A 114,942-nucleotide genomic window follows, 5' to 3' on the forward strand; every position below is an offset into this window, starting at 1 on the left:
CCGTCACCGGCCCGGCCCTCTGGCGACTGAAGACGCGCGAAGTACCAGATGGCCGGAGCGCTCAGCCCCAGATGCGGATCGTTGGCCAGCAAGGGCTTGCCGCTTCGGGTCTTGCTGCCGGCCACCACCCAGTTATTGCTGCCCAGTCCGTCATTCGTGCCCATATCCTTCGCCATGGAGGCCGCCCATTGCTGTAAGACTGATTGAATCTGCCCGGCCGGCGCCGAAGCCTTGGGCTGGGCATTCGTCTCCCGGTAAACACCGAGCTGGCGGTACAGGCTGGCGAGATCCACCGCCGTCGCGGGCTGCTCGCCCGGATAGGCCGGCATCAGCTGCCACAGTTGCTCGGTGCTCAGGACCTGCAGCAGATTCAGCCGCGCGAACTCGTTGCCCCAGTTGCCGCCCAGATCCAGCGCCATCATCAGCGCCCAGCCCACGGTGTCTTCAGGCTCCCAGGTCGATGGCCCTCCTGCTCCGGCCCTGGTGCCCAACAGCAGGAACTCCGGCGCTGCAGCCTGCGAAGGCCTGGCGTAAAAGGCGGCTATACCCTGGCTGTAGGCCTGCAAGGCTTCCTGCACGGCAGGCGGCAGCGCCGCATACTGGCGGCGCGCCGCGCCATGAATGTCGAGAGCACGCATCAGCTTGTCCAGCTCCAGCGTGGCCGGGCCCAGCGTCTCCGACAGCCGCCCCTGCATCAGGCGGCGGTTGAACTCCAGCTGCCAGCCGCGCTCCTGCGCATGGACAAAGCCCAGGGCTCGCCAGGCATCCTGCGGCGATTCGGCGCTGATATGCGTGACATCGGACTCGTCGCGCCTGACCCACACACTGCGCTCAAGCCCGGCGAGGACCAGCTTGCCGTCCATGCGCGGCTGGGCCCGCACGCCATAGACCGCCAACGCGGCCCCTGCCAGCAAAACCAGTCCACAGGCCGCAGCCGCCAGATGCCATGTGCGCCTGAGCCAAGGATTGGCAGAAGGTTCTGCCGCCGAAATGATGTCTCCCATATCGCCTCTTGTCATGCGTCCGGTGCGCAACATCCACATGCTGATCGCGTCCAGCCATGGGCGACAATACCTGTTTGGGCCATGGCCCGGTGTTAGGTAAACGACTTACGCAGACTCGGATCAGGCATGGTTTTCTGTCGATGGAAATGCCCGTCGAGCCGCCCTGTTTGCGTCAGTCCCAAGGAATTCAACGCATGTGGCCCTTCAGTCTGTTCAAGAAACTCAGCCAGGACCCGGCCGTGGGTCAGCCCCGCGGCGACTATATTGGCTGCTATCTGCTGGGCACGCATACCAGCGGACGCGACGATGACATCAGCTATATCTCGCTGGCAACTACGCGCGAGCAGTTGGAGCAGGATGCACGCCAATATCTGCAAGAGTTCCTGGAGCAGCATCCGCAGCTGAACGAAGCGGAGCGCCTTGCCCTGCAGGACCTGCTGGAGCACTGGAATGCGCGCGCCGATGCCCACCTGGCCCAGGACGGCGGCAAGCCCGGTCAGCCCCTGGCCGTGCAGGGCGGCAGCGAGCTGTTCCTGCGCACCGGCATGCGGGCGCGCAAAAAGGAAAAAGGCGTTTATCTGGAATAGGCGCCGGGGCGGCGGCTGCCCGACGCCTGCCGCTACTGCGTGAAATTCATGTCGAAGCCGGCTTCTGTCAGGCGTACCTCGCCGCCTGCTTTTTGCAGCCAGCCCCTCGCGACGGCCCAGTCCAGCGCAGACTGACGCTCGCCGTCGAAGATGCCATGCTTTTGCAGGTCGGCAGCAAGCGCTTTCTCGCTCATTCCTTCACCGGCACGCAAGCTTTGCTCCACCACCAGGATGTAGACCATCTTGTGGGCTGCGATCTGAATGCTCTGCTCTGTCATGTTCACAAGTCCTTGTTCTTGAATGAAGGGAAAGCCGGATGCCCGCCAGGCTCCAGGCCTTGCGCCCTGGCCTGCGGCTTGTGTTTTATGCCGCGGGCCATACCCACTCTGGCAGTGAGTTTGTAGCCATCTCTCTAGTATTTCCGATGCGTTTCCTCTGCTTGCCGGCTCCGCAACCATGGCGCCGGCACTTCAGTTTCAGAACTGTGTTTCAGGGAGGTCATCATGGCTCGCCACACGCCCATAGAACGCTATCGCAATATCGGCATCTCCGCGCATATCGATGCCGGCAAGACCACCACCACCGAGCGCATACTGTTCTATACCGGGGTCAACCACAAGCTGGGCGAAGTCCATGACGGCGCTGCCACCATGGACTGGATGGAGCAGGAGCAGGAACGCGGCATCACCATCACATCGGCAGCCACCACGGCCTTCTGGTCGGGCATGGAACACAATTTCCCGGCCCATCGCATCAACATCATCGACACCCCTGGCCACGTGGACTTCACCATCGAGGTCGAGCGTTCCATGCGCGTTCTCGACGGCGCAGTCATGGTCTACGACTCCGTGGGCGGCGTGCAACCACAGTCGGAGACCGTCTGGCGCCAGGCCAACAAGTACAAGGTGCCGCGCCTGGCCTTCGTCAACAAGATGGACCGCGTGGGCGCCGATTTCTTTCGTGTGCGCCAGATGATGGTGGACCGCCTCAAGGCCCATCCGGTTCCCATCGTCATCCCCATCGGAGCCGAAGCCGATTTTCATGGTCTGGTCGACCTCATCAAGATGAAAGCCATCTTCTGGGACGACGAGTCGCAGGGGGTGAAGTTCGAGTACCAGGAGATCCCCGCTGCGCTTCTGGCCAGCGCACAGGAATGGCGCCAGAAAATGGTGGAGGCCGCTGCCGAGGCCAATGAAGTCCTGACCGAGAAATACCTGGACAGCGGCGACCTCGATGCCGAGGACATCATCACCGGCCTGCGCCTGCGCACCATCGCCACCGAAATTCAGCCCATGCTCTGCGGCTCGGCCTTCAAGAACCGGGGCGTGCAGCGCCTGCTCGATGCGATTGTCGAGCTCATGCCCTCGCCGCTCGATGTTCCTGCCATCGAAGGGCATAGCGAGGACGACAGCGCCAGCACCACGCTGATACGCCATGCCAGCGATGATGAGAGATTCGCCGCCCTGGCCTTCAAGCTCATGACCGACCCCTTCGTGGGCCAGTTGACCTTTGTACGCGTTTACTCGGGCGTATTGACCAAGGGCGATCTGGTCTACAACCCGACCCGGGGTAAAAAGGAGCGCATAGGCCGTATCGTGCAGATGCATGCCAATGCACGCCAGGAGATCGACGAAATCCGCGCCGGCGACATTGCGGCCTGCGTGGGCCTCAAGGACGTGAGCACGGGCGAGACGCTGTGCGATCCGCAAGCGCCCATCGTGCTCGAAAAAATCTCCTTCCCCGAACCCGTGATCGCCCAGGCCGTGGAACCTAGGAGCAAGGCCGACCAGGAAAAAATGGGCCTGGCACTGGCGCGCCTCGCGGCCGAAGACCCGTCCTTCAGAGTCAGCACCGACGAGGAATCGGGCCAGACCATCATTGCCGGCATGGGCGAGTTGCACCTGGAAATCATCGTTGACCGCATGAAACGGGAATTCAATGTGGCCGCCAATGTGGGCAAGCCCCAGGTGGCCTACCGCGAAACCATTCGCAAAACAGTCAACGATGTGGACGGCAAGTTCGTGCGCCAGTCCGGTGGCAAAGGCCAGTACGGCCATGTGGTGCTGAGCGTGGAGCCGCTGGAATCGGGCAAGGGCTTTGAATTTGTCGATGAAATCAAGGGCGGCGTGATTCCGCGCGAGTTCATTCCTGCCGTGGAAAAAGGCCTGCGTGAAGCCATGAACTCGGGCGTTCTGGCCGGCTACCCCGTGGTCGATGTGCGGGTGCGGCTGACCTTCGGCTCCTACCACGATGTGGACTCCTCGGAGCAGGCCTTCCGCATGGCCGCCATCCTGGGCTTCAAGGAAGCCTGCAAGAAAGCCGACCCTGTGATTCTGGAGCCCATCATGGCCGTCGAGGTGGAGACGCCCGAGGAATACGCAGGCGCCGTGATGGGCAATCTGTCCTCGCGCCGCGGCGCCGTGCAGGGCATGGACGATATCGCAGGCGACGGCAAGACCATCAGGGCCGAGGTACCGCTATCGGAAATGTTCGGCTATGCCACGCATCTGCGCTCCATGACTCAGGGCCGCGCCACCTACACCATGGAGTTCAAGCGCTACGCACAGGCCCCCCAGCAGGCAGTAGCCGCAGCGACCGCGACGACCGGTCACCGAAAACAGGGCTAGGCGGATCCAGGCAACTCTGCCGCGGCTCGGCGGCAGAGTTGCCGGGCGGGTTCAGACAGACGACTCAGGCCGCATGCAGCCACTGCATGGCCATGGCATCTTCGGTAAAGGGGAAATGCCTGACCTCGGCATGCGTGATATGCCTGCCGACGAACTCGGCCATGCCCGCCAGATGACTGTCGGTCACCAGAGCGATCTGCTCCACCTGATGGCGATGATCTCTGACAAAGCCCATATGGGCGCTGAAGCCGGCCCAGTTTTCCCAGCCGGGAAAGTCCTTGGACTGAATCATCACCCCATGCAGTTTGGGATGCTCGGCCAGGAAATCGTCCACATCCTGGCTGACGCCGTCGAAATCCTGCTCGGTCAGGGGCCCATGGGGCTTCAGCAGCAAGATGCCTTCGGGTTTCATGAGGGAGTAATTGAGCATATGCAACTCCTGCAGCGAAACTTCACTGTACGCCTGCGCTCGCGGGAATGCAGCCCTAGACAGCACCCGCAGCACAGGTTTTCCTCGGCTCTTGCCGCCGCTCTGTACGGACTTGCTGAAACGCGACTGATTCGCCTACTGGCAGCCCATGGCCCGGCTCAGGCTCTGCATCTGCTCGCCCAGCGCGGCACGCAGATCGGCGCGCATGGCATCGCGTGTCAGCAGTTCTTCGGCATAAAGTGCCGCCCAGTCAATCCCCACGCCCAGCACCACACCAGCGACCGCTCCCGCCACCGCCCCCACGGCCGTGCCGACACCAGGAACGACAGAGCCCACGGCCGCACCGGCTACCGCTGCCCCGGCCTTGCCCAGACCCTGCTTGGCAGCGGCCTTGGCCAGCACCTTGCTGGCGGCCTTCATCGAGGTCTTGGCCATGGCTTTGCCCGCGACGGCTGCGGCAAAAGCACCGCCCCCCGTGCCCACCAGGGCACTGGCCGTCAGCCGCTGGCGTGCATCGCCCAGCAGCTCCAACGCAGGCAGACTGGCAACCTCGGCACGCACCAGACATTGCTCGGGACTCAGGGCCAGATGATGACGCGCCAGGGTTTCCTCGATGCGCTGCTGGCCCTCGGCCAGAGCAGCGCCGCTGGTCAGTGCCTGCTTCTGCAGAGTCTGCACCCAGCCCTCCAGCCCTGGCGTGGCTCCCAGGGTTTCGCTGAGCTTGTTCTGCAGAAACTGGCTCACATCGCCCGTGAGCAGACTGAGGATGCGGCCCCACTCCGCCCCCAGACTGAAATACCAGTCCAGATAGCGCTCGACGGCGGCATCCAGCTGCCGGTTCATCTGCGGGATGCTCTGGCACAGGGCCTGCCCGGCCTGGGCCCGCCCCAGCAGTTGCAGAACCTGCTGACGTGTGGCGTCCAGCGTGCCGAGGCGATAGAGTTGCTGCCCGATGCGCTCGCACTCGGGCAGACGCTTGAGCGCCAGCGGGCTCTCCTGCGCACGCGCCAGACCGTCAAGGGCGGCCGTGGTCTGCACCAGAATGCCCAGCACCAGCATGGCAACCAGGGCCAGCAAAGGAGCGGCCGGCGAAGGCGCGGCATTGCGCACTGCCCCCGAAGGCCTGGCCTGCAGCAGCAGCGCCGAGGAAGCCGATGCCCCCTGCATGGCGCGCCCCAGGCACAGCAACACGCCTACGGGGCCGAACAGCGCCAGCAGCAACAGGCGCAGCACGGGCAACTGGGGCAGGTCGGCCATGGCGCCACTCGCCAGCTGCACGGCCAGCAGGGCATCCAGCCCCCAACGCACCAGCCCAGAGGGCGCTGCGTGAATCTGGGCCAGCGCATGATTCAATGCCTCGGGCTCCATGCCTGGGGCCAGCCCCCGCCCCAGATCCTGCTGGCTGGCCATGGCACAGAGCCAGCTGCCGCCCCAAAGCACCAGCAGCAGCCAGGTGGCAGCGCGCTGAGCCCAGGCCCAGGCAAAGGCCGGCGATGAAAACTCTCGCTTCAGGCCCGCCTGCATGCCACAGGCCAGCAAGACATAAAGCAAGGGTGCCAGCGCCAGCAGCGCCCATTCCCAGGGCGCCAGAAACCAGGCCTGCCAGAGTGAGCTGGTGCACAGCAGCAAGGCCAGTACCAATGCCTTGCAGGCCGGCCACCAACCGCCGCCAAGCCAGCGGCCGATACGCCCCTGCGGCGCGAACTGCAAGCGCAGCAGCTTTTTGCGCAGCATCAGGAGCAGCCAATGCCCCCAGGCTGGCAACAGCACCAGCAACAGGACTGCGAACAGCCAGCCCCAGGGCGGCAAGCGCGTCAGCAGATGGGAAAAGCCGGCCAGGGCCGCCAGCCACAGCCAGCCCAGCAGTACCGCGCGCAGCAGAGTCCGCGGCCGGGTCGGCCCAAGCTCGGTCGCTGGCGCGCCAGCACGGTTCATGGTTCGCGGCTCTTGCCCGCTGCCCCACGGCCTGCAGCAGCAATCCCCCTGGCGATGCGCGCGTTGTAGACCGTGAGGCGACTCAGGCCCAGTTGCCCGGCAATCTTGGCGTCGGATGCGGTGCCGAGCAAAGCCACAGCCTCGTTGCTCCAGTCGAAAGCGCTGCTGGCAGCAGCTCCTGTCACCGAGTCAATACCGAGCTCGGTGCGCTTGACCACCACGCTGGCCTTGCTGATGCCCAGCTGCTTCGCCACCTCGGCGTCCGCTTCCCGGCCCAGCAGAGCCAGCGCTGGCTGTGTCCACTGGAAATGCCCGAAGGCGGGAATGCCCAGCGCATTGCGCTTGAGGTTGACCGTCTTGGCCGATGTGCCCCAGCGCTTGGCCAGCACGGCGTCTTTTTCCTGGCCCAGCAGGGCCAGCATTTCCTCGGTCCACGGCAGTGCAGCCTTGCCCATGCGTGCGTCCTTCCAGATCTCAAAAATACAAGCCAGATTGGCATTCAGCCCATATGCGGCCTACGTTAACAGCTATTAAAACTGAATCTTCTTAGGCACATACACGAGGCGCAGGCCATGCTGGCGGCTCAACCTCAGCGGCATTCTGTCGTCAGACATGCCCCCAGTAGATCAGCGCATCCCGGCCTTCCACAGACAGCGATACCTGCGCGCCCACGGGCAGCAGCACCTTGGTGGGCACATGGCCGAAGGGCAGGCCTTGCAGCACGGGGCGCTTGAGCTGCATGCGCAGCCAGTCTATGACGGTCTGCAGCTTGAAGCCCTTGTCGTGGGTGGTGAGCTTGAAATCGGTGAACTGGCCAAAGATGATGGCTTTTTGCTTTTGCAGCACGCCCGCCAGCAGCAGCTGGGTCAGCATGCGCTCGATCTTGTAGGGGTGCTCGCCCACGTCTTCGATGAACAGAATGCCGCCGTCGACCTGCGGGAAGTAAGGCGTGCCCAGCAAGGACACCAGCACCGCCAGGTTGCCGCCCCACAAGATGGCCCCGCCAGGAACATAGAAGTCCTTGAGTTGCGGCTTGCCATTGGGCAGCTCGCCAATCCTGGGCATCTGCCAGCCCGCGCCCTCGCCCTGGCCGCTAAGCAGGTCCTCGAAGCAGTCCAGCATGATGTCGTCCACGGGCTCGCCGGTCTTTTTGCTGTCCACACCGAAGTCGGCGTTAAGCGCGGGACCCGCCCAGGTGACCGAACCGGTCTGTGCCAGCATGGCCAGCTGAAAAGCCGTGAAGTCGCTGAGGCCGACAAACTTGGTACCGCCCGCAATCGCCTTCGCCACGGTCTTGTACTTGATGCCCGGCAGGATGCGCGTGAGACCGTAGCCGCCGCGCGAAATCAGCGCCACATCGGCTCCGCTGGCCGCTGCACGGTGGATAGCAGCCAGACGGGTAGCGTCGTCACCCGCAAAGCGCTGGCTGCTGGCCAGCGCATCGGCATCGACCTCCACCTCGTGGCCCAGGGCCTCCAGCTGCTTGATGCCGCGTTTGAAGGCTGCCTTGTCGCGCACCGCCCCCGAGGGCGAATAGATATAGACATGCTTGCCGCCATGGCTGTGATCATGGCCGCAGCAGCTGCCATCGGCGCTGTGCACATGGTCGTGATGATCGTGGTGACCGTGCTCATGGCTGCAGTGCTCGTCATGCACATGAGCCTGGTGGACCGACTCCTGCCCGTGCGAGTGGGCGTGGTGGGGATCTTGCTGCTGGGGCGCTGTAGTGGATCCAGGGGATTTGCGCGAGGTTGCCAAAGCCTTTTCATGCGACCGTCGGCCGCATGCTCCGTGAAAAGTGGGTGAATCCGCAGATTCAGAAGTTCATACGACTTCCGCAAAACAGGTTCAGGCCGGGCGACTGCCTCAGAAGGCGAGCCCTTGTTGCATTCTTGTTTGCGTAAGTCCTAGTTCAGATTCTTGCTCCGCCGGTCTGACCGATCGGGCTACGGCGCAAAGTATTCCACAGCCGCTGCACCACCGCCCTGCTGTGCTGCAGGAACCGGAGCGCCAGGCCGGGTTTGCCGCCAGACCCCGGCCTGCACCGCCAGTTGCGGAACGGCCTGCAGCCAGGCTGCCTGCCATTGCGCAGCAGACACGGGCTGCTGCGTGGCTGCGGGCTGCAGCCACAGCCTGCCGGCCTGCGCCCATTGCTGCAGCAGATCGGCGGGCGGCGCAGCCAGCTCGGTCTGCAGACGCGGCCAGGCCTTGAGCGCGGCCCGATGGCCGGGCTGCGCAAACGGTGCATTCCAGGCGCGGTCCTCTTCGGCATTGCTGCACCCTTCCAATTCGGCCATGGCCCTGGCCACATCCCAGCCGGGCTTGCGCGCTGCCTGCTCAAACCATTGCCGACGCGGCTCTGGCTGCGCATTCAGCGGCCAGGTATCGATCAGCCACGCGCCGGCAAAGCGCTCTGGCAGGGCTTGCGCTGCAGCCAGACCCAGGCGGCCGCCATCGCCCTGCCCGACCAGGACCAGCCGCCGCAGGTTGAGCGCTTCGATCAGCTCGGTGATGACCTGCAAATGCCACTGCGCGCTGTGTCGTTTGTCTTTCTTGGGCTGGTCGCTGCGCCCGAACCCTGGCAGATCGGGCACCACCACACGATGACCGGCGGCCAGCAAATCGGGTAGCAGATGCCGAAAGCCATAGCCCCAGCCCGGGCTGCCATGCAGGCACAGCCAGGTCAGTGCTGCATCCTCAGGCCCTTCATCGACCACCGCCAGACGCAGGCCCTGCAGCGCCGGCAGGTCGCTGCGCCACTGCGGCCGCCAGGGCCAGGCGGGCAGGTCGGCAAACGCCTCATCGGCATTGCGCAGCGCCCAGTCCCTGAGCGGGTGCGGCTGCTGCGCTTTTTTTTCCTGGCGTCGCTGCTGGAAGAACTCGGCCATCAGCGCCGAGCATTGCGCGGCCAGCACGCCACGCAGCACCCGCGTCTGGTGATTGATGGCGGGGTAGTCGAAGACATCGAGCACCGAACCTGCCGCACCGGTCCTGGGTTCGGCCGCACCATAGACCACGGCATCCACACGCGCATGCAGCATGGCACCGCTGCACATGGTGCAGGGCTCCAGCGTCACATACAGCGTGCAGCCCTCAAGCCGGTAATTGCCCAGAGTCCGAGCCGCTTCGCGCAGGGCCAGCACCTCGGCATGGGCCGTTGGGTCCTGGGCAGAGAGCGGGCTGTTATGACCGCGGCCTATGACCTGCCCGTCCTTGACGACCACAGCCCCCACCGGCACCTCGCCACAGGCGGCGGCGCGGCGCGCCTGCTCCAGCGCCTGGTGCATGAAGTGCTCGTGCACGGAAGCATCAAAATCCATAGCTATATGCACCTGACAGACAAAGGCTTGACGGATATTCCTTCAAGAAACACCGATACCGCTCAATGACCGCTGATCACCAGTTCCTTGCGCTCGCCGGAGTCATAGCCGTAGAGCGTGACCCGCGGGCTTTGCAACTCGCCCTGCGAATCAAAGGCAATCGTGCCCGTCACCCCCTCGTAGCGCATCTGGCGCAAGCGGGGCAGATAAGCCTCGGCCTGGGCTGAATCGGCACTCAGCATGGCCTTGGCCAGCACCATGGTCGCGTCATACGCGTAAGGGCTGTAGACCTGATACTGGCCGGGAAAATGCTGATCGTACTTCTGCTTCCAGAGCAGACCGCCGGGCATATTGCCCAGGGAGCTGCCGCTCATCACGCAAACCACGTTCTTGAGCGCCGGCACCTTGTCGGCCATGGCAGGCAGGCGCTCCGAACATTGCGCATCGCCGCCCAGGAACTTCACCTGATTCATGGCCAGCTGCGACATCTGGCGCAGCATGAGACCGGCCTGTGCATCGAGCCCGCCGAAGAAGATCGCATCGGGCTTGCGGCCTTTGATGGCGGTCAGGATGGACGAGAACTGAGTGGCCTTGTCGCTGGTGTACTGCTTGTCGACGATCTGCACATCGCGCTCGGCCGCTGCGGCTTCAAACAGCTTGACGATGCCTTGCCCATAGGCCGTGCGATCGTCCACGATCGCGATGCGTTTGACGCCCTGATGCTTGACGGCATAGTCCAGCAGGGCATTGACCATGGCCCGGTCATCGGCGATGACGCGGAAGGTGTCGTCATAGCCTGCCTCGGTAATCGCGGGGTTGGTGGCTGCGGGGGTGATATTGGGAATGCCGCAGTCGTTGTAGATCTTGGCAGCCGGCAAGGTCGTGCCCGACTGAAGATGCCCCACCACGGCCGCCACCTTCTTGTCGCAGAAGCGGCGTGCCAGCGCCGTGGCCTGACCGGGGTCGCCCACATCGTCGCCGGCCTCCAGCTTCCAGTGCACGGGACGGCCGCCCAGTTGCAGCTTGCGGGCGTTGAGCTCGTCAATCGCCATGCGCACGCCGTTCTCCTCATCCTTGCCCAGGGCTGCGATGGGACCGGAGACCGGGCCGCCATGGGCAATGCGCACCACCAGAGGCTTTTCCGCATCCGCAGCGTAAGCGGACGACAGGGATGCGGCGACCAGGGCCAGGCTCAGGGCAGACGAGGTGCGAACACAGCGGCGCTGGGCCGAGCGATCAGTCATGGACATGCTTTCTCCTTGATGAAGCGGAAGGCTGTGGCACGCAAGCCTACGCCAGGCCAAAGCCTCAAGCGTAGCGGCAAAGCCTGCGATACCAGTTCGATGTGCAAGCGAAGGGGCAAACCCTGGAGTCTAAGGACCAGAACTCCATTGGAGCAATTGCTAGCAAGCCCGAGCAGGCCCGACTCTTCCTGCGTTGAGCACAGACTCCGGCTGCTGGGGATATTTCGGATTTCGGCTGAAGCTGCCGACCATGCTCTTGCACCATCGCCGACTCGACTCAGCGCCTTGATTGTGCCGCGTTGACAGGGATGGTGCACGCTGCGCCGGACTTTCCTGGCTGCAGGGAAAGCCTTTTTTTGAAGGCCGGCAAGTTCACCACGGCCACAGGCACCCGCAGACCGTGCAGGCCCGACCTCCGCGACGACAACCAAGGATCTGTGACCTGCCTGCACGGTGTGAGCAGGTCCCGTGGTGGGAGCATGGCCACGCGCAATCTATCGGGCCAGCACCTGATTCAGCGCATAAATCGATTGCGCCAGCGCGCGAATATCAGCCTGCTGATACAGTCTTTCCAGCCAGTGCGCAGGAATGCCTCTGCGCCCCCAGAACGCCCCCGCGATCTGGCCGGCAATGGCCGCTGTGGTGTCGGCATCGTCACCCAGATTGGCTGCCTCCAGAACGACGGCTTCAAAGCTCTCAAGCCTGTCAAAACACCACAAAGCTGCTTCCAGACTGTGCACCACATAGCCCGAGCTCTGGATCTGCTCGCGGCTTTTGCCGCGCCAGCTGCCTTGTGCAATCTCGGCAATGCGTGGGCTGCCAAACGGCAGCGCGGCCAGATCCAGCACCTGCGCCTTGTTGGCGCCCAGCAGGGCACGGCTTAATGCCACGGCAAACAGACGGCAGGCATCCAGGCACTCCGCAGCCGCGTGCGTGGTGCGAGAGCTCAGCGCCGCCCGCTCCTGCACCTCTTGCTCGTCATGGGCATACGCCATGGCCACCGGGGCCAGCCGCATCAGCGAGCCATTGCCGGCGCTGCGCGCATCTTCGCTTCCCGCCAGCGCATTGCCGGTGCGTAGGTATTGCTGTATCGCCTCGCGTGTTGCCATGCCGATATCAAAGCAGTGCCCGGTGGAGCTCCAGTAACCCCACTGATACCAGTTGGCGTAGCGCGTCATCTGGTCCCCGGGGTCGCAACCTTCCTTGACGACCAGGCTCTCGGCCAGGCACAAAGCCATGGACGTGTCATCCGTCCATTGTCCGGCCCTCAGTGAAAACGGCCCGCCCCCCACCATATCGGTCAGCGGCGCAAAGCTGCCGCGCGTCCGAAACTCCAGCGTCGTGCCCACGGCATCGCCGCAGGCCAGGCCCAGCAGAGCGCCTTCAAAACGGTCCAGCGTGCTCATTGTCCGCCCCTCAGCTGCGCACGCGCGGCCATCAGCGCGAAACCCAGCAGGTTCTGTCCGCGCCATTTGCGCGGCTGCTCGGCGTCGGGATTGGCCGCGCCCATGCCGATGCCCCAGATGCGGTCGCGCGGACTGGCCTCGACCAGTACACGCTCACCAGTTCTCAGCAGAAACTCCCCCATGGCCGGGTTCTGCGAGAACTTGGCCACACTGGCGCGCACCACGATATCGAAGCACTCCGCCTTCCAGCGTGCCTCGTCAAAATTTCGCACGCTGCGCCCTATCTGCTTGGCACTGGCCGGAGACGGCGCAGCCAGCACCTGAGCGCGCGCCTCTTCATCCCCGAACAGCCGCGCCTTGGCTGCCATCATGAAATGCTCTGCCGTGGCAAAGCGGTCTCCTTCGACGGTGAATGGAGCAGGAAACCACTGGCTCAGGCAGCCTTTTCCCGCTGAGCCATTCTTCTCGGGCTGATGGCCCCAGAAGCAAAGGTATTTGGGGCGGTAGCCTTGGTCGAGCTGGGCCACCAGATCGGGTACGGATCGAATTTCGTAATCTCGGTTCATGTCTGTTCTTCTTGATAATGGTTCAGCCACCAACGGGAGAAGCCCGCCAGCGTGGCGTGAGTGGAGTCAATGGCCTGCAGACCCGGCCCGGTATTGGGCGACCCGCCTTGCTCGCGCAGCACCAGTGCCTTGTGAATCCTCTCGCCCACGCCTTCGAAATACGGCAGAAAGTCATCGACAAATGCCAAGGGCTGCAACTGGGCCAGGGCTTGAGCCTTGGGGCTGAGGCCCGGATCAGTACGGCTGCTGGTGGCGATCACACGCGATATGGGAAAGCCCAGCTTGCGCAGATTGGTCTGCCGAGCCTCGGCGAACTGCGGCTTGATCGCCGACACACAGACCAGCTCGTAACCGGCGGCGCACAGCTGCTCGCAAGCCTGTAGCGCTCCTGCAATCGCGGGAATACCGGACCAGAACTGCGCATCAAAACTGGCGCGAAAACGGTTCAGAGCCTCGCCCTGCAAGTTGGCGACCCCCCATCGCTCCATGGCCCAGTAGGCGTCAGGCTGCTTCAACACCGGACGCTCGCCAAACACCCGCTCCCAGGCTGAGGCATAGGCGAGGTTGTAGTCCAGCAGCACGCCATCTGCGTCGATAGCTATGATTTTTGAAACTTTCATGACGGTAGCTTCAGCAGATACCGGGCCGGGACGACATCGGTCAGCCACACGCCGTTGTCGGAGCGGTAGAACACATGGCCCTCGCCCTGCATACGCGCGGCGTCCACCTGCAGCAAGGCCAGCTTGCCGTGACGACTGCCGACCTGAGCAGCCACTGCCTGGCTTTCCGACAAGTGGACATGATGGCGTGACTGCCGGTTCAGGCCCTCATGAAAGATCGCATCCAGAAAACGCGTGGCCGTGCCGTGGTAGAGCACTGCAGGAGGGCGTCTTGCCTCAAGACCCAGTTCGACCTTGATGGAGTGGCCCTGATTGGCGCGTATGCGCTTGCCATCTGCGCTGAAGGAATAGCGTTGCTTGTTGTTATTGGCCACCATGATCTGCAAATCCTCCAGACTGGTGGGTCGGCCGGAGCGCGCCAGACAGGCCAGCAGTTCATCGGTGTGGGCCCAACCCGCATCGTCGAGTTTGAGGCCTATGGTCTCGGGACTGTGTCTCAGCACCAGGCTGAGGAACTTGCTGCGTGCGGTGGTGTTTTGATTTTTCATTTTCTTGTTCTCTATGTTTGAAGCTGTCGACCTGGCTCATGACAGGTTCTAGCGCTGCCGAGGCCCGGCCTGGGCGTACTTTCCGCGGTGCCACAGCCTGGTTGCAAACCCGGACCCGGCTTTGTCGGCATTCGTCTGCATGCTTGGACTGTGCTCCAGCTACAGATATAAGTTGTATTGAACAACTTATGCAAGTTGTACAATACAACCCAACATTCATCCAGTCAAGCCTGATTCATGACCGTTACACAGCGTCACTCCAAGCCAGCGCCGGACTTTCCCCGTCCCTACACCACGGTGGATGTGGTGATCTTCACGATTGCGCAAGCCCGCTTGAATGTATTGCTGGTGCAACGCCCAGGCCATGAAGACGATCCATTTCCCGGCCTCTGGGCCCTGCCCGGAGGGTTTGTGAATGTGGATCTCGATGCCGATCTGCAGGCCTGCGCCGCGCGCAAGCTCAAGGAGAAGACGGGTGTGGACAGCCCTTATCTGGAACAGCTTGGCAGTTGGGGCGGCGCGGCACGTGATCCGCGTGGCTGGTCGGCCACCCATGTGTACTTTGCGCTGATTCCCGCCCATGAACTGCAACTGACCAAAGGCGCCAATGCGGCCGATGTGGCCTGGTTCGAAGTGGATGAATTGCTGCGCCGGCCCGCACTGGCGTTTGACCATGGCAGCATCTTGCAGGCGGCGGTGGAGAGACTGCGTAGCAAGGTCGAATACACCTCGCTGCCCGCTTTTTTGCTGAACGAGCCCTTCACCCTGCCTCAGTTGCAGCAAGTCTATGAAACCGTGCTGGGTCGCAGCGTGGACAAAAGCGGCTTTCGCACCCGCATGCTGGCAGCGAACTTTCTGGTCGAAGCCGGCCATGTGGAAGGCGTGTCGAACCGCCCCGCCATGGGCTACCGGCTGGCGGACCGCAGCGGGCCCGTGGTATTTCCGCGCACATTCAGCCCACGCGGCCATTGATACAGGCGATTACCCGCCGCTGTGCCGAAACCGGGGCTTGCTGAGATAATCCTGCCCCTATGTCTCTCCTGCCCCACCAGCTCGAACTCCTGTCCCCGGCGCGCGACGCCGATATCGGCATCGAAGCCGTCAATCATGGCGCGGACGCCGTCTATATCGGCGGACCGGCCTTTGGCGCGCGAGCGACTGCAGGCAACGACATCCGCGATCTGGAGCGGCTCATCAAGCATGCCCACCGCTTTGGCAGCCGCATCTTCATCACGCTCAACACCATCTTGCGCGACGATGAGCTGCAGGGCGCACGCGATATGGCCTGGCAGATCTACAACGCCGGCGCCGATGCGCTGATCATTCAGGACATGGGTCTGCTGGAGCTCGATCTGCCACCCATCCAGCTGCACGCGTCCACCCAGACCGATATCCGCACGCCCGAGAAGGCCCGCTTTCTGCAGGACGCCGGCCTGTCGCAGATCGTGCTGGCGCGCGAGCTGGATCTGAAACAGATTGCCGCCGTGCGCGCCGCGACAGACCCGAGCCGCACCACCATCGAATACTTTGTGCATGGCGCACTGTGCGTGGCCTACTCGGGCCAGTGCTTCATCAGCCATGCCCATACCGGACGCAGCGCCAACCGTGGCGACTGCAACCAGGCCTGCCGCCTGCCTTATGAGGTGACAGACGCCAGCGGCCGCATCATCGCGCACGAAAAGCACGTGCTGTCCATGAAGGACAACAACCAGAGCGATAACCTGCGCGCGCTGATCGACGCCGGCGTGCGCAGCTTCAAGATCGAGGGCCGCTACAAGGACATGGGCTATGTGAAGAACATCACGGCCCATTACCGCAAGCTGCTCGACGAAATCATCGAGGAGCGCGAGTTCTCCGATCAGCCGCTGGCGCGCTCGTCGTCAGGCCGCACCACTTTCTCGTTCGAACCCGATCCGGATCAGAATTTCAACCGCGAGTTCACAGACTACTTCGTCAACGGCCGCAAGGATGACATCGGCGCCTTCGACACGCCCAAGACACCGGGTCGTGCCATAGGCTGGGTGACACAGGTCGGCGACAAATGGTTCGAGATCGAAACCAGCGACAAGACCGCCGAGCTGCACAACGGCGACGGTCTGTGCTACTACGATCTGCAAAAGGAACTGGTGGGCGTGCACATCAACCGTGCCGAATGCGTGAGCGCCAAAAAAGGCATCTGGCGCGTCTTCCCCAAAAACGAGATTGCCGAATTCAAGGATCTGCGCAAGGGCCTGGAAATCAACCGCAACCGCGATATGGACTGGGTGCGCACGCTGGAGAAAAAATCCAGCGAGCGCCGCATCGGTCTATGGGCCGAGTTCAAGGAAGCTGCTGCCGGCTTTGCGCTGACGCTGACCGACGAGGACGGGTTTGTCGGGGCTGCCGCCATCGCGCATGAGCACCAGAGCGCCACCGACCCAGCCAAGGCAGAAGCCACGCTGCGCGAGCAACTGGGACGCTTTGGCGCGACGGTTTTCGAGGTGAACGATATTTCACTGAGCCTGAGTCAGCCCTGGTTTGTACCCGCCTCCGTGCTCAACCAGCTGCGTCGCGATGCCGTTGCCGCATTGGAACAGGCCCGCGCCGACGGCTTTGTGCGTCTGCCCCGCGCCAAGCCCGTGGAGCCGCCCGTGCCTTTTCCTGAAGACACACTGACCTATCTGGCCAATGTCTACAACCAGAAGGCCCATGACTTCTATGTGAAGCATGGTGTGAAGATCATCGACGCCGCCTACGAGAGCAAGGAAGAGGAAGGCGAAGTCTCGCTGATGATCACCAAGCACTGCGTGCGCTTCTCGATGAGCCTGTGTCCCAAACAGGCCAAGGGCGTGATCGGCGTCAAGGGCACCATCAAGGCAGAGCCGCTGCAGCTGATCAACGGCAAGGAAAAGCTCACGCTGCGCTTTGACTGCAAGCCCTGCGAGATGCATGTGGTTGGCAAGATGAAGAAGTCGGTGCTCAACCAGCATGCCAAGGAAATGAAAGAGTCTCCCATGCAGTTCTACCGCACACGCCCCACGCCTCAGCAACTTTCCTGAGCACGTTTGAGCCCACAAAAAAGCCCGCCACCGGCAACGGTTGGCGGGCTTTTTTACAGCCTCAAAACCACTGGTAAAAACCCTCGGTTCAATCCCTTTGCTCAAATCGTCTATTTTTTAGGCAATCCGTGCAAATCACCATCTGGCGCGGGTTTCAAGGCTTGAAAGCATAGTTTTCCACAAGAGCGTCCACATGATGCGGGGATAAAACTGAGGCATCCACCACACATAACTGTATACATGAACAGTTGCATGTATCAGGCTTGTCCAACAGCCGATATCTTGCCAAAAGACAGCTTTGTACAAGCCTCCTGCAGCAACTTTGCCACTGCCGGCACCAGGGTGCTGAAGTTGGCAAACCCATGCAACATGCCTTGCGCACGAAGGCTGGAAACGGGTACGCCGGCCTGCTGCAGGCGCAGGCCAAAGGCCTCTCCTTCGTCGCGCAATATGTCCAGCTCCGCCGTCACCAGCACCGCTGCCGGCAAACCAGCGAGATCGGGGTACTGCATGATGGAGGCCAGTGGATGTGCAGGCCTGGCAGGGTGATAGTGATGCCACATCGCGGCCATGGCTTCGGTGGTGAGAAACGGCATCTGCCCATAAAGCGCATGCGATGGCGCATCCATATGCGCATCGCAGACCGGATAGAACAGCAGTTGCTGGGATATGCCTCTCCAGCCGTCTTCTTTTGCGCGCAGGCAGGTGGCGACGGCCAGATTGCCCCCCGCGCTGTCGCCCGCCACCATCAGCTGCCGCGCATCGCAATGCAGCTCGGCCGCATGCAGTGCCACCCAGCGCGTGGCGGCATAGGCGTCGTCCAGCGCGGCAGGAAAGACATGCTCGGGAGCCAGCCGGTAATCGACCGACACAATATTCATGCCGGTTATACGCGCCAGGTGGCGGCACAGATTGTCATGCGTTTCCAACGTGCCTATGCACCAGCCACCGCCGTGAAAATAGACCATGACCGGCGCTGCCTGCGCGGTGCCGGGACGGTACAGGCGCAGCTTGAGCGGCTGGCCATCGCCACCGGGAATGTCGATCTCGCGCACCTCATGCATGGGCAGGTCGGCAGGCGGAAAGGCCATGTGGTCCATGAGCTTGCGGATTTCGGGCACCGGAGTGGCCACAAAATCCATGGGCGGAGCATCCTTGAACTGCTCCAGCACAGCAGCCATTTCTGGGTGTATCTGCATTGGGACTCCTTGAAGTTGATGGAGCGCGCCCGACCAGGACAGGCCAGGACGGGCGCAAGACGGCACTCAGGCCACAAGCTCTTCGGTCTGGTGGTGGATATAGTCCTGCCATACCGGCGCACTCATCTCCTGCCTGAAGCGCGACTGCGACCAGGGCCATGTGTTGGGCACACCGTTTCTGTCCAGGTACCAGCTGTTGCAGCCCGAGCCGAAGACCGAGCCTTTGGCGGCCTGCAAGCGCTCCTGGTCGTACTGAGCCAGGGCTTCGGGCCTGGCCGAAAGCCCTGCCACACCGGCTTGCTGACCACGCTCTATCAGCTGCGAGATATAGCCCCACTGCATTTCCGAGGTATCGATCAGCGAGAAGTTGCCCACGGGAGAGGTCGGCCCGTTCATGAAGTAAAAGTTGGGAAAGCCCGGCACCGAGATGGACTTGTATGCCGTGGGCACATCGCTCCAGGCCTGCTCCAGCGTGGCTCCGTTCAGGCCCGTCACATTCATGGGGCGCACATAGCGGTCGGCCTTGAATCCCGTGGCCAGGACGATGATGTCCACCTCATGCAGCACGCCGTCGCTGGTACGCACTCCCTTTTTCTCGACCTTGGCAATAGCTTCGGTGATCAACTCGGAATCGGGGTGCTGGATCGCCTTGTAATAGTCGGGAGAATAAATCAGGCGCTTGCAACCAGCCCGGTAATGAGGCTGCAGTTTTTCACGCAAGGCTGCGTCTGCAACAGAGCCATCCAGGTTGTCCTGGCAGATTTTCTGAATTTCCTGAATCTGCTCCGAATTCGGATCCAGCACACCCTCGGTAAAGCGCTCCACATTGGCTACATAAGTGGGTTCGCGCTGCAGATAAACCAGCAGATCGCGGTTGCTGCGGAATTCGGCACGCTGCTCTTCGCTGAAAGCTGGATTCTCGACCGGAAAAATCCATTGGGCCGTGCGCTGAAAATGTCGCACCCTGGCACGCGACGCCAGTGCCGAGACAATTTGCACGCCCGTTGATCCCGTGCCGATGACGGCGATCCTCTTGCCGTCCAGCGGTACAGAATGATCCCAGCGCGCACTGTGAATCATGTCTCCCTCGAACTCCTCCAGGCCCTTGATCTGCGGATAGTTGGGGTGGTGCAGCACACCTGTGGCGGCCACCACCACCTTGCCCTGGTATTGCTTGCCATGCTGATCCTGCAGCGTCCATGCATCGCACGTCCATTCGGCACGCGTGATTTCGGTGCCGAACTGCGAAAAATCGGCAATACCGTATTTTTTGAACACGCCTTCGAAATACTGCTGAATCTCGGCTCCGGGCGGAAGTACCCGAGACCATTCGGGGTTGGGCTCGAAAGAATAGGTATAGGCGTGCGATGGCACATCGCAAGTCAGGCCAGGATAAGTATTATCCCGCCAGGTCCCCCCCAATGTCCCGGCCTTTTCCAGAATAATGAATTTCTTCCCGCTATTCTTCAGATGAATACCAGCCAGAATTCCGGACATTCCGCAACCAATCACTATGACGTCATATTTCATTGGAATTCCTTAAATATTAATTACTTTTGCTGCAGAGAATCCACCATCTACCGGAAGATTGACCCCGGTAATAAATGAAGAAATATCGGAAAGCAAAAATGCCACGGCATTACCCACCTCTTGCGACCTGCCCGCCCGCTTGAGCAAATGCATGGCCTCGAAAGCCCGGCCTACAGGCAGTTCATCAAGCATGGTGGTCATGGGTGTATGGATATAGCCGGGGCTGATGCTGTTGACCCGCACCCCGTAAGGACCGAGATCCGATGCCAGACTGCGCACCATCTGGATCACAGCCCCCTTGGAGGTGCAATAGGCCAGATTGGTCGGGTTGCCCAGCATTCCGTTGATGCTGGCGATGGTGACGATGGTGACGATGGAGCCCTGACCACGCTGTTTCATGTGGCTGGCCACAGCACGAGCACTGAGCATGGTCCCCGTCAAATTGACCTGCAGTACCTGCTCCCACTCCTGCAAGGGCATGCTCTCCAGATCACCCACGCGGGAAATGCCAGCAGAAGTCACCAGCCCATCAATCTGCCCATAGCGGTCCAGCATGTAAGTAACCAACTCATTGGTCAGCTTCTCGCTGCTCACGTCAAGCTTGCGAAATTCGCAGCCCTGCGGCAAATCCTGGCTTTGCTGAAGATCGGCACACACCACCTTGGCTCCGCTGGCTGCCAGGGCCTGGGCGCTGGCCAGGCCTATGCCCGAGGCACCACCTGTAACCAGAACCACTTTTCCTTCCAAACCACTGATGAATGGATTCATTTTCAAACCTCAATACTGGCTGACCGCCACCAATTGGCGATGAGGATTGAGATTCTTTGTTCTTTTCAAATTCAAATCACTCTGATTTTTCCTCTTTACAAAATAAGTTTGTGTTTACAGTCCCTAGTAGAAACCATTAATTCATTCGGACGTACTGTGCCCGGATTTTTTATATGTCAAGCAGGTCTTCCCATTTAATCAATCAATAAAGACTGTAAACACCTTCAATAACTGTCAAGCGGGAATTCGTGAGAAATATAGATAAGCCGAAAATGCTTTAATCCATTCGTATTTAGCCAATGAGGAAATCATGAAAGTTGCAGTCATCACCGGTGCAGCCAGTGGAATTGGTGCAGGCCTTGCCAAAAAGGCAGTCACTCTTGGAATGAAGGTCGTGGTTGCAGACCGCGACCAGGCGGGTCTTGAGAAAGTCGCGCTGGAACTGGGAGATCAGGCATTGGCCGTGGCCACCGATGTCACCAGCCAGGCGTCGCTGGATACACTGGCCGACAAGGCCTATGCAGCTTTCGGTCAGGTCGATCTGCTGTTCAACAACGCAGGCGTTCTCAGCACCGGCAATAGCTGGGAGATCAGCGATGCCAAGTGGCAGCAGGCCTGGCAAGTCAACGTCAACGGCATTGTCAATGGCTTGCGCGCTTTTGTGCCGCGTCTGCTCAAGGCCAACCGGCCTGCCCGCATCATCAACACAGCATCGGTAGGCGGTTTTCTGCCCAGCGCCATGATGGCCCCCTACTCCGCCACCAAGTTCGCAGTGGTCGCGCTGACCGAAGGTCTGGCTGGCGAACTCGCGGCCATTGATCCGCAAATCAAGGTCTCGCTGCTGGCACCAGGCCCCGTCAGGACAGCCATCTTCCGAGAAGCACCTGACGCGGCGTCGGCAAAATTTCACGGCATGATGACCCATTTGCTCGACGAAAACGGCATGGACACCGAGGAGTTCGCCAACCGCGTCTTTGCTGCCATTGACCGTGGTGAATACTGGATCGTGCCTCAGCCGGAAATGCTGGACCCGCTGCTCAAGGCCCGCAACAAGCTCATCGAGACGCGAGCCGACCCAGTACTGTCCTGGACGCAGGAGACCGCAGAGTGAAACCAGAGCCTGCTTTTGCAGGCCCTGGCAGCATTTGCGGGGCACACCCGGATATCAGGTGCCCCAAAGCTCTCTGGCCACCTGCTCGAACTGGCGTCGCATCACGTTTTTCTGCACCTTGCCCGTCGCCGTGGACGGGAAGGCCTCCACAAAATGGACCAGTTTTGGCACTTCAAAGCCGCTGAGATGATTGCGGCAATGGGCCAGTATCGACTCCGAATCCACCTGAGCCCCCGGCTTGCGCATGACAAAGGCACAGACCGCCTCGCTCCAGTGGGGGTGCGGCAGACCGAACACGGCGGCGGCCGCCACCTCCGGATGCGCCAGCACCACGGCTTCAACCTTCACGCTGGCCACGTTCTCGCCGCCGGTCTTGATCATGTCCTTCTTGCGATCTATGAACTCCATCCGTCCCTGTGCGTCCCACATGCCCAGGTCGCCGGTATGGTGCCAGCCGAACTTCTGTGCCTCTGCCGTCGCCTTGGGGTCCTTGAAATAACCCAGCATGACATTGGGGCCGCGATGCACGATCTCGCCGACCTGACCCGCTCCCAGCAGATTGCCATCGTCATCCATAACGGCGGTCTCACAAGTGCTCAGAGAGCGCCCCCAGAAATTGGCATCGCATTCGGCGTTGAGCAAGGGGTGGAAAGTCATGGTGGCCGGATATATCTCGGTCTGCCCCGTGGCTAGAGAGATATTGCGGCACATGCGCTGCGCAATCTGGGCGATCAAGGGTTTGGGAATGGGCGCCATGGCATAGATGCACTGCCGGATGGTGCTGGGCGCGAAACCCGGATCGGCCAGCACCGCGGCATACATCAGGGGCAGTCCGACAAAGATCGTCACACCTTCCTTCATCACTAGTTGCCCTACCTCCGCCGGCACAAACTGCCGCGTGAGCACGGTGCAAGCGCCTGCCGCCAGCGCAGTCTGCACCAGCGCATGCTGGGCGCAATGAAACAGAGGCAACCAGCCGCTGAGCACATCGGCCTCGCCATATTTCATCTCGTCGATATTGCCCTTGACCGCCGCATATACCGACAGATGGGAATGCACTACACCCTTGGGATTGCCCGTGGTGCCGCTGGTATACATGAGCAAGGCCGCCTGGTTGTCGTCAATATCAACCTCGGGCATAGCATCGGACTGGCCTGCCTCGGCCTGTATCAGCGATATGCCCGGCAGTCCTTGCTGCACTTGATGCATTTGCAGGCGCGTGATGATGAGAGGCACTTGCAATTGCTGCAGAATTTCGGCCAGTCCGGGCAGGGCCAGCAACTCCTGATCGAGCACCACTGCCGACACCTCAGCATGCCGCAGGATGTAGTCGATGCTCGATACCTCCAGCTTGATATTGACAGGTACCCACACCTGCCCCGCCTTGTGAATGGCATTGCAGGCCACCACCATGTCTATGGAATTGGCGCACAGCATGCCGATCTGCTTGCCCGTACCCAGCGTCGACAGCAAGTAATGCGCGAAGCGCGAACTTCGCGCATCCAGCTCGGCATAGCTGATGCGCTCAGCACCATCGACCAGCGCAGTGCGGCTGCCAGACTTGCGCGCACTGCGGTAGAGCAGATCACCCAGCGCAATGCGCCGGATGCCCCGTGCCTCCTTCGTCAGACTCATCTCGATCATGGTTTGTCTCCTTGATAGTGTGCAACCCGGAACCCATAACCCACGCTTTTTCTTGTTGTGTCTCTAATCCTGCTGCGGCATGGCCATCGCGGCGGCAGCAACCATGGGCGAAAGCTGGCCCTGCGCCCCGCCGTCACAGGCAATGACCGTGCCGGAGATATAGCTGGCCGCATCGCTGCCCAGAAACAGGGCCAGCTGGGCAATGTCCGCGGTCGTTCCCATGCGCCCCAGCGGCACCATGCTGCGTACCAGAGCGTCTCCTTCAGCTCCCTGCGGGGCCAGCCGGCGCATGCCTTCCGTGCCCTCGATGGGGCCGGGAGAAATGGCGTTCACACGAATGCCCTTGGCGCCCCACTCCAGCGCCAGTACCCGCGCCAGATGGTCCACTCCCGCCTTGGCGGCGCAGACATGGGCCTGGTACATCATGGGGACGGTGGACTGCGGCGCGGTGATGAAGATCAGGCTCGCCCCGGGCTGCCGCAAGTGCGCCAGTGCCTGACGCGCGACATGAAAGCTGCCCAGCAGATCAATGTCCACCACCACCCTGAAAGCGTTGGACGACATCTGCTGGGCAGGCGCGAGAAAGTTGCCTGCCGCACCAGATACCAGCACGTCGAGCGGCCCGTGGCAAGCCACGGCCTGCGCCAGCGCCGCTGCCACCGCCTGTTCATCGCGCACATCGGCTACCACGCCAAAGGCCTGCGCCCCCAGCGTCGCCAGGGCCGCGTCCACATTGGCCTGCTTGCGGCTGACGACCGAGACCCGGGCTCCTGCCATCGCGTAGTGCTGGGCAATGCCCAGGTTGATGCCTGTGGTGCCGCCAAACACCATCACATGGCGGCCCGAAAAATCAAATTGCACATTCATGAACAGCACTCCTCTGCTCGCAACAAGGCTTTCTGGATCTTTCCTGCCGGGGTCAATGGCAACTCGGTGCGAAACACCAGCTGGCGCGGCAGCTTGTAGTCAGCGAGCTGCTGGCGGCAATGCGTGAGCAGTTCCTCCTCGCTCACGCTGGCATCAGGTCTGATCACGATGTAGTAGCGCCCCACCTCGCCCAGCACGGGGTCCGGCACGCCTATGCCGGCGACCATCAGCACGCCTGCATGACTGGCAATCACGCCCTCCACCTCGCTGGGATAGACGTTGAAGCCGCCCTGTATGAACATGTCTTTTTGCCGCCCCTTGAGGTGGATCAGGCCCTGCTCATCCACAAACCCCAGATCACCCGAATGAAGCCAGCCGCCGGCAAAAGCATCTTCGTCCTGCTGCTGCCCAACATAGGCCGGAATCACCCCTGCACCACGAAACCACAGCTCCCCCACCTCGCCGCTGCGCAGCTCTTCGCCATCGGCCCCGGCCACGCGCAGCTGCGCCCCTTGCAGCGGCTTGCCTATGCTGTGCAGCAGGGCTTGCTGATCCGCCTGCCAGGGTGTCATCGCGATGGCCCCGGAAGTCTCGGACAGACCATAGAGATTCATGATGTTCACGCCCGGAAACTGCTGCTGCAGCCGCTGCAGCAACACCGGCTCCACATTCGATCCGCCCACCACAATCAGGCGCAGCCGGCTCATATCCACCTCTGCCAGAAGCGGATGCATGAGCAGCAGCGTCAGCATGGTGGGCACGCCCACCAGCCAGGTCGGCGGACGCTTTTGCGCCATCCTCAACACGGATTCGGGGCTGAACATGGGCACCAGTTCGCAGCAGCCGCCCGCCAGCAACATGGTCAGCACGCCGCAGGTAATGCCGCCCACATGGTTGAGCGGCATGGCCAGTTGCACCATATCCTCCGCCGCAGCCTTCACATGCGCATGCTGCGCCAGCGCTGAGCCCAATTGAGAGCGATGCGTCAGCCCCGCTGCCTTGGGCCTGCCCGTGGTGCCGGATGTGTAGATGATCATCAGCAGGTCATCCGATGCAGGACCGTCGCCTTCATGCAAGGCTTTCGCGCCGGACCGCAGCGCTTGCTCGAATCCTTCATCCACCCACAGCAGATGCTCCAGCGCCGCAAAACGCCGACGGGCCTGCGCCAGAGTGTTCTGGTAGTCGAAGCCGGCAAACTCGCGCGGCGCAAGCACGGCCTTGACCTGGCTGTCCTGCAGCATGAAGTCCAGCTCGGCATCGCGGTATCGGACGCTGAGGCCCACCACGACCAGCCCCGTCTTCGCCGCCGCAAGATAGCTCAGCACCCAGGGCAGACCGTTGGGCAGGATGATGCCGATGCGATCACCGGGTCGCAGGCCCAGCGAGGACAGATGGGCAGCCCAGGCGCTGGCCATGACATCCACCTGCTGCCAGCTGTAGCTGCGCCCCTGGTCGATATAGGCATTCCTGTGGGGATGGTCGGCTACGGTCTGCGCCAGTGCCTGCGCCACGGTCCGAGGAGGAGTACAAGCGTTCATCTGTGACTTCTCCCCGATTCAGGCCGCCAGGTGCAGCATCTGCCTGGCCTCCCTGGGAGTGGCGACTTCACGGCCCACATCACGCGCATAGCGAGCCAGCTGCTCTATCAGCGGAGCGTTGGATGTGACCTTGCTGCCGTCGGGCAGATAGAAAGTGTCTTCCAGTCCGCTGCGCAGATGTCCGCCGAGCTCGGCTGTGCGCAAATGGGTGGGCCAGATCTCGCTGCGCCCAATCAGCGTGGTCTGCCAGGGCGCATCCTTGATCTTGAGCCTGAGCAGTATGGGCAGCAGATCGGGGTCTGCCGGCATGCCGGACTCCACCCCCATCACGAAGTTGTATTCGGGCAGGCCTCGGTACATGCCGGTTTCCACATACATGCCCACGCAGCGCACGATGCCCACGTCAAAGCACTCGAACTCGGGCAATGTGCCGGTCTCTGCCATCACATCGAGAAAGTCCTGCACCTTGGCGGGCTGATTGTCGAACAGCATGGGCGGCCAGGCCCAGCTTCCATTGCTGCGGGTCTTGAGATAGTTGAGCGAGCCCGCATTGCAGGCCGCCATCTCTGGCCGCGTGGCACGTAAACAATCCAACGGTCCCTGGTAGTCGGGGCCGACCACGCCAGTGGTCTGATTGATGATGAGCTCGGGGCAGGCTGCACGCATGGCATCCACGCAGGCCCTGGCCACTGCCGGATCCCAGCTGGGCAGATGACCCTTGCCCTCCTCCTGGCGCCTGAAGTGGACATGAACCACCGATGCGCCTGCGTCGTAGGCTCGGCGCGCCTCTTGCGCCAGTTGCTCTGGCGTCACGGGCACATGATGCTGATTCGGATCGGTCAGTACCCCGGTAATGGAACAGGTAATAATGGCTTTGTCGGACATATCGCTCCTTGGATAGAAGCTGATAACGCTTCATTCACAAGCGTTTCAGGCTGATTTCGCTCAAATTTCCCGGCAACGGCTGAGGCCGCTGCAACAGCCGCGCTAGATACGCCACTGGCGCGCGGCCAGCTCTTTCATGATTTCCTCGGTGCCGCCGCCAATCGTCAGCACCTTGACTTCGCGGTAGATGCGCTCGCTCAGCGTGCCGCGCATAAAGCCCATGCCACCCAGAATCTGCACCGCCGTATCGGCGCAGAACTGCATGGTCTGGGTGGCGTGGTTCTTGAGCACGCAGACCTCGCCCACCCAATCCGCACCGCTGTCGCCGCCATCGGCACGTGCGCAGACGGCGTTGAGCCAGGCTTCGGTACTGCGCAGGCGCTGCTGCATGTCCACCAGCTTGTGGCGTATGACCTGATGCTGATTGAGCGTCACGCCAAAGGTCTGGCGCTGCTGGGCCCAGGCCAGCGCCTCGTCATAGCAGGCCTGGGCAAAGCCCAGTGCACCACAGGCAATGCCCAGGCGCTCGCCGTTGAAGTTCTGCATGATGGCGCGAAAACCCTCGCCCTCGGCGCCGAGCAAATTGCTGGCCGGCACGCGCACGCCATCAAACAACAGGTGGGCCGTGTCCGAGCATTGCCAGCCCATCTTGTGCAACGGGCTGCGTCTCAAACCCTCGCTGCCGCCAGGCACCAGGATCAGGGAGATGCCGGATGCACCTCTTTCCTCGCCCGTGCGCACCGCCACCGTGATCCAGTCCGCACGCATGCCCGAAGTGATGAAGGTCTTCTCGCCCTCGATCACATACTCGTGGCCATCGCGCCTGGCCCTGGTACGCAGCGCCGCTACGTCCGATCCGCCGCCTGGCTCGGTAATCGCCAGCGCCGCGATCTTGCGGCCCAAGAGCACATCGGGCACCACCTGCTGCTTGAGCGCATCACTACCCAGAGCCACCACGGGCGGCAGGCCGATGTTGTGCGACAGCAGACTGGCCAGCACGCCGCCACTGCCGCCGTAGCGGCACAGCGCCAGCCACAGAGCTGCGCGCAGGCTGTGTGTAGCCGCAGTACCACCGAGCTCCTCGGGGTAGCCAATGCCGAGCAGCCCCAGCTCGGCGGCCTGGCGATAGAGCTGGCGCGGGAACTCGCCCGCCTCGTCCCAGGCCGTGACATGGGGGGCGATTTGCTCGCGCGCAAAGCGACGCACCAGGTCATAGAGCATTTCACGTTCAGCAGCATCCGTCATGCAGGACCTCCAGACATGGGCGCCAGTTTCAGCAGCACCTGACCCGGCGCCACCTGCTGGCCGGCATTGACCAGCACGGCCTCGACCCGACAGTCGGCCTTCACGCTCAGACTGTGCTCCAGCTTCATGGATTCGATGACCACGACCACATCGCCGGCCTTGAGCGCCTGCCCGGCCACCGCCCCCAGTTGCACCACACGGCCGTTGAACGGCGCGCGCAGTTCTGCAGTCTGGCCCGCTGCTGCCGCATTCTCGGGCGGGGCATAGCTCACATCTTCGAGCCACCAGTCCACGCCGCCGGCCTGCAGATGCCAGCGCGAGCCGCCCTGCCCGGCGGGCAGTTGCACGGCCTGCACGGTTTGGGTCAGGCCCTCACATCTCGCTCGCCAGCCATCGCCCAACAACTCGTCCACCTGCAGCAGCGCAGGCTCGGCGCCATGCCACTGCAGCAGCCAGCTTTGTGCGGTCTCGGGCCTCAGGGTCAGCTCCTGTGTCCGGCCCCGGTGCTGCAGCTTGCGCAACTGGGCATAACTGCAAGCCAGCGGCCCCGGCCTTTGGCCCACGGCGCACAGCGCTCCCCAGTGCTGGTGCGCCAGAGCTTCCTTTTCTCGCAGCTGCTGCTGCAAGCGTGGCGCATCGCCCGCCAGATAGGAGATCAGAGCCTGACCGCGCCTGAACACCTCGTCGTTCAGGCATTCAATCAGAAAGGCGCGGTTGGTCGGCAAGCCCAGCACCCTGAGCCGGCCCAGCGCATGAATCAGCCGGTCGATGGCTTGCTCCCGCGTTGGCGCATGGACGATCAGCTTGCCCAGCATGGCGTCGTAATAGGGCGTGACTTCGCTGCCGATGTGCAATGCGTGGTCAAAGCGCAGCGGCGCGCGGCTGAAGATGGCAGCCTCGGGGGGCGAGAAATGCCGCACCACGCCGGCATGTGGCTGAAAGTTCTCGTCTTCGGCGCACAGCCGCACCTCGATGGCGTGGCCGTCGAGCCGAACCTGCTGCTGCGTCAACGGCAAGGCTTCGCCACGCGCCACGCGAATCTGCCACTCGACCAGATCCAGGCCCGTCAAGGCCTCGGTCACAGGATGCTCGACCTGCAGCCTGGTATTCATCTCCATCAGATAGAACTGCCGGCCTTCGACCAGGAATTCCACCGTACCCGCACCCACATAGCCTGCGGCCTTGGCCAAGGCCACGGCGCAGTTGCCCATCTGCTCTCGCAGCTCGACATTGACGGCCGGACTGGGGGATTCCTCGATGATCTTCTGGTGGCGGCGCTGAACCGAGCAGTCGCGCTCCCCCAGATGAATCACATGGCCATGCCCGTCGGCAAACACCTGCACCTCCACATGGCGCGGATGCATGACGGCACGCTCCACCAGCAAGTCACCATTGCCGAAACCAGCCAATGCTTCGGAACGTGCGCTGTTCAGAGCGGCATGCAATTGCTGGGCACTTTCCACCAGCCGCATGCCGCGTCCTCCCCCACCGGCCACGGCCTTGACCATGACGGGGTAGCCAATCATGGCGGCTTCGTCGGCAAAGCGCGCGTCACACTGGTCATCGCCTTCGTAGCCCGGCAGACAGGGCACGCCATGGGCCTTGGCCAGTTGCTTGGCGGCGGCCTTGCTGCCGAGCTGGCGAATCGCCGCCGGCGGCGGGCCAATCCATATCAGGCCCGCTTCCTGGACGGCCTGGGCAAAGCCGGCATCCTCACTGAGAAAGCCGTAGCCGGGGTGCACGGCATCGGCCCCTGTTGCCTTGGCAGCCGCCAGCAGCTTGTGCATGTCCAGATAGCTCTGTGCCGATGTCAGCCCGCCCAGTGCATAGGCCTGTGTGGACTGTTGCACATGGAGGCTTCCTGCATCCGCATCCGAGTACACCGCCACGGTATCTATGCCCATGCGCCTGGCCGTAGCCATGATGCGCAGCGCAATCTCGCCACGATTGGCAATCAGAATGCGCTTCATGATGTGCCTCCTGCAATGCAGGTCCAGGGAGCGGGCTGCTTGCTGGAAAAGGCCTTGAGCCCCGCCCCTGCCTCAGCGCTGCGCAGTGCACTGGCAAAGACCTGCGCGCCCTGGTTCAGCGATGCATCCAGACTTTGCCCGCCAATCGCTGCCAGCAATTTTTTGGTGGCAGCCACCGCCTGCGGTGCGGTCTGCACGCAGATTTCAAGCTGATGCTGCAACTGCTCGCGCCAATGGGCAGCGTCTGTGGCCTGGATCACGGTCTGCACCAGGCCAACCTCCTGCGCCTGGCTTGCGGACCAGCGCTGACCGCCCAGCAGCCATTGACGCCCAGAACCGTCGCCCAGCCTGCGCAGCACAAACGGCGCGATCTGCGCGGGCACAATGCCCAGCGTCACCTCGGGTGTGGCAAAGACGGCCTGCTGATCCGCCACCACCCAGTCGGCCACGCAGACCAGCCCCACACCGCCGCCCATGGCTGCGCCCTGCACGGCAGCGATCAGCAACTGGGGCAACTCTGCCAGTTGCTGCAGCAGATGACCAAACTCGCGGTTGACCTGAACCAGCGGGTCCTGTGCGCCCGCAGGCAGCGGCGAGCCTATGCTGCTGGCAAAGCCTCCCAGGCTCCCACCCGCGCAGAAATGCCCGCCGTTGCCGAACAGCACCACCACGCGCAGCAGTGAATCCTTCTGCGCTCTGGCGGCGTGATCGCGCAAGGCTTGCACCACCTCATCAGTCAGTGCATTGCGGGTTTGCGGCGAGTTCAGTCGCCACCATTCCACAAAGCCGCTGCCCAAGGGAAGACGTTCGATTTCAAGCACCTGGGTCATGCGCCGCTCCTCAGTGCGCCTGGCGCTTGATCAGCCCCATGGTCTTGCCGATGATGCCCAGCATGACCTCGTCGGCACCGCCGCCTATCGAGCCCAGACGCCCGTCGCGGTACAGGCGCGAGACGCGGTTGTCCCAGGTAAAGCCCATGCCACCCCAGAACTGCAGACAGGTATCGGCCACTTCACGCGTCAGCCGCCCCGACTTGAGCTTGGCCATGCTGGCCAGTTGCAGCGCATCCTGGCCCGCCATATATATCTGAGCGGCACGATAGGTCAGTGCTCGCAGCGCCTCGACTTCGGTCTGCAGCTCGGCCAGCTTGAACTGCACCCATTGCTGATCGATCAGGGTGCTGCCGAACATCTGCCGCTGCTGTGCCCACTCGATGGTCTGCTGAATGCAGTCCTCCATGGCGAGCAGGCCGCTGGCCGAGGCCCAGAGCCGCTCCTCCTGAAACTGCTGCATCTGATAGATGAAGCCCTGCCCCTCCTGCCCAACCAGATAGCGCTGCGGCACGCGCACCTCGTCAAAGAACAGCAGGCCCGTGTCCGAGGAGTTCATGCCGATCTTGCGCAGCTTCTGCGCCACTTCCACGCCTCTGGTCAGCTTGCCGCGCGGGCCCTCCCGCAGCGGCACCATGATGAGACTTTTGTTCTTGTGCACCGGTCCATCGCCGGTGTTGACCAGCATGCACATCCAGTCCGCCTGAATGCTGTTGGTGATCCACATCTTCTGGCCGCTGATGACGTAGTCGTCGCCATCCTTGCGGGCATGGCTTTTGATACCCGACACATCGCTGCCCGCACCGGGCTCGCTCACGCCTATGCAGCCCACCATATCGCCCGCGATGGCGGGCGCCAGAAACTGATCGCGCAAGGCATCGCTGCCAAAGCGTGCCAGTGCGGGCGTGCACATATCGGTCTGCACGCCAATGGCCATGGGCACGCCGCCGCAGCGGATATGGCCCAGAGTCTCGGCCATCATCAGGCTGTAAGAGTAATCCAGCCCCGAGCCGCCATAGGCTTCTGGCTTGGTCAGGCCCAGCAGGCCCAGATCGCCCAGCCCCTTGAACACCTGGTGCGCCGGGAAGATCTCCTCCTGCTCCCATTCATCGACATGAGGATTGATCTTCTCGTCGATATAGCGCTTGAGGGTCTTGCGCACTTCCAGATGTTCATGGGTCCATTGCATGGCTTGTCTCCGTCGAGTCCTGTTTGGAAGAAAAGGGAAAAGGTGCGGCACTACATGCGCGCGACCCCGAACTGCATGGGGCGCACCGTGCGCTGCTGCGCTTCGTGCAAGGTCTGCAGGCAGAACGAGAGCACTTCGCGGGTGTCGCGCGGGTCGATCACGCCGTCATCCAGCAGCAGCCCGCTGGTCACCAGCGCATCGGCCTGGGCCTCGAACATGGCCACGATCTGGTCGTACTGCTTTTGCATCAGCTCGGCATCCACAGGCAGCCCCTTGCGTGCCATGGCGGCCTCGGTGACCTGACGCATGGTGCTGGCGGCCTGCTCGCCGCCCATCACTGCCGTCTTGGCGCCGGGCCAGCTGAAAAGAAAGCGCGGCGCATAGCCGCGGCCGCACATTCCGTAGTTGCCCGCACCGAAGCTGGCCCCGCACTGGATGGTGATCTGCGGCACGGTGGCATTGGTCACGGCCTGGATCATCTTGCTGCCGTGCTTGATCATGCCGGCCTGCTCGCTGTCCTTGCCCACCATATAGCCCGTGGTGTTCTGCAGATAGATGATGGGATGACCGAGCTGGCACATCCATTGGATGAAATGCGCAGCCTTGTTGGCACCAGCCACATCGATGGGACCGTTGTTGGAGATCAGGCCCACGGCATGGCCCCCGATATGCGCCTGCGCACACAGCGTGGCCGCACCGTAGCCGGACTTGAACAGCAGCAGCTCGGAACCATCGACCAGCCGCGCCATGACTTCGTGCATATCCACTGGCTCGCGATGGTGTGCCGGCATCAGCCCCAAGAGCTCATCGGCCTGGTAAAGCGGCTCGACGATTCCTGAGCCAATAGCCTCCCGTTTGGATATATCAAGCGCTTCAGGCCTTTTCCACTGAGACAGCTGAGACACCACAGCGCGTGCCATGCCCAGGGCTTGGCGGTCGTCCTCCGCGAGATACTCGCCCAGCCCCGAGACACTGGTGTGCATCTCGGCACCACCCAGCTCTTCCTCGGTCGCAATTTCACCGGTCGCCGCCTTGAGCAAGGGCGGCCCGGCCAGAAAGGCACGCGAGCGACCGCGCACCATGATGACCACATCCGACAACCCCGGCATATAGGCACCGCCAGCCGTGCCCGAGCCATGCTGCACGGTGATGACAGGCAAACCTGCGGCCGACAACCGCGCCAGGTTGCGAAACAAGGCACCGCCCATCACAAAGCCCTCGACGCGGTAGCGCATGAGATTGGCGCCTGCACTCTCCACCAAATGAATAAAGGGCAGCTTGTTCTGCAGCGCGATCTCCTGCACGCGCAGCATCTTGTCCAGGCCTTTTTCCTGGATGGCTCCCGCCTCGATGCCCGAGTCGCTGGCCACGACCATGCAGCGCACGCCGCTGACAAAGCCGATGCCCGCCAACATGCCGCCGCCGGGCACGGATTTTTCAGGGTCTGCCCTGTCCTGCAGATAGCCTGCCAGTGAGCACAGCGGCAACCAGGGGGCACCCGGGTCCAGCAGCAAGGCCACGCGCTCGCGCGGCAGCAACTGGCCGCGCTTTTCAAACTGCGGCTTGGAGCGCTGCGATGCCTGCGCTGCGCGCTGCTCCAGCTCACGCAGCGCGGCGATGCGCGCCAGCGTGGCGGCCCGGCGCTGCTGCGCCTGCTCGCCGGCTGCATTCCATTGCGATGCAAAGACGCTCATGACTGAAACACCTTGGGAGTCTGGTAGAGAGAAAAGCCGTCAAATGCACGCACTGCGCCGCGTTGCTGCACCTCGGCACTGGCGGCCACCGGCCCCATGCCCATGCGCACCTGGGGACGGGCGCCATCGACGCGCAGCACCGTGCCGCTGATGAAACTGGCTGCGGGACTGAGCAAAAACACGATGGAGGCGGAAACCTCGGCCTCGTTGCCAAAGCGCCCCGCCGGCACAGTAGCGGGCATCTTGCGCAGCATGGCTGCCGCTTCGGGTGGGTAATGATCCATGCCGCTGGAGGCGATGTAGCCTGGAGCTATCGCATTCACACGCACGCCATGGGGCGCCCATTCCGCAGCAGCCGTCTCGGTCAAGCTGACCATGCCTGCTCGCGCCGCACCGCTGTGCCCCATGCCCGGCATGGAGCCCCACATATCGGCCACCATGTTGACGATGGAGCCACCATGCTCTGCCATGTGTTGCACAAAGCATTCGCGCGCCATGAGGAAGCCGCCTGTGAGATTGGTGTCCAGCACGGCCTGCCAGCCCTTGGCTCCGATGCTGGCCAGAGGTGCGATGTATTGCCCACCCGCGTTATTGACCAGGGCGTCGATGCGCCCGTGGCGGGCCAGAACCTCGGTCACCAGGGCTTTGACGGCAGCCTCATCCCGTATATCCGCTCTGTGCCGGCTGACTCTATCTTCCGATACTCCGGCCTGCTGCAGCTCGGCTTGAACAGCAGCCAGCTTGTCCTGATTGCGTCCCACCAAGGCAACTGTGGCGCCCAGGGATGCCAGCTCGTGCGCAACACAGCGGCCGATGCCCGAGCCGCTACCGGTCACCACAACCACCTGCCCCGCAAACAATGCGGCACGGAATACGGATCGGTACATCAGCGCTCTCCAATGAATAAGGCCAGGGCTTGCTCGGTCAACTCATCCAGCGTCAGCCCGCGGCCCTCGGTAAACCATTGAGCCGTCCAGTTCAACGCACCGAAGATCAACAGGCGCGCAATCTCGGGACTGGCCTTGAGCTTTCCCGTGTGATGCAGCGCCTGCAGTGCAGGCATCCACTGCGCCTCGTATTCGTCTTTTTGCGCCCCCACATCCACACGCTGCTCCTCGCTGAGCAGCCGCCATTCGTAAAGCATGACGGGGATAAAGTCGCTCTCTGGGCCGACCATGATCTGCAGGTGATTGCGCACCAGGGCCCGCAGGCGCTGCACACCGCTGGCACGCGCTGTCAGCCCATCGAGCGCGGCGGCCTGACTCGCTGCAGCCTGCGCCATTCCGTCACGCATGACCGCATGCAGGATGGCCTCCTTGCTCTCGAAAAAATAGAACAGGGAGCCTGGCTGCATGCCTGCGGCTGCGGCGATGTCGCGTGTGCTGGTGCCGTGAAATCCGCGCTGTCTGAACAGCTGCGCCGCGACCTTCACCAGCTCGCCACGACGCATGCTTTCATTGCGCTCATCGGCCGATTTGGGTGGCCTGCCGCGACCGCGCTTTTTTGCTATGACTGCTTCATGACTTGTTTGCATGAGACGCAGCATATCGGCCTTTGCTATTTTTACCAATCATTTGATTTGTAAAAATAACTAGGGCTTGTACGCAAGGGTTTTCAAGCAATCAGCTCTCAACCGGCCTGGCACGGTAAAGGCCTGGCGAGCTGCCCGTCCAGCCCTTGAAGGCACGCTGAAACGCCGCTGCGTCGGCAAACCCCAGGTCTGCCGCTAGCTCCGTAAAACTGACTTTGCTGGTTCCCAGACGGGAGACCGCGATGTCTCGGCGTAGCTCATCCTTGATGGCCTGAAAGGAGGTGCCCGCAGCCGCCAGCTTGCGCTGCAGCGTAGGGGCCGACATGTTCAGCTCGGCGGCCGTGGCTTCCAGCCCCGCCCACTGCGGACGCGACTGCAGCAAATGGGCATGCACACGGGCATCCACACCTTCTCCCGTACGCGGCGGCATGATGGCTGCCGCCGGCCAGCTGGCCACAAAGGTCTGCAGTGCCTGCTCGTCGCGACTGCAGACACGGGCGAGCTTGCGCGCATCAAACCAGAATGCCGAAAACGGTAGACCGAAATGCAAGGGCGCAGGAAAGGTATCGCCGTAGTCGTTGGCGTAATCAGGCTGGCCGAAGGCAAAGTCGAAGTGCTGCACCTTGAGCGTTCCGCCCATCAGCCAGGCAGTAAGCCGCCACAGCACGCGCAGGGAAAACTCATAGAGGAAATTGGGCAAGGGCTCATCGCCCACAGGGCGCAGCACAATGCCCGCCAGCGCTCCATCACGCACCAGTTGCACATCCACCTGATCCTGCAGCAGCACATGGGCCTGGCACATGCGCTGCAACGCGGTCTCCATTCCATGCCCTGACAGGGCCTGACGCGCAATCAGCTCCAGGCTGCCGCGCTTGAGCGGTCTGGAGAACTGGCACATGGCCTCATCCCCCAGCATCTCCACCACTCGCCACATCAGCGCCACATACTGGTCTGCCGTGACTCTGGCGCCGTCCTGCGCCAGCAGCAAAGGGGCTATGCCGGCACGCAGCAGCAGCTCCTCGCAGTCATGGCCGCGTCTTCTCACCCCGGCAGCAATACCCCGCACCAACGCCATGGAGATCGTGAAAGGAATGATGGAAGCAGCAGCCATGAACAGATCACATTGAGGTCTTTTGACATACGAAAGATGCGCTCGGCAATGGGTTTGCGCATCGGTAATTCCTACGATGGCTCTCATTGCCCAACACCTGTTTGCCACTTTCCCAAGGAGCCCCCATGAGTCGCAATGTGTTTGTTGCCGGCGTAGGCATGATTCCATTTGCCAAGCCCGGAAAGAGTGATCCCTACTTCCAGATGGGCTCCAGCGCCACGTCCCTGGCGCTGGCAGATGCAGGCCTCGCGTATGACGCAGTACAGCAAGCCTATGTGGGCTATGTCTACGGTGACTCCACCGCCGGGCAGAGAGCGCTGTATGAGGTGGGCATGTCCGGCATTCCCATCATCAATGTCAACAACAACTGCTCCACCGGCTCCACCGCACTGTTCCTGGCACGTCAAGCCGTGGCCAGCGGCGCTGCCGACTGTGTGCTGGCCCTGGGGTTCGAGCAGATGACCCCTGGCGCACTGGGCTCGGTCTTCAGCGACCGGCCCAGCCCCTTTGACCGATTCGAAGCGGAAACCGATGCCCTGGTCGGCGATAACGGCGTGCCACTGGCCCTGCGCTACTTCGGCGGAGCAGGCAAGGCGCATATGGATCAGTACGGCACGCAGCTTTCCACCTTTGCCAAGATCCGCGCCAAGGCCAGCCGCCATGCAGCGCGCAATCCCCTGGCCTTGTTCCGCACCGAGGTGTCAGAGGAGGAGGTCATGGCCTCTCCCGTGATGTGGCCGGGCGTCATGACCCGGCTCATGGCCTGCCCACCGACCTGCGGCGCGGCGGCGGCCCTGCTGGTGTCGGAAGCCTATGCGCTCAAGCATGGCCTGGACCACAGCGTGCGCATCCGCGCCCAATCCATGACCACGGACAGTCCCAGAACCTTCGAGGCCCACGACATGCGTGAAGTGGTGGGCTTCAGCATGGCACAGGACGCTGCGCGCCAGGTCTATGAACAGGCCGGCATCAGCCCCCAGGACGTGGACGTAGTGGAGCTGCATGACTGCTTTGCACAGAACGAATTGCTGACCTACGAGGCCCTGGGCCTGTGCCCTGTGGGCGGCGCGGAAAAGTTTGTCTGTGACGGCGACAACACCTATGGCGGCAAGTTTGTGACCAATCCCTCGGGCGGCCTACTGTCCAAGGGCCACCCGCTGGGCGCCACCGGCCTTGCCCAGTGCACGGAGCTGGTGCAGCAACTGCGCGGCCGCGCCGATCAGCGCCAGGTTGCCAATGCCCGCCTGGCGCTGCAGCACAACCTCGGCCTCGGTGGCGCCTGCGTGGTCACCCTCTACGAGCGCGTCTGAAGGAGTGGCCAATGATTGACACCCAATGGATAGGGCATGCCCTGCCCTCTTCCGAGCTCAGCCTGGACCGCAGCCGCCTGCGCTTCTTTGCCAAGGCCATCGGTGAAAACAACGCCATCTATACCGATCTGGAAGCCGCCCGCGCAGCGGGCTACCCGGACCTGCCCGCGCCCCCCACCTTTTTGTTTGCGGCGGAGATGGACAGCGGCGCGTCCGACCTGCTCCTGCAAACCCTGAACATCCCGATCGCCAAGATCCTGCATGGCGAGCAGAGCTTCTGCTATCACCGGAGCGCCTGCGCCGGAGACCGCATCACAGTGCAGTCCAGGATCGATGACATCTACAGCAAGAAGAACGGCGCACTGGAATTTGTCGTGAAGTCATCGCGCGCTGTCAATCAGGACAACGAGTTGGTGGCCGAGATGCGCTCCGTCATCGTGGTTCGCAACTAGAAAGGGCCGGCAATGAACACCCCTCGCTACGACAAGGTCCAGGTTGGAGATGCACTGCCGACCCTCGAACTGCCCCCGATCAGCCGCACCACGCTGGCCTTGTTTGCCGGAGCCTCGGGCGACCACAACCCGATTCATATCGACACCGACTTTGCGCGCAAGGCCGGCATGCCCGATGTGTTTGCCCACGGCATGCTGGGCATGGCCTGGCTGGGGCGGCTGCTGACCAACTGGGCGCCGCAATCCAGGCTGCGCCGCTTCGACGTGCGCTTTCAGGGCATTACCCATCTGGCCAATGCGATCTCGTGCACGGGCCGCGTTATGGAAAAACGCGATGCGGACCGCAGCGTCCGCGTCGAGGTGCAAAGCAGCAACCAGCATGGCCAGACCAAGATCGCGGGCGATGCCTGGATCAGCCTGCCCTGAGAACGTATTGATTCGCCCAAGGAGACAGCAATGACAGGAAAACTCGACGGCAAGGTAGCCCTGGTTTCAGGATCGGGCCGCGGCATAGGCCGCAGCATCGCCCTCAAGCTGGCCAGCGAAGGCGCACGCCTGGTCATCAACGACCTCGATGCCGAACCCGCCAATGAGACCCTGGCCCTGATACGCGAGATGGGCGGCGAGGCCGTTGCCTGCGTGGGCAATGTCACCCACACCGACTTTGCCGAGCGCTTTGTTGGCGCCGCCGTCCAGCAATACCAGGGACTGGACATCATCGTCAACAACGCCGGCTACACCTGGGACAACGTCATCCAGAAGATGAGCGACGAGCAGTGGTACGCCATTCTCGACTGCCATCTGACGGCACCGTTTCGCATACTGCGTGCGGCCCAGCCTGTTATCAGGACCTTATCCAAGACCGAGCTGGAAGCTGGCCAGCGCGTCATGCGCAAGGTGGTCAATATCTCATCGGTAGCGGGCCTGTTCGGCAATGCGGGCCAGACCAACTACTCCGTGGCCAAGGCCGGAATCACGGGCATGACCATGACGCTGGCCAAAGAGTGGGGACGCATGAACGTCAATGTGAACTGCGTGGCATTCGGACTCATCAAGACCAGGCTGACCAACTCCGCTGCCAATGGCGAGACGGCCCACATCGAAGGCCGCGACATCAAGGTAGGCGTGAACCCCGGCCTGATGGCAGCCATGGAACAGACGATTCCCCTGGGTCGCGCCGGCACGCCCGACGAAGCGGCGGGTGCGGTCTACCTCTTTTGCCAACCCGAGTCGGACTACATCAGCGGCCAGACCTTGATGTGTACCGGCGGCCTGACAGGGGTCTGAACATGCTGCTGCCCAAACCCTTTCAACATGCCTGGATGAATGCAGATATCGATGCTTTCAGAGAGCAGGTAAGCCGCTACATAGAGCGCGAACTGGCACCCCATGTACCCGCCTGGCGCGCTCAGGGTTACGTGCCGCGCGAGATCTGGCGCGGCTTTGGCACATATGGCTTTCTGCTGCCCGAGATGGACGAGCAATGGGGTGGCGGTGGCGGCAATCTGGCCTATCAGTTGGTGGTACAGGAAGAGCTGACCAAGGCCGAGGTACATGCCATCACCAGCGTGCACACCATCGCCTCGCACTACCTGCTGGCCTATGGAACCGAGGAACAAAAGCAGCGCTGGTTGCCCAGGCTTTGCAGCGGCGAATTGCTGGCCGGCATCGCCATGACCGAACCCAGCGTGGGCTCCGACCTCAAGGCCATGCGCACACGGGCCCAGCGCGATGGCGAGCACTACGTCATCAATGGCTCCAAGACCTTCATCACCAATGGCTACACGGCCAATTTGCTGGTGGTGGCCGTGCGCACCGGAGATGCCGGAAGCGGCGGCGTATCGCTGGTGGTGCTGGAGACGGAAAACCTGCCCGGCTTTCGCGTGGGCCGCAGGCTAGGCAAGATCGGTCAACATATTTCGGACACTGCCGAGCTGTTCTTTGAAGACCTGCGCATACCCGTCAGCCACCTGCTGGGAGGCACCGAGGGGCAAGGCTTCAAGCAACTGATGAGCCAATTGCCCTATGAACGCATGCTACTGGGGGTCAGCGCCGCTGCAGCCATCGAGATGGCTGTTGCACTGACCGTGGACTACACCCAGCAACGCAAGGCATTCGGCCAGACGATTGCAGATTTCCAGAACACGCGCTTCAAGCTGGCCGAATGCGCCACCACGGCCCATGTGGTGCGCAGCTTTGTCAACGACTGCATACAGCGCCTGCTCGACGGCACTCTGGATAACGAGGCCGCCTATATGGCCAAGTGGTGGTGCAGCGAGCAGCAGTGCAAGGTGATGGATGAATGCCTGCAGCTGTTCGGCGGCTACGGCTATATGGAGGAATACCCCATCGCGCGCCTGTACACCGATGCCCGGATCCAGAAGATCTACGGCGGCGCTAACGAAATCATGAAGGACCTGATCGCCAGACGCCTTTTCGCCCAATAGCTCTCGCATTGATCGCTTTCTCTGTTTCAAGAAAGACCAGCCATGTATCTCACGCAAAGCTTGCGTCGCGCCATGCAGCAGACGCCCCATGCCACAGCCAGCATCTACAACGGTCGCAAACGCAGTTTTGCGCAACTGGGGGAGCGGGTCGCCCGCTTCGCTGGTGCGCTGCAGGCGCTGGGCGCCCAGGCCGGGGACCGGGTCGGGATTCTGAGCCTCAACTCAGACTGGTATCTGGAGTACTACATGGCCTGCTACTGGGCAGGCGTGGCCGTCAACCCCATCAATATCCGCTGGAGCGCCAACGAGATCGCCTACTCCCTCGATGATTGCGACACCCGCCTTCTGCTGGTGGATGACAGTTTTGCGCCTTTGACACCGGAGCTCCTCAAGCTGTCCCGCTCTCTGCAGACGCTGATCCATCTGGGCGATGGCCCTGCCCCGCAGAACATGCTCTCCTATGAAGCGCTGGTGGCAGACAGCAGCCCGGTTGAAGACTCCATGCGCAGCGGCGACGATCTGGCCGGCGTCTTCTATACCGGTGGCACCACTGGCTCTCCCAAGGGGGTCATGCTCTGCCATCGCAATCTCTATACCAATGCCATTTCGGGTGTGTCGTCACAGATCGTGCGCGCAGGCAGCATTGGCCTGCACGCAGCCCCCATGTTCCATCTGGCTGACGGTGCGTTCATGAATGCCCTGTTCGCCGCAGGCGGCTGCCATGTCATGGTGCCGCGCTTCGATCCTCTCGCGGTACTGCAGGCCATCGCCAGCACCGGCGTGACCGATACGCTGCTGGTGCCCACCATGATTCAAATGCTGGTGGACCACCCCGATCTGCACAAATATGATCTGAAGTCGCTGCGTCAGATGGCTTATGGAGCCTCACCCATCTCCGAGGGCCTGCTGGACCGGGCCATGCGGACCATCCCCGACGTGGATTTTGTGCAGGCCTATGGCATGACGGAGGTATCCCCCATCGCCACCATTCTTTCCCCCGAGATGCACCGCGAGCCAGGCCGAGCCAAGGGCCGCCACCGCAGCGCCGGACGCGCCACTGCCTGCACCGAGGTGCGCATCGTCGATCCCGAAGGGCGGGAGGTGCCACGTGGCGAGGTCGGTGAAATTGTGGTTCGGGGCCCCGGAGTGATGCTGGGCTACTGGAACAAGCCCGCCGAAACCGAAGCCGCCATCCGTGATGGCTGGATGCATACGGGCGATGGCGGCCGCATGGATGACGAAGGCTACGTCTTTGTCGTGGACCGCATCAAGGACATGATCGTTACCGGTGGCGAGAACGTCTACAGCATCGAGGTGGAGAGCGTTATTGCCACCCATCCTGCCGTGGCCTCGTGCGCCGTCATAGGCATTCCCCATGAGCATTGGGGCGAGCAGGTCCATGTCTTCATCGTGCTTAAGCCCGGACAGAGCCTGGAAGCCCAGGAGCTGATCCATTTCTGCAAGGAGCGCATCGCCGGCTACAAATGTCCCCGTGATGTTTCCTTTGTCGAGGCCATGCCGCTATCCGGTGCAGGCAAGATCCTCAAAACCAGCTTGCGGGCCCCGTTCTGGGCCCATCATGAAAGAAAGGTCACCTGATGTCTGATCTGGTTCTCTGGGAAGTTCGTAACGGCGTAGGTCATATGGTCCTGAACCAGCCCGAGCGGGGCAACGTGATCAGCACGGCCATGGCTCACAACCTGAAGGCAGTGGTAGAGCGGGCCTGCAACGCGGATATCGGTGCCCTGCTCATTTCCGCAAGCGGTAAGCAATTCTGCGTCGGGGGCGATATCAGCGAGTTTGGCGAACATCGCGAGCGACTGGCACCGCTGATCGGCGCCATGCTTGATCTGCTCAACCCTGTCATGCATCAGCTGGCCAGCTTGCCGCTGCCAGTCATCAGTGCCGTGCAAGGCCCTGTCGGAGGTGGCGGCATCGGGCTCGCACTGTGTGCGGACCTGGTACTGGCCAGCCGTCACATGTTTTTGCGCGGAGGGTACTCCGCCATCGGCCTGAGCCCGGATCTTGGTGTATCGGGCTATCTCACCCGCCGTGCCGGTGCTGCCAGGGCCAAATACATTCTGATGAGCAACCGCGCCGTCGCGGCCGAGGACTGTCTGCGCATGGGCCTGGTCGACGAGCTGCACGAGCCCGAACAACTGCTCACGGCGGCAACCGCGCTGGCCGAAGAGCTTGCCGGCGGTCCCACCAACTCCCTGGCGGGCATCAAAAGCCTCTGTGACTCGGCACATCGGCAAGATCTTCAGCAGCAACTGAGTGCCGAGCGCGAAGCCATGCTGGCCTGCGCCCGCTCAGGCAACAGCCTCGAAGGCGTGACTGCCTTTTTGCAAAAGCGCAAGCCCGTTTTTCAGCGTCGCTGAATCGTTTGCCTGTTTTTTAGGCGCAACAGGCAAAGCCTTGCCAGTCAAGGCTTTGCGCATTTATTCCGATATTTACCCACAGGCCAGACCACATGTTCTGGGGATAAGCACGAAGCTGGTGTGTAATCACCGACATGCCCCGATTGATTGCACCCAGCAAGGACGAAAGTGCCCTGCTCCCTCCGTTTCTGGAATTGCCCGAACATGCAATCCACATACCGCAGTCCGAAACCGAATTTGAAGCCGCCTTCAAGGCCATGAATGCCGAGCCCGTGCTCGGCTTTGACACGGAAAGCAAACCCATCTTCAATATTGGCCAGCAAGACAGCGGCCCTCATCTGGTGCAGCTTGCCACGGCCAGTCAGGCCTGGCTGCTGCAACTGCATAGGCCCATGGCTCTGGAGGTGTCGCGCATGGTGCTGGCTGCAGAACATATCTGCAAGGTCGGCTTCGGGCTCGATAACGATAAACACTCCCTGCCCCGCAGGCTGGGGGCGCCGCTGATCAATATTCAGGATCTGGACAGCCGCTTCAAGCGGCTAGGCTATGGCCCATCAGTGGGTGTGCGCGCCGCCGCAGCGCTGGTACTCCAGCAGAGCTTTCGCAAGTCCAAGCGCACCACCACCTCCAACTGGGCTGCCACAGAACTCAGCCCGGCCCAGCGGCGTTATGCCGCCAATGACGCCCATGCTCCGGTCGTGATCTATGCCCGCCTGCCCGCCTGGGAAAGCACACAACCCGTCCTTGCCCGACGCGGCCCCAGGAGTCCGAGGTCGTGAACGTTCAGCCCTCAGATCGCGAAAAGAAGCCAATCGTCAAAGCACCATAGACTCTGCGCCCGACAGCGGGATTCAGGCAAACATTTTCCATTGCAGCTCGCTCTCGTCCTGCGCAGAACTCATGACACAATCCCGCCCTGCCTTCTTGGCCTGGTATAGCAGCGCATCGGCCCGAGCCAGTGCCTGCTCGAGATCCTGTGCGGAACTGAGTGCAGCGATGCCAAAACTGGCTGTTACCCTGAGTTGCGCAGCCAATCCTCCGAGCACCTGGCTTTGCAAGCGCTCACGCACACGCTCCACAATGGCTTGCGCTTCGAACAGCTGCACTCGGGAGAGCAGCAAGACAAACTCCTCTCCGCCGAAGCGGGCAACCAGATCGCAGTCTCTGACCTGCTGAGTCAGCAACTGTGCCAGTTGCTGTAGCACCTGATCGCCGGCCGCATGGCCCCAGTTGTCGTTGATGTATTTGAAATGATCGATGTCCACGGCAACCACGGCCCAGGGCACCAGCCGCTGATCGGCCAAGCGCGACTCTGCGGCCTCCATGAAGGCGCGGCGATTGAGCAGGCGCGTCAAAGAGTCACGGTTGCGCTCTTCGCGCAATGTCGTCATCACATCCCTGACCGAGCAGGCCAGCAGTCCTACCGCAAACCACATCGCAAACAGAAGCGCTATGGCCTGGGTGAGCAACCAGTATCCAGATCGGGTCAGCTCCTGCACTTCGTGAACGGGCAACAGACTTACGGCCGCCGGCCTGAACAAGGCATAACAGACGTTGAGCCCATAGGCCCAGCGCACGCCACGCTCCAGCCAGTCCTTTGACGAATCGGCCTTGAGAAATGCCGGCATGGCCAGGGCCAGCTGCAAGGCCATGGCCAGAGCCAGGCACTGCACGCGGACCCACAAATCATTCTCGATCCGGGAAAAATAGAACAGCGCGGACAGGGCGGCGACAGCGATCAACAGGCCGCAGGGCACACTCGCCCCTGCAGCCCCCTGCCTCAGGGACACCCCTTGCGCCAGCGACCAGGTCCCCAGCAGATACAGACATGCCGTGGCGATTGCAAACTGGCTCAGCTGCGCATTGCTCATCAGGCTTTGCGCAGCCAGAGCCGTCGCAAGCAACACATAACCGCCCACCAGCCAGAGCAGGAACAGCGCACGCGGCTGTCGGCGCTGCACATACCAGCAAGCCAACAAGGCAAACCCGAACAACACCACGCAAGCCGGCGCAATCAAGGCAAAGTACAAATCTGCAGGCTGGCCCAATTTAGGTTCTCCGCGCAGGAAACTGTGAATTCAACGTCGTCCATTCTCCGGCGAGAAGTATCTCCAATATTCCAATACAGCGCTCGCTTTCACTCTGGCATAAGCACATAGCCATTAGGTCGTTCTCCTGAGTCAACGTCCTGCCCATAATCAATGACGCCAAAGCCCGGGCTGTGGCGTCCGAATAACTTGCCAAAGAGACACACACATGCGCATAGAGACACTCGCCGTACATGCCGGCTATTCCCCCGACCCCACCACCAAGGCTGTGGCCGTGCCCATCTACCAGACGGTGGCCTACGCGTTTGACAGCGCCCAGCATGGCGCCGATCTGTTTGATCTGAAGGTCCCGGGCAATATCTACACGCGCATCATGAATCCCACCACCGACGTGCTGGAAAAGCGCGTCGCGGCGCTCGAAGGCGGCATTGCCGCACTGGCCGTGGCATCGGGCATGGCTGCCATCACCGCCGCCATCCAGACCCTGGCCGAAACGGGTGACAACATCGTGTCGGCCAGCACGCTCTACGGCGGCACCTACAACCTGTTTGCCCACACCTTCCCGCAGCAAGGCATCGAGGTGCGCTTTGCCGATCCGCGCGATCCGGCCAGCTTCGGCAAGCTGATCGATGCAAGGACCAAGGCGGTATTCATCGAGTCCATCGGCAACCCGCTGGGCAATGTGACCGATATCCGCGCTCTGGCCGATGTGGCCCACCGGCACGGCGTGCCGCTGATCGTCGACAACACCGTGCCCTCTCCCTATCTGTTGCGCCCGTTCGAGCATGGCGCTGACATCGTCGTGCATTCGCTGACCAAATACCTGGGCGGCCACGGCACCAGCGTTGGCGGGGCGATCGTGGACAGCGGCAAGTTCCCCTGGGCGGAGCACAAGGCCCGCTTCAAGCGCCTGAACGAACCCGACGTCAGCTATCACGGCGTGGTCTACACTGAAGCACTGGGCCCCGCCGCCTTCATCGGCCGCGCCCGCGTCGTTCCGCTGCGCAATATGGGCGCCGCCATCTCGCCGCAGAACGCCTTCCAGATTCTGCAAGGCATCGAAACCCTGGCCCTGCGTATGGACCGCATCTGCGAAAACACGCAGAAGATTGCAGAAACGCTGCAAAAACACCCCAAGGTGGAATGGGTGCGCTATGCAGGCCTGAAAGACCACCCCGACCATGCCATCGTGCAAAAACAGTCTGGCGGCCGCGCATCGGGCATTCTGTCGTTCAGCCTCAAGGGCAGCGAAGGCCGTGCGGCCGGAGCACGCTTCCTGGACGCCTTGCAGCTGTTCACGCGCCTGGTCAATATCGGCGATGCCAAGTCGCTGGCCACCCACCCCGCTTCAACCACGCACCGTCAGCTGGATGCGGACGAACTGGCCAAGGCCGGCGTGACCGAAGGCATGGTGCGCCTGTCCGTGGGCATTGAGCATATTGACGATCTGCTGGCCGACCTGAACCAGGCGTTGAAACAGGTCTGAAGCGGGCTGAGACTCCGGCGCGCGACTTCAGGCATCGCGCGCCAGTCGCAGCCCCGTCATCTGCCAGCGAGCCATTGCGGGAAAGAAGTTGCGATAGGTCAGCCGCGCATGACCGGCAGGCGTGAGGCAGGAGCCGCCGCGCAGCACATACTGGTTGACCATGAACTTGCCGTTGTACTCCCCCACAGCCCCCTCAGCCACACGAAAGCCCGGGTAGGCGGCATAGGACGAATGCGTCCACTCCCAGACCTGGCCGATTGCGGCTCCCGCACGGGTGCCTGCAACCTCGGGGTGCAGACGGCCAGGCTCGCCGAAGCGGGACGCAGGCCAGGCCAGCCTGCCCATTGCCACCTCCCACTCCATCTCCGTCGGCAGGCGCGCACCGGCCCAGCGCGCATAGGCATCAGCCTCGAAATAGGAGATATGGCAGGCAGGCCTCAGTGCATGCAGAGCCGTCACGCCATACAGGCTGAACTCCTGCCAGCCCGCAGCATCTTCAGCTTGCCTCCAGTACCAGGGGTGGCTCAGTTGCTGGGCCTGGCACCAGTCCCAGCCTTCGGCCAACCACCATTGAGGCTGGCTGTAGCCGCCATCCAGCACAAAGCGCAGAAACTCGCCATTGTTCACGGGCCTCGATGCAATCTGCGCAGCTTGCACATAGACACTGTGCCTAGGCATTTCATTGTCAAACGCAAAGCTGCCGCCGCCATGACCCATGCTGTAGATGCCCGCCTCAAGCGGCAGCCATGTGAGATCAGCATAGGCCTGCACGCAATTCTCCTCTGCCACCCCATCTGACGCATAAGCAGGCCAGAGCGGGTGACAAGAAAGCAAATGCTTGATATCGGTGAGCATCAACTCCTGATGCTGCTGCTCGTGCTGCAAGCCCAATGCGACGAGCTGAGCAACGGCCTGCTGAGTCGTCGGACTTTTCTCTTTCATGGCGGCCATCAGCGCCAGCATCTGCTCATCCACCACAGCGCGATAGGCCATGACCTGCGCCAGAGCCGGTCTGGTCAACAAGCCCCTCTGGGCTCTGGGATGGCGTGCACCCACCTGCTGGTAATAGGAGTTGAATAGCATGCGAAAACTGCCGTCAAAAGCCTGATGCCCTAGCTGGTGCACGGCCAGTACAAAGGTTTCGAAGAACCAGCTGGTATGGGCCAGATGCCATTTGGCAGGACTGGCATCCGGCATGGATTGCACGCAGGCATCTTCTGCAGACAAGGGCGCAGCCAGCTTTTGCGTGCAGGCCCTCACCCGCTCGAACTGCTGCGCCAGCACTATCCAGTCCCCGGCAGCAGGTGTCATGAAAAATGGCAGCGCCATGGTTTCAGGCATGGGCATGAATGACGGCAAACCATTGCTGCTCATCGGTCCAGACCCTGGGCGCGGCAAATCCCGCGCAAGCCAGCATGGAGAGGAAATCGGACAGCGGGTATTTGTAGCTGTTCTCCGTATGGATGGTCTCGCCCTGAGCAAAATAGCGCAGGCCCTGAGGCCAGCACACCATGACGGGGCGACGGGCGCGCAAATGCATCTCTATCCGCGATGTCCGGCTGTCGAAGCGCGCCTCATGCGCCCAGTCCTGAAGATTGAAATCGCTGCCCAGCAGACGGTTCACATGATTGAGCACATTGAGATTGAATTCGGCTGTGACGCCCTGCTCATCGTCGTAAGCGGCTATCAGAACCGGTACCGGCTTGGGCAGATCAATGCCAATCAGCAGCCCGCCGTCGCCCCCCAGAAGTGAATGCATATGTCCGAGCATATGCAAAGCCTGCTGCGTATCGAAGTTGCCGATCGAGGAGCCAGGATAGAACAGCTCACGCCGCGTCTGTGGCACGCCTGACGGCAAATGCCAGTCCCCCGTGAAATCCGCCGCAACTGCACGAGCCGTAAGTCGCGGGAAGTCGTGCTCCAGCCTGGCCACAGCGGCCTGCAGAAACTCGACCGCAATATCCACTCCCAGAAACTGCTGCGGCCCCACGCTGCGGCACAGGCGCCGCACTTTTTCGCAATTGCCCGCTCCCAGCTCTATCAACACCTGGCAACCCGCCATGGCTTGGGCGATCTCCAGGTCATAGCGGGCCATGATGGCAGCCTCGGTTCTTGTGGGGTAGTACTCGGGCAGCTCGGTTATCTGCTCAAACAGGGCGCAGCCATGCGCGTCATATAGGAACTTGGGAGAAATCTGCGCCTGCCGCTGCATCAGCCCCTGCGCCAGCTCATAGCGCAGATGCGTCGGGGGGGTATACGCGTCCATGAAGCTGCAACCCTCGTCCTGAAGCGGTGGAGGTCTCAACGAGGACGCCAGAGGCAATGGAATGCGCCCTGCGCGTGATGCAAACTCTATCGATGCTGCCTGCCTGTCCGGTGTCGCGCGCATGCTGATCCTCCTGATGAGCTGATCGCGCGATGCAGCCATTGCCCGCGCCATCACTGCCAAGCCTGCTTTAGACCCTCAGCCTAGCGCGGCCGGCAATCGGCAGAAGTAGGACTGAAGCCAGCGATCCTTTTACTGCATGCACATGCAGCAATGCTGACAAAGTCAATACTGGTCAAAGAATTCAGCAAAAAAAATCGGTACCCCGCGCTGGCGGAATACCGATCTAAACATACACCCTAGCCTCCGAAGTCATCAGGCCATGCCGACCTGCTGACTCCGATGCACCGCAGAGCCTGCGGTGCGTGCCTCGCCTGCGGGAAGAAGGCCGCAGACAAGAACACTCTTTGCCGTGAAGCTATCAGAAGCGATAGCCCACGCCCACGCCCACCAGCCATGGGTCAACCTTGAACTTGGTGTTTTCAAACACGCCTGCACCTGTGATCTTGGTACCCAGATACACCTTCTTGATGTCGAAGTTCAGTGACCAGTTCTTGTCCAGCGCATAGTCGAAGCCAACCTGCAGCGCGCCGCCAAAGCTGTTCTTCTTCACGGTCACGGCACCATCCAGGATGTCCACGTTCGAGAAGCGTGTGTAGTTCACGCCAGCCCCCACATAAGGCTTGAAGGCCCCAAAGTTGGTGAAGTGGTACTGCGCCAGCAAGGTGGGGGGCAGATGCTTGAGCGAACCGATCTTGCCGCCATTCAGGCGCACATCATGCTTTTGAGGATAGGTCAGCACCAGTTCTGCCGCGATGTTGGGCGTGAAGAAGTAGGACACGTCCAGCTCAGGCATCCACTTGTTGTTGATGCTCACGCCTGCGTCTCCGGCAGCGCCACCGTTGTCGCTATCCAGATGCAGAGCACGCACGCGAACCTGCCAAGGGCTGGAGCCGTCAAACGAAGATTGGGCAAAAGCGGTACCGGCCGTCAGGGCGCTGGCAACAGCAGCAATCGCGATCAGAGTCTTTTTCATGGGTTCTTTCCTTGAAGAATTGGGTGAGAGCAATGCTTTGCATCCCTTGGCATCCATTGAAACAAAGCCACTGCCACACGGGTTTGTCCCAGGTCAACCCGCACACCAACACCGCAAAGAAAAAAGCGGACGTTGCCCATCGGCCACGTCCGCCCAGGATACTGATGAAGCGCAAAAATTTGCGTCAGCAGTGATGGTAGTCGTCAATTCGGATGAGCCACCCTGGCTGGTCGCAGCTTGTGCCACAACTCCACGCACACCACAACCGCACCGCCAATGACGGCCCCAACCAGCACATGCACCAACACCGGTCCCAGCGCTGCAACAATACCGCCCGTGGGCACAATCACCTGCTCTATCCAATGTTCGACCGGCTCTATGCCGTGCGCCAGCAAGCTACCTCCCACCATGAACATGGCAGCCGTGCCCACGATGGACAGCCCGCGCATCAGCCACGGGGTAAAAGCAATCAGACCAAGGCCCATGGCCTTGGCAGTGCTGCTACTCTTGGCCATCAGCCAGCCGCCCACGTCATCCATGCGCACGATCCCGGCCACCAGTCCATAGACGAACACGGTGATGGCCAGAGCTACAGCGATCAGCACCGAGGCCTGCTCCCAGATGGGTTTGGCGGACACCGTACCCAGCGCAATCGCCATGATTTCGGCCGACAAGATAAAGTCCGTGCGCACGGCCCCCTTGACCTTCTGCTTCTCGTACTCCATCGGGTCCATCTGCTTTTCACGCGCGGCACGCACCGATGAAGGCGCAACACCTTTATGGGCCGCCTCCTCGGCATCCACCACGGCATCATGCGCATCATGCTTTTGATGCTTGTGAAACAGCTCAAGGATCTTCTCCACGCCTTCAAAGCACAGAAAAGCGCCCCCCACCATCAGCAAGGGCGTGATCAACCAGGGCACAAAAGCGCTGATCAACAGCGCCGCCGGCACCAGGATGGCCTTGTTCATCAATGAACCTTTGGCCACTGCCCAGACCACGGGCAGCTCCCGGTTGGCCTTCACTCCCGTGACCTGCTCGGCATTGAGAGCCAGGTCATCGCCCAGCACGCCGGCCGTCTTCTGCACCGCAACCTTGGTCTGGGTAGCCACATCGTCCAGAATTGCCGTGCTCTTGCCTGCCGCGGTCTTGGTCATCAAGGCCACGTCGTCGAGCAAGCTAGCAATATCGTCTAGCAACATCAAAAGGCCGGCACCTGCCATCGCTTCTCCCGCTGGTTTGCAAAATCGCCATCATGCCTGCAAACCGTGCCACGATTGCGACAGGAAGTTGCCAATCGCCTACGCGATCAGCACGGCCAAGGCTTTGCAGCGACAATGAGCGCCCTCATCGAACGGAAACCCTGTGACTCAAGCCATCGCTCATGCCGAACTGATTGCCAGCTACCGCAAACTTGCCGCAGAGGCCGCCAAGAAGGCCGCGCTGGTCAAGGCCGCCGCAGGCAAAGGCCCCAAGACCATTGCAACGGTCAGCGAAACCGCTGCCAAGGCCGCGCGCCGCCGTGATGTGATGGCCGCCAGGCTGGCCAAACTCGGCGTCGTTCTGCCGGGCTGAGCCCCAACAAGCAGCCTTCTTCGGGCAGTCCTCTTATTTGCTGATCTTGAAGCCCTGTGTCGCCGCCCAGGCTGCCACATCGTCGCGACGGATGGCCGCAGCCATAAGCTGTGGAAAGGCATCGGGGGTACAGGCAAACGAGGGCACGCCCAGTGCCGCCAGCTTGGCCGCCAGTTCCGCGTCATAGGCCGGTGCGCCCTCGTCGCTGAGCGCCAGCAGCGTAATGAACTGCACGCCTGCTTCCACCAGCTCGTTGGCGCGGCGCAGCAGGCCCGACTCCACACCGCCCTCGTAGAGGTCGGAGATCAGCACCAGAATGCTGTTGCGCGGCTCGCTGATCAGTCCCTGGCAATAGCCGACCGCACCATTGATATCGGTGCCGCCGCCCAGTTGCACGCCAAACAGCACATCCACGGGGTCGTCGAGCTTTTCCGTCAGATCAACCACGGCCGTATCAAACACCACCAGCTTGGTGGCTACGGCCGGCAGGCTGGCCATCACCGCACCAAAGATGCTGGAATAGACCACCGAGTTAGCCATGGAGCCGCTCTGGTCAATGCACAGAATCACCTCGCGCTGCGGGCGGCGCGCCTTGCGCCCATAACCGATCAGCGTCTCTGGAACAATGGTCTTGTACTCGGGCTGCCAATGGCGCAGGTTGGCGCGTATGGTGCGATTCCAGTCGATTTCTGCATGCCGCGGGCGTCGGTTGCGCTGGCTGCGATCCAGCGCCCCGGCCACGGCACTGCGCATGGGCTCCTCGAGCTTTTTCATCAGCTCGTCCACCACCTTGCGCACCACCAGCCGCGCCGTGGCCTTGGTGTTCTGCGGAATCACCGAGCCCAGCGAAATCAGGTCCGCCACCAGATGCACATCGGGCTGCACGTTCTCCAGCATCTCGGGCTGCAGCAGCAGCTCGCGCAGATTCAGGCGCTCCATGGCATCGCGCTGCATGACCTGCACGACCTGGCTCGGAAAGTATTTGCGGATATCGCCCAGCCAGCGCGATACCGAAGGCGAGGAGTTGCCGCGTCCGCCCTTGCGCGATGCCAGCTTGCTGTCTTCCTCATACAAGGCGGCCAGCGCCTGGTCCATCTCCTGCAAGCGGCCCGTCACACCGCCGCAACTGGCGTCAGCGGGGCTACCCAGCACCATGCGCCAGCGCTGCAGCCGCGTAGTGGGCTGCAGCTCTTCGGACTCCTGTTGCGGCTCGGTCGCCAAGTTTGCTGTTTGCTTCATCGTCACACCTTGGCCGCGGCCGCATCAAATTCGGTAGCTGCCTGGGCTTGCCCCATCAGCGCCTGTGGCAGATTCAAGCCCAGCAACTCATTGAGCACGGGCAAGGCCAGCAAGGCACGCGACTCATCCCAGGGCGCGGCATCGTCCGCAGCACCTACGGCAGGATCGGGTGCCGCAACGCCTCCCACAGGCGTTCGCTTGACCTTGTCGCCCAGGCTTTGGCGCTCGTGATTGCTGAAGCTCGAGAAGCTACGCCGCACCAGCGGCAGAATCTGGGCAAACTGCACCTCGCCCAGACCACTGAGCCAGGCATCGACAGCACCCCAGATGGACTCGTCATGCAGCAACACCAGCGCCTGCTGGTTCAGAAAACCGTCCAGCCAGGCCGCCACATCCATGGGCGCCGCACCCAGTGAAAGATTGCGGTTGAACTGGCGCACGATCTCGGCGCTTTCCAGCAACTGCTCGTCCAGCAGCAAACGGCAAGCCATGCCGCGCAGCAGTGCCGCTGCGGCATCCCCCATGGCCAAGCTGCGCAGTGCCAGGCGCCAGGCATCCACCGCTTGCTGCGCCTCGCCGTTGCTGGTGCGCAACCGCAGTGCCTCGTGGGCCGCCAGCACCTTGGTCTTCATGGCGACCGCAGCATCCTCGTCCATGGCCATGCAGGCGACAGGCAGGCCGATGGCGGCGCGCAGCATCAGCGAATCGATCACGCCGGCCAGCAGGGCTGTATCCGTCTGGCGCACACTGCCATAGCGATAGACATTGGCCAGTGGCGGCAAGGCCTGCAGCAACTGGGCCACATCACCCGTGGTGGCTGCACGCTGGGCCAGTGTGGCAATCAGGGCCTCGACCAGCTGCGGCAAATCGGCCAGCAGCGCATCATCGATGGCCTGCGCGATTTCGGGCAGCGAGGTCTCGGGGGTCAGGCTGGAGCGCAGCCTGGCCGTGGCGGCCTGGGCCACGGTCGCTCCGTGCACGCTGGCCTCGATGATGCGCACCGCCAGCTCGGGCTCCCACTGCAGCTGCCAGCTTTCGCGGAAAGTGCCCCGGTTGCGCTGGGCATCGGTGGCGCGAACGCCCCAGTCAATGCCGAGCAGTCTCAGACGGTGCAGAAAATGGCTGCGTGCCAGATCCATGTCCTTGCGCAAATCCAGCGCCAGCAGCTTGCTTGCCGCCTCGGGCTTGAGGCGCAGCGACTTCTGCTGCTGCTCGATATCGCGCTGCAGCGGCACCTGGGGTACATCGGCGGGCACCTGGCCCAGCACATGACCGACGGTCAGCTCCTCATCGATCAACCTGAGCGGTGCGTCCTCGCCCATGCAGATCACGGTGACTATGGCCTCGTTGATTTCGTCCAGGCCGGGCACGGGCTGGCCGCGCAGCGCCGCCAAGCCCTCGGCCAGACGCGTGGCCTCGATGATGTGGGCGCTGGAACAGTCCAGATCCTTGTCGCGCAGCAGATGGGCCACGCGCGTCAGCCAGCCCGCCGTGCGCAGCGTGGCTGGAGAAACGTCGTTTTTGATAGCTGCTTGCGCTTTACCATCAAGCGTTTGAGGCTGATTTGACTCAAAACCCGGGGACGATTGATAGCACTGCCACAGATGCTGGTACCAACCCGGAGAAGTCACACCCGCGCCATAGCCGCTGCTGCTGGCCAGATTGCGATAAGTCCAGGGGGCCCAGGTCGCCATCACCTTGGCCTTGGGCAGGCCCTTGAGCAGGGCGCTATCTGCCTTGGCCGTCACGCTGGCCTTGAGCGCCGGCACATGCCAGGCGCCACAAACCACGGCAATGCGCTGGTGACCGGCCTTGATCGCCTCGCGAATGCACTGGCGCATATGGGCTTCGCGCAGTGCTTCGCGCTTCATGTATTCCTCGCCACGCCAATGTTCGCCGTCCTTGGCCAGCTCTTCGCGAGCTGCCGTCATCACCTCGCCAATGCTCTCGAACAGTGCTTCGCTGTCGCCTCGCTCCTCGACCAGACGGTTCCACCAGCTCTCGCCATCGTCAAAGCCTGCGGCATGGGCCAGCCAGTCCAGCGGATCGCGGTGCAGGTGTTGAGGAGCCGGTGCCGGGAGGTCCAGCTGCAGCTCATGCTCATCGCCGTCCTGCATATCGGCAAGCGTCGCGGCCTCCCCGACATCTGGTGCATCCTGCTCCGAGTCCGGGACAGCCACCGACAGCATCGCCTCCTCGGCCTCCTGTGCGGCCTTCTTCAGTACTTCGCGTCGTGCAAACTCGATGGCCATGCCATGGGTCTGCGGCAGGTCGATGAAGCGGGTTGCAACACCCCGGCGACTGGCCCACTGCAATGCCTGCCATTCGGGTGAGAACTCGGCAAACGGATAGAACGCAGCCTGGCTGGGCTCGTCCTGCATATAGACCAGCATGGCCACGGGCGGGCGCAGCTCGGCGCTTTGCAGCATGGGCAGCAGCGCCTCCCCCTCGGGCGGGCCTTCCACCAGCAGGCAATCGGGCTGCAAGGCCTCAAGCGCCTGCAGCAGACTGCGAGCGCAGCCCGGGCCGTGATGGCGTATGCCAAAGAAATGAACAGAATCAGCGGAAGTGGCCATGGGCTTGTCAGACGGCTCAAGAAAGGGATGGCAAGGTCTCTGGCAGTGAAGACAGCTCAGCCCATCACAGATGGGCGGTTGAGACGAGGCGTCATCACCGAAGACAGTGGCAACGCCAGGGCGAGGTGATGCAACGACGTATCAAGAGCTGTATTCACTGCAGCACAACTCACAGCTGCTCGCGGCAGGCGCGGTACAGATCCTTCCATTCGCTACGCTCCTTGACCACGGTCTCCAGATATTCCTTCCACACCACCGTGTCCTGCACCGGGTCCTTGATCACGGCTCCCAGCAGGCCCGAGGCCACATCGGCCGCACGCAGCACGCCATCGCCGAAATGACCGGCCAGCGCCATACCGCTGTTGATGACCGAGATGGCCTCCGCCGTGGACAGCGTGGAGCTGGGCGACTTCACGCGCACGGTCTTGCCGTCCTCGGTCTGGCCGTGGCGCAGCTCGCGGAAGATCTGCACCACGCGGCGCACTTCCTGCAGCGCAGGCGGCTCGGTTGGCAGCTGCAGCGCCCGCCCCTGCTCGGCCACCCGCTTGGTGACGATTTGCACCTCCTCGTCCTGCGAGGCGGGTACAGGCAGCACCACGGTATTGAAGCGGCGCTTCAATGCGCTCGACAACTCGTTGACGCCCTTGTCGCGGTTATTGGCCGTGGCGATGACAGAGAATCCCTGAACGGCCTGGAACTCCATGGACAGTTCCGGCACGGGCAGCGTCTTTTCGGACAGCACGGTGATCAGCGTGTCCTGCACATCGGCGGGAATACGTGTGAGCTCCTCGATGCGCGCGATCTTGCCCAGCTTCATGGCGTTGACCAGCGGGCTGGGAATCAACGCTTTCTCGGACGGACCGTGGGCCAGCAACTGGGCGTAGTTCCAGCCATAGCGCAGCTGCTCCTCGCTGGTGCCGGCCGTGCCCTGGATCAGCATGGTCGAATCGCCGCTCACGGCCGCAGACAGATGCTCGGACACCCAGGACTTGGCCGTGCCGGGCACGCCATACAGCAGCAAGGCACGGTCGGTGGCCAGCGTGGACACGGCAATCTCCATCAGGCGCGGATTGCCGATGTATTTGGGGCTGAGCTCAAACCCGTTGCTGAGCTTGCCACCCATCAGATACTGGAGCACGGCCCAGGGTGAGAGCTTCCAGTTGGGCGGGCGCGGACGGTCGTCCACCTTCTGCAGGGCATCGAGTTCTTCGGCAAATTGCGCCTCGGCGTGCTGACGTAGTACTTGGCTCATGATGACTTTCGGGTTGAATGCAGAAAAATTCGAAGGCTTAGGCGCTCAGCGCGGCCTGCAGGGCCAGGCGCAGATCGGCGATACGGTTGAGTTGCTCGAGCACGCGCTCGTCATCCCAGGGGCGCAGGCGGGCGCGCTCCAGCCGCGCCTGTTGTTCGGGAGTCAGGCTGCTTTGCGCAGCAACGGTAGTGGCCTCTTCGGCCGCATCGGCCACCTTGGATACCAATTTTTGCCAGAGCCCGGCCAGCCCTGACGGGGCTGCTGCCTCGGGCTGCAGCTCTGGCACGGCAGGTTCCTCAGCCTGTGGAGGCTGACGCCAGAGCCGCACAAAGCGCGGCAGAACGGCCGGATGCAGCCGGCGCGCGCAGGCCAGCACGGCCTGATCGGCCTGCCAGCTATGCCAGCTGCCCGTGGCCTGCTTGCCGCCCAGCGCCTTGTCCAGAGCGTCCATCAGTTGCTCAGACATGGATTGAGAAAATACGCCAACCACGGGCATGCTGCTCTCGATGCTGTTGATGCGGTCCACCAGGCTACCCTTGGCCTGCTGCAACTGCGCCTGCCACAGCGCCTCGCGCTCCTGCTGGCTCAGCCGGTCCAGCAGGGCCGGCAGCAGCGCTTCGGCCCGTGCATCGCGTTCCATGGTCTGCAACAGCGCAATCCAGCGCACATCGGGCTGATCGCGCAGGGCCGCCAGCCAGCCCTGACGCAAAGCGGTCTTCCAGTCGCTGCGGCGGCTCCAGTCCCAGAGCTGCTCGGGCGTCATCTCCAGGGTCTGCAGCCAGAAATCGATGGGCGCAAGCTCCACCATCTGCTGCAGCCACCAGGCTTTCACGCCCTTGATATAGGCCGGCGGTTGCAGCGCAATGCCGTCGCGCTCCCAGTCCTTGCTGCCCTCCTCGGGCGGCTCGATCTGCCATTCCCCCTTGGCATTGCGGCTCAGCATGGACTGCAGCCAGCCCGTGATGCGCAGGCTGTGCGCGCTTTGCGGCAAACGCGACAGCAGACGGGCCGCGTTCTCGCGCACCTCCTTGCTACGATCGGTCAGCAGCTTTTCCAGCAGCGGCTCGTCCGCCATGGACAGTCCCACGCCCAGAGCCAGCACCATGGGCGCACGCTCCTTGGCATTGAGCTCCTTCAAGCTGGCTTCCAGTCTGGCGCGCGCCTGGTCGGCATCGGTCTCACGTTCGCTGTGCAGCAGCGCCACGCGCTGCTCGATGGAGCCCTCCTGCCAGATCAGCTCGGCATTGGCTGTCTCCTGCACGCCGCTGGCATAGCTCCATTGCGGGTTGAGCCCGGCCAGCCAGCGTCCTCGCTCGCCCAGCACCGGCGTCAGCCAGGTACGCAGTTCCACCGAACGGCGGCCTTCGTTCAAAGCATCGACCAGAAGCGCATGAGGCAAGCGCTGTCCGGCCTGATCGAGGGCATGGAACATGGGAGCCAGCATGTTCTCTGGCCCATGCTGCAGCACATCACGCATCAGGCCATGCAAGCGCTCATCCTCGGGCGCACGGCGAGACTCGTCGGCAGGCAATGCCGGGGAGCTCAAAGGTGCGCCGAGCCTGACCTGCGCGCCGGGTTGCCAGCCCGCCCGCTCCAGGACGGCAGCGACGGCGCTGGCCCTCAGCAGCTGTGCAGCCGTTGATGCAGCCGGTTGCAGCCAGGCGGCTTGCATGGCTTGCAAACCGGTGCTGGCTGCGGCATCGACCTGCGCGGTCAACACCGCAGGTACGGCCAGCCTGTCCGCGCCGACCAGACTTGACTGCTGCAGCGCAGCCCATAAATTGGCGCTGCTCATCGCATCTCTCCTTGGTTCTGCCAGATGGGGGACAAGTCCTGGCTGTGGGCACCCTGCTGCCAGGCGCTGAGCAAGCGCCAGCGCCCCAGTTGCGGCCCACACTCCCACTCGCCGAACAGTGCCAGAGGCGTGCCGCCGCTCAGCGCCAGCAGCCGCCAGGCTTCGTCGTCAGCAATCACCGCAGGCACGGGCGCCGGCTGGCTCTGCCCTGTGGGCCAGCCCACCAGCCATTGCCCCTCTACATACAGCAGCTGGGCATTCGCACACCACAGCGGCTGCACCGGCTGCAGCGCATTGGCGGCAATGCGCTCGCCCAGTTGCAGCAACGGTTCGCCCAAAGCCTTGAGCGTCAGGGCTGCGGCATCGGAGCTGTCGAGTGCTTCAACCCCATTGACAGCAACCGCCCGCAGGCTCGCCCTGCCCGGATAAAAGCTCAAGGCTGCGCGATAAGCGCCGCCGCTCACCCAGGCCGTCTCGAACCCTCGCCCGCCCTGGGCATAGTCCAGCATCAGGGCCGCGCGGCCGGTATTGAGGCCCTGCAGCCAGACGCGGCGTTCCAGCAGGCGACCCTCGCGCTCGATCAGGCGCTGACCCAGCACCCGCCAATCGTCGCTGATGGTCTCGCCACGGGCCTGTACTTCGGCCTTGTCCATGGGCCAGCCCAGGGCAGCCATGACGTCGGCCTTCACCTCGGGGCTCAGCGAGTCACGCCGCTGCACCGCGTCCACCAGCAGCTGCCAATGGCCAAGCTGCACCAGCAGGTCACGCGGCCAGGTCGGGTGGCTGCCCACCAACTCCCAGGCTTCCCTGATACGTGCGGCCATGCCCGTGGCCTGGGCATCCACCATGCGTGCCGCCATGGTGTTCCAGTGCTGGCGCGTCTGGCTGTCGCCGGCCTGATTGGCCAGGCCGGTGCGCACCATGTCCTGCATCCATAGCGACAGCTCCTGCATGCCGCCAGCAACCTTGTCCCAGCGCTTGTCCTCGCGCTTGGCCTGCTGTCTGGCCAGAGCCTCCTGATCCGCCACTGGCGCAGCGGCAATGGCGGCCGCCTTGGCCTCCTTCTGCTCGGCTTTTTGCTGACGCCCACCCAACCAGTTGCTGACCCATTCCGGGGGCTCGCCGCCCTCCGGCACCTGGCCGCCTGCGCGCAGCAGCATCAGCGCCAGCCCGTGCTTGCAGGGGAACTTGCGGCTGGGGCAGGAGCACTTGAAGGCCGGCCCGCTCAGATCGACCTGAGTCTGATACGGCTTGCTGCCGCTGCCCTGGCATTCCCCCCAAACCGCAGCATCATTGCTGCCTGTGTTCGGCCATTTGCTCAGGGACTGCAGTCCCTTGGCCGCCTTGGATGACGCAGCATCCGGCGACAGCGCCAAAACTTCCGCTTCCGTTGCTAATACACGCGACACCAATGTCTCCCGTCCCGAATCGACGCAATATCCTGATAGTTCGAGGCGCTTACGCACCAAGGGCGAGTGCGAAACTCCCCTCGGAAAACCTCGTCCGCACTTTGCTGAAACTGTGCTTTCAGCGCGGCAAAAACTGTGGTTTGACAGACCGCGCAAACCGTTGCGCGCAATGCGTCAGCCTATCATCGCCATGGCACTGTGCCGATGAAAACGTGCAAAAAATCAGAACATAGAGAAGCCGGGTGACATGCATCAACCGGCTTCCTCGTCAAGCTGCGGTACCGCTGTTCCCGGTGAACATTCAGCCCACCGACGCTGCTGCAGATGCAAGTACCGACTCCGCCGCAGCCAAGCCACGACATTCCTGCTACTTTTGCTTACCAATGGCTCGACCCGGCTTCGGTGCTCATACCGCGCCAGCTGCCCGCAAGTGCACCTTGCTGCCTATCTGGCTGTCAAATTGCTACCGAGGGTCTGAATGCTCTGGGTCAAATCGACCAGGACACCGTCGATGCCAAACACGCCCTGTGTCACAGCCTTGGAAGTCGGCTCTGGGTCGGAGAATTAGCCACTGACGATGCTTCGGCTGGCAAGCCCGCGGCCAACAACACAGAAGACTGCAAGAGATTCTGTCTGGCAGCTAACGAACAGCGTCGAAAGTTCTCCAGCAAAAGCTGTTCGCTGGCATCCCCCGCTGGAAGATCTGACTGGCGCCGGCCTGTCAGCACAAACAGCACATCAACACCTGCTGCGGCAACCGCAACAAGGTAATCGCTATCCGGCTTTCGTTCGTCTTTCTCGTAGAGCAGCTGCGCCTGCTTGCGCACACCGCCAAGTTGGCCAAACCCTTCCTGGTTCAAGCCAAGGCGTTCTCGTTCCTCACGCAAACGCGCACCAATACCCATATGAGTAACTCAATATTGACAAATATACGCATTTGCGTACTATTGTCATACCAAAGCCAAGCTAGTGCCGCTTCACAACACTGCACTAGAGGCAAAAAAGCAGCAGCCCTTTGCACAGAGCTACTACACCTATTCACATCAATCGATAGATTCTGACATGAAGCAGCCCCCCTAAGCACAGGCCCGCACATGACTTGAGAGCCAAGGCCTACGGTCGCCCAATGGACACGGAACAGTCCAGATAGCTGCTGTCCCATCAACAGCCGGTGCAGTGTTGGCAACGGATCTTGCCTGCTACGACAACAGGCACTCTACGAATGTGTTCTGTAGCGCTCGACAATTTCAGCCTTTGTCTGAATTCGGCGTTTACGGACTTGATGCTGTCAAAGCATCAGCTATCCATGCACGACTGTCGCGGGCAAATCGGCGCAGCTGAAAGCATGTGCTATTCAACACCAACGCCAGGACCTGCAGATCAGGCCCGACTGGAGTTTTGAGTCATGAGCCAGAACATTTTCGATCAGCATGCCGATGGCAAGGCTTTTGCGGCAGCAGCTTCGTTGGTGCCGGCAACCGTGCCGCAAGCCCAGATTGCCTGCCACCAAGCGCAGTTGATCGGCTATGCGTTGAGCCACCATGTGCCGGACATGCGGCGAGGCTTCAATATCCTTACCAGCTATGGCCGCTGGCATATAGATGCGAAGCCAGCCGCGCAGATGGCCGAGTTGATGCGCCAGCATCTGATGCAGCAACTGGAGACGATCTAGACCTACGCTTCCGACAGGACGCGGAAAGCAGTTCATCCGATCCTTGAAGTCGGCCTCCGGGAAGACCATGAACCATGAAAAAAGGCTCTGCAGAATGCAGAGCCTTTTGATTGCACTAGCAGTGCCAGGGAATCAACCCAGCCACTTGCGGGCGTTGCGCCAGACGCGCATCCAGGGGCTGAATTCAGACTTGTCGCCCGAGGTCCAGCTCATCTGCACGTTGCGGAACACGCGCTCGGGGTGAGGCATCATCGCGGTGAAACGGCCATCGGCCGTCGTCACTGCTGTCAGGCCACCGGCCGAGCCGTTGGGGTTGAACGGATACTGCTCGGTAGGCTGGCCGTGGTTGTCCACATAACGCATGGCCTTGACCACTTGCTCGGCATTGCCACGGAACTGGAAGTTGGCATAACCCTCGCCATGCGCCACGGCGATGGGCAGGCGGGAGCCGGCCATGCCTTGCAGGAACAGGCTGGGCGACTCCAGCACTTCCACCATGCTCAGACGCGCCTCGAAGCGGTTGCTCTGGTTCTGCGTGAAGCGCGGCCAATCCTGCGCACCGGGAATGATATCGGCCAGCTCGGCGAACATCTGGCAGCCGTTGCACACGCCCAGACCGAAGGTGTCGCTGCGACCGAAGAAGGCCTGGAACTGCTCGGACAGACGGTCGTTGAAAGTGATGGAACGTGCCCAGCCAATGCCCGCACCCAGGGTGTCGCCGTAGCTGAAGCCGCCACAGGCCACCACACCGGCGAAGTCCTTGAGCTGCGCACGACCGGACTGCAGGTCGCTCATGTGCACGTCCACCGCATCAAAGCCGGCTTCGGTGAAGGCGTAGGCCATTTCCACATGGGAGTTCACGCCCTGCTCGCGCAGCACCGCAACGCGGGGCTTGGCAGCCACGTTGATGAAGGGCGCTGCCACGTTCTCCTGAGGGTCGAAGGTCAGATGCACATGCATGCCGGGGTCGGCAGGCTCGCCCGCCGCAGCATGCTCGCTGTCGGCACAAACGGGGTTGTCGCGTTGCTGGGTGATCTTCCAGCTCACGGCATCCCAGACCTGGTGCAGATCGGACAGGCTTGCGCCGAACACCTTGTTCGCATCGCGCCACACCTGCAGCTCGCCCTTGCCGGCGTCCACAGGGGACGAAGCAGGACGGGTCTTGCCGATGACATGGCTGCACTGGATCAGGCCATGTTCGCGCAGCACCTGCAGCACTTCGGCACGGTCCTCGGTCCTGATCTGCAGCACGGCGCCCAGCTCTTCGTTGAACAGCGCGCGCAGGGTCAGGTCTTCGCGACGGCCGGAGACCTGCTTGCCCCAGTTCTTGCCTTCGCCGCTGTCCATGCGGCTGTCGGAGATGCCATCGCCTTCGGTGATCAGCATGTCCACATTCAAGGCCACGCCCACATGGCCGGCAAAGGCCATTTCGGCGGCCGTGGCCAGCAGGCCGCCGTCGCCCCTGTCGTGGTAGGCCAGGATCAGTCCCTTGGCGCGCAGCGCATTCACTGCATCCACCATGGCGATCAGATCCTTGGGCTCGTCCAAATCCGGTACCTCGTTGCCCGACTGATTGAGCACCTGACCGATGATGGAGCCGCCCATGCGCATCTTGCCGCGGCCCAGGTCGATCAGCACCAGGGTGCTGTCTTCCACCTCGGCGTTGAGCTGGGGCGTGAGCGTGGTGCGCACATCGTCGATGGCGGCAAAGCCGGTGATGATCAGGCTCACGGGCGAGGTGACCCTCTTGGTCTGCCCGTTCTCGCTCCACTGGGTGCGCATGGACAGGGAGTCCTTGCCCACGGGAATCGAGATGTTCAGCGCGGGGCACAGTTCCATGCCCACGGCCTTGACGGTGGCGTACAGCGCAGCGTCTTCGCCGGCTTCGCCGCAGGCGGCCATCCAGTTGGCCGACATCTTCACCTTGGACAGCTCGATGGGGGCGGCCAGCATATTGGTGATGGCTTCGGCCACGGCCATGCGGCCCGAGGCGGGTGCGTCGATGGCGGCCAGCGGTGTGCGCTCGCCCATGGCCATGGCTTCACCCTTGAAGCCCTTGTAGTCGGCCAGGGTCACGGCCACGTCGGCCACCGGCACCTGCCAGGGACCGACCATCTGGTCGCGATGGGTCAGGCCACCGACGGCACGGTCACCAATGGTGATCAGGAAACGCTTGGAAGCCACCGTGGGGTGGGCCAGCACTTCGATCACAGCCTTTTCCAGCGGCACGCCGGTCAGGTCCATGGCGGGCAGCTGGCGCTCCACGCTGCTCACATCCTTGTGCACCTTGGGCGGCTTGCCCAGCAGCACGTTCATGGGCATGTCCACGGGAAACTTCTGGTCGCCGGACTCGACCGCCGTGTCCTCCAGCACCAGTTGGCGCTCTTCGGTGGCCGTGCCGATGACGGCAAACGGGCAGCGCTCGCGCTCGCAGAAGGCCGTGAACTGCTCCAGCGATTCGGGGGCAATGGCCAGTACGTAACGCTCCTGCGATTCGTTGGACCAGATTTCCTTGGGCGACAGGCCGGACTCTTCGAGCTTGACGGCTCGCAGGTCAAAGCGTGCACCGCGCCCGGCATCATTGGTCAGCTCGGGGAAGGCATTGGAGATACCACCGGCACCCACGTCGTGGATGGCCAGGATGGGGTTGCCTGCGCCCTGCTGCCAGCAATGATTGATGACTTCCTGCGCACGGCGCTCGATCTCGGGATTGCCGCGCTGCACCGAGTCGAAGTCCAGTTCTGCTGCATTGGTGCCCGAAGCCATGGAGCTTGCCGCACCGCCACCCATGCCGATGCGCATGCCGGGACCGCCCAGCTGGATCAGCAGCGTGCCCGCCGGGAACTCGATCTTCTTGGTGAGTTCGGAATCGATGACGCCCAGGCCGCCGGCGATCATGATGGGCTTGTGGTAGCCGCGTGTGATATCGCCGACCTGCTGCTCGTACTCGCGGAAATAGCCGGTCAGATTGGGGCGACCGAACTCGTTGTTGAACGCCGCGCCACCCAGAGGGCCTTCGATCATGATCTGCAGCGGGCTGGCGATGTGCTCGGGCTTGCCCACTTCGCTGCCCCAGAGCTTGGAGACGGTGAAGCCGGTCAGGCCGGCCTTGGGCTTGGAGCCACGGCCGGTTGCGCCTTCGTCACGGATTTCGCCGCCGTTGCCGGTCGAGGCGCCGGGGAAGGGCGAAATCGCCGTGGGGTGGTTATGTGTTTCCACCTTCATCAGCACATGGTTGGTAGCCGCCTGCTTCTGGTAGCTGGGCGCGCTGACTGCGTCTGCCTTGGCATCGAACTTGGCGACAAATCGCTCGACCTCGTGGCCTTCCATGATGGAAGCGTTGTCGGCATAGGCCACCACGGTGTGCTGGGGCGAGCAGGCTTCGGTGTTGCGGATCATGCCGAACAGCGACTTTTCCTGCTCCACGCCATCGATGGTGAACTTGGCGTTGAAGATCTTGTGGCGGCAGTGCTCGGAGTTGGCCTGCGCGAACATCATCAGCTCCACATCCGTGGGATTGCGCTTGAGATCGTTGAAGGCGTTGACCAGATACTCGATCTCGTCTTCGGCCAAGGCCAGGCCCCATTGCTTGTTCGCGGTTTCCAGCGCTGCGCGGCCACCGCCCAGCACATCCACAAACTCCATGGGTTGTGCCGCCAGGGTGGTGAACAGCTGCTCGGCTTCAGCACGTGTCGCAAACACGGACTCGGTCATGCGGTCGTGCAGCAAGGCGGCAATCTGAGCCGTCTGCTGCGGCGAGAGCTCGGGCTTGCCGCCCAGCAGGCCTGACTTCACGTCCACGCGATACTCGGTCATGCGTTCCACACGGAACACATTCAGGCCGCAGTTGCGCGCGATATCGGTGGCCTTGGAGGCCCAGGGAGAGATAGTGCCCAGGCGGGGTGTGACGATGAAGGCCAGGCCTTCAGCATTGCCCGTATAGGGGTCACCATAAGTCAAGAGCGCCGACAGGCGCTCTTGCAATGCGGACGCAACTGCGCCCTCGGTGGCTACCAGGTGCACAAAGCGTGCAGATACGCCGGTGATCTTGGGGTGGATGGCGACCAGATCGGTCAGAAGCTGTTGGGCGCGGAACGAGCTCAGGGCGTTTCCACCCTCAAACTGTGTCAGATGCAATGTCACGTGGCGGCCTGTTTATGTGAAGGCTGTTGAAAAGCGTCCTGGTCAATCCCCTGCCTGAGAGGACCTGGCCAAAGCGCTGAATTCGGTGAGCCTCGGATTTTACCGTGCCTCGGGGTTAGTCCGAATGCTCACACCCACAAGCCCTGCATGTTCAAGCGCGCAATGGGATAATTGCGGCCATGAGCATCACACTGAAGACTCCCGAAGACATCGAGCGCATGCGCATTGCAGGCCGCTTTGCTTCGGATGTGCTGGACTACATCACCCCCCACATCAAGCCCGGCATCACCACCCAGCAGATCGACGATCTGTGCGCCAAGCGCATGGCCGAGCAAGGCACCAAGACGGCCTGCCTGGGCTATCAGCCCCCAGGCATGACGCCCTACCCGGCCTATGTCTGCACCTCGGTCAACCATGTGGTGTGCCACGGCATCCCCAACGACAAGCCTTTGAAGAAGGGCGATATCGTCAATGTCGACGTGACCATCATCACCGAAGACGGCTGGTTCGGCGACAACAGCCGCATGTTCATCATTGGTGAAGGCACGATTGCCGCCAAGCGTCTGTCCAAGCTGACCTTCGAGGCCATGTGGAAGGGCATCGCCCAGGTCAAGCCCGGTGCCACGCTGGGCGATATCGGCCATGCCATCCAGACCTATGCGGAGAGCAACAACCTGTCCGTGGTGCGTGAATACTGCGGCCACGGCATCGGCAAGGTGTTCCACGACGAGCCCCAGGTGCTGCACTACGGCCGCCCCGGCGAAGGCGTGGTGCTGGAAGAAGGCATGGTCTTCACCATCGAGCCCATGCTGAATCTGGGCAAGCGCGACATCAAGGCCATGCCCGACGGCTGGACCGTGGTCACCAAGGATCGCAGCCTGACCGCCCAGTGGGAGCTGATGCTGGCCGTCACCAAGACCGGCTATGACGTGCTGACCTGGTCCGATGGCTCGCCCACCCCGCCCGACTTCATCACGGCCATCCGCACCTGAGCGCATTGCTGCCGCTGACCTGCATGCCGCATCTGGCCAAAGCCGGATGCGGCATATTTTTTGCTTGTAGACCTTGTGCTGCAAGCGCCATGCGCTCATCTTTTTGCCATCACAGGCCTCAAGCCCAAGTCAGTTGGGTTAAGGTGACGCTCAAGCACTTGCCCTGTTGAAACGCTTTTTTCTACTGCGCATGACCTCCTCTGCCCACTCCTACGCCAACTCTGCCGACGTCTCCGACCTCTCCTCGCTACAGGGCCTGCGCGAGCAATACCGCGAGGCCAAGGCCCGGCAAATGGACTTGCTGCGCAACCCCACGCTGGGCAGACGCAGCGTGCGCGGAGTGCTGCACCATTTCAGTGAACTGGCCGATGGTCTGCTGCGCACCCTCTGGCAACGCGCACAGATGCCGCAAGGCGCGGCCCTGCTGGCCGTCGGCGGCTATGGGCGCGCCCAGCTCTTTCCCTACTCGGACATCGATGTGCTGGTGCTGCTGCCCCAAAGCAGTGCACAGCCGGCTGCAGCACTGGCGGCCAGCATCGAACGGTTCATCAGCAGTTGCTGGGATGCAGGCCTTGAAATCGGCTCCAGCGTGCGCAGCATCGCCGAATGCCTGCAGGAGGCTGCGCAGGACCTGACGGTGCAGACCGCCATGCTGGAGTCACGCCGCATCACCGGCAGCAAGGCCTTGTTTGCCGACTTCGAACAGGAGTTCCGCGCGCAGCTCGATCCCAAGGCCTTTGTCGAAGGCAAGCTGCTGGAAATGCGCCAGCGCCACGCCAAATACGACTTCACGCCCTATTCGCTCGAGCCCAACTGCAAGGAATCGCCCGGCGGGCTGCGCGATCTGCACACCATGCTCTGGCTGGCCAAGGCCGCTGGCTTCGGCAACAGCTGGCATGAGCTGGCCGAGCAAGACCTGATCACCCATTTCGAGGTCCAGCAGCTCGAATCCAATGAATCCCTGCTCAGCCTGATCCGTGCACGCCTGCATGCCGTTGCCGGCCGCCATGAGGATCGGCTGGTCTTTGACCTGCAGACTGCCGTGGCCGAAGCCTTCGGCTACCGCTCCACCACGCCGGAGGGCCGCAAGCTGGCCATGCGCGCTGGCGAGACCCTGATGCGCCACTATTACTGGGCCGCCAAGGCGGTGACCCAGCTGTGCCAGATCGTGCGCATGAGCATCGAAGAGCGCCTGAACCCCGGCTCGCACGAGCTGATTCAGCTCAATGATCGCTTCTGTGAGAAGGCCGGCACCATCGAGGTGGTCAGCGACGATCTGTACGAGCGCGATCCGCATGCCATTCTCGAAACCTTTCTCATGTATGAGCAGCATGAGGGGCTGACAGGTCTGTCGACACGCACGCTGCGTGCGCTGTATGCCAGCCGCGACGTGATGGACAGCGCCTTCCGTCGCGACCCGGTCAATCGCGCCACCTTCATGAAAATCCTGCAGCAGCCGCGCGGCATCACCCATGCCATCCGGCTGATGAATCAGACCTCGGTACTGGGCCGCTATCTCTGGCCCTTCCGCCGCATCGTGGGACAGATGCAGCACGATCTGTTCCACGTCTACACCGTGGACCAGCACATACTGATGGTGCTGCGCAATGTGCGGCGCTTCTTCATGGCCGAGCATGCCCATGAGTATCCGTTCTGCTCCCAGCTCGCCGCAGGCTGGGACAAGCCCTGGATTCTGTATCTGGCTGCCATCTTCCACGATATCGGCAAGGGCCGAGGCGGCGATCACTCCGTGATCGGCGCCGTCGAAGTCAAGCGTTTTTGCCGCGCCCACCAGATCGACAAGGCCGATGCGGAGCTGGTCGAGTTTCTGGTACGCGAGCACCTGACCATGAGCCAGGTGGCCCAGAAGCAGGACTTGTCCGACCCCGATGTGATTCGTGCCTTTGCCGAACGCGTTGGCAACGAGCGCAAGCTCACTGCCTTGTACCTGCTGACGGTGGCCGACATTCGCGGCACCAGCCCCAAGGTCTGGAGTGCCTGGAAAGGCAAGCTGCTGGAAGACACCTACCGCCTGACCCTGCGTGTGCTAGGTGGTCGCGCCCCGGATGCCGCCGCCGAAATCGAAGCCCGCAAGCGTGAGGCGCTGGTGCAACTGGCCCTGTCTGCCCAACCCTTTGAGTCCCACAAGAAGCTCTGGGAGACACTGGATGTGAGCTACTTCATGCGCCATGAAGCGGCCGACATCGCCTGGCATACCCGCCATCTCTCGCGCCATGTGGGCCTTGGCAAGCCCGTGGTGCGCGCCCGGCGCTCGCTGGCCGGCGAAGGCCTGCAAGTGCTGGTCTATGCACCCGACCAGCCCGATCTGTTTGCCCGCATCTGCAGCTACTTCGACCGGGCCGGATTTTCCATTCTCGATGCGCGCGTGCACACGGCCAACAACGATTACGCGCTGGACACCTTCCAGGTCGTCGCCCCCACCATGCAGGAGCAATATCGCGAGCTCATGCACATGGTGGAAAGCGATCTGACGCAGACACTGCTGCGGGGCGGCCCGCTGCCCACACCCTCGCAAAGACGGCTGTCGCGCCGCGTCAAAAGCTTTCCATTCGCCCCGCGCGTCATCCTGCGCCCCGATGAAAAAGCCCAGCACTGGCTGCTGTCCATCTCCGCATCAGACCGCGCCGGCCTGCTCTACATCATTGCCCGCATTTTGGCCCAGCACCATATCAGCGTGCACCTGGCAAAGATCAGCACCCTGGGCGAGCGCGTGGAAGACAGCTTCCTCATCGAAGGCCCTGAGCTGCAGGACAACAACAGCCAGTTGCGCATGGAGACCGAGCTGCTCAAGGCCCTGGCCCAGCCCGGTTGAACCAGGCCCGGCAATTCGGGCTTTAGTTTGATGATTCGCTGCCGATAAGCAGTCACCACTACTACGGAAAGCCCATGCAGCTCGCCTCCAATGAAGTTGCGGCATCGCCGCCCACCACACGCAGTGGCCTGTTTCATATGCCGTTGTTTCGCCCCGGCACCGAGGTCACTCAGAATGGCCGACGCGAAATCGTCAGCCATGTCATCTTGCGCAGACGCGAACTGATGGTCTACCTCCGAGGTCACGACGACCCGGTCAAACCCGATCGCCTGAGTCTTGCCCCCACGGTGTTCACCACCGAACGCCGGCCTGAACCACTGACTTGGTTTCTTTGATCCCTCGAAACAAGAAAGCCGCTGACGCCCATGGCATCAGCGGCTTTTTCTATGGAACCCGGCTATCAGCCCAGCTTGGCCTGTGCATTGGCCATGATCTGGCCCAGTTGCACCGGCGCCGCCGGCTGCCACTGCGGATTGAACTGCAGGCCTGCAGCCTGAGGAAACAGCATGACCACCGTGGAGCCGAGCTGAAAGCGGCCCATCTCCTCGCCTCTAGCCAGCGTCACCGCTTCGGCACCTTCGTAATTCCAGGTCTTGATATGGCCTGGACGCGGAGGATTGATCAGGCCATGCCACACCGTTGCCATGCTGCCCACTATCGTCGCTCCCACCAGCACCAGCACGAAGGGCCCATGATCGGTATCGAACACGCAGACCACGCGCTCGTTGCGCGCAAACAAGCCGGGTACGCCACGTGCGGTAACCGGGTTCACCGAGAACAGATCCCCTGGCACATAGGTCATGCTGCGCAGCTTGCCGGCACAGGGCATATGAATGCGGTGATAGTCGCGCGGGCTCAGATAGATCGTGGCAAAGCTGCCGTTATCGAACTGGCGCGCCAGAGCCGCATCCCCTCCCACCAGGGCAGTCGCACTGTATTGATGCCCCTTGGCTTGAAAGATCTGCTCGCCTTCTATCCTGCCGAACTGACTGATCGCACCATCTACCGGGCAAATCCAGTCCGCCTGCGCCAGAGGACGAACACCGTCCTTGAGCGCACGTGTAAAAAAGGCATTGAAGGTCTTGTAGGCAGCAGGATCGGGATTGGCCGCTTCGGCCATGTTCACCTGGTAGCGCTGGATAAAGCGACGAATGACTGCCGTCGTCAATCCGCCGGCCTCGGCTTGCGCCAGTTTTCCCATCAGCGCGGTCAGCGCCTGCTTGGGCAAGAAATATTGGGAAAGTACGGCGAGTCGATCAGACACAATGGAATTTTGCTATCAAAGTTATAGAGCTGTCGAACAGGATTCTAGCCAAGACCACGGCAGCGGCGGCTGTCTTTGGGGGCTACAGGCGTTTTACCCCATCCAGGCCACCGCCCAGGCGCGATATCTCAATGATGCAAGCGTCATGACAAAGACCCATGCCCCCGTCTCATCGCTGCGACGCTTTACCCCTTTATGAGGGCATAAGCGAAGGCGAGACGCTACAATTCCAATGTTTAGCTGAATGCTGTTTCACAGCACGGCTTGATTGGATATCGGCCTTTTGTTCGGTCTGCGCAAACAGCGCAGCGCCCTTGCCACATTGAGGCCTGAGCAGTTGTTCTGCTCAGGCCTTTTCCGTGGCGATGACGAGCAAGCGCCGCAACTGACCTTTTCTAAGAGATTGAACAAATGGCCAAGGAAGAACTGATTGAAATGCAAGGTTCCGTGACGGAAGTCCTGCCTGACTCGCGTTTTCGCGTCACGCTGGACAACGGTCACCAACTGATTGCCTACACCGGCGGCAAGATGCGCAAGCACCACATCCGCATTCTGGCTGGCGACAAGGTGTCGCTGGAAATGTCGCCCTATGATCTGACCAAGGGCCGTATTACCTTCCGCCACCTGGCCAACCGTGGCCCGGCCCCCACGACACCTCGTTCAAAATAAATAGCGCCTCATCATCAAAAATTCGCCACTTTCAAAAGATGCGCAATTTTTTGTAGTTAGAATAGAGGCTTCGGAGCGTAGCGCAGCCTGGTAGCGCATCTGCTTTGGGAGCAGAGGGTCGCGAGTTCGAATCCCGCCGCTCCGACCAAATGACAAGGGGTTAGATCGAAAGATCTAACCCCTTTTGTCTGTCTAGGCTTCTCGACCTTGCCGGCTTATACGCGCCATCATATTTATTTGCGGCTTGGCAGACTAAGAACCGCCTTAACCCTCTTTGAGGCCGGCACGAAGCATCGATGCTTTGCGCCCTCATGGCAAGAAGGCTGACGCCTCCCTCCTAATTCGAGCTTGCACTCCTTCGGCCCAAAGTGACACATGCAAGAGCTCTCCGTGAGCGATGAAGCAGCCCGCATCATCCGCGCGACATGCCACCCGGGCGAGGCCTTGGCTGGCTTAAGGGAATAAGAAAAGCCGTCGAGGCAGAACCAGGGCCGCAGCAACCAGCTTTCGGTAGGCAGAAGACAAAAGAAAAAGCCCCGGCTGCTACGGCCAGGGCTTTGGAATTGGCGCCAGGGGTTAAGCCATCTTTCAGTGCTACAACCTGAACCTAGCGATGCGTATCTTGCTCTCGAAATATGACAGACAGATGGCAAAAAGCCCTGACCGTTTCCGGCCAGGGCTTTATTGGTTGCGAGGGCCGGATTTGAACCAACGACCTTCGGGTTATGAGCCCGACGAGCTACCAGACTGCTCCACCTCGCGATATTCCGCGTCGGGGGCCGACCACCATTCCTAGGCGCCTGCATGATTTCCCCGACACTTGTATTGTAGCACATATGTATAAATCTACAGCATGAATAGATATTCAGTAATGAATCCCCTCGGGAAGCAACACAAAAGTCAGTTGGCCAACCTAGCGGACTTTGCTCGTTAGAGCTCGTGCAGCTTACTTTTTGGTCGTTTCTTGAATCGCTTCTTTCAGATCACCTATCTTCTTCTGAGCGGTGCCTTCAACCTGCGTTGCGATCCCCTGGCTTCTTGCTCAGGACTGTCTATGTGTTCACCAAGCCTCTCCTGAATCCTGCCTGCCACATCCTTCAACGTGCCCTTGACTTGATCAGTATTCATGACACCCTCCTTATGAACAAAGCCGCGAAATGCGGCTTGAGTCAAAGTTAAGCGCTAGTGAGGCCTACGGCCGCGGGACCTGCCAGGGCATCCATGTGATGCAAACCCTTGCGCGCTATCAATTGCTCACAACGGCAAACGCAAAACAAAGGCGCCCGCTGATCATGCTTGAAACTATGGTCACGCCGCTGGCTACCCCAGGCAGCCTGGGCATACGCCTCAGTATTGCGATGAATGGCCGCTATCGGGGCGTTACTTATCAAGATACGTCAGCAGCATCCGAAATATCGACCAGAGGGAACGCAAACCGTGGATTCGACATCATGCCAGCCCTGACCAGACGCCAGCGCACAGAGTTCAAGTGCTCACTCTTCAGGACATAGGCTGCAAACAGCACGTGATGGAGCTTCATGGACGCGGCTTGTAGCACAAGCTGAGCCTGTCTAGCACCCAGTCCGGAATTGAAGGCAATGGCTCATCTTCTTGCCGCAGAGGCTGGTACCGCTCCTCGGCACTGACACCTCGCAGCCTCTTCCAACCGCCCTGAACCCAGCGCCCGCATCTATCCGGCAACTCTTGGTGCCATTCAGTTTCATGCCTCCAGGCATCGATCCTCTCTTTTTATAGTCCTGAGAATTACACGGTTATTTGCAAACGATTCTCAATTGCATTTATGATTCATCCCATGGTGCAGCGAGTCGCTGTACCGCCTCTTCATCGTGGGGCGCTGACAAGCATGGGCTTGCAGCGTTTTAGCTAGCCAGCGGCCCTCTCCTATTAGCCAAGCCTTTTTTCCACGATCGAGCCAATCAAGTCGTCAGCCACAGCAGCACGGCCAAATACCGTTGCGCAATCACAAGCCTGTCTCCCGGCTGGAGCACCGGCCAGAGCTTCTCGACTGCGCCATCACGCACCGCATGTGGCTGGCAGAGTCCTGCACCAGATTGACGGCAAGCATCCAGCAAAACCCGGCCATCACCGCTACTGATCCACCGCCCTGCGTTGCGGCAACGATCCCGAAGAGGATGAAAACCCATGGCTAAACCACTTGGCACGATCGCGCTTGCTGCCCGCTCCTCCGCTGCCGCGATACCCTGAGCCACTGACCCGGCTTGGGCGGATACCCCCTTCCGCAACTTCATTCCTCTCTGGCAGCGCGATCCGAATCGCTGCACGCGCCGCCTTTCCTGTCCGGGCAGACAGCCAGTGACTGGACGACAGGACCGTGCAATGCCTGCCTGAGAATCTGTAAGCACACCTCACGACTTACATTCCTGTCAACGAACTGACACAGTCAAACGTTAAAAAGAAACACATCAGCTTCCATCCACCCTGCAAGGAGTAGCCATGACCTACCTGTACGCCGCCTATCCCGAACTCAAAGCGACGAATCAAGAGATCATGACGCCAATGCCTGACCCCCACTCTCCCGAAGAGGTTCTGCGGATACTGTCCCAGACCCCACCCGAAGGCGAGTACAGCGCCGACGCTTTCTAACGGTTTCCAGATAAACCAAGCCACCCGAAGGTGGCTTTTTTGTTTGCGTTTCAGGTCTAGCGCCGACCGTTCCCACGCCCGCCGTGGTGCTTATGCCCACCTCCATGACCACCTGACCGATGGCCATGATGCTTGTGGCCGTGCGGATGCCCGTAGTACCCATCATGGTGACGGTGCCCATAACCATGCCCGTGATGTGCATAGCAGCCAGACAAGAACAGCGCAAATGCCGAGACTCCAAGTAACTTTTTCATAGCAATAAGTCTAGGTTATTCAATTGCTTACGGGTATTCGATGTGTAAGCAAGTGAAGCTCCTACCATGCCTAGCCAGCCTTGAACTGGCTGTTGTTTCTGTAGCCTCATGTGGCCTCGAATTTAGTGAACCCCAACAGCCCACAGCCCCTCTTTCCAGGACCAGGATGGCTGCGATACGAGCCCTGGGATGAGGCTCAAGCGTCAGAAGTGCCTTGTCACCAAGGCCGATACCGCGCCGCTTGCGCGTCTCGGGTATCAAGCCCTGGAAGCAGGAGGACACAAAGCATGCCCAAGAGCGGCGTTGCCAGATAGTTCAAAAGACTCGAGCCAACTGATATGGCCAACGCATTCACCCGTCGGGTGGCCAGACGCAAGAAAGTTAACTCATCAGATATGAGAGCCCCATAGAGCTTCGACCTCTCCATACACAAAAAGCAAAAGGCGAGAGGCATGCCCGGCCAAATTGCAATCGCCAAATATTTTTAAAATTCGAGTGTCTGTAAACAGGGTTTACCCTTGTTTTCCATATCATCATTACGTGAAAAATAGAACGAAGATTCATTCTATTTTTACAATGCAAAAAGAAACTTGGACATTCTTTCCAAATTCCGGCTCCCGCCATATTCAAACACTTAGTGTGGCTCTGAGGCTTTTTGTAAGAAATGGCTTCTTTAACACTTCAATCCAAGAGTTATGCACCGAGGCCGGGGTTTCTATCGGATATTTCTACAACCACTTCACTGATAAAGAAGGCATTGCCAGGGAGCTTTATCGACACCTGCTCTCCCGCATGAATGTGCTGCTGGATGTCATAGAAGCGCAGCACGCAAGCAGCCGCGAACGCTGTGAAGCCGTACTGCGCATGCTGTTCGCCTTGGCTGAAACCGAGCCTGATGCAATGGGTTTTGTGGTCAACGCACGCCACCGCGAGTTTCTGCCAGAGGAGCAAGCGATCTGTTCCGCTTCCGCATTTGTCCGTATGCGCGGCTTTGTGTTCTCCGGCATGAAAGACGGCGAGATGCGCCCAATGGAACCCATGGTTGCCGCCAGTTTGATGTATGGCAGTGCCATCCGCATTATCTGCCTGCGCCTTGACGGATTGGTGGACACACCGCTCGAACAACTCTTTGACTCCTTGTGGGAAGGAGTATGGCGCTCACTTCGGCCCGATTGAATTTGGTTTCACGAACCGACACCTGTCAGGTGCCGGCCATTTTTCGACTGAATGTTAAGAGGAGTAGCAGGATGGCACATCACATATTGATCATTGGCGGCGGCATTGGCGGAACCATGACGGCCAATCATCTGGTCATCAAGTTATATCCGGAATTGCTAAGCGGCAAGGTGCGCATCACCATGCTCTCCAATTCTCCTTGGCACTATTACAAGCCAGCCTTTATGTATGTGGCTTTCAATGCATTCTTCCGGGATGAACTGAGACGTAAACAACGCGGGCTGCTGAGGTCTGAAATCGACTTTCAAGTCGAGGAAGTGGAGAGCTTTGATTTTTCGGCTCAATCAGTCCAATGCAAAAGCGGAAAACGCTTTAACTACGACCACCTTGTGATATCCACGGGCTGCGTTCCTTCCCCAGAGCGCATTGCCGGCTTGGCCGAGGGCGGCGACCATTTCTACCAGCATGGGCCTGCCCGCAAATTGGCCGACAAGCTGACTCGCATCGAGAAGGGTCGAATATTCATCACCGTGACCTTCCCCAAGACCCCGAACGTCCCCCACCAGTGCGGCATCGCACCGATCGAGACGACTCTGATGCTCGACGATCTGTTGCGCCGCCGCGGAGTGAGAGACAAAGTGGAGATCATCTATACCTACCCCACGGTATCGCAATTGCTGCGCAACTGCCTGTTCCTTCAGAGGGACACCTGCGAGATCCTCCCCACGGTGTTCGAGCAACGCGGTATACGTTATCAGCGCGGATTCACGTTGTCGCACGTGGACCCCGACGCAAAGATCGCCTATTCGGAAGAGGGCGAATCAGAAGACTTCGACATTCTCATGGCCACCCCCCCCATTCGCGCAGTACAGGCCGTACGCGATAGCGGTATGTCCCAGGCACAAGATGGCGAAGGTTGGCTCCCCACCGACCACGAGACGATGCAAATGCTAGGCACCTCGAATGTCTACGTGCTCGGCGACACCGTGGATCTTCCTGTCAGCAAGGCCGGTGGCTCCTGCCACAGCCAGTCACCTGTTGTCGTCAACAACATCGCATCGCAAATCCGCTTCGACCGTACTTGCGATGCATACGACGGCCGAGTTGTGGCCATCGCGCAGATGGGACTCGATGACGGAATGCCTCTTTGGTATGACTACAAAGTAGATGTCAAGCCAACGCCTCCCACCAAGATCGGCGGAATGATGCGCAAGGGCTTCAATCGAGGCCTGTACTGGGCGGTAGCACGCGCCCTGGTCTAAGCCAGCTTCATGGATGTACACAAGGAGATTCGAGATGAATAGCACTACCGATATTCCGATGGCCGAGCACGAATCTGCCATGAAACTCAGTGCAGGCCTGCTGAACGACGATGCCGCTCTTCAGGGTTTGGCCGAACTCATGAGCAAACTCGAGCCTCTATTGGCAGGGCGCCGCCTGAACCGTGTCGTAGACATGCTTTCCGCGGCTGCCGATGCGGTCGATATGAGCGATGCGTACATGGTCGAAAAGCTGGCCAGAGCTTTTGAAGAAAGCGTATCTGCAGCATGGTCAGCCGGAAACGCGGCCCGCATGGCCGCAGCCCGCATGGAGCGACTCGAGACAACACCTACTTTAATTGGCCTTCTTCGCATGGCGGGTGAGCCAGATGTGCGCCGTGGGTTGGCGTTCCTGCTATCCATGGCTGGAGCATTGGGCCGGCAACATGCCTATGACCCTATCGACTACACAGCGGACTGAAGGCAAGTCCTTAGCAGTTCTGGCCCCAGCCCCTCCGCCGCAGCCGGTCTTTCTTTTCTGGAGATGCAATCAATCTATGAGGCTTTGCCTCCTGAATAGTTGTGCCGCCTGTGCAACGCCAAGCCTTCCCCCGCCGAATCCCTTGGACAGATCAGCCAGGCACTGGCAGAGCACTTTGCACCATCAGTTGCAGTCGTGAAGCAGATGAGCCAAAAACCTTTGCATTCAAGCCGCCATGTCCACCGATTTCATTCGCCGAGGTACTGCCACACATTTACAAATCCACCACGGATGACGAGCGAGCGCCCCTCGGGCCGCAGGAAAGGATGGCTGGCACGGCGCTGCGCTTGCCGTAGTGATGCCGCACACCGTCTGCTGGCGGGGCAGCCGCAGCTCTGCCCTGACAGCACTTGAAGGTGCGCGCCGCTGACTGCATGCAGGTAGCGCAATGCAAAAGCCCGACCACTGTCACTAGGCTTTCAAGCACCGGGCAGCCTGTTTAGCGAGAAAGTAGAGCCTCAAAACAGTCTGCGCTCGCTGCATAGCAACGAGCTGCAAAAACAAAAATGCCCCACAAGCAAACCTGTGGGGCATTTTATAAACTGGGGTGGCTGATGGGACTCGAACCCACGACAACAGGAATCACAATCCTGGACTCTACCAACTGAGCTACAGCCACCGTAGAAGTCTCTATTCTACTTCAGAATTTGAGCCATCAAATCAAAATTGAGAGCAATAAACACTGAACTAGCAACGATTCAAGGCAAACACCTCTCATCAAATAAAAACGCTCTGCGCTGCAGAGCGTTTTTGAAATTCTGGGGTGGCTGATGGGACTCGAACCCACGACAACAGGAATCACAATCCTGGACTCTACCAACTGAGCTACAGCCACCGTAGAAGCATCTATTGTAATGCATAAATCAGGCCGAAAATAAACTCATGCCTGATTTAAATGCCTTACTGAGGACGCGGCACCTTGATCTGGACCTTGAAGGTCTTCTTCAACTGTTCATAGTAGGCCATGACTTCAGCCATGGAAGACCACTGCGTGAACTGCGCCTTTTGCTGCTCCAGCACCTGAGCATCTTGCGCAGGACGCTGAGCAATGCGATTGACCTTGATCACGGCATAACCTGCATTGCCAAGGTCGACACCCTCCCATGCAGGCAGGGCATTCGTGGGGGCGCGCAATGCCGCATCCAGCACTTCACGCGGCAGGTCCCTGGCTTGATCGCGACCCACCTCGACAGCCGCAGGCAGTTGAGCTGCTTCAGGCTTGGCTTTCCATTCGGCCATCTTGGCCTTGCCTTCCTGCTTGGCCAGCTCTGCGGACTGGTGCGCCACATATAGCTGCTTGAGTTTCTCACCCACTTCATCCATGGACTGGGTGTGCGCAGGAGCATAGCTCAGCACACGACCAGCCACCAGGTTGCTGGGGGCCAGCTCCACTGCGTCGGTATTGCGCTTGTTCTCCAGAGAGTCTGCGGAGAACAATGCCTCAAGGAAACGCTTGTTGGCCAGAGGACCTTGCGCATCAGGGGCTGGCTCACGCGTCACGTTCTCGACCTTGTGAATGCTCAGCTTGAACTTCTCGGCCACAGGCTTGAGGCTTTCGGACTGCTCGTAAACGGCGTTGGAGAAGGCTTCGGCCGCCTCTGCAAACTTGCGCTGAGCCTGTTGTTGCTTGAGATCTGCTTCCAGCTTGAGGCGCATTTCCTCGAACGAGGGCACCTTGGGCTGCTTGATGCCGGTCAGCTCGATGATGTGAAAGCCAAAGTCAGACTCGACCACATCGCTGATGTCGCCCTGCTTCATCTTGAAAACGGCTTCTTCAAATGGCTTGACCATGGCCTCGCGGCCAAAGTAACCCAGATCACCGCCATTGGCAGCAGAGCCGGGATCCTGCGAGTTGGCCTTGGCTACCTGGGCAAAGCTCTTGGGATCTTTGCGCACCTGGGCCAGCAATTGCTCAGCCTTGGCCTTGGCTTTTTCACGCTCGGCAGCCGGAAGATCCTTGGCCGCATTGATCAGGATATGGCTGGCACGACGCTCTTCGGGACCAGCAAGACGGGCGGCATTTTCCTTGTAATAGGTGCGCAGGTCGTCTTCGCTCAGAACAATGCCTTGTTGTACAGCGGCCAGATCCAATTGGACATATTCCACCGTTGCTGCCTCGGGCTGTTTGAACTGGTTGGTGTGTGCTTCATAGAAAGCCTTGAGCTCGGCCTCCGTGGGCTGGACCTTGCCTGCAAAGGCACGGGCATCAAACCGGGCAACTTGAATTTCTCGGCGCTGATACAGGGCGTCCATAGCCTGCTGCAACTGCGCGGCAGTCGTGAAGCTTGTCGAAGAGACGGAACCCAGTACCTGATTGAGTGCCAGTTCCCGACGCAGATTGGCTTCAAACCCTTCGGGAGTCATGCCCTGCGAACCGACCAGAGCCTTGTAGGCTTCTGCATCCAGCGAGCCATCGGGTTTTTGCAAGGACGCAATCGCGGGGATTTCGCGCAAGGTACGCACCAACTGTGCATCGGGCGTTGTCAGGTGCATCTTGGCGGCAGCAGCTGCCAGCACGCGATCACGCACCAGCTTCTCCAGCGTGGCATAGCGCGCCTCTGGCGAGTCGAGCAGCTTGGCATCCATGGTCGGATTCTGCGCACGCAGGCGGTCGCTTTCAGCCCTGTGAGCGTTGTCCCAGTCCTGCTGGGTGATGTCATGCCCATCCACGCGGGCCACAGTCTGGCTGGACTCGGTGAAGTAGTTCTGGTTGACTCCGACAAAAATGAAAGAGGGAATGATCAGCAAGAACAACAAGATCATCACGAACTTGGAATGCTTGCGGATGGATTCGAACATGGTCAATCTTTCTGCGGCAGCAAAAATAAAGGCGAACTTGCGTTCGCCTCATTAACAATGGTGAAAGCCGTGCGACCCGCTTGCGCCACCGACCGGGCCTCTACAGGGCACTGATGCTCTACAGAACTGCCATCCAACCTCCACCAACAGGGTTAGGCTAATCCTGTCCATTCTAACTGCCAGCTTTTCCATTGCCGCTGTCTAGCCAGGGCATCTTGCATAGAAATACCCCGAACAACCGTCACTTCCAGTAGCAATAGACGCCAAAACTCAAAGAAGGCTTTGAGCTCTCCAAGCCTTCTTTGCGCTGTAGGGGCGGGTACTGAATGTCTCGAACCGCCTAGCCACTCTGCGCGAAGGCTTATATCTTCATCAATATCCGCAACTTGCAGTGGTCTCCAGCTTTCCTTCCCAGCCACACTCGAGGATGACGCACATGCACATGCACATGCACATGCACATGCACACGCACACGCACACGACTGCTGCTGCATGCGCTGTTTGACGCCCGGTCCAGGCACCGGAAACTGCTTGCAGATCCCCTGATCCAATACCGTCCGGCGTCCTCCTTGACCTCGTCGTCGGCATCTCAAGGACGACACCCTGACAACCCGATGCGAAGGGCTGGCTTCGACAACGTGATCCTGCGCAGTCTCTACGACACGTTCTCCCAGCAACTACCCTGGGAATGGTTCTTTGACCGCGACATGCGAGCCATCCTCGACCTTCATCCCGCAGCAAAAGCTGTGGGCGGCTTTGTGGACGTAAAGCACTACGCCCTGCATGAAGCAAGCCATGAGGCCAAGCAACTGGCAAAGTCACTCACCTTGCTCCAAAGCCTGATTGCCAAGGGGACCTGTGAAATGGCCGCATACCCGCACCCTAGCCCTCGCGCTTCTGATAGCCCGCCCCTGAAATAAAGCCACTGATCGCGCTGACCCTCTTTGGCTTCTTCTGCCTGATTGGCGTGCCCGTGGTGAACGCCAAGACGCCAGATGCCTGGCCGATGTGAGTGCGATCGACTCAATTGAGATAGCTGCTTGCGCTTTACAGACAAGCGCTACGAAGCGAAACCATGAAAAATCTCGTTGCAGGACTGATCCTGACCGCCGCCATCTGCATGGGCCGACCAGCACTCCCGCACAAGCAGATGAGCCAATCTTTCCCAGCATCCGGCCCGGGAAGCTGGATGAGGCAAGGCAGGCCCATGAGCGGCTTTGCCAGATGGCACAGAAGGCAGACGACAAGCCACCAAAGCCCTTCGGCAAAGCCTCATGGCTTCGCACTGCAGTACGCAGCAAGCCAGCCGTACATCCTTCAAAAGGGCGCCCAGCAATGCAAGGAGCTGACCATAGAAGCAGGCTGGCATTCAGATTCAGGAGATTAAAAAGATCACTGCATAAGCTTCAAAAATCGCACGGAAGCTACATGCCAGCGATGAATGCGAATCAATAACTTGGAACGATTTTCATTCATGGAAGAAAGTCTTGGCATTGACAATTTTTGACTGATTTACCACTCCAAACAAGAAGCAGGCTGACATGGATGAGGGAGGACGCACGCTGTAATAAATTGTGACGCCAATAGCGGAACACATTTACGGTGCAAGTAGATTGTCGCTTTGCGCTCAAGGAACAGGCGTTACCGCTCTTCGATCGAGGAGGCTCTGGTCATATGTTCGCGAATAACGACCTCTTGGTTCTGACGCCACCTTTGGCGATCTTTGTTCTGGCAGTCATATTGGTCGCTGCCTGGCTCGCCCAACGATCTCAGCGCTTTCTGCTCTGGCAATCTTGCGCCTATTCACTCACTGCACTGCCTCTCGCAGCTCAAACCTTGATGCCCCTGGAGGAGCTCACTCGCTACGCACCCCTGCTTGGCAGTTTCTACCTGCTGAGCGCTTGGTGCCTTGCGAAAAGTTGGGCAGAGAGATGGCGTGTATCGGCCCAGCCACTTGTAGCGCTACTGATTGCCGGTATCACGTTAGCTGCGCTGTATTACTTTAGCCGGATCAGCCCCAACGTCTGGGCACGAGTGAACTCCTTCAGTGTTGGTTCAGGCCTTGTTTTATTGCTACCTATCCTCCAGGTCTATTCAAGGAAGAGCTCATTTGACTGGCTCGACAAGTCACTGCTCTGGCTGAGCATGATTTTCACAGCCTACACTCTTACTCGACCCATGATTATTTCGCTGCTGGGATACCCGGATCCGCGGTCATTTCCAAGATCGCCGTATTGGCTCTTGACACTGGTGAGCATATTGAACTTCGCGATACTCTTTACCGTGGTCATGACCGTCATTGCCGCAAAGGAAACCGTTGGCAAACTACAGAAAGAACGTGACCTTGATACTTTGACCCAGATATTGAATCGCAGATCCTTCCATGAATATGCCCTGAAGATTTTAACCGACATGAGGCTCTATCCCATGGCGGTGCTGGCCTGTGATATAGACCACTTCAAACGAATCAACGATACCTGGGGTCATGAATATGGCGATAAGGTGCTGCAGCTTGTCTCCGCGACTCTGCAAAACCATGTACGAGAGCGCGACCTCGTCGCACGGTTCGGTGGTGAAGAGTTTGTGATTCTGTTGATCGACATCGCACTGCGAGATGCAGAAGAAATTGCTCAACGCATCCGACAAGACCTCCGGTCGAATAAAGACCTTCTTCTCTCTGGCACAAAATTGACCATGAGCTTTGGGATTTCATCGATCACCGATCCGTCCCAGCTGGACCATGCCTTGAGAGAAGCCGATCAGCTTCTTTATCAGGCAAAAAATGCTGGACGTGATCAAGTGCATGTATCGGGAGTGAGTTATCCAGATATCTCTATCGAGAGCACTCATCCCAGCCTCGACCCATAGTTGCAAGATGACCTGCCGCAGCGCTTTATGAAAACCCTGTAGCGGGAGCTTTCCCAGCCGCCACTGAGCGGACTTTTGGCGTTCTGGGGAGCAATGCTCAAGAACATGATCATCTAGTGCATTGCCATCGACTGGCAGGGCGATCTACAGGTGCAGGAGGATGTACCCCGCAACAGACTTTCTTTGCCGACTGCGGCTCCACACAGGAACGTTCGGAGGTCGCCCATCCTTGCAACCGCTTGGCGGTCAAAGCCAGGAAGCCAGCATCACTTCAATATTCGAGCGTATTTTTTCAAGCGTCTCCTTGAAGCGCTTGCCCTCCTCGGCCAGCTGCTCACAATCGGACTCTTGCTTGCTCTTTAGGGCCGCGAGATGCAGATCCAACTTAGCGCGCTGCCTCATGGCTTGATCCAAAAGCCCTTCAGCTTCCACTTGATCGGCTGCGTTCGCACTCATTTTCTGTGCACGCTTCATCAACACATCGATATGAACCAAGTCCGCTTCAGACTCGCGGATGTGTCTTTCAGCCATCTGTTCTATCGTTTCCATGGCGACCTCCTAGCTAGGGACCGTCGCGTGAAGAGTCCTGCCAAATTGGTTGATATTCCGATCCTCTCGGAACACCCCATCAAATCAGCCATCCCCTCGCAGTTGCCCCAATCTATAAGGTACCGCATCTGCTCAGCCCGCAACAAGTGAGCGCTACCAAACACCATGAGCCCAATGAACAAAACCGCTGGACTGGAATCTTCAGCACCAGCAATCTCCAACTTTTCAAGCTGAACAGCCAGCCACCAAGCAGGCTCGTTTTCTGGAGCTCATGCTTACACCTCAATTCGAGCGGGCACTGCCTGCCAAGCTGATGATTGGCCTGTTGATCGGTGCCTGTGATGCCTGCACAGGCATTGGGCCGCTCCATTGACACAGGGATCAACCATGACCCCGACGCAATCGGCGCACACGATGCCAACACCGCCCCCCCGAAGACCTGCCACTATCGCGCGGACATTCGGGAGATATGCCGCGCGAAGCTACAGGCGGGTAGCCGTAGACCTGCTGAACGTACCCGGCCCAAGGGCGAGCGCGAGGTAACCGCAGACATAGTGCTGCGCATGCTCATGCAGCGCGAGCGCTATAGCGTCCAAGACTTCCCGCCGAGCTACATCATCGATCACCCGGCTGCAGACTAGCCTTCCACAAAAACGGCCCGGGAGCGAGCGGCCGGAAACAGCATCAACCCTCTGGCTGATCGTGGCCGGGAACAGCAACGAAGCGAGCCCGCACAAACAACCAAATGAGCAGACTCCTAGCAGTCCTATCCAAGTCCCAGTCTTTAAGGCCGTGGATTTGGATTCGCAGGAGATGGCTCAGGCCTCGGCACTGCTGCTCCAGGATCTGGCTGTGGTCGCTGTATTCCCTCCATTGCCGGCGGCCGCGTTTCCAGTTCAGGCTTTGGTGCTTTGTCATCGCAGGCGCTCAGCGCGCCAGCGGTCACCAGCAACGCGATAGCAGATAGAGATTTCATGATTGGCCTCCTGTCATCGAACACATGAGCATGCTAGGCCGAGCAGTTACGCGAAATGGAGCCAATTTTGCAAAACTCACACCCTGAGACACTCATCAGCATTCGCTCTGATTTCACCTTATTTATGCCCGTCCGATGAGCGAGACACCAATCTAGAAAGCTCCAGAGACACTTGAAAAACAGGTATGAGAGCGAGAGCGTAAGAAGCCCGAAAAGATGTAACCCAGGCCCGCCGCCGCGAGCTTTTCTCAAGCGGCCATGAGCTCTCCTGCCGGGCGCCACGCCAGGCTCAAGCAGCTTGGTAAGCAACGATTTTCGGTTGGTAGAGGCGACTTGTGGCGGCTATTCGGGTTGGTAGAGAGGGCAAAGAAAAAGGGCTTAGATCGCTCTAAGCCCTTGATTTCTTTAGTTTTTTAGTGGTGGGTCCTGACGGTCTCGAACCGCCGACCTACTCCGTGTAAAGGAGCCGCTCTACCAACTGAGCTAAGGACCCACTAAAACTGGGTGTCAGTTCAGAGCATCTTTCAATGCTTTGCCCGGACGGAATTTAGGCACCTTGGCCGCTTTGATCTTGATGGAATCGCCGGTGCGAGGATTACGACCGGTGCGAGCTGCACGCTTGCCAACAGCAAATGTGCCAAAACCAACAAGCGATACTGTACCACCTTTTTTCAGTGTTTTCTTCACTGCGTCGATCGTGGAGTCCAGTGCACGCGCAGCTGCGGCCTTGGAAATATCGGCGTTGTTAGCGATGTGCTCAATCAGTTCGGTTTTATTCACAAGATGCCTCTCGAGAAATAAGTGAATGGAATGTCTCTGCAAACGCAGACCTTGCGTAGCAAGAAACCAGTCGCGATAAAGACGGAAGCCAGCCTATCAGTTTCTGCGTATGGGCAAGCCCATTTCAACCTGAAGCCGCTGACATTTTTGACGCCAACTCGCGCTGCGCATTCCAGCGACAGAACCAGATTCTATGCGGTTTTTGAGCGGGTTCGGCCATCCACAGCGGCTTTTTTCAAGCTTCTTCCGTGTCGGCTTCACCGATTGACAACAATTGACAAAATCTGCAGTCCGATCAAGTCATGCGATGCGCTGCCGCAAAGTCTTTTTGCTGCTCCGAAAGCAGCCCGCCAGATAGCAAAAAGCGCTTGATGAACAAGCGCTTTCAGAGAGCTCCACTTCGGATTTCAGAGCCTGGCACGAATTTCGGGCAATGCCTTTTGCAGGTAGTAGACCATGGACCAGACGGTCAGCACCGCCGCAATCCAGATCAGCCACTGTCCCCAGACACCGGTATCGATCACTCCGAACGCCACTCCGTCATAGAGCAGAAAGGGGATGGCCACCATCTGGGCCATGGTCTTGGCCTTGCCGATCATGTGTACGGCCACGCTCTTGCTGGCACCGATCTGAGCCATCCATTCACGCAGCGCCGAGATGGCAATCTCGCGACCGATGATGATGAGGGCCACGAACACATCGGCGCGTTGCAGATGAACCAGTACCAGCAGCGATGCACAGACCAGGAATTTGTCGGCAACGGGATCTAGAAAAGCACCGAATGCCGATGTCTGATTGAGCTTGCGCGCAAGATAACCATCGAACCAGTCGGTGGCGGCAAACACGATGAACATCACGGTGGCGATGAGATTGCGGGTCGCCTGATCCAGCGGCGCGTAAAACACCCCCACGATGAGCGGAATCGCCACGATCCGCGTAAGGGTCAGCACAGTAGGGATGGTGAAGAACATGGGTGTCATTGTGTCACGAGCACGCAGCGCCAGCGCGGATTCGCGCTCGCGCAGCCGGCATCAATGCAGTGCCTTGTAGATTTCTTCGGCCAGCGTTGCGGAAATGCCCTCCACAGTCATCAGATCATCCACGCTGGCATCGGCCACGCCGCGCACGCCGCCAAAACGCTGCAGCAATCGCGCCCGTTTCTTGGGCCCCACGCCGGCAATGTCTTCCAGACTGCTGCTGCCTGTTCGCACCTTGGCGCGAGCCGCGCGCATGCCGGTGATGGCGAAGCGGTGCGCCTCGTCGCGAATCTGCGCCACCAGCATCAGCGCCGCCGAGTCATGACCCAGGTAGACCTTGTCGCGCCCGTCGGCAAACACCAGCTCTTCGAGGCCGACCTTGCGGCCCTCGCCCTTTTCCACGCCCACGATGCGCGACAGATCGAGGCCCAGCTCCGTGAACACCTCGCGCGCCATGCTGACCTGGCCCTTGCCGCCGTCGACCAGCACCAGATCCGGCAGATGCGGCTGCTTGCCGGTCAGCTCGGCGCCGCCCGCCTCGCGCTGCGCCTCGGCCACGGGCTTGTAGCGACGAGTGAGAACCTGACGCATGGCCGCATAGTCGTCGCCACCGGTGATGCCTTCGATATTGAAACGGCGGTAATCGCTGCTCTGCATCTTGTGGTGATGGAACACCACGCAGGACCCCTTGGTGCTTTCGCCGCTGGTGTGCGAGATATCGAAGCATTCGATGGTCAGCTCTTCGAGATTCTCGACCGGCAGATCCAGCGCCTCGGCCAGGGCGCGCGTGCGCGCCTGTTGCGAGCCTTCTTCGGCCAGCAGACGGGCCAGCTGGATGTCGGCATTTTTCTGTGCCATCTCCAGCCAGATGCGGCGCTGCTCGCGCGGCTGCTGGACCACGGTGATGCGCACGCCGGTCTGCTCGGTCAGCAGTTCCACCAGCCGCTTCTCCACGGGATGGCTGACGACAAGCGTGGGCGGCACGGCCACGCCGACATAGTGCTGGGCAATGAAGGCCTCCAGCACCAGCTCCTCCACGGGCCGTGCCTCGGCCGCGGCGTCCACCTCTTCCTCACTGGAGTAGACCGATGCGGCATCGCCCAGATTCGCCGGAAAATAAGGCCTGTCGCCCAGGTGGCGGCCGCCGCGCACCATGGCCAGGTTGACGCAGGCGCGGCCGCCCTGCACTCGCACGGCCAGGATGTCCACATCCTTGTCGTCCGTGGTTTCGATCGCCTGCTGGTGCAGCACGCGCGACAGGGCCGTGAGCTGGTTGCGCACCTCGGCCGCCTGCTCGAACTCCAGCTTGTCGGAGTGCGCCATCATGCGCGCTTCAAGCTGCTGCAGCAGCTCGCTGGTTTCGCCGCGCAGCATGGCCTCGGCATTGCGCACATCCAGCGCATAGGCCTCGGGCGATATCAGATCCACGCAGGGGCCGGTGCAGCGCTTGATCTGATAAAGCAGACAGGGGCGACTGCGGTTGGCGAACACCGTGTCCTCGCAGGTGCGCAGCCTAAAGACTTTCTGCAGCAGCTGAATGCTTTCCTTGACCGCCCAGGCACTGGGATAGGGGCCGAAATAGCGGTGCTTCTTGTCCACGGCACCACGGTAGTAGGCGATGCGCGGGAACTCCTGAAACGCAGGTTCGCCCTCCTTGCCGTCACGATGCGCCACACCGGTGATCTTGAGATAGGGATAGCTTTTGTCGTCCCTGAACAGGATGTTGTACTTGGGATACAGCGTCTTGATGAGGTTGTTTTCCAGCAGCAGCGCCTCGGCTTCTGAGCGCACCACCGTGGTCTCCAGCCTCGCGATCTTGCTGACCATATGGCCTATGCGCGTGCCGCCATGGTCCTTCTGGAAATAGCTGGAAACGCGGCGCTTGAGGTTGATGGCCTTGCCTACATAGAGCAGGACACCGGCCGCATCGAAATAGCGATAGACGCCCGGCAATGGCGGCAGCGCGGCCACCTGGGCCAGCAGTTCGGCGGAATGCGTGGAAGACATGGGCGCTATTGTCTGCGCATGTGGACGAATCCGGCAGCAAGCGGCTCAAACGCCAGGCCAGCGTTCTGTCTATCAATAAAAGGAGCTTCCAGCGCTTGATGAGATTGAATTTCAGATACTTTTCAATCTGAGATCCTTATCAGTCAAGCGGTAGAAGCTCCTTTTTTAGATCCAAGGGATTTGGGGCAATCCCTGCGCCCTGCAGCTTACTCGGCTTCGATTTTGGACGACTTCACCACCTGCGCCCAGTTGCCATATTCGGTCTTGACCATGGCCGCCAGTTGCTGCGGGCTCATATAGTCTGCCGTGGCGCCCTGCTCTTCGGCCTTTTTCCTGAAGGCGGGGTCCTCCACCACCTTCTTGATATCGGCAGCCAGCTTGTCGATCACGGGCTGTGGCGTGGCCTTGGGCGCAAACACGGCAAACCAGGACGTGGCGTTCACACCCGGGTAGCCGGCTTCCGCCGTGGTGGGCACATTGGGCAGGCTGGGCAGGCGCTGCTTGCCCGTCACGGCCAGCACGCGCAGCTTGCCGCTTTGCACATGCGGCATGAAGGGAGGCGCGGTGCCGAAGGTCAGGTCCACCTGGCCGCCCAGCAAGTCCTGCAGCGCCGGGCCCGTGCCCTTGTAGGGCACGTGCACCATCTTCACGCCGGCCTGCTGCTCCAGCATGGCGCCCGTCACATGCTGCAGCGAGCCGTTGCCAGACGAGGCGTAGTTGAGCTTGCCGGGGTTGGCCTTGGTGTAGCTCACCAGCTCGGCCAGCGTCTTCACGGGCAGCTCTGAGCGCACCACGATGATCTGCGGCGCCGACAGCACATTGGCCACGGGGGCAAAGTCGCTTTGCTCCCAGCTTCTGGCCTTGGTCAGATGCGGGGAGATGACGTGGTAGCCCGAGTACTGCATCAGCAGCGTGTAGCCGTCGGCATCCGCACGCTTGACCAGATTGGCGGCGATGGCGCCGTTGCCGCCGCCCTTGTTGTCCACCACCACCGATTGCCCCATCACCGGCGCCAGCGCCTGTGCGGCCATGCGGCCGGCCAGATCGGTGGTGCCACCCGCGGCTGCGGGCACGATCATCAGCACGGTTTTGCTGGGATAGCTGCCCTGGGCCATGGCCGGGGCGCTGGCAAGGCCGACCGCGGCAGCGGCCGTCGCAAGCATGAAATGAAGGCGTTGACGTTGAACAGTCATGTTTGTCTCCTGATTGGAATGGGGACTTGCGCCAACAAGGCTGGGCAGCGGGCATCTGTATTGGCCAGACACCATGCCTGATCCGAATTTGCGCAAGCCGTGGGGCGGTAAACCGCACCAGCTCCTTCCCCCGAAAGAGCCGATGCAGCGGGGCGAAAACAGTCTCAGGTCCTGGCCTGGGCGCGTTCCTTGAGCTCGGCAAAATCCGCTGGCGGCTGGTGCAGATCCCAGCGCGTGCCGGCCTTGACGATCTGGCTGGGCGTCTCGTGGCCTATCAGCGCCGGCAGGCTGCGCGCCGCCGCGACGATGCGGTCCAGGTCCGTGCCCGTGTCATAGCCCATGAGCTGCAGCGCATGAACGATCTCTTCGGTGCAGGCATTGCCCGAGGCGCCCGGCGCATAGGGGCAGCCACCCAGACCTCCAATCGAGGCGTCGAAGCGATCCGCACCCGCAGCGATGGAGGCCAGCACATTGGCCAGCGCCATGCCGCGCGTATTGTGGAAATGCAGGGTCAGACCCAGCTGGGGCCAGCGCGCCTTGAAGGCCAGGACCATGGAATGCACCTGGCTGGGATAGGCCATGCCCGTGGTGTCGCACAGCGTGATGCCCTGCACGCCCAGATCGGCAAAGCGCTGCACCCAGGCCAGCACTTCGGCCTCGGCCACATCGCCTTCCATGGGGCAGCCGAAGCAGCAGGAAAGCGACACGTTGACTGGCGTTGCCGCCTGCTGCGCCGTGGCGATCACCTGCCTGAGCGCCTCGAAGGACTGGCTGCGCTGCATGCGCAGATTGCAGAGGTTGTGCGTCTCGCTGACCGACATCACCAGATTGAGCTCGTCGGTCCGTGCATCGATGGCACGCTCCGCGCCGCGCACATTGGGCACCAGCGCCGTGTAGACCGTGCCCGGCCGGCGCACGATCTCGCGCATCACGATCTCGCCGTCGCGCAGTGCCGGGATGGCCTTGGGCGAGACAAAGGCCGTGACTTCGATCTTGGACAGGCCGGCCTCGGACAGCTCATTGACCAGCGCGATCTTGTCCTCGGTGGGCACAAAGGCCTGCTCCATCTGCAGGCCGTCGCGCGTGCCGACTTCGTTCATGAAAATGCGGCGACCTGCACCGGTCCACACCGTGGTATTGAGGTCGGCGGCCATCATTGGACAATCCCCTTGGCGCGCAGCTGCGCAATCTGCACCTCACTCAGGCCGATCTCGGCCAGCACGGCATCGGTGTCGTCGCCCACATGGGGGGCGCTGCTGCGCACCGTGCCCGGCGTCAGCGAGAGCTTGGGCACCACGCCGGGCACCTGCAGCTCGAAACCATCGCGGGTGCGCTGGGTCAGAATCATCTCGCGTGCCCGGTAATGCGGATCCTCGGCAATATCCTTGGCCGTGTAGACCTTGCCGGCCGGCACACGTGCTGCGCCCAGCTCGTCCATCACCGTCTGCACGCTGCGCGCCTGCGTCCAGGCGCCAATCGCGGCATCGATCTCGGCCACGCGCTGGACGCGGCCCGCGTTGTCGGCCAGATCGGGCGCATCGGCCAGATCCTGGCGGTCGATGGCCGTCATGAGTCGCTTGAAGATGGAGTCGCCATTGCCCGCCACCAGCACCCAGCCATCCTGGCAGGGATAGGCATTCGAGGGTGCAATGCCTGGCAGCGCACTGCCGGCGGCCTCGCGCACGGCGCCAAAGGCGCTGTACTCGGGGATCAGGCTTTCCATGATGTTGAACACGGCCTCATGCAGGGCCACATCGATCACCTGGCCGGGACCGCCGTTCACCTTGCGGTGGTACAGAGCCATCATCACGCCGATCACGCCGTGCAGGGCCGCCAGCGTATCGCCGATCGACACGCCCACGCGCACCGGCACCCTGCCCGGCTCGGCCGTCAGGTGGCGCAGCCCGCCCATGGCCTCGCCGATCACGCCGAAGCCCGGCAGATCGCGATAAGGGCCGGTCTGGCCGTACCCAGAGATGCGCAGGATCACCAGACCGGGGTTGATGGCGTGCAACTCCTCGGGCGACATGCCCCAGCCTTCCAGCGTGCCGGGACGGAAGTTCTCGACCAGCACATCGGCTTCGGCAATCAGCTGGCGCGCTACGGCCTGCGCCTCCTGCTGGCGCAGATCGAGAGCGACCGAGCGCTTGTTGCGCGACTGCACCTGCCACCAGACGGAAGTGCCTTCCTTGATCAGACGCCAGTTGCGCAGCGGGTCGCCAGCGCCGGGCGCCTCGATCTTGATGACATCGGCACCAAATTCGCCCAGGGTCTTGCCACAGAAGGGACCGGCAATCAGCTGGCCCATTTCCACCACTTTCACCCCTTCCAGCGCGCGCGGCGTGGCGGTCTGCGTTGCGGGGTCTTGGATATTCATCGTCGTCATCCGTTTGTCTCTTGATTGCTCTCTTGCTGTGCCGCTTTGCGTTGACCAACGCCAGGCAAAGCGGCTTTTCAATCATCTTGCCCTTGAAGAGCAGTCCTGCAAAACGCTGAAATGCGAAGCTGCCATCGCATTTGGGCATAGCCAGGCGGGATAATGCATGTCTCATGAAACTGGACCCGATCACCCTGCGCCTGTTTGTGGCCGTGATGGAAGAGAACGCCATCGCGCGTGCCGCGGCACGCGAGCACATTGCGCCCTCGGCCGCCAGCCGCCGTCTGGCCGAGCTGGAGGGCCAGCTGCAGCTTGAGCTGTTCACACGCAGCAACCGGGGCAGCCAGCCCACGGCCGCCGCCTACGCACTGCTGAACATGGCGCGCGGCGTGCTCAACGAGCTGGACGGCATCGCCACGCAGATGAAGGGCTATGCCCAGGGCGGCGAGCAAGGCCTGCGCGGCCATGTGCGAGTAATGGCGAATATTTCCAGCATCACCCAGTTTCTGCCGGCCCAGCTGCAAAGCTTTCTGAGCCGGCACCCGCTGGTGGATGTACGGCTGCAGGAGCGCGTGAGCACCGATATCGCACGTGCCGTGGCCGATAACGAAGCCGATATCGGCCTGCTCAACAACGGCAGCTACGGCAGCAAGATCAGCCTGCGCCCCTATCGCCGGGATCGGCTGGCCGTGGTCATGCCTCGATCGCATCCGCTGGCCGGCGAGCACAGACTGCGCCTGGAGCAGGTCATCGAGCATGATCTGATCGGCATGCATGCCGACAGCGCGCTCAACCATCTCATCACCCGCTCTGCCGCCGACCAGGGCCTGCAGCCGCGCCTGCGCATGAAGGTCACCGGCTATGACGCCCTGTGCCTGATGGTGGCCGCCGGCCTGGGCGTGGGCATTCTCCCCGAGGGCAGCGCCCATATCTACATGGGCGCACTGCCCTTGCGCTGCATCCGCCTGGACGAAGTCTGGGCCGAGCGCCAGCTCATGCTCTGCGTACGCTCGCAGGACGCACTCTCGCCCGTCGCGCAACTGCTGGTCGAGCACCTGTGCCAGAGCGCCTCAACCGATAAAAACTGAATCCATGCCTGATTTTTCACCAATGCCTCTGCCCGCCCCCGGCGCGCTCCATCCGTCGCTGTGCTGGGACATCTTCTGCCAGGTCATAGACAATTTTGGCGACGTGGGAGTGTGCTGGCGCACGGCCGCAGAACTCGCCGCACGCGGCCAGCAAGTACGCCTGTGGATGGACGATGCCAGCGCCCTGCAATGGATGGCACCTCAGCCCTGGCCGCCGGGCTTGAGCGTGCATGCCTGGCCCGCGCAAGCCGCAGACGTTCCGGCGTCGATTGGCGATGTGGTCATCGAGGCATTCGGCTGCGAGATTCCCGCGGCATTCGTGAGCGCCATTGCAGACAAGGCGTCGAAGAGCAAGCCTGCGGTCTGGATCAATCTTGAATATCTCTCGGCCGAAGACTATGTGGAGCGCTGCCATCGCCTGCCCTCACGCATCATGAGCGGCCCCGCCTCAGGGCTGACACGCTGGTTCTTCTATCCCGGCTTCACGGCAGCCACCGGCTCGCTGGTGTACGAGCAGAACCTGGCACAGCGCCAGCAGACCTTCATGGCGCAGCGCGAATCATGGCGCCGCGCAGAAGGCATTCAGCCTGGCGAATGTGCCGTCTCGCTGTTTTGCTACGAGCCTGCAGCCCTGCCCCAGTTGCTCGCGCAGCTCTCGGACAAGCAGGCGCTCAATGTCAGGCTGCTGGTGACCCCGGGACGCGCCACGACTGCCGTGCAGGCGCTGCCCGAAGCGCAGCAGATGCAGCCGGTCTATCTGCCAGCCCGCCCTCAGGCCCGGTTCGACGAAATGCTCTGGGCCTGCGACCTGAATCTGGTGCGTGGCGAAGATTCCCTGGTACGTGCGCTCTGGGCCGGCCAACCCATGGTCTGGCAGATCTACCCTCAGCATGACAACGCCCACCACGACAAGCTGAATGCCTTTCTCGACTGGCTCCAGGCTCCGGACAGCCTCAGGCGCTTTCACCACACCTGGAACGGCATGACCGCACCGCAAACATTGCCTTTGCTCACACGCGAAATGCTTGATGAATGGGCCTGCTGCATCAGGGCCGCGCGAGCCAGATTGATGGAACAAACCGAACTGATTGCGCAGCTTCAAGCTTTTGTCGCCGAAAAAAGCTAAAATCCACGTTTTGCCTCTCTGAGGGCAGTCGCAGCCGGTATGCCGAGCGATCTTGCTTTCGGGGTCGCGCCCCGCCGCGGTACATGCGGCAGGCCCCGCCGCCGCACCTTTGATGCGTTGCTTTCTCCAGCGACCATTGCGAACAGCTTGCCTGCCGTGTAGAGCGGCTCCAACCTTTCAAACGCAAGCAAGCCATGAAAATCGCTCAAGAAATCCGCGCAGGCAATGTGATCATGTTCGGCAAGGACCCCATGATCGTTCTGAAGACCGAATACGCTCGTGGCGGCCGTGGCGCTGCTACCGTGCGCATGAAGCTCAAGAGCCTGATCGGCAACTTCGGCACGGAAAACGTGTTCAAGGCCGACGACAAGATCGACAACGTGATCCTGGACAAGAAGGATTGCACCTACTCCTACTTCGCCGACCCCATGTACGTGTGGATGGACGAAGAGTTCAACCAGTACGAAGTCGAAGCTGAAAACATGGCTGACGCACTGAACTACCTGGAAGACGGCATGACTGCCGAAGTGGTGTTCTACGACGGCAAGGCCATCTCCGTCGAACTGCCCACCACCATCGTGCGCGAAATCACCTGGACCGAGCCCGCCGTCAAGGGCGATACCTCCGGCAAGGTTCTGAAGCCCGCCAAGATCGCTACCGGCTTCGAAGTGGCCGTGCCCCTGTTCGTGTCCCAGGAAGACAAGATCGAAATCGACACCCGCACCGGCGAATACCGCAAGCGCGTGTAATGTGGCCGCAGCTGCCGCAGCTGCTTCCCGGCAAAAGGCTTCCTTCAGGAAGCCTTTTTTCATTTCCGCCTCCGACAGCGGGATTACGCCAGCCCCTTCGTCTGCCGCGACACTCAAAACCGCTTCAGTCTGTGCAAGACTAAGGGCAGTCCATCCACTCCCACTGCCAATGACGCACTCCCTGCCCTGGCTGCAGCCCGAACAAGAATTCCCCCCCATCGATCAGACCTGGGGCGAGCGGGACCCCATTCCCGGGCTGCTGGCCGCCGGCAATACGCTGGATGCAGCACGTCTTCGCACTGCTTACAGCCAAGGCATTTTCCCGTGGTTCAGCGAGGGACAGCCGGTTCTCTGGTGGTCCCCCAACCCGCGCATGGCCCTGCATCCCGAGGAATTCCGCCTGCACCGCAGCCTGCGCAAAAGACTGCAGAAATTTCGCAATGATCCGCGCTGTGAAATTCGCATCGACAGCGCTTTTGCCACGGTGATGCAGCATTGCGCCCAGACCCCGCGCGATGGACAGAACGGTACGTGGATTGTGCAAAGCATCGTCGATGCCTATACCGAGCTGCATCAGCAGGGCGCTGCACACAGCGTGGAAACCTGGATCGACGGCCAGCTGGTCGGCGGCCTTTACTGCGTGGCACTGGGCAGAGCGGTTTTTGGCGAATCCATGTTCGCACTGCAGACCGATGCATCCAAGATTGCACTGTCGGCGCTGGTGGCCCTGTGCAGGGCTCATCAGGTGCCGCAGATCGACTGCCAGCAGGCCACAGCACATCTGTCTTTCATGGGCGCTCGAGAAGTCACAAGAGCGCAGTTCGCCCGGACCGTTCAAGCCCAGGCCCAGCTGCCCGATATGCAGTGGCAATTCAGCCCCATATACTGGGAACAGTTGCTAAGCCATACTGAGGCTTGACGCACCGCATCTGCAGCCGAGTCCGATCATGACGCACCCGAACGACCTCCCGCTACATGCCCTGCAGTTTTATGCCACGGCAGCCTATCCCTGCAGCTATCTGCCGGGCCGGCTGGCACGTTCTCAGGTCGCCACACCCAGTCACCTGATTCAGAACACCACCTATTCGGAACTGGTCACGCTGGGCTTCAGGCGCAGCGGCATGTTCACCTATCGCCCCTATTGCGATGGCTGCAAGGCCTGCGTTCCCCTGCGAATTCTGGCCCAGGAGTTTCGCCCCAGCCGCAGCCAGCGGCGCGCTGCAAAACAGCATGGGCAACTTGTCGCCTCCATTCAGCGCCTGCACTACTCCGACGAGCACTACCAGCTCTACCTACGCTACCAGCAGCACCGCCATAGCGGTGGCGGCATGGACAACGACAGCGTGGACCAGTACACGCAGTTTCTGCTGCAAAGCCGGGTCAACTCCCGATTGGTCGAGTTCCGCGAGCCGGGCGCAGACGGTCAGCCCGGCACACTCAAGATGCTCTCCATTCTGGACGTACTGGAGGACGGGCTGTCGGCGGTCTACACCTTCTACGACCCGGAAGACCACGCCAGCTACGGCACCTTCAATGTGCTTTGGCAAATCCAGCAGGCGAAAGCCATGAACCTGCCTTATGTCTATCTTGGTTACTGGATCTCCGAGAGCCAGAAGATGCGCTACAAGGCCAGCTTTCTACCACATGAGATTCGCCAGGGCGAGCTATGGCAGCGCGTAGACAGGCAGAGCATTGTGCGCTCGCAAATTGAAGAGTGACGCTGCAAAAAGCAGCACATGGATATATGAGCGGATGACATGGCTGCACGGCTGCAGCACCGCTAGAATGCCCTCATCCCGCAAAGTATCTCCAACGCATGAAAAAAGACGACCTATCGGCCTCCGCAAAGCCCAGCGTCCAGGTTCTGGAACGCATGTTCACGTTGATCGACGTGCTGGCATCGCGTGAGGAAGCGGTTTCTTTGAAGGAGATCAGCGAACGCACGGGCCTGCATCCATCGACCACGCACCGCATACTCAATGACCTTGCACTGGGCCGCTTTGTGGATCGCCCCGAATCGGGCAGCTACCGCCTGGGCATGCGCTTTCTGGAACTGGGCAACCTGGTCAAGGCCCGGCTGAACGTACGTGAAGTGGCGCTGACCCCCATGCGTCAGCTTTACAAGCAGATTCAGCAACCCATCAGCCTGTCCGTGCGCCAGGGCGACGAGATTGTCTATGTGGAACGCGCCTACAGCGAGCGCTCGGGCATGCAGGTGGTACGCGCCATTGGTGGCCACGCGCCTTTGCACTTGACCTCCAACGGCAAGCTGTTTCTGGCGGCCGATGACTCCCAGCAGGTGCGCGCCTACGCCATGCGCACCGGCCTGCCCGGCAAGACCCATTTCAGCATCACCCAGCTGGGTGACCTCGAACATGAGCTGGCCAAGGTACGCCAATACGGCATTGCCCGCGACAACGAAGAGCTGGAATTGGGCGTGCGTTGCATGGCAGCCGGCATTTACGACGACCAGAGCAAGCTGATTGCGGGCCTGTCCATCTCTGCCCCCGCAGACCGCCTTGACGAGAGCTGGGCCCCCAGATTGCAGGCCACGGTGCAGGAAATTTCCGTGGCGCTGGGTTTCAGCGGCACACGCCCTGCGCCGGCTCAAGCACCGGCCAACCCCTATAGCCGCAGCCAGCACGGCTGAATCTCTTCGCTCCAATGACAGGAGCGAGTTCATCTCGCAATCCGCAAAAGGGCTGGGAAGGCCATTTCAGGTATTGATCCAATAAAAAAGCGCTACCGAGGTAGCGCATTTTTTGCTGACGGGCCTGGCCCTCTCGCCAGGCTCAACCGCGGATACGGCTGGCAATCGTGTTGCTGGCCGTGGGGCCCTTGCTTTCCATCCAATGGCGCACTCGCTCGGCATCTGCCAGGCGGCTGAACTTGCCTGCGGAATCCAGGAACACCATGATCAGCTTGCGCCCGGCCACATGGGCCTGCATCACAAGGCAGCGTCCGGCTTCGGAGATATAGCCGGTCTTTTGCAGGCCGATATCCCAGTTGTCGCTCTTGACCAGACGGTTGGTGTTGTTGAACTGCAGCGTGCGGCGACCGACGGCCACTTCATAGCCAGGCGATGTGGAGTACTCGCGCATCAGCGGATCGGCATGAGCCACCGCCACCAAGCGCGCCAGATCGCGTGCGCTGGACTGGTTGCTGCTGGACAGGCCGGTGGGCTCCACATAGCGCGTGTCCTTCATGCCCAGTTGCAGCGCCTTGGAGTTCATCAGTTGCACAAACTGCGCCAGACCGCCGGGATAAGTGCGTCCCAGGGCATGGGCAGCACGGTTCTCGCTGGACATCAGCGCCAGGTGCATCATCTCGGCACGCGTCAAGGTGGTCCCGACACGCAGGCGGGAGCTGCTGTGCTTTTCGGTATCCACATCGTCCTGCGTGATGGTGATCATCTCATCCATGGGCAGGCGGGCCTGAGAAATCAGCAGACCGGTCATCAGCTTGGTCAGCGAGGCAATCGGCAGCACTGCCTGATCGTTCTTGCTCAGCAGCACCTCATGTGTGTCCTGGTCAATCACATAAGCCACGCTGCTTTGCAGATCCAGGGGATCCGAGACGGAATGAAGACCCGCCATCTGCCCATAGGACAGGCGTGCGGGCTCGACCGCCGTGGCAGCTGCTGCCGCCGCAACCGCAGCACCGGTGGCTCCCGCCCTGGCCAGACGCTTCTTGCCGCCGGTCTTCTCTTCTCTTTCGGCCTTGGCCGCTAGAGCTGTCTTTCCGCCCTTCTTGCTTGCAAGCTTGGCATCTGCCTTTTCCGGCTTGCCTTTGGCGACCTTTGCGCTTTTGGGCTGCGCTGCGGCACGAACCTTGCCAGCCGGCTCCTTGGCCGCTTTCTTAGCCGAAGCTGCAGCAGCCACGGGCTTTTTGGAGTCTTTTTTGGGCGTCGCCGCATGCGCTGCCGGAGCAGCCAGAGCGCAGCTCAACAGAGCCAAAGACACCACCTGGGTGAGTTTTGCAAGGCGAAATGGACGCAGCAGCTGCATGCGATACTCCAGACAACAAGGTGTAAGGATTTAATTCAATCAAAAAAGTTGTGCAGTGACAAGCACTTACACAACCTTCTCGATAATCTGAGTGAAATTATAAATCCAGCAGTCAACCTTGTGCTGCAACAACTTCCTGATTGCTATGCAATTTGTTCAAAGCGCTCAGATATGCCTTGGCCGATGCGACCACAATATCGGGGTCAGCACCCACTCCGTTGACGATGCGACCGCTGCGCTGCAGGCGCACCGTCACCTCGCCCTGACTCTCGGTTGAGCCGCTGATGGCATTGACGGAATACAGCACCATCTCGGCACCGCTCTTGACTTCGGACTCGATGGCCTTGAACGAGGCATCGACCGGACCATTGCCCTCGGAGCTGGCCTTGATTTCCCGGCCTGCATTGCTGAAGACCACGCTTGCATGTGGGCGCTCACCTGTTTCACTCTGCTGGGCCAGCGAAATGAACTGGAACTGATTGTCCTGGTGCTCCGCGCCTTCGGCATTCACCAGCGCCAGAATGTCCTCGTCAAAGATTTCGCTCTTGCGATCCGCGAGTTCCTTGAAGCGCGTGAAGGCTTGGTTGATGGCAGCTTCGCTGTCCAGTTCCACCCCCAGCTCCTGCAGACGCTGCTTGAAGGCGTTGCGACCACTGAGCTTGCCCAGCACGATCTTGTTGGCCGCCCAGCCCACATCCTCGGCACGCATGATTTCGTAGGTGTCACGCGCCTTGAGCACGCCATCCTGATGAATGCCGGAGGCATGGGCAAAGGCATTGGCTCCCACCACCGCCTTGTTGGGCTGCACCACAAAGCCCGTGGTCTGACTGACCAGGCGGCTGGCGGCCACGATATGCTGGGTATCGATATTCACGTCGAGACCAAAGTAGTCCTTGCGCGTCTTGATGGCCATGACCACTTCTTCAAGTGAGCAGTTACCTGCACGCTCGCCCAGCCCGTTGATGGTGCATTCGATCTGGCGCGCGCCGCCGATCTTCACGCCCGCCAGCGAATTGGCAACCGCCATGCCCAGGTCGTTGTGGCAATGCACGGACCAGACGGCCTTATCGCTGTTGGGAACGCGCTCGCGCAAGTTGCGAATGAACTCGCCATAGAGCTCGGGAATCGCATAACCCACGGTGTCGGGCACGTTGATGGTGGTTGCACCTTCCTTGATGACGGCCTCGATCACGCGCGCCAGAAAATCGGGTTCGCTGCGATAGCCGTCCTCCGCGCTGAATTCGATGTCTTCGATGAGATTGCGCCCGAAGCGCACCGCCTGCTTGGCCTGCTCCAGCACCTGCTCGGGTGTCATGCGCAGCTTTTTCTCCATGTGCAGCGGACTGGTGGCGATGAAAGTGTGAATGCGAGCGCGGTTGGCCCCCTTCAAGGACTCGGCCGCACGCGCGATGTCGCGGTCGTTGGCGCGTGAGAGCGAGCAGACCGTGGAGTCTTTGATGGCACGCGCAATGGTCTGGATGGACTCGAAGTCGCCATTGGATGCTGCGGCAAACCCTGCCTCGATCACATCGACCTTGAGGCGCTCCAGCTGGCGTGCAATGCGCAGCTTTTCATCGCGCGTCATGGAGGCGCCGGGCGACTGCTCGCCGTCACGCAAGGTGGTATCGAAAATAATGAGCTGATCGGACATGGTGGGGACTCTCTATGTAATGGCGCCGGTAGACGCCTGTTTTGACTGGAGGATTGCCGACAAAAAAGCCGGTGCGCTTTTGGCGGCACCGGCTTTGAACCTTTTATGCGGCTACCGCCTCTTCGGCGACAGCAGGGACGCGCTGCACTCCCGAGATGATGGCCCGCAACGAGGCAGAAACGATATTGGCATCGACCCCGACGCCATAGCAGACCTGAGCGTCATCCACACGCAGCTCCACATAGGCAATCGCCTTGGCATTCGCTCCCTCGCCAATCGCATGCTCGGCATAGTTGAGCACGCGCACATTGCGACCGACGTTAGCCGACAGCGCCTGCACGAAGGCATCAATGGGGCCCGTACCTTCGCCTTCCAAAAAATACTTTTCTCCGGCGATCTCGATGTGGGAAGTCATATTGACCACGCCATCTGCCTCGCTCAGGCGATATTGAGGCGGCTTGACAGTGTTAACCCCATATTCGCGCTGGAACAGCTCCCACAGATCCGCAGCCGACAATTCCTTGCCGCTGGCATCCATCTCGCGCTGCACGACCTGGCTGAACTCGATCTGCAGGCGACGAGGCAGCTGAAGCCCATATTCGCTCTCGAGCAGATAGGCAATACCACCCTTGCCCGACTGGCTGTTCACGCGAATCACTGCCTCATAGCTGCGACCCAGGTCCTTGGGATCGATGGGCAGATAAGGCATATCCCAGATATCGCCTTCCTTGTGGGCGGCGAAAGCCTTCTTGATGGCGTCCTGGTGGGAGCCGGAGAAGGAGGTGTAGACCAAGTCACCCACGTAAGGATGACGAGGATGCACGGGCAACTGGTTGCAATGCTCAACCGTTGCGCGGATATCGTCGATGTCGGAGAAATCCAGACCGGGGTTCACGCCCTGGATATACATATTGAGCGCCACATTCACCACGTCCAGATTGCCGGTGCGCTCGCCGTTGCCGAACAGACAGCCTTCCAGGCGGTCCGCGCCAGCCATCAGGGACAACTCCGCTGCTGCCGTTCCCGTGCCGCGGTCGTTATGAGGGTGGACCGAGATCACCACGCTGTCACGGCGCTTGATGTTGCGATGCGTCCACTCCACCATGTCGGCAAAGATATTGGGCGTGGAATGCTCCACGGTGGTGGGCAGGTTGATGATGCACTTGTTCTCGGGCGTGGGCTGCCAGACGTCGGTGACGGCGTCTATCACGCGCTTGGAGAACTCCAGCTCGGTGTCCGAATACATTTCGGGCGAGTACTGGAAGGTCCATTTGGTGTTGGGGTGCTGGGCCGCGATGTCTTTGAACATCTGGGCATTGGTCACCGCCAGCTCAACGATCTCGTCTTCACTCATATTCAGCACCACACGGCGCATCACGGGAGCCGTGGCGTTGTAGAGATGGACGATGGCGCGGGGCACGCCTTCGAGCGCTTCGAAGGTGCGACGAATCAGATGCTCACGCGCCTGGGTCAGCACCTGCACGGTCACGTCGTCGGGAATGCGGTTTTCCTCGATGAGCTTGCGCATGAAGTCGAACTCGATCTGCGAGGCCGAAGGAAAGCCGACTTCGATTTCCTTGAAACCGATCTTCACCAGTTGCTCGAACATGCGCACCTTGCGCTCGATGTCCATGGGCTCGATCAGGGCCTGGTTGCCGTCACGCAGATCCACGCTGCACCAGACCGGAGGCTTGGTGATGACCGCGTCGGGCCAGGTGCGATCGGTCAGACGCACGGGGGCGAAAGCGCGGTATTTGGTGGAAGGGTTTTGCAACATGGTGAGTCTCTTTAGTCGAAATTAGAGGAAATTGAACCCAGCTCCAGCGACGCCCAAAAGCAAAAACGGCCCGTCGCTGATGCTACGGGCCGCCAAGTAGGGTGTGTTTGTACGCGCGCGCTACTTTCTCTGCCCGTTGGACATTAGTAGTAGAGCTAGCGACAGGTTTTGCATGCGGGTCACTTTAACACAAGAAAAGTTGACAGGGCCAGGATTTTTTGGGGCAGCACTTCAATCGTCGTGCAGACCACGCTCATCGGGCTCGTCCTTGGAGGTCGCCACAATGCTGACCTGCTCACCCTTGGCACGGCGCCAGACATAGATCACATAGCCCGAGACCGAGTAGCCGACAAACACCAGAAACAGCATGGTTGCAGGCTCGATGCTGACCACGGCCATCAGCAGGGCTACCACCACCAGCGAGACGAACGGCATGCTCTTGGCGCCGCCGATGTCCTTGAAGCTGTAATAGGGAATATTGGTGACCATGGTCAGACCTGCGAACAGCGTGATGGCGAACATGATCCAGGACAGATCGGCCCTGTCCGTGGGATAGCCGCCAAACCAGGAAATCACATCGCCGAAGATGGGTACATCACGATGGGAAACCATCAGCGCACTGGTCAGCCAGATAAAGCCCGCAACCAGGGCCGCAGCCGCAGGCGAAGGCATGCCCTGAAAATAGCGCTTGTCCACCACGGCCGTATTCACGTTGAAACGCGCCAGGCGCAATGCGGCGCAGGCGCAATACACAAAGGCGGCAATCCAGCCCCAGCGCCCCAGGGGACGCAAAGCCCATTCATAAGCAATCAGCGCGGGCGCGGCACCGAAGGACACCATGTCGGAGAGCGAGTCCATCTGCTCACCGAACGCGCTTTGCGTGTGCGTCATGCGCGCCACGCGACCGTCCAGGCTGTCGAGCACCATGGCGCAGAAAACGCCCACGGCCGCCAGTTCGAACTTGTTGTTCATGGCCATGACGATGGCGTAGAAACCGCCAAACAGCGCTGCCAGCGTGAACAGATTGGGCAGCACATAAATGCCTTTGCGCGGCTTGCGCGGCATTCCACTCAGATCGGCAGAATCATTGCTGTTTTGCATCAAACAGACCTCCAGTGCTTGCATGTCAATTGCATGCAGCTATTAAAACGATAGTATTTCAAGCATGGCCATCATGGCCATGTCCCTGCCACCAGTGTACCCGCCACACAGATCGCCTCCGGAATGAAAAAAGGCCACCTCGAAGGTGGCCTCTTGCCCAAGCGCAGTCATCCGGCTCGCGCCGAATGACCTGCCTGCATTAGTTGCGGGTCTGGTCGACCAGCTTGTTCTTGGAGATCCAGGGCATCATGGAGCGCAGCTGGCCGCCCACTTGCTCGATGGCATGGTCGGCGTTCTGACGACGACGGGCAGTCATCGAAGGATAGTTCAGACGACCTTCGCTGATGAACATCTTGGCGTATTCACCGCTCTGGATGCGCTTGAGGGCGTTGCGCATGGCCTTGCGGGATTCTTCGTTGATGACTTCGGGGCCGGTCACGTACTCGCCATACTCCGCGTTGTTGGAGATGGAGTAGTTCATGTTGGCGATGCCGCCTTCATACATCAGGTCAACGATCAGCTTCAACTCGTGCAGGCACTCGAAGTAAGCCATTTCAGGAGCGTAGCCAGCTTCGGTCAGAGTCTCGAAGCCCATCTTCACCAGCTCCACGGCACCGCCGCACAGCACGGCCTGCTCACCGAACAGGTCGGTCTCGGTTTCTTCCTTGAAGTTGGTCTCGATGATGCCGCCCTTGCCGCCGCCGTTGGCGGAAGCATAGGACAGGGCCACGTCACGGGCCTTGCCGGACTTGTCCTGGTAGATGGCGATCAGGGAAGGCACGCCGCCGCCCTTCAGGTATTCGGAGCGCACGGTGTGGCCGGGGCCCTTGGGGGCGACCATGATCACGTCCAGATCGGCGCGGGGCACGACCTGGTTGTAGTGCACGTTGAAGCCGTGAGCGAAAGCCAGGGTAGCGCCGGACTTGATGTTGGGCTCGACGTTGTTCTTGTACACCTCGGGGATGTTCTCGTCGGGCAGCAGGATCATGACCACGTCGGCAGCCTTCACCGCGTCGTTCACTTCCATCACGGTCAGACCGGCCTTGCCGACCTTGTCCCAGGAAGAGCCGCCCTTGCGCAGACCGACCACAACCTTCACGCCGCTGTCGTTCAGGTTTTGAGCATGTGCGTGGCCTTGGCTGCCGTAGCCGATGATGGCAACAGTCTTGCCCTTGATCAGGCTCAGGTCACAGTCCTTGTCGTAGAAAACTTTCATGATGGCTCCAGGTCTCTTATCTTGAGGGGGTTAAAAAGGTTTGTTCAGATTCAAAAGTGGTGCAACGCAGCCATTAGACACGCAGAATGCGTTCGCCACGACCAATACCCGAGGCGCCTGTGCGAACGGTCTCAAGGATGGCAGTGCGATCAATGGCTTGCAGGAAGGCGTCGTTCTTGGACTGGTCGCCGGTCAGCTCCACGGTGTAGCTCTTCTCGGTCACGTCGATGATGCGGCCGCGGAAGATGTCCGCCATGCGCTTCATTTCCTCGCGTTCCTTGCCCACGGCACGCACCTTGACCATCATTAGCTCGCGCTCGGTGTAGGCACCTTCGGTCAGGTCCACCACTTTAACCACTTCAATCAGTCGGTTCAGGTGCTTTGTGATTTGCTCAATCACATCGTCCGAGCCCGTGGTCAGGATGGTCATGCGCGACAGCGAGGGATCCTCGGTCGGTGCGACAGTCAGGGATTCGATGTTGTAGCCACGGGCGGAAAACAGGCCCACGACGCGCGACAGTGCTCCAGGCTCGTTCTCGAGCAGCACGGCAATAATGTGTTTCATTGGGAGATTCCTCTTTTCGCCGCCCTCCCCTGACACCGGTAAGTGCCAGGCTCGGCGGACAATAGATTCGTCAAAACGCTATTTAAAATATAGCTGCTTGTGCTTGATATGTAAGTGCTTGAAGCCGATTTCTTTCAAAACCGGCTACCCGGCATCACAGATCGTCGGCGCCCAGCAGCATTTCCGTGATGCCACGGCCGGCTTGCACCATGGGGAACACGTTCTCGGTCGGATCGGTGCGGAAGTCCAGGAAAACCGTCTTGCTTTCCTCGCGCACGATACGGCGCGCCTCGCGCAGCGCAGCCTCGACATCGGCAGGCTTTTCGATCAGCAGGCCACGATGGCCAAAGGCCTCGGCCAGCTTCACGAAGTCGGGCAGCGAATCCATATAGCTGCTCGAGTAGCGACCCGAGTATTCAATTTCCTGCCACTGGCGCACCATGCCCAGGAAGCGGTTGTTCAGCGCACAGATGACCACCGGGGTGTTGTACTGCTTGCAGGTGGCCAGTTCCTGGATATTCATCTGGATCGAGCCTTCGCCCGTGATGCAGAAGACTTCGGAGTCCGGCTTGGCCAACTTGATGCCCATGGCGTAAGGCAGGCCCACACCCATGGTGCCCAGACCGCCAGAGTTGATCCAGCGACGGGGTTCATCAAAGCGGTAATACTGGGCAGCCCACATCTGGTGCTGACCCACATCGGAGGTGATGTAGGCGTCGGCATCCTTGGTCATGTTCCACAGTGTGTCGACCACGTACTGAGGCTTGATGACTTCGGTGTTGGACTTGTCGTAGCTCAGGCAGTCGCGGCTGCGCCAGCCTTCGATGGTGTTCCACCATTGGCCCAGAGCTGCCTCATCGGGGCGCTGTGCAGACTCGCGCAGCATGGCGATCAGCTCATTGAGCACGTCCTTGACATCGCCCACGATGGGCACATCCACCTTCACGCGCTTGGAGATGGAGGAAGGATCGATGTCGATATGGATGATCTTGCGCTCCACCGACATGAAATGCTTGGGATTGCCGATCACGCGATCGTCAAAGCGCGCACCCACGGCCAGCAGCACATCGCAGTTCTGCATGGCATTGTTGGCTTCGATGGTGCCGTGCATCCCCAGCATGCCCAGGAACTTCCGGTCACTGGCCGGGTAGGCGCCCAGGCCCATCAGCGTATTCGTGACCGGGTAGCCCAGCATGTCCACCAGTTGACGCAGTTCGTTGCAGGCATTGCCCAGCAGCACGCCGCCGCCGGTATAGATGTAGGGGCGCTTGGCCGTCAGCAGCAGCTGCAGAGCCTTGCGGATCTGGCCCGCATGTCCCTTTTTGACAGGGTTGTACGAGCGCATTTCCACTTTTTCAGGATAGCCCGTGTACAGCGCCTTCTTGAAGGACACGTCCTTGGGAATATCCACCACCACGGGGCCGGGACGGCCGGTGCGGGCGATGTGGAAAGCCTTTTTCATGGTCTCGGCCAGCTCGCGCACATCCTTGACCAGGAAGTTGTGCTTGACGATGGGACGAGTGATGCCCACGGTATCGCACTCTTGAAATGCGTCGGTACCGATGTAATTGGTCGATGTCTGTCCCGCGATCACCACCATGGGGATGGAGTCGGTATAGGCGGTGGCAATGCCCGTCACCGCATTGGTCAGACCGGGGCCGGATGTCACCAGCGCCACGCCCACTTCACCGGTGGCACGCGCAAAACCGTCGGCTGCATGCACGGCCGCCTGCTCGTGGCGCACCAGCACATGCTGAATGCTGTCCTGCTTGTAGAGCGCGTCGTAAATATAGAGAACTGCCCCGCCAGGGTAACCCCACAGGTGCTTGACACCTTCAGCCTGAAGAGACTTGATGAGGATTTCGGAGCCCATCAATTCCTGGGCGCCCTTGGGGGACGATGCAGCGGCTGCAGAGGCCAGCTCGGCTTTGGAGATTTCCATGATCAACCTTTGTGAATTTCTCTAACGAAAAACCTTCGGTGCCCTTAGCCTGAAGCCCTTGTGAGGCCGGTTTAGGACTTAAGACCACATGCCATGGACGTTTGTGTGTACGCCGGACCGTGATCCGTTTGCTTCTTTAAGTTGAAGATCATTATCGCACTGCAACAAGACCTTCAAATGCAGTACACAAAAAAACATCATCGGATGCGATAATCGGTCGCTTTCGCCACTACCTAACTCCCGCTTTCTCCAGGGTTACTCTCTCTTGGCCACAGAACAAGAACTGTCTGCATTCCTCAAAGACGTTGAAAAGCGCGCCTTCAAACGCAGCGTTTTCCATGTCCGCGACGAGGAGGCCGCCCTGGATATCGTGCAGGACAGCATGCTCAAACTGGCCCAGCACTATGGGGACAAACCGGTCAATGAACTGCCCATGCTGTTCCAGCGCATTCTGTCGAACAGCACGCTGGACTGGTTTCGCCGCCAGAAGACCCAGAAAGCCGTTTTCACTCACTTCAGCGACCTGGAGTCTTCCGTAGACGGGGACAGCGACTTCGACTGGCTGGAAACCTATGCCACCAACAGCGACGAATCCGCCGCCAGCAACGCCGAGAGCCTGACCGAACGCAAGCAGACGCTGCAAAGCATAGAAAAAGAGATACAGGAGCTGCCTGCGCGTCAACGCGAGGCCTTTCTCATGCGTTACTGGGAAGAGATGGATGTCGCAGAGACTGCTGCCGCCATGGGTTGCTCTGAAGGCAGCGTCAAAACCCATTGCTTCCGCGCCATTCAAACATTGAGCAAGGCACTCAAGGCCAAAGGAATCGAGTTATGAAATCCGCGCCCACCCTCCGGCAAGAACAGACCGCCGACCGCATCGCCCGTCAAATCACTGCCCGACTGAGCGAGGGCGAAGCCTTGCTCCCTTACGAAATCACCGAACGCCTGCGCGCCTCCCGCGAGCAAGCCGTGTCTGTACGTCGCCGCGAAGCGGCTGTGCTGCGCGTTCAGACCAGTACTGCAACATCTGCCCAGGGCAGCACCCTGACACTGGGCAACCCCGACGAGGGTAGCGGCTGGTGGCGCACTCTGGTCTCGGCCATCCCCGTTTTTGCACTCATTGCGGGCCTGGTAATCTACAACTCCGACACCGAACAAAGTATGCTAAGCGAAGTCACCGAGGTCGATACCGCCTTGCTGACCGATGATCTGCCCCCTGCTGCCTACTCTGACCCTGGTTTCATCCAGTACCTCAAGACCTCGGCAGCCACCCCATCAGAACACTAAACAGCCTGCCACCTCTGCCTTGATGCCCACTGAGAAGCGCTCCCTCCTGAAACCCGACAACACCGCCGCCATCATAGCGGCGCTGTTGTTGGTGGCCTTGAGCTGGACAGGATGGAATGTCGTACAGCAAGTCAGGCTGGCGCCCAGCTCCGTGCCCCCCGCCACGGTAGCTGCATCCAGATCCATGCATGCAGACCCGTCCACGCGCCAAAGAGCCTCAGCACAGGCCTCGGGCCCACGCTGGGGCGAACTCAGTAGCCACCAGCGCGAGATTCTGCTGCCGCTGCAAGAGCGCTGGGCCATGATCGGCTCGGTACAGAAGCGCCGCTGGATTGCCCTGGCGGATGGCTTTGACAAACTCAGCGAGCGCGAACAGCAAAAGCTTCATGACCGCATGGAAGCATGGTCCGGCCTGAGTGCCGCCCAGCGCAACCAGGCCCGGCTGAATTTCGCCATTACCAACAAGCTCGCGACTGACAAGCAGGCCCAGTGGGAGGCCTACCAGGCTCTGAGCGATGAAGAAAAGCGACTGCTGGCCGCCCGCGCCACTCCCAAGGTGGTAAGCGCCGCACCGGCCATCAAGCCTGTGCCGTCCAAGAAGCTGGCGCGCATTCCTGCTGCCACGGCCTCCCCCAATACGGTGCCCAATCTGCCCAAGATTCCACCCGCAACCATTCATCACCCACCACCGCCCGTGCCCGCAACACCAGCCATGGTGGAGACACACCCCATTCGTACGCCCTCGGTGATTGTGGAGACGGCTCCCGTGGACATTCCTCGCGCCACCCCAATCACCCTGCCTCCGCTGGATGCGCCAGGTCAAGACGCGCACCAATGACAGTGTCGGTGCGACAACCGAGCGCCAAGCCCGCTGACCTGAGCCCTACAATGCCCTCATGCAGCAAGACACCCGGCCGGCAGCCTCATCGACTCCTGACTTCATAGCACCAAGCCTGCGTCGCCGTATGGCTTGCTGGCTTTATGAAGGCATGCTTTTGTTTGGCGTGGTGTTCATCGCCGGCTATTTGTTCGGCACGCTGTCGCAGACGCGCAATGCACTCGACAATCGGCATCTGCTGCAGGCCTTCATGCTGGTGGTGCTGGGGATTTACTTTGTCTGGTTCTGGAGCAAAGGCCAGACGCTGGCCATGAAGACCTGGCATATCCGCGTGGTCGATACCCAAGGCCGCCCCCTGACGCAAACCCGCGCCCTGCTGCGCTATGCAGCCAGCTGGATGTGGTGGCTGCCACCGCTGGCCCTGCTCTACCCGCTGGGCCTGCCGCCACTGGAGGTTCTGGTGCTGCTCATGGGCTGGATTCTGATCTGGGCGCTGCTGAGCCGCTTTCACCCCAGAAAGCAGTTCTGGCACGACGCCTGGGCCGGCACCCAGCTGGTGCATCAGGCCCCAACTCCCAAACGCATCCGCTAACCCGCCCCTCCATGAGTACCTCCTCACCCGACCCCGTCAACCCGCAAAAAAGCCGTACCGGACTGTCCCGGGTGCTGCATGCCGGCGGCTACTCACTGGCTGGCCTCAAGGCCGGCTGGCATGAAAAAGCATTCCAGCAAGAAGCAATCTGTGCTGCCGTCATGATTCCTCTGGCGCTCTGGCTGGGCCAGAGCTGGGAGCAGACAGCGCTGCTGGCCGGCACCGTCATCCTGGTGCTCATTGTGGAATTGCTCAATACCGGCATAGAGGCAGCCATAGACCGTATTGGGCCCGAATGGCACGAGCTGTCCAAGAAAGCCAAGGACATGGGCAGCGCTGCTGTATTTCTGGCCCTGTGCCTTTGCGGAGCCGTCTGGGCTGCCGCTCTTTATCACCGTTTCATCGTATGACTCAACCCGCTTTTTCCATTTGCGTGTACTGCGGCTCACGCCCCGGCACCAACCCTCAATTCACCGAAGTCGCCAAGGCAGTGGGCCAATGGATAGGCTCGCGCGGCGGCCAGCTGGTCTATGGCGGTGGACGCAGCGGCCTGATGGGCGTGGTGGCCGAAGCCACGCAACAAGCTGGCGGCCGTGTCGTCGGCATCATCCCTCAGGCACTGGTCGACAAGGAGCTGGCCAACCAGGCCTGCGACGAACTGCACATCGTCAAGAACATGCACGAACGCAAGGCCATGATGGCCGAGCGCAGCGATGCCTTCGTGGCCCTGCCCGGCGGCATCGGCACGTTTGAGGAGCTGTTCGAAGTCTGGACCTGGCGACAGCTGGGCTACCACGACAAGCCCGTCGGCATTCTCAATGTGGATGGCTATTACGACGCCATGCTGCAGTTTCTTCAGTCCTGCGTGGGCAACGGCTTCATGGGCGAGTGGCAGATGGGCCTGGTCGAAAGCAGCAGCGACACCTCGGCCCTGCTGCAAAATCTCGTCCAGAATGCCGGCAGCCAGCTGGATACACCGCCTCTGCGCTCGGTAATCTGAGCCCTGAAAAACACTGCAGGGCGTCATCCGTCGACCCGTAGCGCTGCCGACAGTGCGCACACCCGGCCCCAGACCATGAAAAAAGCCAGACTCAAGGTCTGGCTTTTTGCCTGGGGCGCATGACTGGGGCGCGACATGGCGACTTAGACAGCCGTGTCGTCCAGCTCACCCGTACGGATGCGCACCACGCGCTCCACGGGGGTGATGAAGATCTTGCCGTCACCAATCTTGCCGGTGCGCGCGACGTTGACGACAGCATCCACGCAGCGGTCCACGTCTTCATCTCGCACCACGACTTCGATCTTCACCTTGGGCAGAAAATCCACCACATACTCCGCGCCACGATAGAGCTCGGTATGGCCTTTCTGGCGGCCAAAACCCTTGACTTCGGTCACGGTCAGACCATTCACCCCACACTCGGCCAGGGCCTCGCGCACTTCCTCGAGCTTGAAGGGCTTGATGACGGCGGTAATCATTTTCATGGGGCTGGTTCCTCAATTGATTGAAATCGGCAAAACACCGGAGGCAGAACCTCAGGCGCGAAATTTATTGGTAATGGGGTAGCGCCAGTCCTTGCCAAAGCTGCGCATTGTCAGACGTGGACCGACTGGCGCCTGGCGACGCTTGTACTCGTTGATTTGTATCAGACGCGTGACCCGCTCCACATCCGCAGGCGCAAAACCCTCGGCGACGATGGAGCTTATGCTCTCGTTGTTTTCCATGTAACGGGCCACGATGGCATCCAGCACCTCGTAGTCCGGCAGGCTGTCCTGATCCTTCTGATCGGGGCGCAGCTCGGCGCTGGGCGGACGCGTGATGATGCGCTCGGGAATGGGATCGAGCCCCGTGCCGAAGGGATCGTTGGCATTGCGCCAGCGTGCCAGCGCAAACACCTCGGTCTTGAACACATCCTTGATGACGGCAAAACCGCCGGCCATGTCGCCGTACAGCGTGCAGTAGCCGGTGGACATCTCGCTCTTGTTGCCCGTGGTCAGCACGATGGAGCCAAACTTGTTGCTCATGGCCATCAGCAGGGTGCCGCGAATACGGGCTTGCAGGTTTTCCTCGGTCGTGTCTTCGGCGCGTCCGGCAAAAGTGCCAGCCAGCGCGGCCTTGAAGGCTTCGAACTGCGGCGCGATATCGATCTCTTCGTGCTGCACGCCCACGCGCTCGGACATTTCGCGCGCATCCAGCCAGCTGATATCGGCCGTATAGGGCGAAGGCATCATTACCGTGCGCACCTTGTCTGCGCCTAGAGCATCCACGGCAATGGCCAGTACCAGGGCCGAGTCCATACCGCCCGACAGGCCGATGAGTGCGCCCGGAAAACGGTTCTTGCCCACATAGTCGCGCACGGACAGCACCAGCGCCGACCAAAGCGCATGGTGGTGGTTCAGCTGGGGCTTGACTTGCCCCATCAGCGTCACGCATCCATCCACCAGCTGCGCGGCAACCATGGGCAGCTCTTCCTCGAAAGCTGCCGCGCGAGCCGACACCTGACCGCTGGCGTCCACCGCAAACGAGCAGCCGTCGAACACGACCTCGTCCTGGCCGCCCACCAGATGGGCATAGACCAGGGGAACCGCGTTTTCCATGGCGCGCTGCGCAATCACCGCCTCGCGCTCCAGGGGTTTGCCGCTATGGAACGGCGAGGCATTGATGACGGCCAGCAACTGGGCGCCTGCGGCCACGGCCGCCCGCGCAGGGCCGGCATGCCAGGCGTCTTCGCAAATCAGCAGTCCGATCTGGATGCCGTCCAGCTCGAAGACACAGCTTTTCTCACCGGCCGCAAAGTAGCGCTGTTCGTCGAACACGCCAAAGTTGGGCAGCAGTTGCTTGAAATAGCGCGCAATCTGCTGACCATCGCGCAGCACGCTGGCAGCGTTGAACAGTTTCTCACCTTGCTCATCGCGCTGCGGGTGACCGATGACCAGAGCCAGCCCCGGCCATTGGGTACTGGCTTGCTGCAACTGCTGCAGGGCCGCATCGCAGGCTTCCAAAAATGCCGGACGCAGATACAGGTCCTCAGCCGCGTAGCCACACAGGGCAAGCTCGGGCGTGAGCAGCAGGCGGGCACCGTTGGCATAAGCTTCAGCAGCAGCGGCGATGATTTTCTGGACATTGCCAGAGAGGTCTCCCACAACAAAATTGCGTTGGGCACAGCAAATGGAAAGCGTCATGAAAAGCAAGCTAGGCGGTGAGGCCACCAGCCCCCGCGACAATCAGGGCATGGCCGAAAACAAGATTATCACTCGCGTGCTTGCCAGCGTGCAGCAGCTGGACGCACAAACCTGGAATGTGCTGCTGGCCTCTCAATCCACGCCCACGCCCTTCATGCGCCACGAATACCTGGCAGCCATGGAACAAAGCGGCAGCGCCACGCCCGATACCGGCTGGATCGCCCGGGTCATCACCGTCTGGGACGGCGATGAGCTGCTGGCGGCCTGCCCCCTCTATATCAAGACCCACTCCTACGGCGAATATGTGTTTGACTGGGCCTGGGCGCGCGCCTATCAGCAGCATGGCCTGCCTTACTACCCCAAGGGATTGCTGGCCGTCCCCTTCACGCCCGTGCCAGGCTCCCGCCTGCTGGCACGCAGCCAGGCGCTGCGCGTGGCGCTGGTGCATGCCGTCCAGGCCTGGGCAGCCGAGCAGCAGCTGTCATCGCTGCACCTGCTGTTTGGCGATGCCGACGATTTTGCTGCCTGCGCCGCAGCCGGCTGGATGCAGCGCAGCACAGTGCAGTTTCACTGGACGAACACGCCGCCCGCCAGCATGCAGACCTGCGCCGGCACTGCGACAGCACCGTCCCGCTGGAAGGACTTCGACGACTTTCTGGGCTCGCTGAACCAGGAAAAGCGCAAAAAAATCCGCCAGGAGCGACGCAAGATACGCGAAGCCGGCGTGAGCTTCAAAGCCATGCAGGGTAGCGACATCGGTGCGCAGGACTGGTCCTTCTTCTACCGCTGCTATGAGCGCACCTACCTGGAGCATGGCAACCCGCCGTATCTGACACCGGAGTTCTTTGCCTCCATGGCCTCGGCCATGCCCGAGAACTGGGTGATGTTCATCGCCGAGCGCAACGGACAACCTGTCGCCTCAAGTTTGATAGCTATTACCGCTTTGCAGTCAATGACTTCAGCATCAAAACCTTTGTTTTTTGAGGATGGACAAGCGCAAGCAGCTATTAATAACAAGGCGGCCTATGGTCGCTACTGGGGCGCTCTGGAACGGGTCGACAGCCTGCATTTCGAAGCCTGCTACTACCAGCCCATCGAATGGTGCATCGCCAACGGCTTTACCCGCTTCGAAGGCGGTGCCCAGGGCGAGCACAAGATGGCCCGCGCGCTGCTGCCCGTGGAAACACCGAGCGCCCACTGGGTGGCCCATCCCGCTTTTGCCGATGCCATCGAGCGCTTCTTGCAGCGCGAGAGCGAAGGCATGGCTCAATATGTGGAAGAGCTGCAATCCCATAGTCCGCTGCGCAAGGCCTGAAGGCTGAGACAAAAAAGGCCGCTTTGCAGCGGCCTTGAAGCTCAGACTCCAGGAGACATTCAGAAGGTTTCCCAGTCATCCTCATCCAGCGAGGACTTTTGCACATTACGGGCAGTAGCGGATTCGCCAGCAACCGCGCCCCCCATCAAAGAGCGCGGGGCTGCCGGCATGGGGGCAGGACGGGCAGCCACACGACGGACAGGTGCCTGACGCGCCGGGGCGGCAGCGGCGACCACGGCCGGCGCCGCAGCACGGGCTGCAGCCTTGGGTGCCTGGTCATAAAGCGCACTGGCAGGCAACTGGAAGACCGCCACAGCCTGAACCAGATCCTGCGCCTGCTTGCGCAGCGCACCGGCGGCAGCAGCACTTTCCTCCACCAGCGCCGCGTTTTGCTGCGTCGTCTGATCCATCTGCGTCACCGCCTCGCCAACCTGGGCCACACCCTGGCTCTGCTCCTGGCTGGCGGCACTGATCTCGGCCATCAAATCCGTCACCCGGCTGATCGCCGACACGATGTCGGCCATGGTGGCACCGGCCTTGTCCACCAGTTGCGTGCCCTGCTCCACCCGCTGCACGCTGGTGCTGATCAAGGCCTTGATTTCCTTGGCTGCCTCGGCACTGCGCTGGGCCAGGGTACGCACCTCGCCCGCCACCACGGCAAAACCACGGCCCTGCTCACCGGCGCGCGCTGCTTCCACGGCCGCATTCAGCGCCAGGATATTGGTCTGGAAGGCGATGGAGTCGATGACGGTGATGATGTCGGCAATCTGCTGGCTGCTGTTGTT

100 protein-coding genes, 5 tRNA genes and 1 pseudogene (2 of these 106 cut by a window edge) are annotated in these 114,942 nt (G+C 61.0%); 42 read left to right on the forward strand and 64 right to left on the reverse strand.

What is annotated here, in order from left to right:
• Positions 1 to 1,004: the 5' portion of a penicillin acylase family protein gene (locus FSY45_RS02520; RefSeq protein WP_046460741.1), read on the reverse strand. It extends 1,570 nt beyond the left edge of the window; 1,004 of the gene's 2,574 nt are visible here — the first part of the coding sequence; it begins with the start codon at positions 1,002 to 1,004; the stop codon falls past the left edge of the window.
• Between the two features lie 194 nt (positions 1,005 to 1,198).
• Between FSY45_RS02520 and FSY45_RS02525 the strand changes: the two genes are divergently transcribed.
• Positions 1,199 to 1,591, forward strand: coding sequence for a hypothetical protein (locus tag FSY45_RS02525; RefSeq protein ID WP_003080574.1), 393 nt, complete (start codon positions 1,199 to 1,201; stop codon positions 1,589 to 1,591).
• 32 nt (positions 1,592 to 1,623) lie between these two features.
• On the opposite strand, the gene FSY45_RS02530 is transcribed toward FSY45_RS02525, so the two are convergent.
• Positions 1,624 to 1,869: a hypothetical protein gene (locus tag FSY45_RS02530; protein WP_003063265.1), complete on the reverse strand. Its 246-nt coding sequence runs from the start codon at positions 1,867 to 1,869 to the stop codon at positions 1,624 to 1,626.
• Positions 1,870 to 2,094: 225 nt separating this feature from the next.
• On the opposite strand from FSY45_RS02530, the gene fusA reads away from it, so the two are divergent.
• A complete protein-coding gene (gene fusA / locus FSY45_RS02535; RefSeq protein ID WP_046460740.1) occupies positions 2,095 to 4,218 on the forward strand; it encodes an elongation factor G in 2,124 nt (707 codons plus the stop codon).
• A 64-nt stretch (positions 4,219 to 4,282) separates the two neighbouring features.
• On the opposite strand, the gene FSY45_RS02540 is transcribed toward fusA, so the two are convergent.
• The 10 genes from FSY45_RS02540 to FSY45_RS02585 form a co-directional block, all read right to left on the reverse strand.
• A complete protein-coding gene (locus tag FSY45_RS02540) occupies positions 4,283 to 4,648 on the reverse strand; it encodes an STAS/SEC14 domain-containing protein (RefSeq protein WP_046460739.1) in 366 nt (121 codons plus the stop codon).
• Between the two features lie 135 nt (positions 4,649 to 4,783).
• A complete protein-coding gene (locus tag FSY45_RS02545) occupies positions 4,784 to 6,583 on the reverse strand; it encodes a hypothetical protein (protein WP_046460738.1) in 1,800 nt (599 codons plus the stop codon).
• A complete protein-coding gene (locus FSY45_RS02550) occupies positions 6,580 to 7,038 on the reverse strand; it encodes a hypothetical protein (protein ID WP_046460737.1) in 459 nt (152 codons plus the stop codon). The genes FSY45_RS02545 and FSY45_RS02550 overlap by 4 nt, the downstream gene beginning before the upstream one ends.
• Before the next feature lie 151 nt (positions 7,039 to 7,189).
• Positions 7,190 to 8,239 (reverse strand): LD-carboxypeptidase, encoded by a 1,050-nt coding sequence (locus FSY45_RS02555; protein ID WP_187427525.1) that lies wholly within the window; start codon positions 8,237 to 8,239, stop codon positions 7,190 to 7,192.
• Positions 8,240 to 8,529: 290 nt separating this feature from the next.
• Positions 8,530 to 9,903: a tRNA adenosine(34) deaminase TadA gene (gene tadA / locus FSY45_RS02560; RefSeq protein WP_046460734.1), complete on the reverse strand. Its 1,374-nt coding sequence runs from the start codon at positions 9,901 to 9,903 to the stop codon at positions 8,530 to 8,532.
• Between the two features lie 62 nt (positions 9,904 to 9,965).
• Entirely contained in the window at positions 9,966 to 11,153 is a 1,188-nt protein-coding gene (locus FSY45_RS02565) for a branched-chain amino acid ABC transporter substrate-binding protein (RefSeq protein WP_046460733.1), read from the reverse strand.
• A gap of 488 nt (positions 11,154 to 11,641) precedes the next feature.
• Positions 11,642 to 12,553, reverse strand: a complete 912-nt coding sequence (locus tag FSY45_RS02570; RefSeq protein WP_046460732.1) for an ADP-ribosylglycohydrolase family protein — start codon at positions 12,551 to 12,553, stop codon at positions 11,642 to 11,644.
• The gene (locus FSY45_RS02575) at positions 12,550 to 13,119 is read right to left on the reverse strand and encodes an NADAR family protein (protein ID WP_003063282.1); all 570 of its coding nucleotides are present in this window, start codon (positions 13,117 to 13,119) and stop codon (positions 12,550 to 12,552) included. The genes FSY45_RS02570 and FSY45_RS02575 overlap by 4 nt, the downstream gene beginning before the upstream one ends.
• On the reverse strand, positions 13,116 to 13,739 hold the full coding sequence (locus tag FSY45_RS02580) for an HAD family hydrolase (RefSeq protein WP_034393041.1): 624 nt from the start codon (positions 13,737 to 13,739) through the stop codon (positions 13,116 to 13,118). The genes FSY45_RS02575 and FSY45_RS02580 overlap by 4 nt, the downstream gene beginning before the upstream one ends.
• A complete protein-coding gene (locus FSY45_RS02585) occupies positions 13,736 to 14,287 on the reverse strand; it encodes an RNA 2'-phosphotransferase (RefSeq protein WP_003063285.1) in 552 nt (183 codons plus the stop codon). The genes FSY45_RS02580 and FSY45_RS02585 overlap by 4 nt, the downstream gene beginning before the upstream one ends.
• Positions 14,288 to 14,524: 237 nt before the next feature.
• On the opposite strand from FSY45_RS02585, the gene FSY45_RS02590 reads away from it, so the two are divergent.
• Together FSY45_RS02590 and FSY45_RS02595 are read left to right on the forward strand one after the other, a co-directional pair.
• Positions 14,525 to 15,259, forward strand: a complete 735-nt coding sequence (locus FSY45_RS02590) for an NUDIX domain-containing protein (RefSeq protein ID WP_039048458.1) — start codon at positions 14,525 to 14,527, stop codon at positions 15,257 to 15,259.
• 59 nt (positions 15,260 to 15,318) lie between these two features.
• On the forward strand, positions 15,319 to 17,325 hold the full coding sequence (locus tag FSY45_RS02595) for a U32 family peptidase (RefSeq protein WP_003063288.1): 2,007 nt from the start codon (positions 15,319 to 15,321) through the stop codon (positions 17,323 to 17,325).
• Positions 17,326 to 17,582: 257 nt separating this feature from the next.
• Here FSY45_RS02595 and FSY45_RS02600 read toward each other — a convergent pair whose 3' ends face one another.
• The 3 genes from FSY45_RS02600 to FSY45_RS02610 all read right to left on the reverse strand — a co-directional run bounded on the left by FSY45_RS02600 (position 17,583) and on the right by FSY45_RS02610 (position 20,822).
• On the reverse strand, positions 17,583 to 18,524 hold the full coding sequence (locus FSY45_RS02600) for an alpha/beta hydrolase (RefSeq protein ID WP_003063290.1): 942 nt from the start codon (positions 18,522 to 18,524) through the stop codon (positions 17,583 to 17,585).
• A gap of 66 nt (positions 18,525 to 18,590) precedes the next feature.
• Positions 18,591 to 20,054, reverse strand: coding sequence for an NAD(P)/FAD-dependent oxidoreductase (locus FSY45_RS02605; protein ID WP_003063291.1), 1,464 nt, complete (start codon positions 20,052 to 20,054; stop codon positions 18,591 to 18,593).
• Positions 20,055 to 20,063: 9 nt separating this feature from the next.
• On the reverse strand, positions 20,064 to 20,822 hold the full coding sequence (locus tag FSY45_RS02610; RefSeq protein WP_046460731.1) for an SDR family NAD(P)-dependent oxidoreductase: 759 nt from the start codon (positions 20,820 to 20,822) through the stop codon (positions 20,064 to 20,066).
• Positions 20,823 to 21,132: 310 nt separating this feature from the next.
• On the opposite strand from FSY45_RS02610, the gene FSY45_RS02615 reads away from it, so the two are divergent.
• The gene (locus FSY45_RS02615; protein ID WP_046460730.1) at positions 21,133 to 21,933 is read left to right on the forward strand and encodes an SDR family oxidoreductase; all 801 of its coding nucleotides are present in this window, start codon (positions 21,133 to 21,135) and stop codon (positions 21,931 to 21,933) included.
• 54 nt (positions 21,934 to 21,987) lie between these two features.
• Here FSY45_RS02615 and FSY45_RS02620 read toward each other — a convergent pair whose 3' ends face one another.
• The 12 genes from FSY45_RS02620 to FSY45_RS02675 form a co-directional block, all read right to left on the reverse strand.
• A complete protein-coding gene (locus tag FSY45_RS02620) occupies positions 21,988 to 23,577 on the reverse strand; it encodes a class I adenylate-forming enzyme family protein (RefSeq protein ID WP_046460729.1) in 1,590 nt (529 codons plus the stop codon).
• A gap of 63 nt (positions 23,578 to 23,640) precedes the next feature.
• Positions 23,641 to 24,444 carry an SDR family oxidoreductase gene (locus tag FSY45_RS02625; protein ID WP_003063298.1) on the reverse strand — a complete coding sequence of 268 codons (804 nt, stop codon included), beginning with the start codon at positions 24,442 to 24,444 and terminating at the stop codon, positions 23,641 to 23,643.
• Positions 24,441 to 25,982 carry a class I adenylate-forming enzyme family protein gene (locus tag FSY45_RS02630; protein ID WP_046460728.1) on the reverse strand — a complete coding sequence of 514 codons (1,542 nt, stop codon included), beginning with the start codon at positions 25,980 to 25,982 and terminating at the stop codon, positions 24,441 to 24,443. The genes FSY45_RS02625 and FSY45_RS02630 overlap by 4 nt, the downstream gene beginning before the upstream one ends.
• A gap of 18 nt (positions 25,983 to 26,000) precedes the next feature.
• Positions 26,001 to 26,867 carry a 3-keto-5-aminohexanoate cleavage protein gene (locus FSY45_RS02635; protein WP_003069778.1) on the reverse strand — a complete coding sequence of 289 codons (867 nt, stop codon included), beginning with the start codon at positions 26,865 to 26,867 and terminating at the stop codon, positions 26,001 to 26,003.
• A 102-nt stretch (positions 26,868 to 26,969) separates the two neighbouring features.
• A complete protein-coding gene (locus FSY45_RS02640; protein ID WP_046460727.1) occupies positions 26,970 to 28,112 on the reverse strand; it encodes an acyl-CoA dehydrogenase family protein in 1,143 nt (380 codons plus the stop codon).
• Entirely contained in the window at positions 28,109 to 30,082 is a 1,974-nt protein-coding gene (locus FSY45_RS02645; RefSeq protein WP_003069774.1) for a biotin carboxylase N-terminal domain-containing protein, read from the reverse strand. The genes FSY45_RS02640 and FSY45_RS02645 overlap by 4 nt, the downstream gene beginning before the upstream one ends.
• Positions 30,079 to 30,912, reverse strand: coding sequence for an enoyl-CoA hydratase/isomerase family protein (locus FSY45_RS02650; RefSeq protein ID WP_046460726.1), 834 nt, complete (start codon positions 30,910 to 30,912; stop codon positions 30,079 to 30,081). The genes FSY45_RS02645 and FSY45_RS02650 overlap by 4 nt, the downstream gene beginning before the upstream one ends.
• Before the next feature lie 10 nt (positions 30,913 to 30,922).
• The gene (locus FSY45_RS02655) at positions 30,923 to 32,101 is read right to left on the reverse strand and encodes an acyl-CoA dehydrogenase family protein (protein WP_046460725.1); all 1,179 of its coding nucleotides are present in this window, start codon (positions 32,099 to 32,101) and stop codon (positions 30,923 to 30,925) included.
• A 50-nt stretch (positions 32,102 to 32,151) separates the two neighbouring features.
• On the reverse strand, positions 32,152 to 33,795 hold the full coding sequence (locus tag FSY45_RS02660; protein WP_046460724.1) for an acyl-CoA carboxylase subunit beta: 1,644 nt from the start codon (positions 33,793 to 33,795) through the stop codon (positions 32,152 to 32,154).
• Positions 33,792 to 34,682 carry an SDR family oxidoreductase gene (locus tag FSY45_RS02665; RefSeq protein WP_046460723.1) on the reverse strand — a complete coding sequence of 297 codons (891 nt, stop codon included), beginning with the start codon at positions 34,680 to 34,682 and terminating at the stop codon, positions 33,792 to 33,794. Before FSY45_RS02665 ends, FSY45_RS02660 begins: the two co-directional genes overlap by 4 nt.
• Positions 34,682 to 35,329, reverse strand: coding sequence for a TetR/AcrR family transcriptional regulator (locus tag FSY45_RS02670; RefSeq protein WP_223305635.1), 648 nt, complete (start codon positions 35,327 to 35,329; stop codon positions 34,682 to 34,684). The genes FSY45_RS02665 and FSY45_RS02670 overlap by 1 nt, the downstream gene beginning before the upstream one ends.
• Positions 35,330 to 35,417: 88 nt before the next feature.
• A complete protein-coding gene (locus FSY45_RS02675; RefSeq protein WP_012837849.1) occupies positions 35,418 to 36,437 on the reverse strand; it encodes an AraC family transcriptional regulator in 1,020 nt (339 codons plus the stop codon).
• Positions 36,438 to 36,562: 125 nt separating this feature from the next.
• Here FSY45_RS02675 and FSY45_RS02680 point away from each other — a divergent pair, with 125 nt between their 5' ends.
• The 8 genes from FSY45_RS02680 to FSY45_RS02715 all read left to right on the forward strand — a co-directional run bounded on the left by FSY45_RS02680 (position 36,563) and on the right by FSY45_RS02715 (position 43,806).
• The gene (locus FSY45_RS02680) at positions 36,563 to 37,747 is read left to right on the forward strand and encodes a lipid-transfer protein (protein ID WP_046460721.1); all 1,185 of its coding nucleotides are present in this window, start codon (positions 36,563 to 36,565) and stop codon (positions 37,745 to 37,747) included.
• Positions 37,748 to 37,758: 11 nt separating this feature from the next.
• On the forward strand, positions 37,759 to 38,199 hold the full coding sequence (locus FSY45_RS02685) for a MaoC family dehydratase N-terminal domain-containing protein (protein ID WP_003069760.1): 441 nt from the start codon (positions 37,759 to 37,761) through the stop codon (positions 38,197 to 38,199).
• A 12-nt stretch (positions 38,200 to 38,211) separates the two neighbouring features.
• Positions 38,212 to 38,625, forward strand: coding sequence for a MaoC family dehydratase (locus FSY45_RS02690; protein ID WP_046460720.1), 414 nt, complete (start codon positions 38,212 to 38,214; stop codon positions 38,623 to 38,625).
• A 30-nt stretch (positions 38,626 to 38,655) separates the two neighbouring features.
• Positions 38,656 to 39,486 carry an SDR family NAD(P)-dependent oxidoreductase gene (locus tag FSY45_RS02695; protein ID WP_012837845.1) on the forward strand — a complete coding sequence of 277 codons (831 nt, stop codon included), beginning with the start codon at positions 38,656 to 38,658 and terminating at the stop codon, positions 39,484 to 39,486.
• A 2-nt stretch (positions 39,487 to 39,488) separates the two neighbouring features.
• The gene (locus FSY45_RS02700) at positions 39,489 to 40,646 is read left to right on the forward strand and encodes an acyl-CoA dehydrogenase family protein (RefSeq protein WP_003069755.1); all 1,158 of its coding nucleotides are present in this window, start codon (positions 39,489 to 39,491) and stop codon (positions 40,644 to 40,646) included.
• A 42-nt stretch (positions 40,647 to 40,688) separates the two neighbouring features.
• Positions 40,689 to 42,245 carry a long-chain fatty acid--CoA ligase gene (locus FSY45_RS02705; protein WP_046460719.1) on the forward strand — a complete coding sequence of 519 codons (1,557 nt, stop codon included), beginning with the start codon at positions 40,689 to 40,691 and terminating at the stop codon, positions 42,243 to 42,245.
• Positions 42,245 to 43,027 (forward strand): enoyl-CoA hydratase/isomerase family protein, encoded by a 783-nt coding sequence (locus FSY45_RS02710; protein ID WP_003069750.1) that lies wholly within the window; start codon positions 42,245 to 42,247, stop codon positions 43,025 to 43,027. Before FSY45_RS02705 ends, FSY45_RS02710 begins: the two co-directional genes overlap by 1 nt.
• 134 nt (positions 43,028 to 43,161) lie before the next feature.
• On the forward strand, positions 43,162 to 43,806 hold the full coding sequence (locus FSY45_RS02715; RefSeq protein WP_046460718.1) for a 3'-5' exonuclease: 645 nt from the start codon (positions 43,162 to 43,164) through the stop codon (positions 43,804 to 43,806).
• A gap of 72 nt (positions 43,807 to 43,878) precedes the next feature.
• Here the strand turns inward: FSY45_RS02715 and FSY45_RS02720 are convergent, their stop codons facing one another.
• Positions 43,879 to 45,075, reverse strand: coding sequence for a diguanylate cyclase (locus FSY45_RS02720; protein WP_003069744.1), 1,197 nt, complete (start codon positions 45,073 to 45,075; stop codon positions 43,879 to 43,881).
• Positions 45,076 to 45,283: 208 nt separating this feature from the next.
• On the opposite strand from FSY45_RS02720, the gene FSY45_RS02725 reads away from it, so the two are divergent.
• Positions 45,284 to 46,561 (forward strand): O-acetylhomoserine aminocarboxypropyltransferase/cysteine synthase family protein, encoded by a 1,278-nt coding sequence (locus FSY45_RS02725; RefSeq protein ID WP_003069743.1) that lies wholly within the window; start codon positions 45,284 to 45,286, stop codon positions 46,559 to 46,561.
• Positions 46,562 to 46,588: 27 nt separating this feature from the next.
• On the opposite strand, the gene egtB is transcribed toward FSY45_RS02725, so the two are convergent.
• The 4 genes from egtB to FSY45_RS02745 form a co-directional block, all read right to left on the reverse strand.
• Positions 46,589 to 47,908, reverse strand: a complete 1,320-nt coding sequence (gene egtB / locus FSY45_RS02730; protein ID WP_080944401.1) for an ergothioneine biosynthesis protein EgtB — start codon at positions 47,906 to 47,908, stop codon at positions 46,589 to 46,591.
• Entirely contained in the window at positions 47,895 to 48,950 is a 1,056-nt protein-coding gene (gene egtD / locus FSY45_RS02735; protein ID WP_370512834.1) for an L-histidine N(alpha)-methyltransferase, read from the reverse strand. The genes egtB and egtD overlap by 14 nt, the downstream gene beginning before the upstream one ends.
• A gap of 358 nt (positions 48,951 to 49,308) precedes the next feature.
• Positions 49,309 to 49,923, reverse strand: coding sequence for an OmpW family protein (locus FSY45_RS02740; RefSeq protein ID WP_003069736.1), 615 nt, complete (start codon positions 49,921 to 49,923; stop codon positions 49,309 to 49,311).
• A 203-nt stretch (positions 49,924 to 50,126) separates the two neighbouring features.
• Positions 50,127 to 51,146, reverse strand: coding sequence for a DUF808 domain-containing protein (locus FSY45_RS02745; protein WP_148747903.1), 1,020 nt, complete (start codon positions 51,144 to 51,146; stop codon positions 50,127 to 50,129).
• A 142-nt stretch (positions 51,147 to 51,288) separates the two neighbouring features.
• Between FSY45_RS02745 and FSY45_RS02750 the strand changes: the two genes are divergently transcribed.
• The gene (locus tag FSY45_RS02750) at positions 51,289 to 51,498 is read left to right on the forward strand and encodes a hypothetical protein (RefSeq protein ID WP_046460715.1); all 210 of its coding nucleotides are present in this window, start codon (positions 51,289 to 51,291) and stop codon (positions 51,496 to 51,498) included.
• A gap of 33 nt (positions 51,499 to 51,531) precedes the next feature.
• Here FSY45_RS02750 and FSY45_RS02755 read toward each other — a convergent pair whose 3' ends face one another.
• The 6 genes from FSY45_RS02755 to FSY45_RS02780 all read right to left on the reverse strand — a co-directional run bounded on the left by FSY45_RS02755 (position 51,532) and on the right by FSY45_RS02780 (position 60,674).
• Positions 51,532 to 52,737 carry a VWA domain-containing protein gene (locus FSY45_RS02755; protein WP_046460714.1) on the reverse strand — a complete coding sequence of 402 codons (1,206 nt, stop codon included), beginning with the start codon at positions 52,735 to 52,737 and terminating at the stop codon, positions 51,532 to 51,534.
• A 2-nt stretch (positions 52,738 to 52,739) separates the two neighbouring features.
• On the reverse strand, positions 52,740 to 55,313 hold the full coding sequence (locus FSY45_RS02760; protein WP_046460713.1) for a DUF5682 family protein: 2,574 nt from the start codon (positions 55,311 to 55,313) through the stop codon (positions 52,740 to 52,742).
• Positions 55,314 to 55,482: 169 nt separating this feature from the next.
• Positions 55,483 to 56,565: an AAA family ATPase gene (locus FSY45_RS02765; protein ID WP_046460712.1), complete on the reverse strand. Its 1,083-nt coding sequence runs from the start codon at positions 56,563 to 56,565 to the stop codon at positions 55,483 to 55,485.
• A 37-nt stretch (positions 56,566 to 56,602) separates the two neighbouring features.
• Positions 56,603 to 58,360: a DUF5691 domain-containing protein gene (locus tag FSY45_RS02770; protein ID WP_046460711.1), complete on the reverse strand. Its 1,758-nt coding sequence runs from the start codon at positions 58,358 to 58,360 to the stop codon at positions 56,603 to 56,605.
• Positions 58,357 to 59,736, reverse strand: a complete 1,380-nt coding sequence (locus FSY45_RS02775; protein ID WP_080944400.1) for an SWIM zinc finger family protein — start codon at positions 59,734 to 59,736, stop codon at positions 58,357 to 58,359. The genes FSY45_RS02770 and FSY45_RS02775 overlap by 4 nt, the downstream gene beginning before the upstream one ends.
• Before the next feature lie 563 nt (positions 59,737 to 60,299).
• Complete coding sequence (locus FSY45_RS02780; RefSeq protein ID WP_003069723.1) at positions 60,300 to 60,674, reverse strand: helix-turn-helix domain-containing protein; 375 nt, start codon at positions 60,672 to 60,674, stop codon at positions 60,300 to 60,302.
• 500 nt (positions 60,675 to 61,174) lie between these two features.
• On the opposite strand from FSY45_RS02780, the gene FSY45_RS02785 reads away from it, so the two are divergent.
• Positions 61,175 to 61,441: a hypothetical protein gene (locus FSY45_RS02785; protein ID WP_046460710.1), complete on the forward strand. Its 267-nt coding sequence runs from the start codon at positions 61,175 to 61,177 to the stop codon at positions 61,439 to 61,441.
• 132 nt (positions 61,442 to 61,573) lie between these two features.
• Here the strand turns inward: FSY45_RS02785 and purL are convergent, their stop codons facing one another.
• Positions 61,574 to 65,584, reverse strand: coding sequence for a phosphoribosylformylglycinamidine synthase (gene purL / locus FSY45_RS02790; protein WP_046460709.1), 4,011 nt, complete (start codon positions 65,582 to 65,584; stop codon positions 61,574 to 61,576).
• A gap of 179 nt (positions 65,585 to 65,763) precedes the next feature.
• Here purL and map point away from each other — a divergent pair, with 179 nt between their 5' ends.
• The 3 genes from map to FSY45_RS02805 all read left to right on the forward strand — a co-directional run bounded on the left by map (position 65,764) and on the right by FSY45_RS02805 (position 69,744).
• Positions 65,764 to 66,576, forward strand: coding sequence for a type I methionyl aminopeptidase (gene map, locus FSY45_RS02795; RefSeq protein ID WP_034351652.1), 813 nt, complete (start codon positions 65,764 to 65,766; stop codon positions 66,574 to 66,576).
• 190 nt (positions 66,577 to 66,766) lie between these two features.
• Positions 66,767 to 69,409, forward strand: a complete 2,643-nt coding sequence (locus FSY45_RS02800; protein ID WP_046460707.1) for a [protein-PII] uridylyltransferase — start codon at positions 66,767 to 66,769, stop codon at positions 69,407 to 69,409.
• A 74-nt stretch (positions 69,410 to 69,483) separates the two neighbouring features.
• Complete coding sequence (locus tag FSY45_RS02805) at positions 69,484 to 69,744, forward strand: hypothetical protein (protein ID WP_003056528.1); 261 nt, start codon at positions 69,484 to 69,486, stop codon at positions 69,742 to 69,744.
• Positions 69,745 to 69,809: 65 nt separating this feature from the next.
• Here FSY45_RS02805 and asd read toward each other — a convergent pair whose 3' ends face one another.
• A complete protein-coding gene (gene asd, locus FSY45_RS02810) occupies positions 69,810 to 70,673 on the reverse strand; it encodes an archaetidylserine decarboxylase (RefSeq protein ID WP_003066437.1) in 864 nt (287 codons plus the stop codon).
• Positions 70,674 to 71,084: 411 nt separating this feature from the next.
• Between asd and infA the strand changes: the two genes are divergently transcribed.
• Together infA and FSY45_RS02820 are read left to right on the forward strand one after the other, a co-directional pair.
• Entirely contained in the window at positions 71,085 to 71,342 is a 258-nt protein-coding gene (infA, locus tag FSY45_RS02815; RefSeq protein ID WP_003056533.1) for a translation initiation factor IF-1, read from the forward strand.
• A gap of 71 nt (positions 71,343 to 71,413) precedes the next feature.
• Positions 71,414 to 71,490 (forward strand) — tRNA-Pro (locus FSY45_RS02820).
• A gap of 537 nt (positions 71,491 to 72,027) precedes the next feature.
• Here the strand turns inward: FSY45_RS02820 and FSY45_RS02825 are convergent.
• A tRNA-Met gene (locus FSY45_RS02825) sits at positions 72,028 to 72,104 on the reverse strand.
• A 184-nt stretch (positions 72,105 to 72,288) separates the two neighbouring features.
• Positions 72,289 to 72,470: pseudogene (locus FSY45_RS28150) on the reverse strand (CsbD family protein).
• 1,347 nt (positions 72,471 to 73,817) lie between these two features.
• On the opposite strand from FSY45_RS28150, the gene FSY45_RS27745 reads away from it, so the two are divergent.
• From FSY45_RS27745 to FSY45_RS02845, 4 genes are all read left to right on the forward strand, one after another.
• Complete coding sequence (locus tag FSY45_RS27745) at positions 73,818 to 73,967, forward strand: hypothetical protein (protein WP_003066434.1); 150 nt, start codon at positions 73,818 to 73,820, stop codon at positions 73,965 to 73,967.
• A 794-nt stretch (positions 73,968 to 74,761) separates the two neighbouring features.
• Entirely contained in the window at positions 74,762 to 75,397 is a 636-nt protein-coding gene (locus tag FSY45_RS02835; protein ID WP_223305634.1) for a TetR/AcrR family transcriptional regulator, read from the forward strand.
• Positions 75,398 to 75,468: 71 nt separating this feature from the next.
• Positions 75,469 to 76,659 (forward strand): FAD/NAD(P)-binding oxidoreductase, encoded by a 1,191-nt coding sequence (locus FSY45_RS02840; protein ID WP_148747904.1) that lies wholly within the window; start codon positions 75,469 to 75,471, stop codon positions 76,657 to 76,659.
• Between the two features lie 34 nt (positions 76,660 to 76,693).
• On the forward strand, positions 76,694 to 77,137 hold the full coding sequence (locus tag FSY45_RS02845; protein WP_039048426.1) for a DUF1641 domain-containing protein: 444 nt from the start codon (positions 76,694 to 76,696) through the stop codon (positions 77,135 to 77,137).
• A gap of 603 nt (positions 77,138 to 77,740) precedes the next feature.
• On the opposite strand, the gene FSY45_RS02850 is transcribed toward FSY45_RS02845, so the two are convergent.
• The 3 genes from FSY45_RS02850 to FSY45_RS02860 form a co-directional block, all read right to left on the reverse strand.
• Positions 77,741 to 77,816, reverse strand: a tRNA-His gene (locus tag FSY45_RS02850).
• A gap of 140 nt (positions 77,817 to 77,956) precedes the next feature.
• A tRNA-His gene (locus FSY45_RS02855) sits at positions 77,957 to 78,032 on the reverse strand.
• A gap of 65 nt (positions 78,033 to 78,097) precedes the next feature.
• Positions 78,098 to 79,996: a SurA N-terminal domain-containing protein gene (locus FSY45_RS02860; RefSeq protein ID WP_046460703.1), complete on the reverse strand. Its 1,899-nt coding sequence runs from the start codon at positions 79,994 to 79,996 to the stop codon at positions 78,098 to 78,100.
• Between the two features lie 569 nt (positions 79,997 to 80,565).
• Between FSY45_RS02860 and FSY45_RS02865 the strand changes: the two genes are divergently transcribed.
• From FSY45_RS02865 to FSY45_RS02875, 3 genes are all read left to right on the forward strand, one after another.
• Positions 80,566 to 80,916, forward strand: coding sequence for a 3'-5' exoribonuclease domain-containing protein (locus tag FSY45_RS02865; protein WP_131667119.1), 351 nt, complete (start codon positions 80,566 to 80,568; stop codon positions 80,914 to 80,916).
• Between the two features lie 155 nt (positions 80,917 to 81,071).
• The gene (locus FSY45_RS02870) at positions 81,072 to 81,383 is read left to right on the forward strand and encodes a hypothetical protein (protein ID WP_223305633.1); all 312 of its coding nucleotides are present in this window, start codon (positions 81,072 to 81,074) and stop codon (positions 81,381 to 81,383) included.
• Between the two features lie 287 nt (positions 81,384 to 81,670).
• Positions 81,671 to 82,864 carry a diguanylate cyclase gene (locus FSY45_RS02875; protein ID WP_003066422.1) on the forward strand — a complete coding sequence of 398 codons (1,194 nt, stop codon included), beginning with the start codon at positions 81,671 to 81,673 and terminating at the stop codon, positions 82,862 to 82,864.
• Between the two features lie 246 nt (positions 82,865 to 83,110).
• Here the strand turns inward: FSY45_RS02875 and FSY45_RS02880 are convergent, their stop codons facing one another.
• A complete protein-coding gene (locus FSY45_RS02880) occupies positions 83,111 to 83,413 on the reverse strand; it encodes a hypothetical protein (protein ID WP_046460702.1) in 303 nt (100 codons plus the stop codon).
• 338 nt (positions 83,414 to 83,751) lie between these two features.
• Here FSY45_RS02880 and FSY45_RS02885 point away from each other — a divergent pair, with 338 nt between their 5' ends.
• A complete protein-coding gene (locus FSY45_RS02885; protein ID WP_131667118.1) occupies positions 83,752 to 84,054 on the forward strand; it encodes a hypothetical protein in 303 nt (100 codons plus the stop codon).
• Between the two features lie 752 nt (positions 84,055 to 84,806).
• On the opposite strand, the gene FSY45_RS02890 is transcribed toward FSY45_RS02885, so the two are convergent.
• From FSY45_RS02890 to FSY45_RS02920, 7 genes are all read right to left on the reverse strand, one after another.
• Positions 84,807 to 84,882 (reverse strand) — tRNA-Val (locus tag FSY45_RS02890).
• A gap of 14 nt (positions 84,883 to 84,896) precedes the next feature.
• The gene (locus FSY45_RS02895) at positions 84,897 to 85,169 is read right to left on the reverse strand and encodes an HU family DNA-binding protein (RefSeq protein ID WP_003056615.1); all 273 of its coding nucleotides are present in this window, start codon (positions 85,167 to 85,169) and stop codon (positions 84,897 to 84,899) included.
• A gap of 407 nt (positions 85,170 to 85,576) precedes the next feature.
• Complete coding sequence (gene pgsA, locus FSY45_RS02900) at positions 85,577 to 86,140, reverse strand: CDP-diacylglycerol--glycerol-3-phosphate 3-phosphatidyltransferase (RefSeq protein WP_003066269.1); 564 nt, start codon at positions 86,138 to 86,140, stop codon at positions 85,577 to 85,579.
• A 60-nt stretch (positions 86,141 to 86,200) separates the two neighbouring features.
• Positions 86,201 to 88,153 carry an excinuclease ABC subunit UvrC gene (uvrC, locus tag FSY45_RS02905; protein ID WP_046460700.1) on the reverse strand — a complete coding sequence of 651 codons (1,953 nt, stop codon included), beginning with the start codon at positions 88,151 to 88,153 and terminating at the stop codon, positions 86,201 to 86,203.
• 206 nt (positions 88,154 to 88,359) lie between these two features.
• Positions 88,360 to 89,346: a tripartite tricarboxylate transporter substrate binding protein gene (locus FSY45_RS02910; protein WP_046460699.1), complete on the reverse strand. Its 987-nt coding sequence runs from the start codon at positions 89,344 to 89,346 to the stop codon at positions 88,360 to 88,362.
• A gap of 164 nt (positions 89,347 to 89,510) precedes the next feature.
• Positions 89,511 to 90,503, reverse strand: a complete 993-nt coding sequence (locus FSY45_RS02915; RefSeq protein WP_122975069.1) for a hydroxymethylglutaryl-CoA lyase — start codon at positions 90,501 to 90,503, stop codon at positions 89,511 to 89,513.
• On the reverse strand, positions 90,500 to 91,732 hold the full coding sequence (locus tag FSY45_RS02920; RefSeq protein WP_046460698.1) for a CaiB/BaiF CoA-transferase family protein: 1,233 nt from the start codon (positions 91,730 to 91,732) through the stop codon (positions 90,500 to 90,502). The genes FSY45_RS02915 and FSY45_RS02920 overlap by 4 nt, the downstream gene beginning before the upstream one ends.
• 164 nt (positions 91,733 to 91,896) lie before the next feature.
• Here FSY45_RS02920 and FSY45_RS02925 point away from each other — a divergent pair, with 164 nt between their 5' ends.
• The 6 genes from FSY45_RS02925 (at position 91,897) to FSY45_RS02950 (ending at position 97,336) form a co-directional block, all read left to right on the forward strand.
• Complete coding sequence (locus FSY45_RS02925) at positions 91,897 to 92,811, forward strand: LysR family transcriptional regulator (RefSeq protein WP_034407671.1); 915 nt, start codon at positions 91,897 to 91,899, stop codon at positions 92,809 to 92,811.
• Between the two features lie 4 nt (positions 92,812 to 92,815).
• Positions 92,816 to 93,937, forward strand: a complete 1,122-nt coding sequence (gene earP, locus FSY45_RS02930) for an elongation factor P maturation arginine rhamnosyltransferase EarP (protein WP_148747905.1) — start codon at positions 92,816 to 92,818, stop codon at positions 93,935 to 93,937.
• Positions 93,938 to 94,131: 194 nt separating this feature from the next.
• Positions 94,132 to 94,686, forward strand: coding sequence for an elongation factor P (gene efp, locus FSY45_RS02935; protein ID WP_003056627.1), 555 nt, complete (start codon positions 94,132 to 94,134; stop codon positions 94,684 to 94,686).
• Between the two features lie 169 nt (positions 94,687 to 94,855).
• A complete protein-coding gene (gene aat, locus FSY45_RS02940; protein ID WP_003066254.1) occupies positions 94,856 to 95,605 on the forward strand; it encodes a leucyl/phenylalanyl-tRNA--protein transferase in 750 nt (249 codons plus the stop codon).
• 28 nt (positions 95,606 to 95,633) lie between these two features.
• On the forward strand, positions 95,634 to 96,404 hold the full coding sequence (locus FSY45_RS02945) for an arginyltransferase (protein WP_003066251.1): 771 nt from the start codon (positions 95,634 to 95,636) through the stop codon (positions 96,402 to 96,404).
• 98 nt (positions 96,405 to 96,502) lie between these two features.
• Positions 96,503 to 97,336: an IclR family transcriptional regulator gene (locus tag FSY45_RS02950; protein ID WP_003066249.1), complete on the forward strand. Its 834-nt coding sequence runs from the start codon at positions 96,503 to 96,505 to the stop codon at positions 97,334 to 97,336.
• A gap of 142 nt (positions 97,337 to 97,478) precedes the next feature.
• On the opposite strand, the gene pbpG is transcribed toward FSY45_RS02950, so the two are convergent.
• The 7 genes from pbpG to FSY45_RS02985 all read right to left on the reverse strand — a co-directional run bounded on the left by pbpG (position 97,479) and on the right by FSY45_RS02985 (position 106,945).
• The gene (pbpG, locus tag FSY45_RS02955) at positions 97,479 to 98,693 is read right to left on the reverse strand and encodes a D-alanyl-D-alanine endopeptidase (protein WP_003066246.1); all 1,215 of its coding nucleotides are present in this window, start codon (positions 98,691 to 98,693) and stop codon (positions 97,479 to 97,481) included.
• Between the two features lie 112 nt (positions 98,694 to 98,805).
• Complete coding sequence (locus tag FSY45_RS02960) at positions 98,806 to 100,344, reverse strand: 2-isopropylmalate synthase (protein WP_012837810.1); 1,539 nt, start codon at positions 100,342 to 100,344, stop codon at positions 98,806 to 98,808.
• A 103-nt stretch (positions 100,345 to 100,447) separates the two neighbouring features.
• A complete protein-coding gene (gene leuA, locus FSY45_RS02965) occupies positions 100,448 to 102,121 on the reverse strand; it encodes a 2-isopropylmalate synthase (RefSeq protein ID WP_003066243.1) in 1,674 nt (557 codons plus the stop codon).
• Between the two features lie 231 nt (positions 102,122 to 102,352).
• A complete protein-coding gene (gene pssA / locus FSY45_RS02970; RefSeq protein ID WP_003056635.1) occupies positions 102,353 to 103,222 on the reverse strand; it encodes a CDP-diacylglycerol--serine O-phosphatidyltransferase in 870 nt (289 codons plus the stop codon).
• Between the two features lie 199 nt (positions 103,223 to 103,421).
• Entirely contained in the window at positions 103,422 to 104,438 is a 1,017-nt protein-coding gene (gene ilvC, locus FSY45_RS02975; RefSeq protein ID WP_003056637.1) for a ketol-acid reductoisomerase, read from the reverse strand.
• A gap of 73 nt (positions 104,439 to 104,511) precedes the next feature.
• Positions 104,512 to 105,003, reverse strand: coding sequence for an acetolactate synthase small subunit (gene ilvN, locus FSY45_RS02980; protein ID WP_003056638.1), 492 nt, complete (start codon positions 105,001 to 105,003; stop codon positions 104,512 to 104,514).
• Between the two features lie 154 nt (positions 105,004 to 105,157).
• Complete coding sequence (locus FSY45_RS02985; protein WP_046460696.1) at positions 105,158 to 106,945, reverse strand: acetolactate synthase 3 catalytic subunit; 1,788 nt, start codon at positions 106,943 to 106,945, stop codon at positions 105,158 to 105,160.
• 265 nt (positions 106,946 to 107,210) lie between these two features.
• Here FSY45_RS02985 and FSY45_RS02990 point away from each other — a divergent pair, with 265 nt between their 5' ends.
• Together FSY45_RS02990 and FSY45_RS02995 are read left to right on the forward strand one after the other, a co-directional pair.
• Complete coding sequence (locus FSY45_RS02990) at positions 107,211 to 107,780, forward strand: RNA polymerase sigma factor (RefSeq protein WP_003066234.1); 570 nt, start codon at positions 107,211 to 107,213, stop codon at positions 107,778 to 107,780.
• Positions 107,777 to 108,232: a DUF3619 family protein gene (locus tag FSY45_RS02995; protein WP_046460695.1), complete on the forward strand. Its 456-nt coding sequence runs from the start codon at positions 107,777 to 107,779 to the stop codon at positions 108,230 to 108,232. The genes FSY45_RS02990 and FSY45_RS02995 overlap by 4 nt, the downstream gene beginning before the upstream one ends.
• Here FSY45_RS02995 and FSY45_RS28155 read toward each other — a convergent pair.
• Positions 108,221 to 108,418 carry a hypothetical protein gene (locus FSY45_RS28155; RefSeq protein WP_012837807.1) on the reverse strand — a complete coding sequence of 66 codons (198 nt, stop codon included), beginning with the start codon at positions 108,416 to 108,418 and terminating at the stop codon, positions 108,221 to 108,223. The genes FSY45_RS02995 and FSY45_RS28155 overlap by 12 nt on opposite strands.
• Here FSY45_RS28155 and FSY45_RS03000 point away from each other — a divergent pair.
• The 4 genes from FSY45_RS03000 to FSY45_RS03015 all read left to right on the forward strand — a co-directional run bounded on the left by FSY45_RS03000 (position 108,417) and on the right by FSY45_RS03015 (position 110,662).
• Positions 108,417 to 109,070: a DUF3106 domain-containing protein gene (locus FSY45_RS03000; RefSeq protein WP_255443178.1), complete on the forward strand. Its 654-nt coding sequence runs from the start codon at positions 108,417 to 108,419 to the stop codon at positions 109,068 to 109,070. The genes FSY45_RS28155 and FSY45_RS03000 overlap by 2 nt on opposite strands.
• A gap of 127 nt (positions 109,071 to 109,197) precedes the next feature.
• Complete coding sequence (locus FSY45_RS03005; RefSeq protein WP_003066228.1) at positions 109,198 to 109,662, forward strand: RDD family protein; 465 nt, start codon at positions 109,198 to 109,200, stop codon at positions 109,660 to 109,662.
• A gap of 11 nt (positions 109,663 to 109,673) precedes the next feature.
• The gene (locus tag FSY45_RS03010) at positions 109,674 to 110,072 is read left to right on the forward strand and encodes a diacylglycerol kinase (protein WP_034356988.1); all 399 of its coding nucleotides are present in this window, start codon (positions 109,674 to 109,676) and stop codon (positions 110,070 to 110,072) included.
• Positions 110,069 to 110,662: a TIGR00730 family Rossman fold protein gene (locus tag FSY45_RS03015; RefSeq protein WP_034356985.1), complete on the forward strand. Its 594-nt coding sequence runs from the start codon at positions 110,069 to 110,071 to the stop codon at positions 110,660 to 110,662. The genes FSY45_RS03010 and FSY45_RS03015 overlap by 4 nt, the downstream gene beginning before the upstream one ends.
• Before the next feature lie 143 nt (positions 110,663 to 110,805).
• On the opposite strand, the gene FSY45_RS03020 is transcribed toward FSY45_RS03015, so the two are convergent.
• Positions 110,806 to 111,144, reverse strand: a complete 339-nt coding sequence (locus FSY45_RS03020) for a P-II family nitrogen regulator (RefSeq protein ID WP_003056652.1) — start codon at positions 111,142 to 111,144, stop codon at positions 110,806 to 110,808.
• Between the two features lie 51 nt (positions 111,145 to 111,195).
• Entirely contained in the window at positions 111,196 to 112,842 is a 1,647-nt protein-coding gene (locus FSY45_RS03025; protein WP_148747907.1) for an NAD+ synthase, read from the reverse strand.
• Here FSY45_RS03025 and FSY45_RS03030 point away from each other — a divergent pair.
• A complete protein-coding gene (locus tag FSY45_RS03030) occupies positions 112,841 to 114,157 on the forward strand; it encodes a GNAT family N-acetyltransferase (protein WP_187427519.1) in 1,317 nt (438 codons plus the stop codon). The genes FSY45_RS03025 and FSY45_RS03030 overlap by 2 nt on opposite strands.
• Positions 114,158 to 114,216: 59 nt before the next feature.
• On the opposite strand, the gene FSY45_RS03035 is transcribed toward FSY45_RS03030, so the two are convergent.
• A protein-coding gene (locus FSY45_RS03035) for a methyl-accepting chemotaxis protein (protein WP_148747908.1) crosses the window boundary here: on the reverse strand, positions 114,217 to 114,942 show its 3' portion. Its footprint extends 1,044 nt past the window's final position; 726 of the gene's 1,770 nt are visible here — the last part of the coding sequence; its start codon lies beyond the right edge, outside the window; the stop codon is at positions 114,217 to 114,219.

This window comes from Comamonas sp. Z1, assembly GCF_008121555.1.
GTDB classification, from domain to species: Bacteria; Pseudomonadota; Gammaproteobacteria; order Burkholderiales; family Burkholderiaceae_C; genus Comamonas; species Comamonas thiooxydans.

Bases quoted from the DNA above. Each gene is read 5' to 3' on its own strand.
- FSY45_RS02525 (WP_003080574.1), top strand. From the start codon at position 1,199: ATGTGGCCCTTCAGTCTGTTCAAGAAACTCAGCCAGGACCCGGCCGTG.
- FSY45_RS02530 (WP_003063265.1), bottom strand. From the start codon at position 1,869: ATGACAGAGCAGAGCATTCAGATCGCAGCCCACAAGATGGTCTACATC.
- fusA (WP_046460740.1), top strand. From the start codon at position 2,095: ATGGCTCGCCACACGCCCATAGAACGCTATCGCAATATCGGCATCTCC.
- FSY45_RS02540 (WP_046460739.1), bottom strand. From the start codon at position 4,648: ATGCTCAATTACTCCCTCATGAAACCCGAAGGCATCTTGCTGCTGAAG.
- FSY45_RS02545 (WP_046460738.1), bottom strand. From the start codon at position 6,583: ATGAACCGTGCTGGCGCGCCAGCGACCGAGCTTGGGCCGACCCGGCCG.
- FSY45_RS02550 (WP_046460737.1), bottom strand. From the start codon at position 7,038: ATGGGCAAGGCTGCACTGCCGTGGACCGAGGAAATGCTGGCCCTGCTG.
- tadA (WP_046460734.1), bottom strand. From the start codon at position 9,903: ATGGATTTTGATGCTTCCGTGCACGAGCACTTCATGCACCAGGCGCTG.
- FSY45_RS02565 (WP_046460733.1), bottom strand. From the start codon at position 11,153: ATGTCCATGACTGATCGCTCGGCCCAGCGCCGCTGTGTTCGCACCTCG.
- FSY45_RS02570 (WP_046460732.1), bottom strand. From the start codon at position 12,553: ATGAGCACGCTGGACCGTTTTGAAGGCGCTCTGCTGGGCCTGGCCTGC.
- FSY45_RS02575 (WP_003063282.1), bottom strand. From the start codon at position 13,119: ATGAACCGAGATTACGAAATTCGATCCGTACCCGATCTGGTGGCCCAG.
- FSY45_RS02580 (WP_034393041.1), bottom strand. From the start codon at position 13,739: ATGAAAGTTTCAAAAATCATAGCTATCGACGCAGATGGCGTGCTGCTG.
- FSY45_RS02585 (WP_003063285.1), bottom strand. From the start codon at position 14,287: ATGAAAAATCAAAACACCACCGCACGCAGCAAGTTCCTCAGCCTGGTG.
- FSY45_RS02590 (WP_039048458.1), top strand. From the start codon at position 14,525: ATGACCGTTACACAGCGTCACTCCAAGCCAGCGCCGGACTTTCCCCGT.
- FSY45_RS02595 (WP_003063288.1), top strand. From the start codon at position 15,319: ATGTCTCTCCTGCCCCACCAGCTCGAACTCCTGTCCCCGGCGCGCGAC.
- FSY45_RS02600 (WP_003063290.1), bottom strand. From the start codon at position 18,524: ATGCAGATACACCCAGAAATGGCTGCTGTGCTGGAGCAGTTCAAGGAT.
- FSY45_RS02605 (WP_003063291.1), bottom strand. From the start codon at position 20,054: ATGAAATATGACGTCATAGTGATTGGTTGCGGAATGTCCGGAATTCTG.
- FSY45_RS02610 (WP_046460731.1), bottom strand. From the start codon at position 20,822: ATGAATCCATTCATCAGTGGTTTGGAAGGAAAAGTGGTTCTGGTTACA.
- FSY45_RS02615 (WP_046460730.1), top strand. From the start codon at position 21,133: ATGAAAGTTGCAGTCATCACCGGTGCAGCCAGTGGAATTGGTGCAGGC.
- FSY45_RS02620 (WP_046460729.1), bottom strand. From the start codon at position 23,577: ATGATCGAGATGAGTCTGACGAAGGAGGCACGGGGCATCCGGCGCATT.
- FSY45_RS02625 (WP_003063298.1), bottom strand. From the start codon at position 24,444: ATGAATGTGCAATTTGATTTTTCGGGCCGCCATGTGATGGTGTTTGGC.
- FSY45_RS02630 (WP_046460728.1), bottom strand. From the start codon at position 25,982: ATGAACGCTTGTACTCCTCCTCGGACCGTGGCGCAGGCACTGGCGCAG.
- FSY45_RS02635 (WP_003069778.1), bottom strand. From the start codon at position 26,867: ATGTCCGACAAAGCCATTATTACCTGTTCCATTACCGGGGTACTGACC.
- FSY45_RS02640 (WP_046460727.1), bottom strand. From the start codon at position 28,112: ATGACGGATGCTGCTGAACGTGAAATGCTCTATGACCTGGTGCGTCGC.
- FSY45_RS02645 (WP_003069774.1), bottom strand. From the start codon at position 30,082: ATGAAGCGCATTCTGATTGCCAATCGTGGCGAGATTGCGCTGCGCATC.
- FSY45_RS02650 (WP_046460726.1), bottom strand. From the start codon at position 30,912: ATGACCCAGGTGCTTGAAATCGAACGTCTTCCCTTGGGCAGCGGCTTT.
- FSY45_RS02655 (WP_046460725.1), bottom strand. From the start codon at position 32,101: ATGCAATGGACCCATGAACATCTGGAAGTGCGCAAGACCCTCAAGCGC.
- FSY45_RS02660 (WP_046460724.1), bottom strand. From the start codon at position 33,795: ATGAGCGTCTTTGCATCGCAATGGAATGCAGCCGGCGAGCAGGCGCAG.
- FSY45_RS02665 (WP_046460723.1), bottom strand. From the start codon at position 34,682: ATGTACCGATCCGTATTCCGTGCCGCATTGTTTGCGGGGCAGGTGGTT.
- FSY45_RS02670 (WP_223305635.1), bottom strand. From the start codon at position 35,329: ATGCAAACAAGTCATGAAGCAGTCATAGCAAAAAAGCGCGGTCGCGGC.
- FSY45_RS02675 (WP_012837849.1), bottom strand. From the start codon at position 36,437: ATGGCTGCTGCTTCCATCATTCCTTTCACGATCTCCATGGCGTTGGTG.
- FSY45_RS02680 (WP_046460721.1), top strand. From the start codon at position 36,563: ATGAGTCGCAATGTGTTTGTTGCCGGCGTAGGCATGATTCCATTTGCC.
- FSY45_RS02685 (WP_003069760.1), top strand. From the start codon at position 37,759: ATGATTGACACCCAATGGATAGGGCATGCCCTGCCCTCTTCCGAGCTC.
- FSY45_RS02690 (WP_046460720.1), top strand. From the start codon at position 38,212: ATGAACACCCCTCGCTACGACAAGGTCCAGGTTGGAGATGCACTGCCG.
- FSY45_RS02695 (WP_012837845.1), top strand. From the start codon at position 38,656: ATGACAGGAAAACTCGACGGCAAGGTAGCCCTGGTTTCAGGATCGGGC.
- FSY45_RS02700 (WP_003069755.1), top strand. From the start codon at position 39,489: ATGCTGCTGCCCAAACCCTTTCAACATGCCTGGATGAATGCAGATATC.
- FSY45_RS02705 (WP_046460719.1), top strand. From the start codon at position 40,689: ATGTATCTCACGCAAAGCTTGCGTCGCGCCATGCAGCAGACGCCCCAT.
- FSY45_RS02710 (WP_003069750.1), top strand. From the start codon at position 42,245: ATGTCTGATCTGGTTCTCTGGGAAGTTCGTAACGGCGTAGGTCATATG.
- FSY45_RS02715 (WP_046460718.1), top strand. From the start codon at position 43,162: ATGCCCCGATTGATTGCACCCAGCAAGGACGAAAGTGCCCTGCTCCCT.
- FSY45_RS02725 (WP_003069743.1), top strand. From the start codon at position 45,284: ATGCGCATAGAGACACTCGCCGTACATGCCGGCTATTCCCCCGACCCC.
- egtB (WP_080944401.1), bottom strand. From the start codon at position 47,908: ATGCCCATGCCTGAAACCATGGCGCTGCCATTTTTCATGACACCTGCT.
- egtD (WP_370512834.1), bottom strand. From the start codon at position 48,950: ATGCGCGCGACACCGGACAGGCAGGCAGCATCGATAGAGTTTGCATCA.
- FSY45_RS02740 (WP_003069736.1), bottom strand. From the start codon at position 49,923: ATGAAAAAGACTCTGATCGCGATTGCTGCTGTTGCCAGCGCCCTGACG.
- FSY45_RS02745 (WP_148747903.1), bottom strand. From the start codon at position 51,146: ATGGCAGGTGCCGGCCTTTTGATGTTGCTAGACGATATTGCTAGCTTG.
- FSY45_RS02755 (WP_046460714.1), bottom strand. From the start codon at position 52,737: ATGAAGCAAACAGCAAACTTGGCGACCGAGCCGCAACAGGAGTCCGAA.
- FSY45_RS02760 (WP_046460713.1), bottom strand. From the start codon at position 55,313: ATGGCCACTTCCGCTGATTCTGTTCATTTCTTTGGCATACGCCATCAC.
- FSY45_RS02765 (WP_046460712.1), bottom strand. From the start codon at position 56,565: ATGAGCCAAGTACTACGTCAGCACGCCGAGGCGCAATTTGCCGAAGAA.
- FSY45_RS02770 (WP_046460711.1), bottom strand. From the start codon at position 58,360: ATGAGCAGCGCCAATTTATGGGCTGCGCTGCAGCAGTCAAGTCTGGTC.
- FSY45_RS02780 (WP_003069723.1), bottom strand. From the start codon at position 60,674: ATGGGTATTGGTGCGCGTTTGCGTGAGGAACGAGAACGCCTTGGCTTG.
- FSY45_RS02785 (WP_046460710.1), top strand. From the start codon at position 61,175: ATGAGCCAGAACATTTTCGATCAGCATGCCGATGGCAAGGCTTTTGCG.
- map (WP_034351652.1), top strand. From the start codon at position 65,764: ATGAGCATCACACTGAAGACTCCCGAAGACATCGAGCGCATGCGCATT.
- FSY45_RS02800 (WP_046460707.1), top strand. From the start codon at position 66,767: ATGACCTCCTCTGCCCACTCCTACGCCAACTCTGCCGACGTCTCCGAC.
- FSY45_RS02805 (WP_003056528.1), top strand. From the start codon at position 69,484: ATGCAGCTCGCCTCCAATGAAGTTGCGGCATCGCCGCCCACCACACGC.
- infA (WP_003056533.1), top strand. From the start codon at position 71,085: ATGGCCAAGGAAGAACTGATTGAAATGCAAGGTTCCGTGACGGAAGTC.
- FSY45_RS27745 (WP_003066434.1), top strand. From the start codon at position 73,818: ATGACCTACCTGTACGCCGCCTATCCCGAACTCAAAGCGACGAATCAA.
- FSY45_RS02840 (WP_148747904.1), top strand. From the start codon at position 75,469: ATGGCACATCACATATTGATCATTGGCGGCGGCATTGGCGGAACCATG.
- FSY45_RS02845 (WP_039048426.1), top strand. From the start codon at position 76,694: ATGAATAGCACTACCGATATTCCGATGGCCGAGCACGAATCTGCCATG.
- FSY45_RS02860 (WP_046460703.1), bottom strand. From the start codon at position 79,996: ATGTTCGAATCCATCCGCAAGCATTCCAAGTTCGTGATGATCTTGTTG.
- FSY45_RS02870 (WP_223305633.1), top strand. From the start codon at position 81,072: ATGAAAAATCTCGTTGCAGGACTGATCCTGACCGCCGCCATCTGCATG.
- FSY45_RS02875 (WP_003066422.1), top strand. From the start codon at position 81,671: ATGTTCGCGAATAACGACCTCTTGGTTCTGACGCCACCTTTGGCGATC.
- FSY45_RS02880 (WP_046460702.1), bottom strand. From the start codon at position 83,413: ATGGAAACGATAGAACAGATGGCTGAAAGACACATCCGCGAGTCTGAA.
- pgsA (WP_003066269.1), bottom strand. From the start codon at position 86,140: ATGTTCTTCACCATCCCTACTGTGCTGACCCTTACGCGGATCGTGGCG.
- uvrC (WP_046460700.1), bottom strand. From the start codon at position 88,153: ATGTCTTCCACGCATTCCGCCGAACTGCTGGCCCAGGTGGCCGCGCTG.
- FSY45_RS02910 (WP_046460699.1), bottom strand. From the start codon at position 89,346: ATGACTGTTCAACGTCAACGCCTTCATTTCATGCTTGCGACGGCCGCT.
- FSY45_RS02915 (WP_122975069.1), bottom strand. From the start codon at position 90,503: ATGATGGCCGCCGACCTCAATACCACGGTGTGGACCGGTGCAGGTCGC.
- FSY45_RS02920 (WP_046460698.1), bottom strand. From the start codon at position 91,732: ATGACGACGATGAATATCCAAGACCCCGCAACGCAGACCGCCACGCCG.
- FSY45_RS02925 (WP_034407671.1), top strand. From the start codon at position 91,897: ATGAAACTGGACCCGATCACCCTGCGCCTGTTTGTGGCCGTGATGGAA.
- earP (WP_148747905.1), top strand. From the start codon at position 92,816: ATGCCTGATTTTTCACCAATGCCTCTGCCCGCCCCCGGCGCGCTCCAT.
- efp (WP_003056627.1), top strand. From the start codon at position 94,132: ATGAAAATCGCTCAAGAAATCCGCGCAGGCAATGTGATCATGTTCGGC.
- aat (WP_003066254.1), top strand. From the start codon at position 94,856: ATGACGCACTCCCTGCCCTGGCTGCAGCCCGAACAAGAATTCCCCCCC.
- FSY45_RS02945 (WP_003066251.1), top strand. From the start codon at position 95,634: ATGACGCACCCGAACGACCTCCCGCTACATGCCCTGCAGTTTTATGCC.
- FSY45_RS02950 (WP_003066249.1), top strand. From the start codon at position 96,503: ATGAAAAAAGACGACCTATCGGCCTCCGCAAAGCCCAGCGTCCAGGTT.
- pbpG (WP_003066246.1), bottom strand. From the start codon at position 98,693: ATGCAGCTGCTGCGTCCATTTCGCCTTGCAAAACTCACCCAGGTGGTG.
- FSY45_RS02960 (WP_012837810.1), bottom strand. From the start codon at position 100,344: ATGTCCGATCAGCTCATTATTTTCGATACCACCTTGCGTGACGGCGAG.
- leuA (WP_003066243.1), bottom strand. From the start codon at position 102,121: ATGTTGCAAAACCCTTCCACCAAATACCGCGCTTTCGCCCCCGTGCGT.
- pssA (WP_003056635.1), bottom strand. From the start codon at position 103,222: ATGCAAAACAGCAATGATTCTGCCGATCTGAGTGGAATGCCGCGCAAG.
- ilvC (WP_003056637.1), bottom strand. From the start codon at position 104,438: ATGAAAGTTTTCTACGACAAGGACTGTGACCTGAGCCTGATCAAGGGC.
- ilvN (WP_003056638.1), bottom strand. From the start codon at position 105,003: ATGAAACACATTATTGCCGTGCTGCTCGAGAACGAGCCTGGAGCACTG.
- FSY45_RS02985 (WP_046460696.1), bottom strand. From the start codon at position 106,945: ATGGAAATCTCCAAAGCCGAGCTGGCCTCTGCAGCCGCTGCATCGTCC.
- FSY45_RS02995 (WP_046460695.1), top strand. From the start codon at position 107,777: ATGAAATCCGCGCCCACCCTCCGGCAAGAACAGACCGCCGACCGCATC.
- FSY45_RS03000 (WP_255443178.1), top strand. From the start codon at position 108,417: ATGCATGCAGACCCGTCCACGCGCCAAAGAGCCTCAGCACAGGCCTCG.
- FSY45_RS28155 (WP_012837807.1), bottom strand. From the start codon at position 108,418: ATGGATCTGGATGCAGCTACCGTGGCGGGGGGCACGGAGCTGGGCGCC.
- FSY45_RS03005 (WP_003066228.1), top strand. From the start codon at position 109,198: ATGGCTTGCTGGCTTTATGAAGGCATGCTTTTGTTTGGCGTGGTGTTC.
- FSY45_RS03010 (WP_034356988.1), top strand. From the start codon at position 109,674: ATGAGTACCTCCTCACCCGACCCCGTCAACCCGCAAAAAAGCCGTACC.
- FSY45_RS03015 (WP_034356985.1), top strand. From the start codon at position 110,069: ATGACTCAACCCGCTTTTTCCATTTGCGTGTACTGCGGCTCACGCCCC.
- FSY45_RS03020 (WP_003056652.1), bottom strand. From the start codon at position 111,144: ATGAAAATGATTACCGCCGTCATCAAGCCCTTCAAGCTCGAGGAAGTG.
- FSY45_RS03030 (WP_187427519.1), top strand. From the start codon at position 112,841: ATGAAAAGCAAGCTAGGCGGTGAGGCCACCAGCCCCCGCGACAATCAG.
- FSY45_RS03025 (WP_148747907.1), bottom strand. From the start codon at position 112,842: ATGACGCTTTCCATTTGCTGTGCCCAACGCAATTTTGTTGTGGGAGAC.